The organism is Oscillospiraceae bacterium, assembly GCA_025758045.1.
GTDB lineage: Bacteria > Bacillota > Clostridia > Oscillospirales > Ruminococcaceae > Gemmiger.
In genome coordinates, this window is record CP107208.1 from 397,768 (window position 1) to 513,110 (window position 115,343).

Here is a 115,343-nt window from a genome sequence, read left to right on the forward strand (position 1 = left end):
GGCACCACAGCGCGCCGATCACCACGCCGATGAGCGGAAATGCGCAGAGAGCGTACCGCATGTTTTTCTCGTTCCAGGCAAACTGCGGCATCGGCAGCGCCGAAAACATGGCGAACGCCACCGCGATCGTCTGCAAAGCTGTCATAGGTTTAGCCCCCTTTATAATAACGTGGAATGCCGCATACAACCCGCACCACGGCGTCGGCCCGGGTAGCGGCTGCGTTGTTGATCTGCGCCAGCGTCAGCAGGTAGCGGTCGGTATCGTCGGCATAGTCGGCCCCGCCGCGAAAGACCTCGTTGGATACAACAATCAAATTATCGCACTGCGCGGCCAGTTTTGCAAGGGCGTTTACAACGGCGTCAGCCGTTTTCTCCCCTGCGCCGTCGGGGGCGTAGAGTTCGTTGGCCGTTAAATTGCCCAGGTCCTCCAGCAGCACTGTACCGCGCCGGGGCAAAATCAGCCGATCAAGATGCAGTGGGCACTCCACCGTGTCAAACTGTTTTTGCGCCCGCATGGCGCGGTGCCGGGCCACACGGGCAGCACACTCAGCGTCCCACACCTGCATGGTAGCCAGGTAGGTGCGCGGCAAGGGGCTTTGCAGGCAAAGCGACTCTGCAAAGGCGCTTTTCCCGCTGGCCGAGCCGCCGATGACCAGCGTCAGCATTGCGGGGTGTACGGCGTGATGCCGCCCTCGGCAAACGAATAGCAGCCGTTGTAGACCGCAAGGGCCATATCCCACAGCGGTAGGCTGGCCACTGCGCCTGTGCCTTCGCCTAGGTGCAGATTGGCGGTGATAAGCGGTTTTTTATCGAGTTCTTCCAGTACCAGGCGGGCGGCCGGCTCGCTGGAAACATGGCTGGCAAACACAGCCTTGGCCGCAGCCGGGCACAGCCGCACAGCGCACAGCGCCGCCACGCCGCTGATGAAGCCATCCATAAGGATAGGTACATTTTCCAGTGCACCGCCTAAAAATACACCGCACAATCCGGCGATGTCAAAGCCGCCCAAGGCCGCCAACACACCCAGCGGGTCGGCCGCATCGGGGCGGTTAACGACAATGCCGCACCGGATGGCATCGATCTTGCAGCGCAGGCCTTCGTCGGAAAGTCCCGCACCACGGCCGGTCATCTCCTGCACGGGGCGGCCCAACAGTACGCTGGCCACGGCGCTGGAGGTGGTGGTGTTGCCGATGCCCATCTCACCGGTGGCCAACATCTGTACGCCCTGGCGTTTTTGCGCCCGTACCAGCTCGATACCGCAGGCGATGGCCTGCACAGCCTGAGCGCGGGACATGGCCGGGCCTTGGGTGAAGTCCGCCGTGCCGAGGGCGACGCGGCAGTTGATGACCCCGGCCACCGGTGTTCCGGCAATGCCCATATCCACAGGCACAACGGCGCAGTGGGCGGCCGCTGCCATGCGACAAACGCTGGTACGACGGGCGGCAAGATTTTCCAGCACCGCGCGGGTCACGCTGGCGTCTGTCTGGCTGACACCCTGGGCCACCACGCCGTTATCGGCGCACAGCACCAGCACGGCACGGTTGGCAAGATCCGGCGTCTCTGTCCCCATCAGGGCGGCGGCATCCTCCACCATCGTTTCCAGCCGGCCCAGACCGCCCAGGGGTTTGGCAAGTGCGGCCCAGTGGGCGTGCGCGGCGGCACGGGCGGCTTTATTAGGCGGCGTCACCGTTTTTAATAAGGTTTTCAGTTCGTTTTCGGTCATGGTTCTTCCTTTATATAGCGGCAGGCCGCGGTCACAAAGCGTTGCGGCAAGGGTGTGCCCGCCCAGTACAGGTGCGGAAATCCCGCATACAAATGTGCGTTGGCGAAGCCGCAGGCCCAGCTGCGACCGTTGGTTTTGACAGCGGTGAAGTCCGTGCCGTTGGCGGTCGAATCCCAGTGGTGGAACTCGTGGATCGGCAGGGTCTCCCCTGCCGCAAACAACATGCTGTCGGCGTTGGAGGTCAGTGCGGCATAGCCGAACCGCACCAGATGGCCAATTTTTACGCCTTGCCCGGGCAGAACACCCGCCATGGGGTAGGTTTTGCCGTCCGCATCCTCCAGCGTTTGGCCCAGGTAGAGGAACCCGCCGCACTCGGCCACCGTAGGCAGGCCGCTTTCCACAGCCGTTTTTACGGCGCTGCGCATGGCGGTGTTGGTTGCCAGCTGGACGGCGTACAGTTCCGGGTAGCCGCCCGGCAGGTACAGGCCGCCGATATTGGGGGGCAGTGCCGTATCCTCCAGGGGGCTGAAAAAGCACAGCTCCGCGCCTTTTTCCTGCAAAGCTTCCAGTGTTTCGGCGTAAGTAAAGCAGAACGCGGCATCCCGCGCCACAGCAATACGCACGTTAGCCGGGGGCACGTTGCGCGGGGCCGCGGCAGGCGCGGGGCAATCAAGCAAGGCGGAAAAGTGCGGCCAATCGATGGTTTTCTGTGCAGCATCCGACAAAATTTTTATTTTATTCTGCAGGTCTGCAATCTCCCCTGCGGTTTTCAACCCCAGGTGGCGGCTCTCGATGGCAGCCTCCGGCAGCGGCGGCAGGTAACCTATCACCGGCAGGCTGGTCTCCTTTTCTAACATCGGGGCCAACAGTTTGTACAAAGTTTCGCTGCAATCATTGAGCAGTATGCCCGCCAGATGATGCGGTGTACGGAACGCCATGAGCCCCCGCAGCTCGGCCGCCAGGGTCAGGCTGGCACCCTTGGGCCGCACCACCAGCAGCACCGGCAGACCCAGCGTGTCCGCCAGATGCCAAGCACTGGCGGTGGCACTGATGCCACCCAGGCCGTCGTAATAGCCCATAGCGCCTTCCACCACCGCCGCGCCATGGCCTGCCGCGTTTTGGGCGTACAGGCGGCGCACCGTAGCCGGGGTGGAGAAAAACAGGTCAAGGTTATGGCTTTCCACGCCCAGCACAGAGCGGTGGAACATCGGGTCAATATAATCCGGCCCCGATTTAAAGGCACAGGGATACTCCCCCCGCGCCTGCAACGCCGCCAACAGGGCGCAGGCGGCGGTCGTTTTGCCGCTGCCGGAGCGCGGCGCCGCCAAAACCAGCTGCAGCATGTTACTCCCTCACAATTAAAAAAACCGGGTTATTGGCCATCAGCAGGTGCAGGCTACCCGCCGCCTTGCTGCGGCTGACGGCGATCTGCGTGACCTGGGCAGACAAACCGTGGGCCGCCAGTGCGGCGATGGCCTGCTGCAAAGTTTCCAGTGCAATGGCGCTGATGCAAAGCCGCACGGCCGGGTTGGCGGCCAGCGCTGCATCCATAATGGCCGCCAGATTGCCCTTGCTGCCGCCGATGAAAACAGCATCCGGGGCAGGCCAATTTACCAGCACTTCGGGGGCCTTGCCTGCGGTCAGGTGCAGGTTTTCGGCATGGAATTTAGCGCGGTTCCGGCGGATCAGCTCGCAGGCATCGGCATCACACTCAGCGGCGTAGACCTGGCCCGCAGGGGCGGCCAGCGCCATCTCCACGCTGACGCTGCCGGTGCCCGCGCCCACGTCCCACAAGATGTCGCCGGGACGCACGGCCAGTTTGGCCAGTACGGCGGCGCGGACCTCCTGCTTGGTCATCGGCGTTTTGCTGCGGATGAAGGCTTCGTCCGGCAGGCCGGGTACGCGGCGCTGCAAGGCAGGGCAAGGCTCCACCAACAGCACACTTAAAGCCGCAAACTCCTGCCGGGCAAGTTCCTGCGCCGTGCCGCGCACAAGGCGCTGGGCAGCGGTGCCCAGGTTTTCCCCCACCGTTGCCTGCACGTTCCCGCCGCTGCTTTGCGTTAGTTTTTCGCAAAGGGTGGCGGGTGTCTCGCTGCCGCCGGTCAGGAAAAAGGTCGGTGTATCGGCACTGCACACCAGGGCCGGGGTGCAGGCACAGCCGTGGGCGCTGACCAGCTTCCAATCCTGCCAGGAGCGGCCCAGCGCGGCGGCCAGCAGCTGCACGCTGGAAAGTCCCGGGCAGACCATGTAGGGCAGGCCCGCCGCATCCAGCGCACGGCACAAGGCCGATGCGCCGGAGTAAAAGCCGGTGTCGCCGCTATAGGCCACGGCCACGTGGGCGGCTTCGGTCGTTCGCAGCAGTGCGCAGATCTCCTCGATCTTATAAACCGGCGCACGGTTCCCGGTGCAGCCATCGGGCAGGCTTTCCAATAGGCGGCGGGCACCGATAATAAGCTCCGCTTCCCGCAGGGCGTTTAGCCCCTGCATCGTCAGGCTGCCAGGGGTGCCGCTGCCCATGCCGACCAATGTAATTTTCATAAAAGCTCCCTGCATCGTTGCAAAATCGTTTCGGCGGTCTCGCCCTGTTCCTCGGGACGGCGCAGCACGATCAGCTGTACACCGCACTGGGCGGCGGCCTGCGCCTTCTCTGCAAAACCGCCCGCCGCGCCGCCATCTTTGGTGACCATATAGGCAATATGGAATTGGTGCATGACCGCCACATTCAATTCACAGGTAAACGGCCCCTGCATAGCAATAATGTTGCGGTGTGGGATGCCCGATGTCTCGCAGGCGGTAATACCCGCCAGCGTAGGCAGCACGCGGGGATAAAGCCGTGCGGAGTCCAGAGGTGCAAAGGCGGGCAGTTCCTTAGCACCGGTTGCCAGCAGGATATTGCCCGGTTTGCCCGCCAGGTACGCCGCGGCCTGGGCGGCGGTTTGCAGCACCACACTGCCTGTAGGCAGGTCACTGGCGGGGCGCAGCAGGCGGTGATATTCCACACCCACTGCCGCAGCCGCCACGCAGATGTTGCGGGTAGCCTCGGTGGCATAGGGGTGGGTGGCATCCACGCAGAGGGCCGCGCCCTGCAAAAGTGCCGCCATGGCATCGGCATCCAGGCGGCCAGTGCACACTGTGATGCCGGGGGTACGCCCCTGCTCTTCAGCCCCTAACTCTGTTGCCACACAGACCGTAGCTTCTATCCCAAGGGCGGCCACGGCGCGGGAAAGCTCCCGTCCCTCGGTCGTGCCGCTGAAAATGACTACCTTCATACGCCGCGATACCCCCTGGGTGTGACCATTTTGCCGCCCAACGCCCGGGTGGCCGCGTTGCCGATGTACACGGTAGTGAACATGTCCACCGCCGTGTTTTCCAGCTCGGCCAGCGTCAGCAGGCTTGCAGCCTGCCCCTCGCGGCCAATGTTGCGCACGATGCCGCAGATTGTCTGCGGTGCCTTGCCGTTTTGCAGTAAGATCCGCACGGCCTTTTGCAGATAATCTGCCCGGCCCTTGGAGGACGGGTTGTACAGTGCCGCACAGAAATCCCCCATCGCCGCGCAGGCCAGCCGCTTTTCGATGACGGTCCAGGGCGTGAGCCGATCCGAAAGGGAGATCACGCAGAAATCGTGCGCCAATGGAGCGCCCAGCACCGCGCCGCCGCTTAAGGCCGCCGTCAGGCCGGGCACGATCTCCACTGTCACGCTTGGGTAGCCCTGTGCCAGTTCCAGCAGCGGGCTGGCCATGCCGTACACGCCCGCATCGCCGGAGCAGACCAACGCTACCGTCTTGCCGCTTTGCGCAGTCTCCAGCGCCCAGCGGCAGCGGTCGATTTCCTTCGTCATGCCGGTGGTATACACTTCTTTGTCCGGGTACAGGGGGCGCACCAGGTCGATATAGACCGTGTAGCCGCACAGCACGTCGGCGGCCTGTAAGGCGGTTTGCGCCTGGGCAGTCAGGTAGCGGGCGTCGCCGGGGCCAAGGCCCACCACGTACACCATTGCGTCAGTCATCGTTCCATCTCCAATCCGGGGTAAAGGGGCGTAGCGCCACGGCAAAAGTTACACCATCCCGCGCCCATTTGTGCGCCCACACGGGGCCGTCTGCGGCCAGCACAGCGGCGCGCTCGCAGACGTTATCCACGCCGGTGATGCTTTGCACAAAATCTGAATGGGCGAACTGCCCCGGCGCGGCGCGCAGTTCGTCGGCGGTATAAAAAGTAACGGGCCAGCCCTGCTTTTGGCCGAATTCCGCCAGGCCAAGTTCATCCTTTTTTAAGTCAATGCTGGCCGCGGCGGCAATGCTTTGCGGGGCCAGTTTCGTTTCGGCGCAAAAGGCAGCAAATGCGTCCGCCAGCTTGTCGGCAGGTGTACCCCGCTTGCAGCCGATGCCCAATACAGCAATACGCGGGATAATGTGCAGGGCGTTGGACGTCATCGTCGGGGTTATCGTCAGGGCAAAACTTGCCTGTGCGGCATCACCAGCCGGTTCCACACCGGCTGGCGGTGTGCCCTGTATCGGCCAATCACTGGCAAACCGCACGGTACGGCCCGCCAGCAGGGCGCTGCTTACCTTTTTGATGCGCGCCGGCTCTACCACAAGGCAGTGCTGGTGCTTGGCCCACTCATCCACGGCAAACACACCGTTGGCGTCGGTGGCGGTGGTGATGACCGGCACCGCGCCGCATGCTTTCGCCAGCCGACGGGCCAGATCGTTGGCACCGCCCAGATGGCCGGAGAGCAGCGGGATCGCAAAGCGGCCGCACTCATCCAGCACTACAACGGCGGGGTCGGTGGCCTTGCTGCGGCAGTGAGGCGCGATGGCTCGCACGGCAATGCCGACAGCCCCCACAAAAACAAGCGCGTCACTTTGTGCAAACTGCGCAGCAGTCCAATTGGCAAGGGTCACGCCGTTTTCGCCGCAGCGGGCCACAGCACCAGGCTGGGCCGCCGCAAGCTTCCGGGCCAGCGCCAGTCCCTTGCTGGTAAAGGCAAGATACGCGCAGGTCATTGCGGCGCTCCTTTGCGGTATTCGGTGGTAAAAGTGGGGTCATAAAGCTTGCTGCGGTCGTACTGCGCGGCCAGGAAGTCCCCCACCACGATCAGCGCGATTTTGGTAATGCCTGCCGCGCGGGTGCTGGCGGCCAAGGTGCCCACGGTGCAGTGCACGGTCTTTTGCTCCGGCCAGGTGGCTTTGTAAACCACGGCGGCGGGGGTCGCCTCAGTGTAAGTCCCCTGCAAAAGCGCGGTCTGCACTTTGTCCACCAGACCAATGGACAGGAAAATGACCATAGTGGCCCCATGCACGGCCAGGCTGGTCAGGCGCTCGCCCTCGGGCACCGGGGTACGGCCCTCCATGCGGGTGATGATGACCGTCTGGCTCACGCCGGGCAGGGTATATTCGGCGTTCAGGGCCGCGGCTGCCCCGCAAAAACTGGACACGCCGGGGGTGTCATCGTAGGGGATGCCGTCGGCGTCCAGGGCGTCCATCTGCTCCCGGATGGCACCGTACAGGCAAGGGTCGCCCGTGTGCAGGCGCACCGTGATTTTGTGCGCTGCTTCGTTTTTGCGCATCACAGCCAGCACCTGCTCCAGCGTCATTTCGGCGCTGTTGTAGATGGTGCAATCCGCCTTGGCCAGCCCCAGCAGGGCCGGGTTGACCAGGCTGCCCGCGTAGATGATGCAATCCGCCGTCTGCAGCAGAGCCGCGCCGCGCTGAGTGATAAGATCTGGTGCGCCGGGGCCCGCCCCCACAAAATGTACCATGTCAGTTTCCTTTCCAGCTTTGCAGCAGTTTTTCGGCCTGTTGGGTCTGGCCCAGCGGGCCGCTTTGGTTGGAGAAAAGTACCGCCCCTACCGTGAAGGTTTCCGCCGCGCGGCGGTCCAGATGCAGTTGGATGGCCTGCAGCAGGCTTGCCATTACGGGTTCCTTCAGGTCGGCAGCGGTTAAAATATCCAGGCATGCGTCGGTGGTAGCGGCATCCATCAGGGCGCGGCAGGTTGCCGTATCCGCCCCACAGAGTGCCGCATGGGTACAGAACAGCTCGGTGCGGCAATCGGCCTGCTTGGAGTGGGTGTTCATGATTCCGCCCGCCAGCTTGACCAGCTTGCCCACATGGCCGACAAGGAGGACTTCCGCAAAATGTTCTGCTGCGGCCATATCCAACGCTTCCCCAATGAAATTGGAGACTTTTACAATAGGGATCTCATGCAGTTCCGGGTAGTTTTGGGCCAGGTAATCCAGCCCATAGTTGCCGGGGGCCAGAATCAGGCGGCGGCTGTGCAGGGCAGCCTGGTGGATTTCCAGCTGCAACGAATCCAGCAGCGCCTGCTGGCTCATCGGCTCCACAATGCCGCTAGTGCCCAGCACCGACAGGCCGCCTTCGACCCCCAGGCGCGGGTTAAAGGTGCGCTTAGCGGCCTGTTCGCCGCCCTCGATGCGGATGATCACCGAGAAGCCGCCGCTGTAACCGGCGGTCTCGGCTTCTTTTAATAATGCTTCGGTAATCATCTGGCGCGGCACGTGGTTGATGGCCGCTGCGCCCACAGGCTGGTCCAGGCCGGGTTTGGTCACACGGCCCACGCCTGCGCCGCCGTCGATGGTGACGGTATGCGGGGCATCAGGCAGAAGCGTAACCTCGGCAACGACCGGCAGGCCGGTGGTGGCATCAATGTCATCTCCGCCATCCTTTACAATGGCGCACTCCGCGCCGGTTGCCGTGCTGCGGCAGAATTGGGGTGCAACCTCGACTACGATGCCCTTGGGGGTACGCAGGCCGACGCTTTCTGGCGTGTGGCCGGTCAGCAGCAGACGGGCCGCCCCCGCCGCCCCCAGCGCTGCGCAGGTGCCGGTGGTGTAGCCGCAGCGCAGCAGTTTTTGCCCGCTGCGGATGTAATGCTCAAATTTTGGTTTGGGCTTTTCGCTAAACAGGGCAGTGTACTGCTCGTCCGAAAGTTCGAACAGGTGGCAGATATTTTCCCTTGCGAACGCCTCTTTGGGCGTAAGCACACCGGAAACGCCCTGTGGCGAAACGCAGACGACCGCGTCGGCCAGCTTTTGGGCCAGTTCCAGCTCATGCAGGGTCACGATGATGGCCACATTCTTCTCGTGGGCCAGCTTTTGCAAAACAGCCATCAGCTCAGCCTTGCCTTTTACATCCAAAAAAGACGTAGGCTCGTCCAGCAGCAAGATTTCCGGCTGCTGGCAGACCGCCCGGGCCAGCAATACGCGCTGGCGCTGACCGTCGCTGATTTTTGTGAAATCCCGCGCGGCCAGTTCGTCTGCCTGTACCAGATGCAGGGCGTCCCGCACCTGCTGCTTATCCTCATCCGAGAGGATGCCCAGACGCCCGGTGTAGGGGTAGCGGCCAGCAGCGGCCACGTCAAAGCAGGTGGTCAGCTCGGTGCGTGCCATGTGGGGCAGCATCAGTGCCAGCTTGCGGGCGCGTGCGTTGGGGGTGTAGGTGGTCAGCGTTTTGCCGTCCAGCAATACCGCGCCGCTCTGGGCCGCCAGCTGCCCGGCCAGCGTTTTTAATAAGGTGGATTTGCCCGCACCGTTGGGGCCGATGAAGGCCAAAATCCTGCCGCGCTCGGCCTGCAGAGAGATGTCCCGCAGCAGCGGGGCACCGTAGCCGATGGCAAGGCTTTGGGTCTCGCAGTAGCTCATGTTGTCCCCTCCCCACTGTGGCGGCGCACCAGCAGCCAGATGACCACCGGCGCACCAAATACCGCCGTGACCGAACTGATGGACAGCTCCGTCGGCGCAAACAGGCTGCGGGCGATCAGGTCACACAGCAGGCAGAACGATGCCCCGCCCAAGGCGCAGCCCGGCAGCACATGCAGCGGCTTGGCGCTGCCTAACGCCTGCTTGACTAGGTGCGGCACCGCAATGCCGACGAAAGAGATTGGCCCGGCAAATGCTGTGACACAGGCCGCCAGCAGGCTGGACAGCAGCACTAGCAACACCGAAAAGCTGCGCACCGAAACGCCTACGCTGGCGGCGTAGGATTCACCCATCTGGTAGGCGGCCATGGGCTTGGACAATAAAAACGCCGCCGCCAGGCAGGGCAGCGTAATGGCGGCCGCCGTGCCCACATTGCCCCAGGTCATGCCGGAGAAGCTGCCCATAGACCAGTTGTGCAGGTTGACGATGTTGGAATCCTGGGCAAAGGCCACCACAATATCGGTGATGGCGGAGCAGATGTAACCGATCATGACGCCGCAGATGACCAAAATGCTCATGCGCTGCACGCGGCGTGCCACAGCCAGCACAAACAGCATGGCAGCCATAGCCCCGGCGAAAGCAGCCAAAATCAAGGTGAGGGAGTTCGTTAATAGGCCGCGGTTTAAAAACACAACCATGGTCAGCGCCACGGCCAGCTTGGCCCCGCTGGAAATGCCCATGACGAAAGGCCCCGCAATGGGGTTGGCAAAAAAAGTTTGCAGCAGATACCCGGCCACCGATAACGCTGCCCCCAGCAGAACGACCATGACGGCGCGGGGCAGGCGCAGCTGCAGCAAAATGTTGCTGGTCAGTACATCCTGCCCACGGCCCAGCAGGGCATTGACCACATCGGCGGGCGAAAGTGCCACGCTGCCCCAAAACAGGTTGAGGGCAAACAGCACCAACAGAGCCGCCGCCATAGCGAGGTATGCAATTGTCAGGCGCTTTCGGGTGTGCATGGTGTTATCCTTTGCATTTTGCTTGTAAAGGCGGGCATTGCCCGCCTGCGGGCCGATGCAGGCATCGGCTCCTACAGTGTTGGGTAAGCGCCATTTGGGGTAGTTATCAGGTGATTTTCGTCAAAAATTTCAATTCACTGTCGTCGGGTGTGCCCTCGGCAAAGACTTTATTCATGTCCAGGATCAGGTCGGGCATCTCCATGCTTTGCTGGAAAAGGCTTTGCGCGGTGCACCAGACGTTGCCCTGCTGCACGGCCTTGAACTGTGCCAGCAGCGGGCATTTGGCGATCAACTCGTCCATCGTGCGGATCTCGCCCTCGATGGTGCTGTTGTAGATCAGCACATCGGCGTCCTTGGCCCCGGCGTAGAAATCCTCCAGCGAGATGTTGACGGTGGCCAGGTTGTTGCCGCTGTCTGTCAGGTCGGAGAAGACATAGTCGCCGCCTGCCATCTCGATCATTTTGGCGACATAATCGCCGCCCTTGCGCACAGTGGCCAGGTTATTGGAGGTGATGGAGAAGAACGCCACGGTTTTGCCGGTGGCGGATTCATTTCCCAGCGGTGCAATGCGCTGCACGGCGTCGTCAAAAACCTGCTCGGCCTCGTCAGTCTTGCCCAGCAGCACGCCGTACAGCTTGACCCACTCCATCCGGGCCAGGGGGCCGCTCTCGTAGCTGGAGCGCTCCACCAGCACCGGCACCCCGAATTTTTCCAGCTGTTCCTTCACTTCGGGCGTGTGGTAGATCATCGTGTTTTCGATGGCCAGGCCGCAGTTGGCGGCAAGAATCGTCTCATAATCGGGCGCACTGTACTTGCCCGCGTAGGCGATCTGGCCGTTTTCCATGGCAGTTTTGGCTGCATCCAGATACCAGTTATCGGCCTGCGTGCCGGAAAGCGCCACCGTATCCAGCCCATCGATACTGATGATGGGGTCCATGGCGGAGGAGGACACGAGGTAAATATTCTCGATAGGCTGCTGTAAAACGGTAATGTCCGCGTCCAGCTCGGCTGGCGCGTTCTCACCCTCGGGCACGACCAGATAGCGCGTACCATCGATGGTAATGAGGTAATAGCCGCCCTCGCACTCATCAATGGTGAACTGCTGGGCGTACTGCAAGGGGTAGCTGCCGGTGACGGTCAGCGTCTCCGTGCCGGAGGCCGCTGACTGGGCCGCGCACCCTGCCAGCAGCAGCGCGGGCAGGGCGGCCAGCATTATAAGCCGCTTCATTCGGCAGCGGCCAGCGTGGTGCTGTCAAAGGTCAAGGTGTAATCGATCTCATGGGGGGTGCTCATTGCAACGGTGTCGGCGGTGACAGCCAGGGCAGTGTCCAGCGCGGCCACGGGGATCTCAAAGGTGGAGTTGCCCTCAGTGTTGGTGGGCAGGTACTTTTCGCCGTCGATGAGCATGTAGTCATAGTTGGGGCTGCTCCACACGATGGTGGCGGTCATGGCACCGTCGACTACGGTCAGGGCAGCGGGGCTGTCCACAGTAGCGCGGCCGCTGCCGCCCTCCAGCGTGACAGCGCAGGTGTAGGTGCCGTCGGCAGGGACTTCCGCCGCAGCGGCATCGCCGCCATCGACAGCGGGCACAGCGTTGGACACGCTGACAACATGGTCGTACCAGGTACCCTTGGTGCCCAGGATAGCCAGCTGGAAGTCGGTGTCCACAGCCGCGACAGGGATGTCAAAGCCGTAAACTTCGTCGCTGGTGCCGTCGGAGTAGGTCACGGTATCGATGGTGGGCTGCAGCCATTCGTCCTCATGGTCAGGGGCGTCAGCGGCCATACCCAGATACAGGTTGACGATCTTCTGGGACTGCAGGCTGACGTGCATCGTCATTTCGCCGTTTTCCACGGTCAGGGTGCCCTTGCCATTGCAGGCTTCGTTGACGTGGAACATGCTGCTGTCGGTGTTAAAGTCTGCGGTGTAGATGTCGTCCGGCAGGGCAGCCTCGGCGGCGGGGGCTTCGCTCTCGCTCTCACTTTCAGCAGGGGCGGTCTCAACGGTGGAGACGGCCTCGGTGGTACTCCCGCTGGCAGCGGCGGATTCGGATGCGCCGCAGCCTGCCAGCAGCAGGGCAGCGGCCAGGGTCAGGGATACGATCTGGAACTTTTTCATGTGTACTTTCCTACCTTATTTCATTAATTTTATTAAGGCAATACCGCACAATTCTAAGTGCCGATACGGCGAGCGAGGTGCGGCAGCTGCTAAGCCAAAAGCGCAGATAATACTTTGTGTATTATCGAGCATTTTGGCAACGCAGATGCCATGCCGCAGCCGCCGAAGCGGTGCTTAAGCCGTAAGGCAGGAATTGTGCGGTGTTGCCTTAAGTTTACAACGTATACTGCAAGGGCAATATCGGCACCGGGCCGATACCAGCATCGGCCCCTATAAATGCGTGCATTAAGGGTAAGCAAAACCAAAAACTGCCCGAAGGCTTTCCCCTTCGGGCAGAATGTAAGGCAAGACCGCATAATTCTAAGTGCCGATACGGCAAGCGAAAAGTACAAGCTGCTAAGCAAAAAGCGCAGAGAATACTTTGTGTATTCTCGAGCATTTTTGCAACGCAGATTGTGCTTTGCAGCTGCCGGAGCGATGCTTAAGCCCGAAGGGCGGGAATTGTGCGGTGTTGCCGTAAAAAATCAGCCGTTCAGGGCATCCATGGCTGCCTTGGTGTGATTAACGTAGATCTGCTGGATGTCAGCAATCTCGCCCAAACCGGCGATCTGGGTGTCGACGCTGTCAAAGCAGCCAGCGGCGTTGAACTGGCTCAGCCAAGAATCCTCGTCCGCACCGGCCATATCATTGTTGGCGTGGTCACCGGCAACGACCATCAGCGGGCGCAGGACGACCTTGGTATAACCAGCTTCCTTGACTTTCTCGATGACAGCCTCACAGGCGGTATCCTCCGGCTCACCCTCAACGGTGCCGATGAAGACGTTGTCATAGCCCAGGGTTTCCATGGTGGTCTGCATCTGGCTGTAGCTGACCTTGGCGGTGTGGGAAGTGCCATGGCCCATGAACACGAAAGCGGTGCCATCGGCGGCAGCAGCCGCGGCATCCTCATAACCGGCGGTCTTGACGGCCTCGGTGGTGATGGCGGTGGCTACGGCTTCCTTATCCTCGTTGATGACGGTGGCATCAGCGCCAACCTCGCCCAGCAGGGGCTCGGCGATGGAAACGCTCTCGAACTTATCCTTGTATTCGTCGATGGCTTCGCACATCTCGTCGTACTCGGCGCCGTGCATCAAATGGGTGGGCTGGACGACCAGGTTCTTGACACCGTTGGCAACAGCGCGGTCGAGGGCCTGCTTCATGTTGTCGATCTTCTCGCCGTCACGGGCCTGGACATGGTTGATGATGATCTGGGCAGTGAAGGCGCGGCGGACGGACCAATCCGGGTTAGCGGCCTGCAGAGCATCCTCGATGCCCTTGATGTCGGCCGCGCGGCTGCCGTTGAAAGAGGTGCCAAAGCTGACGACCAGCAGCTCGCTCTCGCCGATTTCATCTTCGTTGCGGGGGTCGTCCTTGCTGGCGTCGCCGGTGTCGCGGCCGAAGTACTCGGGGTCAGCGTTCTCACCCTCGACCATTTCCTTCTGGGTGTCGGTCAAGGCATCCCAGGCAGCCTTGGCGGCTTCGCACTGGGCGTCGGTGTCATCGGTGCGCTCCTGCACGTAGATGGCGTCGATCAGGTCTGCGCAGTTCTTTGCGGCCACCTCGTCAGCATCTCCTTCTTCGGCTTCCTCTGCGGTGCTCTCGCTGACGGCGGTGCTTTCGGCCACGCTGTCAGAAGAAGCGGCGGTGCTGCCACAGCCAGCCAGCAGTGCGGTGGACAGGGCCAGGGCAGCTGCCACAGCGGCGGGCTTTTTCCAGTTGATTCTTCTCATGCGTTCTGCTTCCTTTCTTATATAACCGATGGGCGGTACAGGGCAGGACGGCCGCAGACACAAAAAGGCGTACACCAGAATGGGCCCACTAAAAAACGAGGCCTTTTGCATGCAGAATGGCAACACAAAAGGCCCCGTGCTTTTAACAGGTTCTTTACGGTACAACCAATTCCTCGTGATCTGGGGCGTTTGCCCCCGTACCCGGCAGCGGGCAGGTTTCCTGGCTGAAAGATCAACGCCCACCGCCGCCTTCCCGGGTAAACACCCAGTGACCGATGCAAAAGCACCCTGGCGGCAGGCTCCCTTAACACAGTGACGAGATCGTGCGGGATTTGCACCTGCTTCCCTTTTACCCTTTTCTATGCGCAAAATGCGGCATCAAAAGGCACCTGCTGTCGTATTCAGTTTTACGGTAGCAAGTATAACACAATGTGCGGGGAAGTGCAAGGGCATAACGGATAAAAAGAAAAGCGTCGGCCTGTGCAGACCGGCGCAAAGTGTTAGGGCAATACCGCATAATTCTAAGTGCCGATACGGCGAGCGAGGTTCGGCAGCTGCTAAGCCAAAAGCGCAGATAATACTTTGTGTATTATCGAGCATTTTGGCAACGCAGTTGCCGTGCCGCAGCCGCCGGAGCGGTGCTTAAGCCGTCAGGCGGGAATTGTGCGGTATTGCCTTAGAATATAATATTAAAACGCTTTAATCTCTACCCCAGCGGCGGGCAGGGCGGCGGAGATCTTTTGCACAAAGGCCAGAGCCTTGGGGCCATCGCCATGGACACAGACGGAATCGGCCTGCAGCGCCACCGTGCTGCCATCGTCTGCCTGGGCGGTACCCTGTTTGGCCATTTGCAGCACCCGCGCAATGGCGGTGTCCTCGTCCGTAATCATTGCACCGGGGGTTCCGCGGGGCACGAGGGTGCCGTCCGGCTTATAGCTGCGGTCAGCGAACACCTCGCTGGCCACGGGCAAACCGATGGCGTGGGCGGCCTTGACCATCTCACTGCCGGAGAGTGCCAGCAGCACCGCACCGGGGGCCGCGGCCTGCACCGCACGGCAGATGGCCGCGGCCAGCGCAGGGTCCTTGGCGGCCATATTGTACAGCGCACCATGGGGTTTGACGTGGTGCAGCGGCACACCGGCTGCTTCGCAGAAGGCCTTTAGTGCGCCGATTTGGTACATCACGTCCGCTTCCGCCTCGGCGGGCGAAATCGCCATTTTGCGGCGGCCGAAGCCCTGCAGATCCGGCAGGCCGGGATGGGCACCCACCTGCACACCATACTTTTTGCACAGCAACACGCTTTTTTGCATGACGGACGGGTCGCCTGCGTGAAAACCGCAGGCAATGTTGGCCGAGGTAATGTAGGGCAGAATCTCGGCATCCATGCCGATGGTGTAGGCGCCAAAGCTTTCGCCCAGATCACAGTTCAAATCAATGGACGGCATTGTAAAGCCCCCTTTAAAATTTCAGCGCGGTATTTTTGACATCGGTGATAAACATGTGTCCCGGCGCGTGGGTGATGCAAAACGCCGGTTTGGAGTGCATGACCACTGCCTGGGGCGTGACTCCGCAGGGCCAGAACACCGGCGTCTCTCCGGGGCGGATGGTGACGGCGTCGCCATAGTCCGGGTGAGCCAGGTCGGTGATGCCGATGGCTTCGGGCGTACCAATTTGAACTGGCGCGCCGTGGACGCGGGGCATGCCCGCCGTGATGGCCACCGCTGCGGGCACCTGGGCATACGGAATAGGCCGCATGCTGACCACCATATTGCCGCTGAACACCCCCGCCGGTGTGCAGGGAATGTTCGTATTATACATAGGTACGTTGACGCCCTCTTCGATCTGGCGCACGGGGATGTCAGCTTCGAGAAGCGCCGACTCAAAGGAGAAGCTGCACCCGATGAGGAAACTGACCAAATCGTTCCGTTCTTCAAAATAGTGCGTCACATCGGTAGTTTCCTCGGCCAGCTCGCCGTTTCGGTAAATGCGGTAGCGCGGGATGTCGCGGGCAATATCGCTGCCCGGCGCAAACTGGGAAAAGCTGCGCTGCCCGGCATCGGCCACTTCCAGCAGCGGGCAGGCCTTGGGATTGCGCTGGCAAAACAGCAGGAAGTCCCACGCCAGCGCTTTAGGCAGCACCACCAGATTGCCCTGAGCGTAGCCATCGCAGTAGCCGGTGGTGGGGGCCGTGAGCTGGCCCGTGCGGATCAGGGCGCGGACCTCGGCGGGGGTGGCGGCGGAATAGGTCATGGGGATACACCTCTTTATTTATAGTAGGCGCGCGGCAATTTGCTGTAAAATCGCTGCCTGCCGGCGGGCGGCCCGGACAGCCTGGGCGGGGGAAACAAAAGTAAAGGCCACCGCCTGTCCCGGGCGCAGCTGGGCCAGTACGGGCAGATCGGCCGAGATGACGGTGGCAATCTTGGCGTAACCGCCGGTGGTCTGGTGGTCGGTCAGCATCACAATGGGTTGGCTGTCGGCAGAAATTTGTACCGAGCCTGCCGCGATGCCGTCGGACAGGATGTCCGCGCCGTGTTTCATCTCGATGGCAGGCCCGGCCAGCTTGCAGGCCATGCGGTCACAGTTAGGAGTCAGCTGGTACACACCATGGGTAAAGATGTGCAGGCCAGCGGAGGTAAAAGCGGCATCCTGCGGGCCGGGCACGGCGCGCAGCAACGGAAAAGTTTGCGTACCAAATGTGCGCACGGGATGCAGGGCGGTGGTGATACACGTATCTTGCAAGGGGCGGTCCAGATGGCAGGTGATGATTTTTTGCCATAAGGCCGTCGTATCACACAGCCCGGTAGGCAGGGTATCTCCTTTGGCCAGCTTGCGGCCATCAAACCCGCCGATGCAGCATTTCAAATCGGTGGCGCGGCTGCCCAGCACCGACAGGGTGGCTATGCCGCCGCCCACGGCAAGATAACTGCGCAGGCCGGTGGATGCCATGCCCATTTGCAGCGTACTGCCCGCTTTGGCAAACAGCGGTGCGTAGTACGGCACAGGTACACCGTCCAGCGCGGCAGGGCTTACGGCCCCGGTTAAGGCAAAAACGGTGTCGGTTTCAAATTGCAGGGCTGCGCCCCGCAGGGTACATTCCAGCACCGCCGCGCCCGGTGCGTTGCCGATCAGCATGTTACCCAAACGGTAGGCGTAGCTGTCCGCCGCGCCGCAGACGCGATAGCCTTTGGCGGCATAGCCGGTGCGGCCTGCGTCCTGCACGGTAGTCAGCGGGCCGGGGTCCAGCACTTTCAGGCTCATACCGCCCCCTCCTTTTGCGCCAGGGCATTAAATTCTGCTTTTGTGATGGGCGTAAACCGGATGCGGTCGCCCGCCGCATAGGGCAGCGTGCCCGCAGCCGGGTCAAACAATTTGAGCGGCGTGCGGCCGATGAGCTGCCAGCCGCCCGGGCTGGCAATGGGATAAATGCCGGTCTGTTCGCCGCCGATTCCCACTGATCCAGCAGGGATCGCTGTGCGCGGCGTACCCAACCGCGGGGTAAACAGCCGTTCATCCAGCCCGCCCAGATACGGGAAGCCGGGCAGAAAGCCCAGCATATAAATGCGGTAATCCCGCCCGGTGTGCAGGGCGATGACCTCCTGCTCGGTCAGACCCGCGTGCCGGGCCACAAAGGGCAGGTCGGGGCCAAACTTGCCGCCATAGCAGACAGGGATCGTGACAAGCTTGCCGTTCTCGGCGGTGCTGCCCGCATCAGGGACATCGGCCAGCTTTTGCATGGCGGCGGCCACGGCATCATAGTCGGTCACCAATGGGTCGTAGGTGACCATCAGCGAGGCAAAGGCGGGCACGGTCTCGTCCACGCCGGAGATGTTGGCGGACAAAACGCGGGTGTTCAGCGCCGCCACGGCCGCGCCGATCTCCGGCGCAATGCGCTGCGTAAAAACTGCCAGCAGGGCGCTGTCCCCCACCGGGTGTACCGTAAACGACAGCATGGCCGCCGCCCCCTTTCCGCGAAATCAATCAAAGAAATGCTTTGCCAGCACCGGGCCGAACCAGTGATCCGAGTTGTGGGAGAACCGCACCGCGTAGGCCGTGCACTGGCGCATCAAACTGACGATGCCCACATTCATCCGGGTGCTGAAACCGTCGATGCCCGGCAGCAGCGAGCCGGTCATATCGATAAAACCATTGCGCGCAGCCACCCGCATCACTTCGGATTCCATCTCCTCGTGGTGCAGAATCTCCATATCCTTTTTAAGGTACGCCAGCGCCGCCATCAACCCGTAGCATCCCCAGTCAGAGCAGGTGGCCGTGATGATGTTATCGGCTTTGGTGGCGCTTAAAATGCCCCCGCCGCAGCCGCACTGGCACTCGCCTTTGTCGGTAAAGGGCACGTACTTTTTGATATGGTCAGCAATGGTGCCCATGCCGATCTCGTTGCCCAGATCGCCAATGGCAATGTTGGGCACGCCCTGGGTACGCAGCAGATTCCAGAGGGCTTCACTCTTGGCCTGCATCTCGGTCACATCCTTGCCCACGGCATTGTGGTAAACGCCCAAAGTGTTGGCACCGCTGGCTTCCACCGAGACGACCGCCGCAGGTTTACGGGCGGCCAGCTCGGCGGCCTGGGCGGGGGCGGCGGCCTCATCCTTAGTAAAGGCCACCACGCCCATGCTCAGTGGCAATTCCTGCACGGTGTCCAGATCTTCGTAAATATGCAGGCCCACCACGGCGGCGCACTTTTCAATGGCCTGCACACTGTCGCTGGGGCAGACGATGACCGGCTTGGCGTTGAATGCCATGACCAGTGCGCGGGCCAGCAGCATGGCGCTGACTGTGCCGTCCATCTCCGGCACACGGTGTGGCAGCAGAACAAATCCAACCAAAATGTACACCAGGTCGTTTTCTTTTACGCTGTCGTACAACACCTGGGCGGCGTGCATCGTCAGCGGCTCGCCAGTGAAGGCGCGGCTGCCTGCATACAAAATGCGGCAGACACCGTAGCCGCGGGGGTCGAGGTTCATCAGCGCATCGAGGTTTTCGCCTACGTTGCGTTTTTCCAGTTCATCGCGGGTCATGCGGTCCACCCCCTGTTCAATCTACCACGGTGGTTTTCCCGGTGTAGGTAAAGTACTCGCGCAGCACCTCGTCCTGGATGGCCTTGAGCATGGCGGGGTCCTTGCCACCTGCAGGCTGACCATCCACCTCGCAGGCATGCAGGCAGAAGTTGGAGGAGGAGGTCACGATAATTTCATCGGCGTTTTTCAAATCATCCAACGTAAAGCACTTTTCCATGACCGTGATGCCCAGCCGGTAGCAGGCCTGGATCATGTGGGTCTTGGCGATGCCCCGCAGGATGAACTCATCGTTGGGGTGGGAGTAGAAGACACCATCTTTCAGGATAGACACATTGGAGTGAGCGCACTCGGTCACGATATCGCCACGATGGAACACGGTCTCCTGTACGCCGATGCGCTTGGCGTGCTGGGCGGCAACTACGCTGGGCAGCAGGTTCAGCGTTTTGATGTTGCAGTGATAAAAACGGGTGTCTTCGGCGGTGTCCAGCTTGATGGGCACATCGGGATCGTTCAGGTGGTTGGGTCGGATGGACACCCACAGCTTGCCGGGCAGATCCTCGGCGTAGACGTGGTTGCGGGTCTCAACGCCGCGGGTGACCTGCCAGTAGACGAAGTGGGTGGTGCCATCCACCTTGGCCAGCAGGTCGGTCAGCAGCTTGCCCAGTTCCTCTTTCGGCATCGGGATGTGAATATCCAGCGCCTTGGCACTGGTGTAGAAGCGGTCGAGGTGGTCCTGCATCAGGTATACCTTGCCATTGGCACCGACGGTGGCATCATAGACGCCATCGCCAAAGAAATGTACGCGGTCGTTGAACGGAACCATCAATTCTTCCGGCGTGCCGATCTTTCCATCGTAATATGCAAGTGCTTCCATAACTCTTTCCTCCCCTGTTTTATGATAGCGGGCGTTTTCCCAAGTTTTACTGCGGGCGTTTTCCCAAGTTTTACTGCGGGCGTTTTCCCAAGTTTTACTGCGGGCATTTCACCCCAAATTTCAGCTCGATGACTTTTTTGATGACCTCTACGCAGTTGTCCAGCCCAATGGCGGCGCTGTCCAGGCAGAGGTCGTAGTTTTCTACCCGCTTCCACTGGCGGCCGGTGTGATATTTGTAGTAGCTCTCCCGGTAGTGGTCCAGCTTGTCGATGTAGCGGATGGCCTGGCTGTGGCCGATGCCCTGGCGCTTCATCTCCCGGTCGATGCGGTCCTCGTAAGGGGCATCGATGTAGACGGTGAGGACATTGGGCTTATCCTTCAGTACAAAGTCTGCCGCGCGGCCCACACAGATGTAGCTTTCATTGTTCAGCAGTTCCCGCAGGACCTTGGCCTGGTAGTTGAACAGGTTTTGGTCGCTGATGAAGTTGCCGCTCTCCGGTGGGATAAAGCTGCCGTCGTAGACGTGCTGGGATACGCGGTAGAGTAGCGTTTTCCTGGTATTTTCATCGGCGGCGGCAAAGATCTTTTCGTTGATGCCGCTGTCCTCGGCTGCCAGGCGCAGCAGCTTGCGGTCATAGAGATCAATGTCAAAATCCTTCGCCAGCTTTTTGCCGATGTAACTGCCGCCGCCCGACCCGCAGGTGCGGGTGATGGCCACGGCGAAGTAGGGATAATTCGGATACATGGCGTGCCCTCCTTTACTGGCCCAGGTAGGCCTTTTTCACACGGGGATCATTCAGCAGTTGCTGGGCGTCACCTTCGATGGTGATGGTGCCGGTCTCCAACACGTAGGCGCGGTCCGAGATGGCCAGTGCCATTTTAGCGTTCTGCTCCACCAACAGGATCGTGATGCCCTGTTTGTTGACTTCCTTGATGATCTCGAAAATCTCCTTGACAAGCAGCGGGGACAGGCCCATAGACGGCTCATCCATCAGAATCATCTTGGGCTTTCCCATCAGGGCGCGGCCCACGGCCAGCATCTGCTGCTCACCGCCGGAAAGGGTGCCTGCCAGCTGGCGTTTGCGCTCTTTCAAGCGGGGGAACCGCTCGTAGACATCGGCCATCGTTTTGGCCATATCGGCAGGATCCGTGAAAGCTCCCATCTCCAGGTTCTCTTCCACCGTCATCTGGGGGAAGATGTGCCGTCCTTCCGGCACATGCGCCAGCTTTAGCGTAATGATCTTGCTGGGTTCGGTCTTGCGCAGGTCGTGGCCATCAAAGGTGATGGACCCGCTGGCGGCCTTTTCCAGCCCGGTGATGGTGCGCAGCGTGGTGGTTTTGCCCGCGCCGTTGGCACCGATGAGGGAGACGATCTCTCCGTCGTTTACCGTCATGGATACGCCGTTCAGTGCGTGGACGGCACCGTAGTTGACATGCAGGTCTTTGATCTCAAGCATTGGCGGCCTCCTCCGGCTCGTCCTTGCCCAGATAAGCCTCGATGACATGGGGGTCGTTGGCGATCTGCTCCGGTGTGCCGGAGGCGATGGTGGTGCCGAAATCCAGCACTTGGATGCGCTCACAGATCTTCATGACCAGGCTCATATCATGCTCGATCAGCAGGACGGACACTTTAAATTCATTGCGGATGTAGTTGATGATCTCCAGCAGTTCCTCGGTCTCGGTGGGGTTCATGCCCGCCGCCGGTTCATCGAGGAGCAGCAGCTTCATATCGGTGGCCAGCGCACGGGCGATCTCCAGGCGGCGCTGCTCACCATAGGGCAGGTTGTCGGCCTCCAGGTCTTCCTTGCCGGAAAGGTGGACGACTTTGAGCAGTTCTTTGGCCCGCTCGGTGATCTCGGCCTCCTGCCGCCAGTACTTTTTGGTGCGGAAGATGGCATCGGTCAGGCTGTAGGTGGTGTGGGCCTGCATGGCGGTCTTGACATTCTCGATGACCGTCATTTTTTTGAACAGGCGAATGTTCTGGAAGGTGCGGGCAATGCCTGCGTGGACGATTTGGTAGGTCTTTTTGCCGTCCATTCGCTCGCCGCAAAGGTAGAACGAGCCCTCGGTAGGCTTATAGACGCCGGTGATAAGGTTGAACACGGTAGTCTTGCCGGCGCCGTTGGGGCCGATAAGCCCGACCAGCTCGGACTCTCCGATTTCCATATTAAAATCATCCACGGCTTTTAAGCCGCCGAACTGGATGCCCAGGTGTTGCGCTTTCAATACGGGTGCTGCCATAGAGGGTCACGCTCCTTTCGCAGCTTTTTCTTTGGGGTGACGGATACCGTCCAGCAGGCGGTTCAGGCTGAACTCCCACCGGCCAAAGATACCGCCGGGACGGAAGAGCATGACCAGCACCAGCACGATCGAGTAGGCCAGCATGCGGTAGGTGGAGAAATCACGCATCAGCTCCGGCAGACTGGACAGGAACGCCGCGCCGATGATGGAGCCAGTCAGCGAGCCGGTACCGCCGATGATGACCTCGGAGAGCAGCTCTGCCGAATAGTTAAAGTTGAAGTTGGTGGGGATCATGGCGGTCATGTAATGGGCGTAAACGCCACCGCCAATGCCTGCGAAGAAGGCCGAAATGGCGAAGGTAAGAACCTTATAATAGGTGACGTTGATACCGGAGGCCGAGGCCGCGATATAATCCTCGCGGATGGCCTGCACGGTGCGGCCGAAGCGGCTGCGTACAAACAGGAACATGACGGTCACGCAGACGACCATGATCCAGAACGCACGGTCAAAGGTAGAAAGCTTGAGGATGCCGCTCATCGTTTTGCCGCCGCCGGTGATGGAAAAGTTGCAGAAGCAGACGCGGATGATCTCGGCAAAAGCCATTGTGACGATGGCGAGGTAGTCGCCCCGCAGGCGCAGCGCCGGAATGCCGACGGCCACGCCCATGATGCCGGCGGCCAGGCCGCCCGCCAAAATAGCGACCAGCAGCAACGCCAAGTCCGACAGGCCATGCCCGGCCAACGCACCGGAAACGATAGCGGAAACATAGGCCCCCACCGAGACAAAGCCCGCGTGGCCCATCGAGAACTCGCCCATAAAGCCAACCACCAGGTTCAACGACGTGACCATGATAATGGTATAGCAGGCGGTGGTGCAGATGCCCTGGATGTAGGTGGTGCTTTTGCCAAAAACGTTAAAGGTAAATGCCAGCGTGATCAGCGCATACAGCAGCGCGACGCCAACCAAGTTCAGGCCATAGGAGGCCAGCCGTCGTTTCGTCATTTTGTTCACGCTCCCTTACACTTTCTCGCCAACGTTCTTGCCCAGGATGCCGGAAGGTTTGACCAGCAGGATGACGATCAGGGTCCCGTAGGTCACAGCCTCGTACCAACCGGGGGCAAACAGCTTGACAAAAATCTCAATCAGACCAATCAGGATACCGCCCAGCATCGCACCGGGGATGATGCCGATGCCGCCGAGGACGGCTGCAATGAAGGCTTTCATGCCCATCATCGAACCCATATCGTTGGTGACGCGGGGATAGGTGGCGCAGTACATAAGCGCCGCCACCGCTGCCAGACCGGAACCGATGGCAAACGTTGTGGTGATGATCTTGTTGACGTTGATGCCCACGAGAGTGGACGCGTCCTTATCCTGCGGCACAGCGCGCATCGCTTTGCCGAGCTTGGTTTTCTTAACAAAAAGCTGCAAGGCGATCATGATGCCCAGGCCGATGGCGATGGTGAGCAGCACGTTCAACGGCAGCGCCACAGTGCCGACCGTGATGGTGGGTAGGCTGAAGATGGCCTGCACGTTATGGGGCTTGGCGCCGAACAGCACCATGGCCAGGTTTTCCAAAAAGATGCTCATGGCCAGGGCCGTAATCAGGGCGGACATAGGGCCGGCCTTGCGCACCGGGCGGTAAGCCAAAATCTCGACCAGCACGCCGACCACGGCACAGACCGCAATGGCGATGATGACCGCCAGCCAGGCGGGCATACCCGCGTTGACCATAAGCGGGATGGTATAAAACAGTGTGTAGGCACCGATCATGATAAAATCACCATGGGCGAAGTTGATCATGCGGATGATGCCGTAAACCATTGTGTAGCCCAGGGCAATCAGTGCGTAGATTGCGCCCTGGTTCAGACCGTTTATCAAACTTTGAAAAAACAGTGAGAAAGTCATTGTGGTCCATTCCCCTTTTCTAAACACACAGGGGCGGGGGTGGTTTTCCCCCGCCGAGGTGCGATATATTCTCTTTTAGTCTGCCTTGGAAACGACCGCGCCGTCCGAGCCAAGCGTTTCGGTCCACTTGACCGCGCCGTCCACGAAGGTGTTGACGGCAATGCTCTTGATAGCGTCGCCGTTCTCGTCCAGCGTGATGTCGCCGCCGACACCGGTAAAGCTCATGCCGGTCATGCCCTTGACAAGGCTGGCCGTGTCGGTGCCTCCTGCATTCTCGGCGGCCTGCACCAGCATGTACATAGCGTCATAATACAGCGCTGCACAGGCGTTCAGGCTTTCGGTGCCGTACTTTTCCGTGTACTTCTGCACGAAGTTCTGGACAGCCGGGGCTGTATCCTCGCTGGAGTAGTGGTTCGTAAAGTAGCAATCCTCAAACTGTGCGGCAAGACCGGTCGTGTCGGAACCATCCCAGCCGTCACCGCCCATGATGGCACCGGTAAAGCCTGCATTGCGGGCTGCACCAACCAGCAGCGGAACGGTGTCGAGGAAGCAGGGATAATACAAAAGCTCTGCACCACTGGCCACGGCCTGTGCCGCCTGCGAAGAATAATCGGTGTCGGTGGTCATGCACTCACCGGTGTAGGCAACTTCAATGCCGTTTGCCTCGCAGTTTTCAATAAATGCATCCTTCAGGCCGTTGGAGTAGTCATCGTCCTTGGCGTAGATGACTGCCACCTTGGTAAAGCCCTTATCCTTGGCAAACAGCGCCGCCATCTTGCCCTGATACGGGTCGATGAAGCAGTTGCGGAAGATGGTGTCGCCTTTTAAGGTGACATCGGCGTTGGTTGCGCCGGTCGCCAGAAGCAGCATACCGTCCTTGGAGGCCTGCTCTGCCATGGGCAGCGTGACCGAGGAGAAGAAGCTGCCGACGATGGCCTCGGGTGAATCCGCCATGACCTTGTTGTAGGCATTCATCGCCTGCTTGGCGTCCTTGGCATCGTCAGCGACCTTACCGCCGTTGACGATTTCGATCTTATAGCCGGAGTCCCCGCCGTTGATCTCCTCAACGGCCATATCAATGGCGTTCTGTGCGCCCTCACCGTAGATGGCTGAGCCGCCGGTCATGGAGCAGACAACGCCCACACGAATGATGTTATCTTCCTCGCCATCCGCTGCGGCGGTGGTGCTGGCCAAAGCCTCACTGGAAGCAGCCGCCCCACCCTGCTGGGTGCTGGAACCGCAGCCTGCTAACAGGCTGGCCGACATGGCAGCTGCCATAGTAAGTGCAAGAACTCGATTACGCTTTTTCATTGTGTGCCCCTCTCTTTCTGTTCTTTTCCTGTTCTACAGGGAACTCTCCCACCATCCAAAACAAAAGGCGCGCGGCACCGATGTAAAGTGCTGCACGCCTTTGTGCGTAACGGAAAGGGGCCGCTGTACTTTTGCAAGTACGCGACCCCTTTGTCCCGTTCGTGTTCTGTGATGATAGTGCCATTATAGCAGACTATGCAAAAAGTGCAAGGCTTTTTGGGCAATTCTTACGAAAGTTTGGTTTGCGCAGGTGTTTCACTTACAAATACAATGATTTTTATGGGAAGGACAGCCGATTCTTAACTGGGCAGACGTACCCGCCTGTGTGAAGCGTCGGATCTCTTGTTTCCTGCCATTTCCACACTTTTCACACCAAATTTTCAGCTTCTATTCAGCTTCGTGCGGTACAATAGCGGCATAAAGTGAGGTGCTGACGATGCGTGTGCTGATCGTACATTCTTCACAGTTATAAAGCAAGGGGCCGGCATTTGCCCCAGAATTGCAAAGTATTCCGTCTCCTGTTATAATATTTCAAAAAGAGAGGAGGCTGAGCCATGGATCGTATCGCGCAGTATCATCTGCCTGGGTTGTTTGAATTTTACGAGTTGTACCGCGTGTTTCTACCACTGTACTGTACACATCGCGATTGGTTTTACCCCTGGTGCGATATTGCCTCGCTTTACGGTTCGCCGGCCGATTGCCTGTGGGGCGGCGGACGTGTCGGCGGCGGGGATGTCCGCCCACAGGATGCGCTGGCACTGGCACAGGAATACGGCATCTCGGCCAGGTTGACGTTCAGCAATTCTCTACTGCAGCCGGAACATCTGGCCGACCCAACCTGCAATAAACTTTGCCGGTTATTTTCCGCATGCGACACACCACAAAGCGGCGTCATTGTCCACTCGGAACTGCTGCTGGACTATTTAAAACGAACGCACCCCAGTTTCTATTTTGTGTCGTCGACCACCAAGGTGCTTACGGAGTTTTCGCAGTTGGCACAGGAAACCGCGCGGGAGGATTTCCGCTATGTGGTGCCGGATTTTCGCCTGAATAAAGCCTTTGACCGGCTCGCCACCCTGCCCCAAGACCAGCGGGACAAGCTGGAATTTCTCTGCAACGAGTGCTGCTGGGTCGGCTGCCGCGACCGCAAAGTCTGCTACGAAGCCGTCAGCCGCCGCAACTTAGGCTTGGACACCCCTGAACACCGCTGCACTGCCCCCGATGCTGCGCAGGGCTACCGTTTTTCCCGCGCCATGGAAAGCCCAAGTTTTATCAGTATCGAGGACATCCTGACGCGCTATCTTTCCCAGGGCTTCACTAATTTCAAAATCGAAGGCCGCGGCCTGGGCAGCGCCATCGTGCTGGAATTTTTGCTCTACTACCTCACCAAACCCGAATACCAGCTGCGTGTGCGGGAAGAAATCTATCTTGACAGTATGTTGGATTTATTTTGACTTTAGGCAATACCGCACAATTCCCGCCTGACGGCTTAAGCACCGCTCCGGCGGCTGCGGCACGGCATCTGCGTTGCCAAAATGCTCGATAATACACAAAGTATTATCTGCGCTTTTGGCTTAGCATCTGCCGCACCTCGCTCGCCGTATCGGCACTTAGAATTATGCGGTATTGCCTTTACTTCAAATCTGTATCGTATACATAAAAGAGTCTGTTGCACTTGGTTCTTTCCGCTGTGCAACAGCCCTTTCCGGTATGTTGCAATGCAACCGCACAATAACAGTTCATTATTTTAAGAATTGTTTGAAGCAAAGCGGCAGTTTGCTGTTGTTTTTCCCTTATAACGATGGTTTTACACTTTTGCACCTGTTCCACGATTTTTCGCACTTGATTTTCGCAAGTCTGCCAGTCACCAGCATGATCTGCAACGGCGGCAAACAGGGCTGCACGATGAAGGGTTTTGTGGCCGTTGATGCAACTTGGCAGGCTGTAGGTGTGGCAATGCAGGACGTTTTCATATATAATGTACATGGGATCAACGGCACGACGCCGGAGGAAACTATGCGCAACATGGGCCGCATCGCCTCCCCCGGCATGGTAGCACCGAAAATACCATTGTGGACATTCTCAGAGACAAAAAGATGGAGTAAGGAGAAAAAGCCCTATGGATAAGAGCGGAAAGATTTATAAGACTTATGTTCAGACCCTGAAAGAAGAACTTATCCCTGCAATGGGCTGCACCGAGCCCATTGCCATCGCCTACGCTGCGGCCAAGGCCCGCGAGGTGCTGGGCTGTGAGCCGGATCTCGTGAAAATCGGCGTCAGCAACAACATCATCAAAAACGTCAAGAGCGTTGTCGTGCCCAATACGGACGGAATGAAAGGCATCGAGGCTGCCGCCGTGGCAGGCATCCTCGGCGGAAATGCTGCCAAAGAGTTGGAAGTCATCTCGGAGGTCACAGCAAACCAGAAAGCTGCCATGCGGCGTTTCCTGTCCAATGTTCCCATCTCGGTGGAGGCCATCGACAACGGCATTATCTTTGACATTATCATCGCCCTGTACTGCGGCACAGATTCTGCTGTCGTCCGCATCAGCCAGTACCACACCAACATTGTCTACATCAAGAAAAATGATGAGGTTCTGCTGGACAACACGGCTAGGCAGACCTCGGCCGCCTGCAATACGGAGGCGGAAAGCGGCCTGACGGACCGCAGCCTGCTGACGATTGCCAATATCTACGACTTTGCCGAGACCTGCGACCTGGACGATGTGCGCCCGCTGCTGGACACCCAGATTTTGTACAACACCCAGATTTCCGAGGAAGGGCTGCTGGGGGACTACGGCGCGAATGTCGGCTCCACCTACCTGAAATTTTACGGCAACGATGTGCGCAACCGCGCTATTGCCAAGGCTGCAGCGGGTTCCGACGCGCGCATGAGCGGCTGTGAGCTGCCCGTCGTCATCAACTCCGGCAGCGGCAACCAGGGCATTACGGTGTCGGTCCCGGTCATTGAGTACGCCAAGGCGCTGGCCTGCCCCAAGGAGAGGCTGTACCGCGCGCTGGTGCTCTCGAACCTGATCGCCATCCATGAAAAGACGGGTATCGGACGTCTGTCCGCCTACTGCGGTGCGGTCAGCGCCGGATGTGCCGCCGGGTGTGCCATTGCTTACTTACAGGGGGCGGATCTGAAAGCTGTCTCCCACACCCTCGTCAACGCGCTGGCCATCGTGTCCGGTATCATCTGCGACGGTGCCAAGCCCAGCTGCGCGGCCAAGATTGCCTCCAGCGTCGAGGCTGGGATTCTGGGCTACCACATGTACCAGAACGGCCAGCAGTTCCGCGGCGGCGACGGCATCGTCAGCAAGGGCGTGGAGAACACCATCCGCAACATCGGTATGCTGGGCCACGACGGCATGCGGGAGACCGATAAGGAGATCGTCAAGATCATGATGCAGAAGCCGTGAGGTGTCATTATGAAATTTACCAAAATGCATGGTCTGGGCAATGACTATATCTTCGTGGACTGCTTTGCGGATACGGTCACAGACCCCAGCCGCACCGCGCAGCTGTTGAGCCCGGCGCATTTCGGCGTAGGGGCAGATGGCCTGATTTTAATCGAGCCGTCGGCAAAAGCCGACTGCCGTATGCGGATGTTCAACGCCGACGGCACCGAGGGGCGGATGTGCGGCAACGGTATCCGCTGCGTCGGCAAATATATGTATGACCACGGGCGGGCCGTCAAGGCGGAAATTACGGTGGAGACGCTGGACGGTATCAAGACGCTGCAAATCACCCCCGAAAACGACAAGGCCGCCAAAATCCGGGTGGACATGGGCGTGCCGGTGCTGGAATCCCCGCAGCCGGAAAAAATCACAGTAGCCGGGAGCGAGTGGGAATTTTCCGCCGTGGATGTCGGCAGCCCCCACGCCGTGTATCTGGTGCCCAACTGTGAGGAGGTGCCGCTGGAGAAGATTGGCGTCCTGTTCGAGCATGCCGCCCGCTTTCCGAATCGCGTCAACAGCGAATTTGTGCAGATCCTTGACCGTACTCATCTGCGGATGCGTGTCTGGGAGCGCGGCAGCGGAATCACTCTGGCCTGTGGGACCGGAGCCGTGGCAAGCGTTGTTGCCAGCCATGCGCGGGGCCTGACAGACGCTTCTGTGGAAGTGCAGATGGACGGCGGTGCCCTGCGCATTGAGATTGACGACACCACAGGACACACCTTCATGACCGGCCCGGCAGTTGAGGTATTTCAGGGTGAGACCACTCTTGTGGATTGAGAAAGGAGTTTGAACAGGATGCAGATTCGGACTGCTGTTCCCGCAGACTTGCAGGGAATCGTAAATATTGAGGCAGAATAACAATTCGTGTGAAACCGCTTGCCGTAATGCAGGCGGTTTTTTCTGTACAAAAGGGTCACCCGCAGCAAAGGCGTTCTTCTTGTGCAGCATTGCTTTTTTCCAACATCCCCTGTACCTGAGCGATTTTTCTTACTTTGGATGACTGAATCGTATGCTTTTTTGCGCATATGATTTTTTATTCGCTGTAAAATCAGAGAAAAATTTGGGTTTTTTCTATTGACACGAGTAACCATCGTGTGTATGATAGTAACAACGGAGATGACAGGGCAGATTCCACCGAAAGCGGCACGGCCCAGAAACGTCCGGCAACGGCGAGACCTCACCGATGACGGCAGTTTCTGCAAGGCAGATCCTATACGATATCGACAGGGGGCAGAGGCAAGCGATGTATGCAATCAACGCGCAAAATAACGCACGGGCAACAGAATGTTTGACATGCGCCCTGGATGCCGGTGAGCTGCTGCTGGCATACGGTGCCGAGGTCAGCCGGGTGGAGGATACCATCCAACGGCTTGAGCATGTGTGCGGCTTTGACCTGGTGGATGTTTTTACGATTACATCCAGCATTGTGTCAACCGTACGCTTGCCGGACGGCGGGAGCATCACCCAAAGCCGCCGTATCAAGGCACGTGTCACCAATTTAGGCCGGGTAGCCAACATCAACGCCCTCTCCCGCCGGTTCTGCGCCGGGGCTCTTACGCTGGCTGAATTCCGCACAGCCTTGCAGGCCATCCGGGACGAGCGCCCGACTCCTGCCTGGCAAGAGCTTTTGCTCTACATGGTCATCTCGTTTTCGCTGTCCATCTTTTTCGGCGGCAATCTGGCCGATGGCATCGCGGCGTCCCTTTCCGGCATGGTGCTGTTTGCCATGATACGCATGAGCACCACCTTGCAGATGAACAGTCTGCTGCAGACCGCTATCTGCAGTGCGGTCACAGCGCTGGCGGTGCTGCTGTTGGTGAGGGCCGGCATCGGCGTCCACCCGGACAAGATCATGATCGGCAACATTATGCTGGTCATTCCCGGCATCCAGCTGACCACCTCGCTGCGGGATATGATCAATGGTGATACCATCAGCGGTCTTTTGAACCTGAGCGAGGCCGTTCTGAAAGCGATCTCGGTAGCACTGGGCTTTTCCCTTGTGCTGCTGGCGGGAGGTGTGTAAGGTTGCAGGCAGAAATTATCCAAACCGCCATGGGCGTAGTCGGGTCCCTCGGGTTCGCCCTGCTGTTTGGGATACGCGGCACAAAGCCGCTGGGCTGCATCGCCCTGGGCAGCGGCATCGGCTGGGTGGTTTATCTGGTCAGCGTGGCAGGCGGACACGGAAAAGCCTTTGGCATGCTGGCTTCCAGTTTGGTCATTGCTATTTGCAGCGAAGCCACGGCCCGCCTTATCAAAACGCCGGTCATTCTGCTGTTGGTTCCGATGCTGATTCCGGAAATTCCCGGTGGTGACCTGTATTATACGATGTACAGCTTAATCGAGGGCGACTCCGCCAAATTTGCATCCCTGCTCCAGCTGGTGCTGGCCGAAGCCGGTGCCATTGCGCTGGGCATTATCCTGGCCTCCTACGCGGCAGGCCTCATCAACAATATCTACCGGCATGTGCGCCCCTGTGCGCACAGCCCCCACAAGTAAGGAAAAGAGTATGGGCAAGAACGCAACCCGAAATGACGTAGCCAAGCTGGCGGGGGTCTCCCCTGCTGTGGTATCCTACGTCATCAATAAGACCAAGTTCGTCAGCGAGGAAAAGACCCAGGCTGTGCTGGACGCCATCAAGGAATTGAACTATCAGCCCAACCTGTATGCCCGCAGCCTGAAAACCAACCGCTCGATGCAGATCGCGTTTGTGTGCGACAACCTGCGCAACGACTGGCTGGAGATTGCCGAGAAAAAGCTGGACAAGTTGGGATACAATGTTTCCCACTGCTACAGCCGTGACGGCGACGATTTTATCCAATCGCTGATTTCCGGCCGGTATGATGCCGTGTTCATGCTGTCCAACCGCTACAAAGCCGTGCAGCTGAACCGCATTGCCGAGGCTGGCATCCCGGTGGTGCTGTACAAAACACGGGAATACAGTCATCTGGAGCCAAATATCGTTGCGGTAGCGCCCAACCTGTACAGCGGCGTGGAAAAGACTGTCAACTATCTGGTGTTCCGCGGGCATCGGCGCATTTTGTTTGTGCCGCCGCTGCGCTACAATATGTATATCACCCGCGGCTACCGTGAGCGCGGCTACCGCGATGCGCTGGAAGTCAACGGCATCCCCTATGATGAGCGCTATGTCTGCACCAATGCGGACACGATGGAGGGTGTGCTGTCCCATGTGTTTGACATGGTTTTCAGCAAAAGCAAGGACGAGCGCGCCACTGCCATTATTGCGGGCAATGATTTCATCGCTGCATCCATCATGCAGTACGTGAAAAAGCTGGGCATGAAGATCCCCGATGATCTGGCTGTAGTAGGCACCGACAATACCTATATTGCCGAGATGGTCTCCCCCACACTGACCAGCATTGATTTTTCCAAGGAAGATTTCTCCCAAAAGCTGGTAGATACCCTGATGGCCCTGCTGCGGGGCGAGAAAGCGCAGGACCAGTTTCTGCCGGTCTCCCTCTGCGTGCGCGAGAGCGCCTGATGCCAGCCTTTATTATCGCCAATACCCTTTATTCTCCTTCTCACATAGAATTACGGCAGGCAGCGGCCTTGTGGACCTCAGGACAGTCCACGGGGCCGCTGCCTGTTTCTTCATACGGAAAAGCGCCCTGGCTTGACACGTGTAACCGCAATGCAGGCCGGTTTTAGCTACAACTTGCACAAATAACGACCTGCAAAGTTGTAAGAACAGCTGAAAGCACGCGAAATGGCAAAAAAATCGCAAAAAAGTATTTACACGCGTAACCGCATGTGCTATCATACAGACAACAAAAACACAGACACCCCACCAGATAACAAAAAAGGAGGTACAGATTTTAAAGAATTGTTTAAACGCCACCCCGAAAAAGTAAGAAAAGCTTTTTCCGAATAAAAGTTACACGAGACACTACAAAACACATGAAATAGACTGAATGAGGAAACAGTCCACGCTTGAAAGGAGCACAACACCATGGCTAAGAAAATTTACGAAGCTTGCCGCCGTCTTCTCACCACCTGTGCTAACTGCCAGCCCAATGAGAACATCTTGATCGTTACCGATACCGACAGCCTGGAGATCGGCATGGCCCTGTGGGATGCCGCCGAGGAGTTCCCCAAAAAGACGATGGTCATGATGGAACCCCGCAAGATGCACGGTGAAGAGCCCACCCCGCTGGTAGCCGCCGCTATGCTGAAAGCCGATGTCATCTTTCGCGCCACCAAGTTTAGCCTGTCCCACAGCCACGCACGCCGCGATGCATGCGCTGCCGGTGCACGCGATCTGAACTGCTGTGATTACAGCATTGAGATGCTGGAGCACGGCGGCCTGTACACCGACTTTGAGGCTGACCGCAAATACGTTGACCAGCTGTTGAAGTCCATGGCTGACGGCGACCAGGTCCATATCACCTCCGAGGCCGGCACTGACTACTACGCCAGTATCAAGGGCCACAAACTCTTCCCGCAGTACGGCATGGTCCGCAACCCCGGCGAGACCTGCTCTCCCCCGGACATTGAGATGGCCTCCGGCGCAATGCCCGGCACCGCCCACGGCAAAATCGTCGTTGACGGCAGCATCACCCACCCGGCTATGGGTGTTCTGAAAGAGCCCATCACCATCTACGTCGAGAACAGCTTTGTCACCAAGATCGAGGGCGGCGAAGAAGCCAAGCGCTTTGCTGAGGAGCTGGCCAAGGTCGGTGACCCCCGCATGTACCGCATCGGCGAGATCGGCATCGGCCTGAACCCGGATGCTTCCCTGTGCGGCCGTATGCTGGAAGATGAAGGTTGCAGCGGCTACGTACACTGCGCCCTGGGCAACAACGAGACCGACAATCAGGATTTCATCCTGCACATTGATATGATGTTCAAGGATCCCACCATCGAGCTGGATGGCAAGGTGATCTTCGACCACGGCGAAGTCGTTTTTGACTGATCCGCCCCGAACTACAACGAAATGAGGCAAAAAACATGAGCGAAATTAACGATATCATCAAGAACGGCCAGCTGATGCCGGCCGACCTGACCGCCCAGATCCGCGATAAATACTACCACGTGGACGTGGACCCCTTCACCAAGAGCAAGCGCCTGTTCTTTGATAACTCCGGCGGTTCCTTCCGCCTGAAGGACGCCAGCGAAGCTTTCCGCAATGTGGACGACCTGCCCAACTGCGGCGGCCACGGCGGTGCCGCTTCTGATTATCTGGACAGCCTGCGCACCCAGGCCTGCAAGGATATCTCCACGATGTTCAACGCCGAGGGCGGCTGCATCGCCACTTCGATGACCGCTTCCATCATCGTTTTCGATGTTTCCGAGGCCATCATCGCCAACGTGCCCGGCACCAACGTCGTCACCACCGAGCTGGAGCATCCCTCCGCTTTCGATGGCTGCGCCGTCCCCGCTGAGAAGTACGGTAAGGAACTGCGTGTTGCCAAGACCAACCCCCGCACCGGCACCATCGACCCGATGGATGTCGTCAAGCTGGTCGACAAGGACACCTGCCTGTTGAGCGTCATCATGACCTCCAACATCACCGGCGCCGTCCTGGATATCGAGACCATCGCCCGTGAAGCCCGTAAGATCAAGCCTGATCTGTTCATCATCTGCGATTCCGTCCAGCACACTCCCCACGGTCTGACCGATATGAAAGCCTGGGGCCTGGATTGCGTCAACTTCGCTCCCTACAAGTTCGGCGGTGCCCGCGGCTTGGGCGTTGGCTGGCTGAGCGACCGCGTTATGAACCTGCCCCACCGCAAGCTCATCCGCGAGAAGCAGAGCAACTGGGAAATGGGCGGCTGCGCCCCCGGTATGTACGCCATGCTGAGCGCCATCTTCAACTACGTCTGCTGGATCGGCGAGCACTTCACCGACTCCCAGGACCGCCGCACCCTCTATGTTGAGGGCATGAACCGCATCATGCTGCACGAGCGTGCCCTGCTGTACCGCCTGCTGCACGGCTCTGATGAGGTCAAGGGCCTGCTGGACCTCGAGGGCGTCAACGTCGCTGTTGAAATGCCCGACCTGACCCAGCGCGATCTGATCGTTCCCATTGTCTTTGACAAGCTCACCTGCGAGCAGGCATCCCGCGCTTATGAGAAAGCCGGTGTGGTCGTCCACGAGCGTACCGACGCCAGCCTCTACTCTGCACGTCAGGTCAACTCCATCAACCAGCACGGCATCGTTCGTATCTCCCCGCTGCACTGCCACACCTACGAGGACATCGACGAGTTCCTGAAGATCACTGCCGAGATCGCAAAATAACAGCTTGCGGTAACAACCCACGAGCAAACCCTTATCATTCGGAGGGGGCGTGCATGCAAGCATGCCCCCTCTTTTCTCTACAATGAAAGGATAGACTAACTATGAAAAAGACAATGGCTTGGATCATGGCCGCGGCCATGTGCCTTACCGCAACTGCCTGCGGCAGCACGGCTTCCTCCACTGCTTCTACTGCCGGTTCCACTGCTGCCGGTACTGTTGAATCTTCCAGCGTCGAAGGCGCTTTCAACCTGGGCCTGATCTGCCCGCTGTCCGGCTCCTCTGCCGTGTCCGGCCAGATCATGCAGAACGCTACCAAGATGGCCGTTGACGAGATCAACGCCGCTGGCGGCATCAATGGCACCATCCCCATCAACCTCGTTTCCGTCGATGATGAAGGTGTGCCTGCCACCTCCGTGACCGCCATGCAGAAGCTGGTGGAGCAGGACAAGGTCAACGCCGTTATCGGCGCGCAGGCTTCTTCCTGCACCCTGGCCAACATGGAGATCACCAAGGCCGCCAAGATTCCCCAGATCACCCCTGCTTCCTCCAACGTTGCTGTCACCCAGAGCGGCAACGACTACATCTACCAGCTGACCGCCACCGATGAGCTGCATATGCGCAACGTCATGGGCTACATGGTCGATGAAAACAACGCCAAGACTTTCGCCATCCTGTACGAGTCCTCCGACTTCGGCACCGGTGGTTTCAAGATTGCCAGCACCGTCTGCGATGACTTCGGCCTGGAAATGGTAGACAGCGAAGTCTACAACTCCGGCGACACCGACTTCTCCGTGCCCCTGGGCAAGATCAAGCAGGCCAATCCTGACTTTGTTATCTTCTGGGGCTATCACACCGAGGTTGCTATGATCTGCCGCCAGATGCAGCAGTACGGCATCGACCTGCCCTGCATCGGCCAGGGCTACAACTCTCCCGAGCTGACCAACCTGGGCGGTGACGCTGTCAACGGCGTGATGATCTCCACCGCGTTTGATGCTGCCAACCCCGATGAAAAGGTCCAGGAATTCGACAAGAAGTACAACGAGCTGTACGGCGGCGGCTACGACCAGAACGCCCCGCAGTCTTACGATGCTGTGTACATCATCAAGGATGCTGTCGAGCGCTGCATTGCTGACGGCAAGGACTACACCGACGGCGAGACCCTGAACAGCTACATCGGCAATACCCAGTGGCAGGGTGCCACCGGCCTGACCACCTTTGATGAGAACGGCCGTATGGACAAGGACCTGCTGGTCATCGCCATCGAGAACGGCGAGCATGTCATTGTGAAGAATTACAACTAATTTGGTAGAGCAGATTTTATAAGAGAAGCGCTGGCGGGCGCCAGCCGCCCAAACCAGCGCTTCTCTTTTTCTTATTAAAAACGGAGGTAGCACAAGATGCTGTTTCAACAGATATTGAATGGTCTGACAAACGGCAGCCTGTATGCGCTGATGGCAGTCGGTGTTACGATGGTGTACAAATCCCTCGGCATGCTGAACTTTGCCCACGGCGACATTATGATGGTCGGCACGTTTATCACCCTTACTTTTATTACCAAACTGGGTCTCCCCTTTTATGTATCGGTGCCTCTGGGCATCATCTGCGCCGCAGGTCTCGGCTTCTTGCTGGAGCGCGTGATCCTGCGCAAGGTCAAATTTTCTTCGTTCGTCAACCTGCTGATCGCAACGGTCGGCGTTTCCTACGTGCTGCGCAATGCGTCCATGGTCATCTGGGGCACCAACCCGCAGCTGTTCCCCAGCATGTTCCCCTCGGAACTGATCGAAATTGGCGAGTTCCGCATCACCCCGCAGTCTATCGGCATTATCATCATCTCGCTGGCTATCATCACCGGCCTGCATTTCTTCTTTACCAAAGTCAAGATCGGCAAGTGCATGCAGCTTGCCAACTCTGACCCTGAGGGCGCTGCCATGATGGGTGTCAACGTCACCTACATGCGCTTCCTCACTTTTGGTATCAGCGCGGCACTGGCCTGCATTGCCGGTGTCATGATTGCCCCGCTGACCTACGCCCGTGTTGACATGAGCGCCACCATCGGTATGAAAGCCTTCGCCGCTGCTATCCTTGGCGGTATCGGCAACCTGTGGGGTGCCTTGCTGGGCGGCATCATCCTGGGCATCGTCGAAGCCGTTGGCTCGGCCTACATCTCCACTGCCTACCGTGATGCATTCTCGTTCATCATCCTGTTCATCGTCCTGTTTGTCAAGCCCACCGGCCTGCTGAACAAGAAGATCGAAAACAAACTGTAAGGAGGGCTTTATCATGACGAGAACCAAGAAAAGCGCTGCTCTCCTGAAAATTCTGGTGATCGCAGCGATTTTGATCCTGCTGCCGATCGTCACCCCAAACATGTATATCATGCAGATCATTAACATGATCGGTATCTATATCATCCTGGGCATTGGCATCAACGTGCTGACTGGCTACACCGGCCAGCTGTCCCTGGGCCAGGCCGCATTCTTCGGCATCGGCGCTTACACCGCCGCGTTGATGAACACCCGCGCCGGGCTGCAGTTTATCCCCTGCCTGCTGGGTTCTGTGGTCGTTACCGCGTTCTTCGGCGTGGTTCTGGCCATCCCCGCTCTGAAAGTCAAAGGTTCCTACCTGGCCCTGCTGACCATGGGCTTCGGCGAAGTGGTCCGCATTGTAATGATCAACTGGACCCCCGTCACCAACGGCACCGCCGGTGTGCTGGGTATCCAGAGCCCCGTCATCTTCGGCTTTTCCTTTGACACACTGAAGAAATACTACTTCCTCATCCTCCTGTTTGTGCTGCTGGGTCTGGCCTATGAGAGCATCATCATCCGCACCCGCACCGGCCGCGCTTTTATCGCCATCCGCGAAGATAACGAAGCGGCCGAGCTGACCGGCATCGACGTCACTGCTTACAAAATCAAGGCGTTCGTTCTTAGCGCTGTCTACTGCGGCGTCGCCGGCTGCCTGTACGCCATGATGATCAAGTACGTCAGCCCCGATACCTTCGTATCCAACACTTCCAGCGTTATCCTGTGGACTGCCATCGTCGGCGGCTTCGGCACCGTTATCGGCCCCGTCCTCGGTGGTATCATCATGCAGGTCCTGCCCGAAGCGCTGCGCTTCCTGGGTGACTGGCGTCTGGTCGTCTACGGTGTGATTTTGCTGGTCGTCATTCTGCGCTTCCCCGGCGGCCTGTATCCCTACATCAAGCGTTTTATCGTCAGCCATAGTAAAAAACAGCCTCAAGCGGCGGAACAGAAAGAGGGGTGAGCAGAATGGCGATCCTGGAACTGAAAGACGTAACCAAAAAGTTCGGCGGCCTGACGGCTGTTGACGGCGTGAACCTGAAAGTGGAGGAAAACCAGATCTGCGCCCTGATCGGCCCCAACGGTGCCGGTAAAACCACTGTGTTCAACATGATCACCGGTGCATATCAGGTCACCAGCGGCGATGTGATCTTTAACGGCGAAAGTATCTGCGGTAAAAAACCGCACCAAATCGTGGAAAAGGGAATTGCCCGTACTTTCCAGAATATCCGCCTGTTCAAGTCTGCCACAGTGCTGGAAAACGTCATGACCGGCTTCCACTGCAAGACCAAGACCGGCATGTTCAACGTTATCTTCAACTACCGCAAGTGTATGCAGGAAGAAGCCGAGTGCCGCGAAAAGGCGCTGGAGATTCTGCGCTTCCTGGGGCTTGAGGACGTCAAGGACCTCGAAGCCCGCAACATCCCTTACGGTCACCAGCGTCTGCTGGAGATCGGCCGCGCGCTGGCTACCTCGCCCAAGCTGCTGCTGCTGGACGAGCCTGCCGCCGGCATGAACTCGCAGGAGAAGAAAGAACTGGTCAACACCATCCGTAAAATCCGTGACACCTATCATCTGGCCGTCCTGCTGGTCGAGCATGATATGGAATTGGTCATGGGCATCTCTGAAAACATTACGGTCATCAACTTCGGCCGCCCCATTGCCTGCGGCACGGCCGAGGAGATCCAGAGCAACAACGATGTTATTGAAGCCTACTTGGGAAGGAGCGACGATGAATAATGGCTGAGAATATCATGAAGATCACCAACCTGTCTTCTTCCTACGGCAACATCAAAGCCCTGAAAAGCATCGATATTGAAATCAATAAAGGCGAGATTGTCTCGCTGCTGGGTGCCAACGGCGCCGGCAAGTCCACCCTGATGAAATCCATCCTGGGCATGGTCCATATCGATGAGGGCAGCATCCTGTACAAAGGCCAGGAACTGGTTGGCAAAAAGAGCCACGAGATCGTACCCATGGGCATTTCTCTGGTGCCCGAGGGCCGCAAGATCTTTATTGAACTGTCGGTCGAAAAGAACCTGGAGATTGGCACCTTCTTCCGCAAACGTCCCCCGGAGCGTGATAAGGAACTGCTGGACATGGTCTACAAGGTGTTTCCCCGTCTGTACGAGCGTCGCAACCAGCTGGGCGGCACCCTCTCCGGCGGCGAACAGCAGATGCTGGCCGTGGGCCGTGCCATCATGTCCGACCCCGAACTGCTGATGCTGGATGAACCCTCCATGGGCCTGGCCCCGCTGGTCATCGCCGAGGTATTCCAGGTCATCAAGAAAGTCAACGAGATGGGCATTACCGTCCTGCTGGTCGAGCAGAACGCCAAGCAGGCCTTGAAGATCAGTGACCGCGCTTACCTGATGAACACCGGCAAGATCGTCGTGGCCGGTACCGGCGACGACTTCCTGAAGGGCGACGTGCTGACCAGCGTTTACCTGGGCGGCAAAAAGGAGTGACCCGCTATGAAACTGGAAAATATCAAACTGAACCTGGACACCGAACTGGTGTTGAACGTAGGCGACCCCATTGGCAAGACCAATGCGCCCCGCTGCTACAATAAGCTGTTTGAGCGGTTGCATATGAACGCCATCATGCTGCCCTGCGAGATCAAGAAGGGCGAGCTGCCCAAGCTGTTGGATGCCTGCCGCCTGATGGGTATTCACTACCTCTGCCCCACAATGCCCCATAAGAGCGACTTCGTGGATCTGCTGGACGATGTGGACGAGACTTCCAAGCTGTTCCACTCGGTCAACGCCATCCGTCTGGATGAAAACGGCAGCCACGGTTCCGGCATGGACGGCAAGGGCGCTGTCAAGGCCATGGAGGAGGGCGGTGCCAAGCTGAACGGCATCAACGCCCTGCTCTACGGTGCAGGCGGTATCAGCGGCGTGACTGCTTTTGAACTGGCCCAGAGCGGCGTGAAGAAGCTGTATATTGCTAACCGCACTCCCGAAAAGGCGGAGAAGATTGCCCGCCTGGTCAACGAGCACACCGCTGCCACGGCAGAGGTCATTGGCACCGATGCAGCTGCACTGGACAAGGCTGCTGAAAGCTGCGAACTGTTCGCCAACCTGACCCCGCTGGGCATGAAGGGCTTTGACAAAAAGCACGATTACCTGGGCTTTATTGACCGCATGCCCAAGACGGCCACCGTCTTTGACTGCGTTATCAACCCGCCCCTGTCCGAGACCATCACCGCCGCCCGCACCGCTGGCCTGAACACCGTGCCCGGCATGCGGATGCTGGTGGCCCAGATGGATGTGATCTTCAAGTTCCTGTTCAACCAGACCGTCACCGGTGCGGACAAGCAGGCCTGCATTGAAGAGCTGTGCAACTACCTGGGTGTGCCCTCGAACTTTTGATTGCTGATTCAGGAGGTTTATACGCTATGACTCTGGAAAACATCTCCAACATCGACGGGCTGTTCGCCGTCATCAATCAGTGCACCGGCAACGTGGAACTGATCTCTGACGAGGGCGACTGCATCAACCTGAAGTCCCGCCTGGCCCAGTACATGACCGTGGCCGGTGCTTTCTCCGATGGTTACATCCGCAGCCTACGCCTGCGCGTTGAGAAAGACGAGGACAAGGTCCGCATCTTTGACTTCATTCTCAGCGGTGAGGCCGAGAAGTAATTTTCGCCATTCTCTCCATACGTTCTATATTGCAAAGGCCGCCGCGTCCTGCTCCCCCAGCAGGCTGCGGCGGTCTTTGTTTTTTCTCGTAAAAAATGTATAGGGGCATAATTTGGTTTTTAAAAGTATATCACAGCGGATTTCTGCGTTTTCCGTTTCTTGTATGTCCAAATCGTTATTCTTTTAAATTTGCCTTTTGCGCCTGCGGGGGTGTATACTGGGGTTGGGAGAACCACAGGGGGGGTGTTGGGATGATTTTGCAGACAGGGTTTCGCACGGATATCCCGGCATTTTACAGTGAGTGGTTTGCCAACCGGCTGCGGGCCGGGTATGTGCTGGTACGCAACCCCTACAACCCCCAGGCTGTGACGCGGTACGAGCTGAACCCGGACATGGTGGATTTGATCGGCTTCTGCACCAAAAATCCCGCGCCGATGCTGCCGAAGATGGATCTGCTGCGTTCCTATGGGCAGTACTGGTTCGTCACCATCACACCCTATGGGCCTGAGATTGAGCCGCATGTGCCGCCGAAAGAGACCGTACTGTGTGATTTTGTTGCCTTATCCGAGATTGTCGGCCCGGACAGCATCGGCTGGCGGTATGACCCGATTTTTCTTTCCGACACCTATACGGTTGAACGCCACATTCAGGAGTTCACCCGCATGGCAGCGGTTCTGGCCGGGCACACCCACACCTGCGTTATCAGCTTTATTGATCTGTACGAGAAAGTGCGGCGCAATTTTCCGCAGGTGCAGGGTGTCTCCCGTGCCGACCGGCTCACGCTGGGCAAGGCTTTTGTGGAGATTGGGCGGCAGTACGGCCTTACGATACGTCCCTGTGCCGAGGGAGACGAACTGGCCCCTTATGGCGCGGATTGCGGCGGCTGCATGACCCAGCAGATTTTTGAAACCGCACTGCATCGTCGCCTGCACCTGCCGCCGGGTAAAAACTCCCGCAAAGAGTGCGCCTGCTTTATGACCGCCGACATCGGCGCATACAACACCTGTGGCCACCTGTGCCGCTACTGCTACGCCAACTACAGCAAGGAGCTGGTGGCGCAGAATATGCGGCAGCATGACCCGCAGTCCCCTTTTTTAATAGGGCACAGCCTGCCGGGCGATGTCATCCACCAGGCGCAGCAGGAAAGCTGGGTGGAGAATCAGCTTTCGCTGTTTGATCTTTTATAAAACCGGAGTGAAGAACAGGTTTCTGCATACACAGCGGGCTTAGCCCATAGAGGGCTGGAAATTTTGCGGCAAAAAGTATATACTTATGGTATGGAATGTCCGCAAAAATGTAAGGGGGAATTCTACCATGGATTTTGCACAGGTGATCAAAGACCGCTATTCCTGCAAGAAGTACGATGGCAAGCCTGTCACAGCAGAGCAACTGAGCAGCATTCTGGAGGCTGGCCGCCTGGCCCCCACCGCCAAGAACCTGCAGGAGCAGCATATTTATGTTGTCCAGTCCGCCGAGGGGCTGGCCAAAATTGACAAGCTCACTCCCTGCCGCTATGGCGCGCCCACAGTGCTGGTAGTGGCCTTTAACAAGGACAGCGTGTTCACCTACCCCGGCGGCAAGCACAGTTCCGGCGCTGAGGATGCCGCCATCGTGGCTACCCACCTGATGCTGGCCGCCACCAATGCCGCGGTAGATAGCTGCTGGATCAACTTCTTCAACCCCGAAGCTGCCGCCAAAGCGCTGGGCCTGCCGGAGAATGAGGAAGTACTGATGCTGCTGGACTTGGGTCATGCTGCTGAGGATGGCAAGCCCCTGCCGAACCACAGTTCCCGCAAAGCGCTCACTGAGACCGTAAGTTACCTTTGATAGAAAGCGCCCATGAAACAGAAAAAGCCAAGGATTTTCCCCATCCTCTAGTAAAATGACTTTCCTACGCCACACATTCAGCTTTTGCCGCATCAGCATCTTTTTGCGCAAAGCGCGCCGAATCACAGAGCGCTTTGCCTTTTTAAAGTGTATTTTCTATTATAGCACGGCTGCATGCTGTGTAAAAGCAGGGCAACAGTTCTGTTTTGTTGATTTTTAATGGGGCTGCGGCTCTTTTTTGTATCACTCTTGTAGCAAAACAGCGATATTTCTATCAAGTAGCTTATGAATTTTTAAAACTCGACAAAAAGCGCTTGCCCTTTTGCGGCGCATATTGTATATTAAATTTCAAATAACAGTGTTTCTTGCACACATTTTATTTTGCTGTGTAACCCTGTTTGCTGTAAGAGCCTTTTTCACAGATTTTCCGACATCTTACAATTTGTTGCTTCCCCCCTTCATTGGGATAGTATAAAAATTTTATTGTTTGGAGGAGTATCTATGTTAATTGTTGTGTTGGTTGTTCTCTGTGTCGCGTCTCTAGCTGCCGCCGAGCTGCAGACCATGCGCCTGCGCACCTTGCAGCAAAAGATGGACGCGCTCCGCCAAAATGTGGAGCATGAGGTTCGCAAGCAGGAGGCACTGTGGCACGACATGGTCCACGACCTGCGCAATCCGGTCGCCTGCATGTATTCGCTGGCCCAGCTCATCCAGGAAAACCGCAACGGCGACCCGGAGCAGCTGAACCACTTTCTGGACGAGATGCACAAATCGTCCTCGAAAGTATTGCAGGTCTTGGCCGACCAGGTACCGCCACCGCCGGATATGAGGGTTGTGTTTGGTGATGCCCCTGCGCCATCGGAGACTGGCGATACGATTGAGCAGAAAAAGTAATAACATACATAAATAATATAAACCCGCCTCTGTCCTGGCCTACCAAAGCCAAACGGGGCGGGTTTATGTTATTGTTGGATCGTAGAGAGATCGTGCGGTTCAAAGTTTTATTTGGGCAGTTGAATCTCCGGCATCAACTCGTCGGAGACGACTTGCAGCATTTCTTCCAGTTTAGCCAGGTCATCGGGGCTGAAGCGCTGTTTAGCGCGCTCCATGACCAGGTGCAGGTAGGAATAGCTGATGTTGTAGTAATCAATGTACTTTTGGGTTGGGCGCAGACGGTATTCGCGTTTGTCGGTAGTAGACCGGATGCGCTCGACATAGCCTTTTTTAACCAGCGAGTTGATCTTATAGGCAGCGTTGGGGGTGGAAAGGTTCATCATGTGGCTGAACTGCGCGATCGTAGGTTCGCCCAATGCCATGATAACTTCCATGCAGAAAGATTCTACAGTCGTCAGCGTAGCTTCGCGGTCCTCGAATCGGCTGAAGATCTGCTTATAGAAATGCAGCTTGAATTTGGTATATACCTGTCCGAATGTCTGGTCCAGCATGGCGAGAATCCCCCTGTAGGTTAATGGCTTTATTATAGCACAATCCACCATGCAAAACCAGCCCTCAGGCATCCGCGAGAACAAACGTTAGTTCGGCGTTGGCCGCGCGCACGCCGTCCACCCAGGCGGTAGCCTTACCGATGCCTACCGGACCATGCTGTTCTACCAGTTCACATTCCAAAGTCAGTACATCGCCGGGCACGACCTGACGGCGGAAGCGGGCGTTTTTCACACCGCCGAACAAGGCGAGCTTTCCACGGTTTTCCGACAGGCTTAATGCGGCCACCGCGCCGGTTTGGGCAAGCGCCTCTAGAATCAGCACGCCGGGCATGACCGGGTGGCCGGGAAAATGCCCCTGAAAAAACGGTTCTGTGCGGGTCACGCATTTGACGCCCCGCGCCCATTGGCCGGGGGTGTAGTCCAAGATTTTATCCACCAAAGCAAACGGGTAACGGTGCGGCAGAATTTTTTCGATCTCAGCCGCCGTCAGGGTCCGGGGCGGTTCATTGGGTGTATAGTTCATCCTTATTCCTCCCAGCGTTTGAACACCACACAGGCGTTGTGACCGCCAAAGCCCAGGCTGTCGCTCATAGCGTACTCCACCTGCGCTGCGCGGCCCTGGTTGGGGATATAATCAAGATCCAGCTCGGGGTCAGGCTCTTGTAAATTGATGGTAGCGGGCAAAAAGGCGTCGTGCAGGGCCAGCGCGGTAAATACGCCCTCTACTCCGCCGGCACCGCCCAGCAGATGGCCGGTCATCGACTTGGTAGAAGACACGGCCAGTTTGTACGCGTGGCCGCCGAACACCGTTTTGATGGCGGCCGTCTCACAGCTGTCGTTCAGGTGAGTGGATGTTCCGTGGGCGTTGATGTAGCCGATCTGTTCAGGCGCCACCCCGCCATCGGCCAGCGCCAGCCGCATGCAGGCCGCACCACCTGCGCCGCCTGGTGCCGGGGCGGTAAAGTGATAGGCATCACAGTTAGCGCCATAGCCAACGACCTCGGCATAAATTTTGGCACCGCGTGCCCGGGCAGCTTCCAACTCTTCCAGCAGCAGTACACCGCTGCCCTCGCCCATCACAAAACCGCTGCGGCGGGCATCAAAAGGAATCGAGGCCCGAGCCGGGTCATCCGCCGTGCAAAGGGCTTTCATGCTGGCAAAGCCGCCCACACCCAGCAGACTGATGCAGCTTTCGCTGCCGCCGCAGAGCATGCGGTCCTCGTACCCATCGCGGATACGATGGAACGCATCGCCGATTGCATTCGTGCCGCCTGCGCAGGCGGTGGTGGGGCAGCTGCACATGCCCTGCAAGCCAAAACGGATGGCAATCTGTCCCGCCGCCATATTGCCGATGGACATGGGGACAAAATAGGGGCTGACTTTTTCAAAACCACGCTGCTGGCCGCGGGTATGTTCTTCCTCGATCGTGGGCAGGCCGCCGATGCCGCTGGAAAGAATAACCCCGAATCGTGTGCGGTCGATTTCTTCCAGCGTAAGGCCGCTGTCGCCAATCGCTTCCTCGGCGGCGGCTACGGCGAACTGGGTAAAGCGTGCCATTTTGCGGGCTTCGCGCTTGTCAATGCGTTCGGCAGGATCAAAGTTCTTGACTTCTGCGGCCAGTTTTACTTTAAAATCGGCCGTGTCAAAAGCGGTAATTGGCTCAACGGCACAGCGGCCATCTTTAATAGCGGCCCAGCTTTCTGCCACCGTATTGCCGGTAGGGTTTACCGTGCCAAGGCCGGTGATAACGACCCGGCGTTTCTTTTCTGTTTTCATAGCACACCTCACATTCCCATTCCACCGTCAACGCAAAGGACCTGGCCGGTAATGTAACCGGCTTGCTCCCCTGCCAGAAAAGCCACCGCTGCCGCAACATCCTCGGCATGGCCGATTTTACCTGCCGGGATGGATGCCGCGGCAGCCGCGCGGGCAGCTTCCGGCATGGCGGCGGTCATATCCGTTGCTATAAAGCCGGGTGCTACCGCATTGGCAGTGATATTGCGGGCGGCATACTCTTTGGCAACGCTTTTCGTCAGGCCGATCAGCCCCGCCTTGCTGGCCGCGTAGTTGGCCTGGCCCGCGTTGCCGTGCAGCCCGACCACACTGCTGACGCTTACGATGCGCCCATACCGCTGGTGCATCATAAAGCGGGTGGCCGCCTTAGTGCAGAAAAATGCCCCTTTCAGGTTGGCGGCAAGCACGTTGTCAAAATCAGCTTCGGTCATGCGCAGCAGCAATTTGTCGGCGGTAATGCCCGCGTTGTTGACAAGCACGTCGATCCGTCCAAAAGCGGCAACGGTATCTTCCACCAGTTTCTGGCAGGCTTCGGGGCTGCGTACATCCGCCTGCAGCGTGATGGCCTGCACACCAAGGGCGCGGCAGTCTGCGGCCGTTTCCTCGGCAGCGGCGGCACTGCCGGCGTAGTTAACGGCGATGTTCACGCCGTTTTCGGCCAGCGCCAAGCAGATGGCCCGGCCGATGCCTTTGGCCCCGCCTGTAACCAGGGCGGCACGGCGCAGGGTTTCGGTTTGCGGCATGGTCAGGCTCCTTTCATGGTGCGCAGCAACTGTTGCAGCTGCGTGGCAGTTTCCACCGGGTAGCACGAGATGGCACTTCCTACGGTCTTTTTAACAAAACCGGTCAGCACCCTGCCAGGGCCGATCTCAATGGCGGTGTCCACGCCCAATTCTGCCAGGCGGCGGATGGTCGCTTCCCAACGCACGCCGGACTGCACCTGTTTTTCCAGCAGCGCGGCAATGGTGTCGCTTTCCGCCATCTCGTGCCCCAGGCAGTTGAACAGCACGGGGAGCTGCATCGGCGCAAAGCGGATGGCGCTAAATTTCTCTCTCAGCGCGTCCCCGGCCGGGTGCATCAACGAGGTATGGAACGGGCCACTGACGTTCAGCGGCAGGCAGCGCCGTGCCCCGGCAGCAAGCGCCAGCGCGGCAGCTTTGTCCACCGCGGCTTTGTCACCGCCAATGACCAACTGGCCTGGGCAGTTGTAGTTGCAGATCTGCACAATGCCCTCGTCGGCAGCTGTATCGCAGCATGCCTGCAAGGGAGCTTCGTCCAGCCCCAAAACGGCTGTCATTCCGCAAGTGTGCCCGGCCGCAGCCGCGGCCATCGCCTTACCGCGAAAAGCCGTTAAGGCAACCGCCGTCCGCACATCAAACACCCCCGCACATGCCAGGGCAGAATACTCTCCCAAAGACAGCCCCGCCGCATAATCCGGTGTAACACCTGCCTCCCGCAGTACGGCAGTAAGGCCAGCGGCAAACGCCGTCATGCAGGGCTGGGTGTATTGGGTCTCGTTCAGTACACCTGTTGTGTCAGTAAAGCAGACTTCTTTCAAATCAAAATCCACTGCCGCCGCAGCTTCGTCAAAAGCGGCGCGGAACGCCGGGAAAGCCTCGTAAAGGTCCTGGCCCATACCGGCGTGCTGGCTGCCCTGCCCGGCGTATAAAAATGCTAGTTTCATAAGGTGATCTCCTTGTGCAGCCCGTCGATGCAGTTTTTGGCATCGCTTACCATGGCGGCAAAAATTTCTTCCACCGGGCGGACATCGTGCAGCAGCCCTGCTGCCTGCCCTGCCATCAGGCTGCCATTCTCGGTATCGCCATCAAATACAGCCTTGCGCAGACTGCCTAAAGTAAAGCGCTCCAGCTCCATTTTGTCAGTTCCGGCCTTTTCCTGGCGGACATACTCACGGCTCATGCGGTTTTTCAGCACGCGCACGGGGGTGCCGCTGATACGGCCGGTCACGATGGTATCACTGTCGCGGGCTTTCAGCAGGGCTTCTTTGTAGTTTTCATGGATCGGGCACTCGATGCTCGCCAACAGACAGGTGCCGACCTGCACACCGCAGGCCCCCAGCGCCAGTGCTGCAGCCAACCCGCGCCCGTCCGCAATGCCGCCTGCTGCGATCACCGGCACGTGAACAGCATCCACGACCTGCGGAACCAGGGCCATCGTGGTCATCTCGCCCACGTGGCCGCCGCTCTCGGTGCCCTCGGCAATAACGGCGTCAATGCCAAGCGGTTCCAGATGTTTGGCCAAAATTGCCGCTGCCACCACGGGGATGACCGTGATGCCGGCTGCTTTCCACGCGGCCATGTACTTCCCCGGATTTCCCGCCCCGGTGGTGACGATCTTTACTCCCTCTTCCACCACGATTTTGGCAAATTCATCCGCCTGCGGGTGCATCAGCATGATGTTCACACCAAAGGGCTTATCGGTCAGCGCGCGGCAGCGGCGGATGTTTTTCCGCAGGGCGGCGGCATCCATGCCGCCGGAGCCGATCAGCCCCAGTGCCCCGGCGTTGGAACAGGCAGCGGCAAACTCGCCTGTAGCGATATTAGCCATACCGCCCTGGATAATGGGATATTTTGTACCTAAAATTTCGTTGAGCAGCTTCATTTTCTACCCTCATACGTCAGCAGCATCCCGCCCCAGGTCAGCCCGCCGCCAAAGCCGATGCAGGCCAGTGTCTGGCCGGGGCGCAGCAGGCCGCTTTCTTCCATTTCATGCAGGGCAATCGGGATGCTGGCGGCACTGGTGTTGCCGTGACGGTCCATATTTTTATAAAATTTTGACGGTTCTGCGTGCAAATGCTTAATGCAATGGTCAATAATACGGCTGTTGGCCTGGTGGCAGACGACCCAAGCAAGGTCGGCCAGCGTTTTTTGGCTGCGGTCCAGCACGGTTTGCAGGCAGCGCGGCATAGTTTCCACCGCAAAACGGAAAACTGCCTTGCCGTCCATCGTGATAGGCGCGGTGTCGCAGGCCGCAGGGCCGCCTGCGCGGATGGCTTCACTGCCCCGTGCGCCCAAAGTGATGGCGAACGGTACATTTTCGGCCAGCTCAAAAACAGCCGCGCCTGCTCCATCGCCAAACAATACACAGGTCGTGCGGTCGGTCGGGTCCATCATGCGGGAGAGTGCCTCGCAGCCAATGACCAGCGCATATTGCCCTCCCAGGGTGGTCAGCAGCCCGTGGGCCGTGGCGGCAGCATAAATAAAACCGGAACAGGCCGCATTTACATCAAAAGCGGGTCGGTCCTCCGGCAAGTCCAGCGCCGCCTGCACGCGGCATGCGATGCTGGGAGTAGCCGTTGGAGCCGAAAGTGTTGCCACAATGCAGCAGGCAATGTCGTTTGCCGTCAGGCCGCTGCGGGCCATGGCCTGACGGGCGGCGGTGATGGCCAGCGTGGCGGCATCTTCGTTTTCGGTGCAGTAATAGCGCTGGCGGATGCCGGTGCGGGTCGTGATCCATTCGTCACTGGTGTCCACTTGTCGGCGCAAGTCCTCGTTCGTCACCACGCAGCCGGGCAATGCCCCGCCAGTGGCCAGCAGCCGTAAACCTTTCATGCGCCCCTCATTTCTCCGATGCGACGGTATTTTTTGTATCGCTGGTCGGCTAGAGCTTTGCCGCTCATCTTGGATAAGGCAGTAAGGTGCACCGCAATGGCGGTGTCCAACCGGCTGAAAAGCAGCTGCCGCCCGCGCTGTGCGCCGCCCAGCGGTTCGGGGATGACCTCTTCCACAATGCCGTCTGCGTACAGGTCCTGTGCCGTCAGCTTCATCATGGTGCAGGCCTCGCCGCTGCGGGAAGCATCTTTCCACAAAATGCTGGCAAACCCCTCGGGGCTGAGCACCGAATACACGGCGTTTTCCAGCATCAGAATGTGGTTGGCAACGCCCAGGCCCAGCGCGCCGCCGCTGGATCCCTCGCCGGTGACAATGGCCAGCACCGGGACAGTCAGGCCACTCATCTCCATCAGGTTGCGGGCAATGGCTTCTCCCTGGCCGCGCTCCTCGGCATCTTTGCCGGGGTAAGCGCCAGGGGTGTCAACGAAAGTGATGATGGGACGATGAAATTTCTCTGCCTGCTTCATCACGCGCAGGGCCTTGCGGTAGCCCTCGGGTCCCGGCATGCCAAAGTTGCAGTGCAGGTTTTCTTCCAGCGTGGTCCCTTTGCGGTGTCCCAAAACGGTAACGGGCATCCCGTGGAACCGTGCGATCCCGCATAAAATAGCCGCATCCTCTTTGCATTGCCGATCACCGCACTGCTCAAAAAAATCGGTAAACAGGTTGTCGATTATTTCGGTAATGTGCGGGCGGTCGGGGCGGCGGGCCAGAAAGACTCGGTCCTCCGGCGTCAGCGAGGTGCAGCGCTGCAAAAGCATGTTTTCCTGTGCGGAAAGCTCGGCCAGCTCAGCCGCATGGGTGGTCGTGTTCGTCATCTCGGCATCGTCGGCGCTGCTGCACAGCGCGTCGATCTGCGCGTCCAGCGGTTCCAATTGCTGCAAAACTTCCTTGATCATCTGCGTTTCCTCCCCCGCGTGTGGAGCTGCAAGATCCGCGTTAAGACCTCTTTTAACTCGGTGCGCGGTACGACCTGGTCCACAAAGCCGTGTTCCAGTTGGAACTCACTGCGCTGAAACCCATCAGGCAGTTTTTCACCGATGGTCTGTTCAATGACACGTGGCCCGGCAAAGCCGATGAGCGCACCCGGTTCAGCCAGTGTAATGTCGCCCAGGCTGGCAAAGCTGGCCGTGACTCCGCCGGTAGTGGGGTGGGTCAGTACGCTGACGTACAGCCCGCCGCTGCGGTTAAAACGTTCCAGTGCGGCGCTGGTTTTGGCCATCTGCATCAGGCTGTAAATGCCCTCCTGCATCCGCGCACCGCCGCTGGCGGAAAAAATGATGAGCGGCAGACGCTTATCGGCAGCATACTCGATCGCGCGGGTGATTTTTTCACCAACAGCAGTACTCATGCTGCCCATAAAAAAGCGGCTGTCCAGCACAGCGACCACCGCCTGCACGCCGCCGATCATGCCGGTTGCGGTAACGGCGGCTTCTTTCAGACCAGTCTTGACCGAAGCAGCGGCCAGTTTTTCCTGATAATCGGGGAAATGCAGCACATCATTGGGGGCAATGTCCGGGTTCAGCTCTTTAAAGGTCCCGTGGTCCAAAACCGTACTAAGCCGGTAATAAGCCCCGATAGGCAGATGCACCCCACAGTTGGGGCACACATACAGGCTTTTGGTCCAGACCTGGCGGGTGGCGCGGCGGCCGCACTTTTTGCAGGCAACAAATTGCGGCGGCACCCAGTTTGGCGCGGCCGTACCGGCATCGCGGCGGGCTTTCAGCTGAAAGCTGCGCTCCTGCGGGCTGGCCGGAAACAGCTTTTCAATGGCACTCATTCTGCAATACCCTTTAGGCTGCCCGTGCGGCCAGATAGTTGAAGATGTCGCCTACGGTTTTAAGCGTCCCCAGATCCTCATCAGCGATCGTAACCCCAAACTTTTCCTCAAACGCCATGTTCAGCTCTACGGCATCCAGACTGTCCGCCTGCAAGTCCTCGGTCAGGCTGGCGGCCATCGTGACTTTGTCAGCATCGCAGTTCAGGGTGTCAACAAATACTTCTTTCAGTTCTTCAAAGCTCATAATGCGTACCTCACATAATTTAACTAAATAAATTGACATATTTGTCAATGAGGACATTATAACACGTTTATCTCGCATGTCAATATTGTTAGGTAAATTTATTTATCTAATTTTATTCTTCGCCTGTTTCCATCGCTGCGTAGCGGCACGGCAAAAAAAACGGCGGGTTACTCCAGCACAAAGGCTGAAATAACCCGCCGTTTTTGCGGATGATATCCTGTTACTTTCCGCTTTCGGGGAAGATGATTTTATTCACGAAGAAGAAAATGACCATTGAGATGCCGCCGTTCAAAACGGTGGTGCCGATGTTGTAGATGAAGTCCGGCACCAGCAGGCCGGCCACCGCCACCCACACACAGTTGATGGAGTTGACGATGCAGGTGATGAGGCAGAACGCCACCACGTACCAGCCGATCTGCTTGGCCAGATTGCCCTTGCTGCGGAACACAAAGTTGCGCTGGATCGGGAAGTTGATGCACTCGCCGATGACCATGGCAATCATGTAGGCGCAGAAGTAGGGCAGGCCGCCGTGGGCAGCATCGTAGCCCAGGATATTCCACTGGAAGGTCTCGCCAAACAGCGTGACCGGGATGCCCGGCCAGCCGAAGTCTACCACCGGCAGGCTGGTAAAGGCCTTGGGCAAAAACTGCAGCAGCAGATACTTAAAAACGGTGATAAGGTTGGACACGACCACGAACAGGCCGCCCTCCCGCACCCACTTGGCAGCGGCGGGGTGCTTGGCCGCGAAGTTATTCCAGAATTGCACGTTGCACCTCCGTCAACTGTTGCGCAGGCGGCTTTCCAGCTGCGCGTTGAGAATTATGTTTTTGATGGCCTCAAGAATGACCTTAATCAGACCGATAAACCAGAAACCCTTGGCTTCCAGCACGATGCCATCCACCATGCCCATACTGATGGCCCCGCTGGTCATTTTGGCTAGGGCGCGCAGCGGCATGTTGTATTGGAACATCACGTTCAGATTGGGCTGGCCTTTTTTGTAGCTGGCGGTCAGCAGCGTATGCAGCACCAGCCAGATCAGCCAGCACAGCGGGCTGCGGCTGTGGTTCAGCTCGCCCAGGGTCATGTTGCGATCGATTTTTACGGTGTCGTCCGGGATTGGGCGGCCCAGCAGGGTCTCCCACTCGGCGTCGGGCACGTTCTGCACCTTGCCGCTTGTGTAGTGCGGCAGGCTCTTGCCCTCGTAGGGGTTGGGTGCACCGGTACCGGCCACAGTAACAACAGCGGTCAGGCGGATGTCCTCGCAGGAGGCACCGACGCGGACTTCATAGCTGCCGCCCTCGACCTCCCAGGCATTAGTCATCGTGTTCCAGTAACGGAACGCCTTGTCATCCAGCGCAACAGTCACCCGCTTGCTCTCCCCTGCCGCCAGCTGCACCTTGGCAAAGCCTTTCAGCTCCTGCGCGGGGCGGAAGATCTTGGCATCGGGCTTGGCCACGTAGACCTGCACAATCTCGGCACCCTCACGGTCGCCGGTGTTGGTCACGGTCAGGCTTACGCCCTGGGGCGTGGCTTTTACGTCAGCATAGGAAAAGGTGGTGTAGCTTAAGCCAAACCCAAACGGATAAGCGGGAGCGACCCCGGCCGTCTGGTGGTAGCGATAGCCCACGTACAGCCCCTCGCGGTACTGCACGGTGCGGCCGTCGCCGGCAAAGTTGTCCCTGGCGGGGGTATCCGAATATGCCTTGGCCCAGCTCTCGCCCAGCTTGCCGCTGGGGTTGACCTTGCCGGTCAGCACGTCCAGCATGGCCCCGGCCCCGGCCTGGCCACCCAAAGCGCCGTAGACCAGCGCCTTGCAGTGGTTCGCCCAAGGTGTCTCCACCGATGCGCCGGCGCTGAGCACCACCACAATGTTGGGGTTGACCTTTTGCAGCGCACGCAGCAGCTCGATTTGGTTCGATGCTACGCACATATCGCTGCGGTCCAGGCCCTCGCTCTCTTTGATCTCGTCCAGGCCCATGCAGAGCAGCACCACGTCAGCCTTTTGGGCCAGCGCCACGGCTTCGGCCTGCTTGGCGGCGTCGGGTTTGCCCTGGCGGTCGAAACCGGCGGCAAATCCTACCTGTTCCAGCCCGCTTTCGGCCCAGCAGCCCAGCAGCGAATCTACCTTGATGGAGTTGACCGCGCTGGAGCCTGCGCCCTGGTAGCGCGGGGTCTCGGCAAAGTCACCAATGACGGCCACTTTCGTGCCCGCCGCCAGCGGCAGCAGGTTGTCCTCGTTTTTCAGCAGCACCGTGCTTTCGGCAGCGGCGCGGCGGGCCAGCGCGTGGTGTGCGTCGGCGTCAAAGCTGCGGCTGTGGTTCTGCACAGCGGCGTGGGTGTCGTAAATCAGCGTCAGCAGTTCGTCCAGGCGGGCGTCCACATCGGCCTCGGTGATCTTGCCGGACTTGACAGCGGACAGCAGTTCCCGCACGGCGTCACCGCCGGGGGCGGGCATTTCCAGCGTGGAGCCGTTCTTTACGCCCAGTGCATGGTCGTTGGAGCCGCCCCAGTCGGTAACGACAGCGCCGGTAAAGCCCCAATCCCTGCGTAGGATGTCCTGCAGCAGATGGGCATTTTCGTTGGCGTAGGTGCCGTTGACCAAATTGTAGCTGGACATGATGGTTTTGGGTGCGGATTCTTTCACCACGATCTCAAAGCCGGTCAGGTAGATCTCCCGCAGGGTGCGTTCGTCCAGCACGGAGTCCGACGCCATGCGGCGCAGCTCCTGGCTGTTGACGGCGAAGTGCTTGGGGCAGGCGGCGATGCCGTTGGATTGGATGCCCCGCACATAGCCTGCGGCCATCTTGCCCGCAAGGTAGGGGTCCTCGGAGAAGTACTCGAAGTCGCGGCCGCAGAGGGGGCTGCGCTTGGTGTTGAGGCCCGGCCCCAGCAGTACGGCGACTTCCTGCGCGGCGGCTTCCTCGCCCATGGCTTTGCCCACTTCCTCGCCAAGAGCGGGGTCCCAGCTGCAGGCCACGGTGACAGCCGTGGGAAAGCAGGTAGCCGGCACGCTGGGGTTCAGGCCCAGATGGTCCGCCGCCCCGGCCTGCTTGCGCACGCCGTTGGGGCCATCGGACAGGTTGATAGCAGGAATATTGCGCCTGGGATACGCGCGGGTAGTGAAAGTTGACGGGGCCGGAGCCTTCCAGTTCGGCGGTAAAGGTGCCATCGGCTTTCAGTTCCAGCTTGCCACTGCGGGTCCAGTTGCCAGCGGCCAAGTCATAGGTGTAGCTGCCGTCGCCGGAAGAAACCGGCGTGGCCACAAATTCGGTCTTGCCGTCACCCATGGCCGGGGCGTAACCGGCGGTACCGCCGTTCTCAAGATCAAAGCCATCGTACGCGCGAGGCCAGGCAAAGATGTTGTTGGCAAAGCCATCACTGTAGCTGTAGGCATCAGTGATCAGACTACTATCGCCCAGCAACAGACCGGTGGCAACGGTCGTGGTGTCCGAGGTCGGGTTCAGCACGTACTCGCTGTTGCTGGTGGCAACGGCGGTCACATCGTAGGTCGCGCCCTTGGTCAGGGCATCGGTGTCCAGCTGGTTGTTATCGGGGGTGACGTTTTCCATCGTCAAGGCGACAACGTCGGCGCTGTTCTCGGTGTTCGTAAAGGTGATATCCACCTTGTCGGGGTAGGCCTCGAACTCATAGGTGCCGAGGTTGGCCACCTGGATACTCATGTTGCCGTCAAACGTGTTCCAGTAATAGTTCAGTTCGGGTGCGCTTTGGTTGCCGCTGTAGGAATACTCGGCGGTCGCGGGCTTGGACATGCTATAATCCTTATCGGTCAGATCGGGGAACGCGTAGACCTTGGCAAGGTAGGAGCCGAAGGCATAGCTGAACTCATCGGCGCAGTTGCCGCTGTAGGTGTTGGAGCTGTTGGCGTTGATGGGACCGCTGGTGTAGATGTAGCTGTCGTCATCGCCGGTAGCGGTGGGGTCGCAGAAGTAAAGCAGATAATACTCGGCATCCTCTACGCCGGTAAAGCTGTAACTGCCGTTTTCGTCCACCGTGAAATCAGTCGGCGTAGCCAGCTGGTTGTCCGCATCGGCGGTGGAAGAGCTGGCCGCATCCTGCTGACTGCCATTGGATTGCAGCGTGTGCAGGATGCGGCAGATCAGCGGCAAGGAGCGCCACTTGTACTCCTTTTTCAAGCGGCTCATGCAGCGCGGTGTACAGGTTACGGCTACCGAGTACAGCCTGCGTGACCGTGTGAATATGTTTCGGCTGGCTCGGCGTATCGAGCGTTATGCGACCCGAAAGGGGTTGCAGCTGCCGTGGTGATTTTCAGCAGGTGGCGTACTGTGCCTATGGCACAGTACGAGCAAGCACGGCATTTGGTGTACCAAACGCCCACTTGTTAGGGGAATGCCCCTAAGACCCCTGCTTCCACTTTCTGAAATATAAATTTCCCGCTGCGAAAATATTTGCATTTCTATGAACTTTGAAAATTGGCTATTGCTATTGTTTCGGCGTACCGATATAATATAAGTAAGGAGGCGGGAACAATGGTTATAGAAGATTTACTTGCCAAGCGCGGCATGACAAAGTATAAACTTGCTGTGCAAGCGGGAATTCCGCACCCGACGCTCAGTGATATTTGCAGCGGAAAAGCAAAACTCGAAAAATGCTCTGCCGAAACGGTCTATAAGTTGTCGCAGGTGTTGGGAGTTTCTATGGAGCAGTTGACGGAGGACGGCATCCGCCAAACCGAACGTGAACGCGCCTACGAGTATGGCTTGCCGGACTATTTGCAGCACGACTTGGATGCGTATAAAAGCGGAATCAAAAATCACAGCAGCCTGTTGGACTGTTTATGGGGTGAACTTTATGGCAGCATCAACATGGCAGAAATCAATGAAAGAAGCATTACCCACGAACACGCAGACTACCTGCGAAAGAAATACTTGTATCCTGCCAAACGTTTTTGTAAATTTCTCGCGCCATCAATTCGAGCTTCCATGCTTGCACATTGGGGGCGCTGCATTTGGGGGCTACATTCCTCAGCGACCGCTGATAACAGATATATCGAACAATGCCTTTCTCTGCGCGGAACGCCCGCATTCTGGCTCCGCAGCCACAAAACAGGCGGCAAGCCCATTTGTCGGCGTGTTCGTTCTTTCCATACAAGTAAGCCTGCGTTATATTGCCGTCTTTGTACGACTGCCATGCATGTCTGCGGCGCTGACATTTATCCCATAGTTCCTCTGAAATGATTGGCTCAAAACTGCCTTTCACCAGAATGTAATCCTGTTCGCTGTTCTTGATGCTTTTATGGCTGAGGAAATCATCAATATGCGATTTGTTGTATGTCAAATACCCTTTATAAATCGTATTCTTGGTGATTGAGAGGACCTGACGCGCGCTCCATTGTGGCATTCCGGATTTATTCGGTGCGCCTTCTTGCGTTAGTGTCTGGGCTATCTCGGTGCCATTTATGCCATCAGCATACCAAGCAAAAATTTTTTTGACAGTCTCTGCCTGACTTTCCTGCACCACAAGCGTATGAGCCTTTTTATCACGCTTATATCCAAACGGTGTCGGTCCTGCAACATAGGTGCCTTTTTTCTGTGACGTCTGAATGCCCGCCTTGGTGCGTTCACTCATTTTACGGCTTTCATCTTGCGCAAGGCTTGCCATAATGGTCAGGCGAACTTCTCCATCGCCACGCATCGTCCAGATGTCATCATTGACGAAGTACACTTCAACGCCGTACTGTTTCAGCTCACGGGTCGTAACCAAAGTATCCACCGTGTTTCGGGCAAAACGGGAAACCTCGCGGGTCACGATTAGGTCAAACTTCTTTTTCCGGGCATCTCGCAGCATCTTCATAAAAGATGGTCGGGTTTTCATGCCAGTACCTGAGATTCCTTCATCGGCGTATTGCCCAACCACCGTCCAATTCGGATGATGTTCTGCAAGCTCCAGATACCAGTTCATTTGATTTTTCAGTGCTGATATTTGCGCCTCAAGTTCCGTGGACACGCGCCCATAGAACACAACTCTGCGCGGGCAGTTTTGCTGGTCTGCTTTATCATATTGCATCGGTTTTCCCTCCTTCCCCATCAGTATAATACTGCATTCAGTATTTTCAAAATGTACAAGTCAATGACTCAATCATGGTATAGAAAAGCCGTGGAAGAAGGTTCCTTCCACGGCATGATCTTTATACTACTTTTTCAATAAGGCACTGATGTTTCTTCGTTTTCTTGTCATAGTTGATAGCTACCAAGAGAAGATTTCCTGTATAGCCACGCAGCGAATCCGGATATTTCTTTTCCTTAATCTGCTGCATCGCAGTCTCCGCCGTTTGGTTCCACTTCAACTCCACAACAAGCGCCGGATAGTCATTTCGGTACTCCGGTTTTGGTACGAAAACGAAGTCTGCGAAGCCCCTGCCTGTGGGCAGCTCTCGAACCGGCTTAAAGTAATATTGCATAGCGCTCAGGTATGCAATCGCCAAGACGCTGCTCAAGGAGTTTTCATTGTTGTACTGGATGGCAGAAACATAGTCATCATGGATTTTCTCAACCTGAGTGGCTACTGCATCGCCATCCATATCCAATGTTGCATCCAGCAACTTCTCAGACTCCTGCTGGAACAGCAACATCTCATTCCAATGCTTGCTTTCCACCGCAAGTGTCAATTCCTGCCGGATTTCCTCATTCGGAACGAACGCTGTTTTTCGGTTCTGGTCATATCCCAAGTAGCCAAGATGGATCATATATGTCAAAACATCATCTTTGCTTTGGATATTAACGGTATCGTTCTTGAAGGTAGCCGTGTTTACTTTAACTTCCCCACCGGAAAGCATTTCAATGATTGCCGTTTTCAGCCCATCATAGTTCATGTTGATAAGGGGAACGATTGCTTCATAGGAAGCCGTTTCCGACCAGTAGCTCTTAAACTCTCCCTTCAGCATAACGCTGACAACAGCTCTGGGATTATAAACTTGGTAATCCCGCAGCAAGTAACCATCGTACCACTTTTTTACCTTGTCAAAGTCTTTGTGGTACTCCTCGCAAAGATTCTTAACTTCTTCTTCCGTAAAGCCAATGAAAGGTGCCAACGTGCCGGCACTGACCATGGTAAACTCATCGAAGTTATTCAAGGCCGACTGCGTTTTTTCCTTTTTGATTGGCAGAATGCCGGTGAGGTATGCAAGCTGAATGTATTTTGTCGGCTCTGTACCTTTGAATAAGCCTCTCAGGAAATAGATATATTCTTCTTGAACAGCCTTATTGGTTGCTTCATCTCGGATCAGAATATCCCATTCATCAATAATCACAATAAATTTCTGACCGGTCGAGTTTCTGATGCGCGACAAAGCGTCCGCCAATGTCAACACTTCGTTAGGAAGAACTTCAGGGTAGTACTCTTTTAGTTCCTCCAAAACCGATTGCGTAATGTAGGATATAATACTTTTGATGTCTGCACAACTGGACAAAAACCATTGTACATCTATATGGATCACATCATACTTGTTGAGATGCTTTTTGAAGTCGCTACTCTTGCCGATTGTAAGCCCATCGAACATCTTTTCTGAATCGCAGCCTTTGCTGTAATAGGCTGCCAGCATATTAGCCGTATAGGACTTACCAAATCTCCGGGGGCGGCTATTGCAGATATATGCTTCTGGTGTATCAAGAACGCTGTTGGTATATTCCAGCAGACCCGTTTTATCCATATAAATTTTTGAATTCAGTGCAACTTGAAACGCACTATTATCCGGATTCACGAATCTTCCCATTTCGCCAAAGCCTCCTTCAGAAGTCATCTATTTCTAACCATTCAAATGACATTAGTATAGTCATATAGTACCATTTATCGATACAAATAGCAAGTTGGAAATTTCCCTACCCTATATATAATAGTACAAAAGCGCCGCAGCAGGGATTTCTTTCATAGCATGATCTATCATCGCAGACACCTCATCTGCTATGACGATGATTAAATTTTGCCACATGGAATCCTGCTTTCTGCATATAATCTTCAAAAATATATGCAGATAAAACTCGAAAGGCGCAATAAGCCACAAATTGCGATAATTTCCCTTCGATGAACCTGTCAGATGTCATCTGTTTGAACCATTCGGAATTTCCGAATAGTTGCCATCACGGTCTATTCCTCATCCGAATTATAATATTACCATTTACTGATTCAAATAGCAAATCTAGCGTCATTCCATAACGACACAATAATGCCGTGGAAGTATTTCCTCCACGGCACGATCTGTCGTTATAGCTGTGCGTTTCTCTCCCTCTGCAAATTCCAGACAGGCACCCCTTCCCGGCGCTTTGCCTCGCATCGCTTTGCAGCCATTCCGATGCCTTCGATTCTGCCTTCCTGACGGCCTTCTTCACGACCTTCGGCTCTTACGCCTTGACTAAGATTGCACACTTCAAGCACCTCTCTTTCCAGTTCTTCGCCCATTGCAACGCCAAACTCTTCTTCCAGAATCTTCTTTTTCTCAGAACCTGATCTTGTGGAAGATAACAGCACTTCCATAAATTTCAGGATTCCCTTATGATTCTCTGTCCCTGGCTTGCCTAAACAAATCATTACGACACTCATCAAATCGTAGTTTTCGGTTTCTTCCTGCGCTTCTCCAATTAACTGTTCGGGTTTGATGGAGTACCGGGTAAGCGTGTTTTCAAAATCATCTGACGGCTGAGTACAAATCCAGATGGAGTAGACCTTGCGAATCTTCCCATATTCAGATTTTGTAAAAATCGGGCCGTGCTGTGCAGAAATCATTCTGCTACAATAATAGATTGCCCGTTTCGTCAATGGGTATCCCGGCTTAAATTTTGTCTGTGCTTCCACATTGATAATCAGACGAATGACTTCTTCCTGTTCTGTGCTGTCCGCAGATTTCGGTGCGATTGCGTCAAAGCGAACATCGTAAAACAGTGTTCCCTCGGTCAGCGTAGAATGGAGTTGTCCATATTATTGCATTCTTCGCCACTGTTATATCATATCGTGGTACATGGGATCGACACGCGCTTTCTGGCGTTCCGCCGCTGCATACGCTTCATCGACCATTGCCCGGTAGCCCGCCGTAGCGGAGCCCGGCTGATAGTCAGAAAAGCTGTTCATATCTTTTGCCCGCTTTGCGGCTTCTTCATTGATCGGATAATATTTCGGCATAGTACCTCCTTCCACAAAAGCCGGAACTTTGGGACAATTTGTCCCAAAGCTCCGGCAGCTAAAATGTTGACAGCATCTCACGGAAACAGGGGCGGACGTAGAAACATACGCCTCCCGCAGAAAAGGGCCTTAAAAAGCCTTGTCACAGGCGGGTTTGGGGTGTCCTAATTGTCAACACATCAGCCCCGCTTTTTTCGCATATATTCCCGCTGCTGTCTGCGGTGTGCCGCCTTTGCACAGGCCGCCGAACAATAGGTTTGCCGTCCATCAGGAGCCACGGCTCTGCCGCATACCGGGCAAGCCTTGAAATTCGGCCTTGGCCCTTCTGCCAGCAGCGCAGCCTCCAGCGCCGGATCAAGGGGCAGAACTGCCTCGCGGAAGTAGCGGCAATAAGCCCCCGTCCAGCATTTCCCAAACATATAGCACTCGCAATCCAGCGGCAGGCAGCCGCAGTCCCGGTCATAGTTGGCACACCATTTTGATACCAGCCTGCGGATTGCCGTTTTTTCTGTCCGGGTCAGTTCTCGGCCCACAGCATCACCTCCCGTTGCCCGGTGGTTTGAGTTGCTCCCGGTAGCAGAACACGCAGCCGATCCCGCGCCAGTAAGGGCAGCCGTCACAACGGGAGCCCTTCGGCGGCAGGCTGGGCGGCACACCCTTAAAGTAGCTTTTTTCTTTCATAAATCCCTCATAGGGGTTGTTGGTAAATCTCATTCATTATCCTCGCTTTCGGTATCGTCCGGCCGATGTCAAGTCTTGGACAACATTTTTCACAAATAAATTTGAAAAAAACAAAAAAATAAGCCCTACAAGGCTTTCAGTCGGTATCGAACCGATCTGAGCCTTGTAGGGCTTAACTGTATCTGCAAATGTACGAATCCGGCATCATCGACAGCTCCTTCGGCGGTGGCCTTGACTGCGCCGACGGCTGCGCCATGCTGCTGTGCTCCGGCGACAGTGAGGAGCCGGAACGGGTGCGGGAAGCTGTTCTGAGCCGGGCGGAGGCACTGCTCCGGGAAGGCATCGGGGCGGACTATTTTCTCCGCATGAAGCGCAGTGCCCTGGGGCGGCGGATCAAGGGACTGGACAGCTTCGACGGCACCTGCTTCCGGTTGTGTGCCTACCACTTTGCGGGCTTCGATTACTTCCGCTTTCCTGCCATCTATCAGGATATCACCCCGGAAGAGGTTCTTGCCTTCCTTGCCCGGGTGGTAAAGCCGGACCGCTGTGCCCTGTCCGTTATTGATTCTGTGGCCGAACCCGCAATATAACACGGCTCTCGGCACCGCAGTTATTTTTCACTTTCCTCAGGAGGTCTTTTTATGAATCCCGCCAATTATTCCGTAATTTCCTTTCCCGCTCTGGGGATCAGTCTGAACCCGCCCCGGGGATTTTCCGTCGGGCCGCTGTATATCCACTTCTACGGGCTGATCATTGCCTGCGGGCTGATGCTGGCGGTATACTACGCCTGCAAGCGCAGCCGTCAGGCCGGGTTGGACGAGGATACCCTGCTGGACGGCGTCCTGTGGGTCACTCCCTTCACCATTCTCTGCGCCCGGGCGTACTACTGCGCTTTCTCCTGGTCCCTGTATAAAAATAACCCCATTTCCGTGCTGTACATCTGGGAGGGTGGGCTTGCCATCTACGGCGGCGTGCTGGGCGCGGCCATTGGCGTGGCGCTGTTCTGCAAAATCAAAAAGTGTTCCCTCCCTGCCCTGCTGGATCTTGTGAGCCTCGGCTTTCTGATTGGGCAGTCCATGGGATGCTGGGGCAACTTCTTCAACCGGGAGGCCTTCGGCGCCGCCACGGAGGGCTTCACCCGCATGGGACTTTACAATACCGTCACCGGCGTGACGGAATACTACCACCCCACCTTTCTGTATGAATCCGGGTGGAATCTCATCGGCTTCGTGATCCTGCACTTCCTGTCGAAGAAAAAGAAGTACGACGGAGAAATTGCGCTGGGCTACTGCGCGTGGTATGGCCTCGGCAGAACCATGATCGAGGGACTGCGGATGGACAGCCTGTACTGGGGTCCCTTCCGGGTCAGTCAGGTACTGGCCGCCGTCAGCTGTATCGCTGCCACCGCCGTTCTCCTCGTGCAGCACTTCCGCCCCCACGACCCGGCAAAGCTGGCAGTCAACCGGCTGGCAGCCGCGGAGAAAGCAAAGGCAGAGGCGGCAGCCGCCCCGGAGGAAAACCCGGAACAGCCCTGACATACAGGCGCCGTGAAACTGTTCCGGAAAAATGCCGTGTTGGGATATAACCACATAAAAAGGCCCCGCCGAACTGGTTCAACGGAATCAGTCCGGCGGGAAATTTTTGTTACAAATTGAAGCTTCTTGGTTCCGGTGCCTTGATGACCCGAACCCCGGCGGAGGTGTACTGTCCACACACGGCATCATCCGTGAGCCAATCCGTTACCAGTACGTTCAGATTGGAGGTCGGGCAAATGCAGTTAGCGGCGGTCTGGTTGAATTTACTGAAATCCGCCACACAGATCACCTGATCCGCCCGACTGATCATTTCCCGCTTCAGAGAGCCGATCACGAAGGAATGGTCCGTAACGCCATAGCGCAGGGACACGCCCGCCGCACCCAGAATGATCTTGTTTGCATGAAAGTGCATCAGATCGCTGCTGGCAATGGCACCGGAGGTCAGGGGCTCTCCCCGGGTCAGGGCACCGCCCAGCAGAATCGCGCCGCAAAATTCATTCTTGACCACCTCGCAGGAAAGCTGGACGGCGTTGGTGATGACGGTGACCCGCTTGTTCCCGGCCGCAATGCAGCGCGCCACCTCCATCAGGGTCGTGCCGCCGTCCAGAAACAGGGTGTCTTCGTCCTCGATCAGGTTATACACCGCGGCGGCGATTGCTCGTTTCTGGGCTGCGTGGGTCACCTCCCGGTTATAGTAGGAGGGTTCCGGACTGTAAATCGTGCCCAGAACCGCCCCGCCGTAGACTCTGCGCAGATTTCCGGCCTTTTCCAGCTCCTCCAGATCCCGGCGAATGGTTTCCATGGACACGCCCAGCCGCTCTACAAGATCCGCGGCACGCACAATTCTGTCCCGGTTGATCAGCTCAAGAATATACTGCTTTCGTTCATTCTGAAGCATCCTGACTCTCCCTGTTTTCTCTTTGCTCTGATTATACTTCCGATTCCGTGGAAAAACAAGGGGAACTTACGAGTTTCCCTGAGCCATCTCCAGAATCTTCACCAGATCCTCCTTTGTCAGCTTACGGAACCGTCCTTTGGTGGGGGATTTATAGACGGCCTGTTCTGCCAGCCTCTCCATCACTTCATGGGACATATTCAGCTGCGCCGTGGACACAGGCAGTCCCAGCCGGATAAAGAACTGCTCCAGCCGGTAAATGCCCTCCTGAATGATATGCTCCTCGTCATAATCCGGATAATCCACATGAAAGACCCGGCGGGCAAACTGGGTGAATCGTGCCGGATAGCTGGAATATACATAGCGCATCCAGGAGCCGGTAATCATGGCAAGTCCCATGCCGTGGGGAATATCATACTCCCCGGAAATCTCATGCTCGATCCCGTGGCACGCCCAGTCCCCGATCCGTCCGGTGTTCAGCAATCCGTTCTGTGCCAGCGTTCCCGCCCACATCAGCTCTGCCCGGGCATCATAATCCTCCGGATGCTCCATGGCTCTGGGCGCATAGAGAATCACGGTCTGCATCAGTCCCTCCAGCATCCGGTCCGTCACATCCGCCTGCTTCACCTGAGTAAAATACCGTTCCATCAAGTGGGACAGGATATCCGCTGACCCACAGGCGGTCTGCCTGGGAGACACGGAGAAGGTATAGTGCGGATCCAGAATGGAAAACTTCGGAATGTTGATCTCACTGTCAAAGCTTCGTTTCAGCCCTTCCGGCATTTTGGTGATCACACAGCTGTTGCTCATTTCAGAGCCGGAGCCAACTGCCGTCAGAACGGTTCCGATGGGTAGAGACCGGGTCGCCGTCTCATAACGCTGAAGCACATTCCACACATCTCCGGAGTAAGGAATGCCCACGGCAATTGCCTTTGCGGTATCAATGACGCTTCCGCCGCCCACTGCCAGAATAAAGCCGATCTGCTTCTCTCTTCCGATGGCAATGCCCTGATAGACAAGATCCATCTTGGGATTGGCCTCCACGCCGCTGATTTCGGTAAAGCGGATTCCATCCCGGTTCAAAATAGTGACAATTTCATCATAAAGGCCCATTTTCCGAATGCTGCTCTTTCCGTAAACCAGCAGGATATTGTCGGAATATGCCCGGATCAGTTCCCCCAGCCTGTCCAGCTTTCCGTCGCCGAACAGGATCCGGCAGGGGTTGTAGAACTCAAAGTTTTCCATACCGTTTCTCACACCCTGTAAATGTCAGATGCCGCTGCCTGATCCATCACCACCCGGGCAATGGGGCTGCGCTTGATATTGGTAACCGGGAATTCGTTGGAAATGGGGGTCTCCATGAACTTCTTCACAATGGGGGCCTTATGGGCTCCGTTCAGGATCACTACCAGATCCTTTGCTTCAAAGATGTTTTTATAGCCCAGCGTCAGGCCCCGGGTCAGGGTCACGGGAGTGCCGTTTTCAAAGTACTTGGAGGATACCTCCCGGGTCTTGTTGGCAAGGGTCGCCACATGCGCACCCAGCGTCAGATCTACGCCAGGCTCGTTCAGCGCCACATGGCCGTTCATGCCCACGCCCAGAATCATGTAGTCAATTTTCCCGTTGTCGTCAATGTATTTTTCGATTTCCCGGCATTCCTTCTCCGGATCGGCGGGATTAGAGTTGAACATCCGCATCCGGCTGCGGTCCAGATTGATGCCATTCCCTGTTTGCACTAGCTCCTTCCACCCAATACCCTTTTTTTAACCGGGCTATTTCTACTTCCTGCTTTGCCACCAGCAGCCGCAGACGTTCCACCTCTGACAGCGACTTCTTCATTATTTGTAGAACTTTGCGTACCACTCAGCGAACTTCCGCAAACCCTCGCGCAAACTGGTAGAGGGCTTATATCCGAAATCACGCTCCAACGCACTGGTATCTGCATAGGTCACAGGTACATCACCCGGCTGCATCGGAACCAGCTCTTTGTGTGCCTCGAAGTCATAATCTTCCGGCAGAACCTTTGCACGAACCAGCTCCTCGCTCAGAATCTGCACGAAGTCCAGTAGGTTCTCAGGGTTCTGATTACCGATGTTGTAAACTGCATACGGCGGAATCGGCAGACCATCTTCACCGTTCCATGGACGGTAACAACAACTCTTTTCCCAAACATCTTCGGCAGCCATGCAAAGAATGCCGGCCCTTCGGCATGGATGTGCACCACATCGTATTTTCCAAATGCACTATAAAGTGCCGCAAATGCGGAGGAGCTGACTGCAGCAAGTCCGCCCGATGTCAAGTCTTGGACAACTTTTTTCACAAATAAATTTGAAAAAGGCGCAAAAAAATAAGCCCCACAGGGCTTTCAATCGGTTTTGAACCAATTTGAGCCTTGTAGGGCTTATCTGTTTTCTATATTCTGTTTATCTTATACCGCCTGCAAAGGAGTATTCTCCATTACCTTTTCAAACTGTTCGACAGTCATTTTTGCTTTTTCAGCAGCACGTTCCAGCTTCAAATCTCCATCTCGAACAAGCTGCACGAGCATCCTGAGTTCGCCTCGCTCTTCGCTTTCATTCATCATTTCCTCAACAGCTTTGCACACATCAATCACCTCCGCGCCCTCTGGAATATCCAGCGGTGTATTCGTAACTGCTTTAATAACCCTCGCCGCGTTCGCTTCTATCAGCATACGCGGATTATCAGTCAAAAATTCAGATAAGCGTTTCTTATCTTTGGAATATTTAATATACCCAATTACCTCTCTCAGACTTGAAGAGAATCTTTCCAAGTCCTCCGCGCTCAGCTTTGCAGGGTCGATCAGATGAATCTGATAGTCCTGCACAAAGTTCAAAAGATTCTTATTTTTAACCGCCATCATCTCATGGAGTGACAACGGCCCATCCCATTCATTTGCGCCAAAGTGAAGCACAAGTGTGATAACAGGCGTAATCTTATCTTCCTTGTAGAATCCAGAAAGATATTCACCACGGCTATGCCCTTTTGAATCTCCATCACTTGCGCGATGCTTGGCTGCAATATCAGCCACCTGTTTGCCGTACTGGAGAGCATCATAAATGATATTTCTAACGGGCATTGCATAATGAATGTCAGTCTGATTTTCGATTCCCAGTAAAATGTATGCAGCCTCATCATCCTGTTTAATGATTGCTGATTTCAGCACATCACGGTATTTCTGAACTGCTTCTTCTGGCTGCTTTCCCTCTTCATCCTGTGATCCAAACGGTAAAGCGATCTCCGTAGTATCCAGTTCTTGCAGTTGTTTAGGGTCTACAACCGCCTCACCGCCATAAATCAAGTAATTAAACGCATCTGCAAACACAGAATTATCTTTCATATAGGCTTTAGTCACGGTATCAGCTAATCCCATTGGCTTACACCTCCTTGTCGTAGTCAATAGTAGCTTTGTCCGCCATTGTAATTCTATCTTACCATAAACCGCCCATCATATCAAGCTGTGCAACTCCCTCAAAATCCTTAAATTTTTACGAACAGTTGTCCATAATATAACATTGTCGCTAATGTTATATCATGGACAACCGCTTGATGCTCCTCCCCTGCCGTGCTATACTTATCCTATACAAAATCATCAAGAGGGAGTGCATCCAAGCCGTACTCTTTTTTCAGTTGAGTAAGGTAGGCCACATCTTCTTTTTCTCTGGATTCCGTCAGATACTCATGCTGTCTGTTGTACTCAACTTTCTCAAGGAGTGTGCCAAAAGATTCTGTTCCTTTGCCATCGAGCTGCCAGCGTTTTGCTTTACCTGTCAGCGATACTCTTTCCATTACGTCCGCAGAGCCTATCTCCAGCAGCTTTTCAGCCTGCTGATGAGATATGTTCCCACTTTCAAACAAACGCAGTACAACTGCCTTATAGGGCATAGCGAACATATCCATAAGCATCAGGACAGAATCTACCGTAACCAAATCTTTATCAAGCCCATACAGCAGAATCTGCTCATGGATCAGTTGATCCGGCATCAGAAGCAGCCCTGCAAAGGCATTTGCTTCCAAATCCTCCTGTGTTCTTCCTGTTTCATCACCAGTTGCCGAATCCAGCATAGAACCATTTTTTATATAGCTCTGGTCTGCATTTTCCACATAGCAGTAGATATGATACAGTTCATGCGCCGCAGCAAAAAACTGTTTACAAAGCGGAAGTGCTGTATTTACGCACACAAAAATCGTATCCTGCTTCAAAAAAGTCAACGCCCATAATTCATCATCATGGATCGGGTAACGAAGCATTTCCAGCGCGATTTCTTTCTTTCTGGCATAGTTCTGTATGACAGCAAAGATATTATCCTTGATAATTGAATTGCCGACATACTCTGCCGAGAACTGTCTGACGATGGATTGGATTTCATCAAATTTCTTGTTTTGGCTTACAAAGAGGCTATCTTCCAGAACATTGTTCATCACTTATCCTCCCAGGGCTGCTCCATCTTTTTGCCATTCTCGCACACCCTAGTATGGAACAGAATCATATCAGACAGTTCATCCGCAAGCTGGATTCCCTTTCTTGCTTCCTCAGTTTTAACACGCCCCATAAACGCATGAATCACATTCGTGTCCATCGGCTTTTCCGGCATCTTCATCAGAGAATCCATCGACACATGGAGATATTCAGAAATTTTATGAAGTTCAATCGCGTTGATTGCTCTTGCACCATTCATGATTTTGCTCATTGTCTGCCTGGAGACTCCAATTCCTTCTGCCAGATCAACTTGCTTTTTGTTTTCTTTTTTCAGTTCATCCTGAATGTTGTTTGCAATTATCATATTTACATCCAGCATATAATCGCCTCCTATTCTTGTACTTATATTATACGCTCTCTCGCCAAGAATATCAATCATTTGGAAACTATTTTTGAGTTTCATAATATTTTGTTTCCGTTTCGGTTACAAAATAAGAGTGGTGGCTCTTTTTATGGAACCACCACTCTGCACTGCATCGGATTTTTAATTTTTCCGGCTTCTTTCCTGCTGCTGTTGCTGTTGGGGCTGACTTTTCTGTTTTCGCTCTTCCAACTTGATGTGCAGGCGGTCAAGGACCGAAATCCGATTTCCGATGATACGCGGTTTCTTCGGATTATTGTTGACACAGCCATCAATCATGTTGTAATTCTGCTCTGTGCCAGATTCCTTGGCACGTTCTGCGGTGCCATTCGCCAAAAATTTCTGGTAATGCAGCAGTTCCGGCTTTTGTTCTCGAAGAAACTTCTCGATTTTCTTCATAACCGAACTATCAAATCCGTAAATCGTCTGCGCCACCAAAACTCCGCTGTCATGAAGAATAATATCCGGCCTTTGCTTTTTTGTCTGTTCACAGACAAGCTGCACAAATCTTTGCTCCTGAACATTCTTTTCGTCAATGACTTTCCATGTATCTGTTTGTCCTTCTATCTGATAGCCACCCTCATTCAAAATCAGGCAGCTACCCTCAGCTTTTGGTGCCAGAAAGCCATTGAACTTTACCAGTGCTTCTTTGTCCACATAGTAAAATGCGGTCTTTCCTGCCGCTGTGATTGCGATAACGTCACTGACACCAAATTTTCTGATTTTGAATGGAAACCAAAGAGTCAACATCAACAGCTACGCCATCTGTTTCTGCCCCAGTTGCAGTTTTTACAATATTCTTGGTTTCCACAACCTCAGTCAAATTGTTCTGGTCGTCCATAGCGATTATAATCACGGCGGCTTCTGGTTTCGTCCAGATTCTCAATCGTCATTCCAAGTTCTTCTGCCGACTCCACGATTGCCTGCTTTATCTTTTTCTTTTGCCCTTGTGATAGCAACGTATCAATCGTAATATCAATATCTTCAGAAAAACGGCGAATCACTTTATGACACTTGCTCAGTGATGTGCCGCCCTTAAAAACGATATACGGCATCCTCTGCGCCAAAAGCCGCAGCAACATCGTAACATAATAATCTTTTTCGATTGCCTGTACCATAACACCAGTCTGCTCATAAGCCAAGTCAATCGCATCCCGGAATTGTTCTCTATCACTGTGCAAGTATGCCATTATAAATCACCCTCGTTTCTACCAGATTTTTGTATAGCTTATCCGGGTAATAAGAAAAATACGGTTCCATTTCCGAAAGGCTCAAACTTGCATCGCTCATATATTGGTACAAACGTTCCTGCAAAGGCTTTCCCGTAACTTCGGAATACACATCTACATCTTTCAGCAAATCAAGAAATTGCAGCACCTTATAATTGGATTCTGTCACTGGCACTTTCGGCTTACGAACGATCACCCGCGACTTTGCCAGAGATGTTTCCCTGTATTCATTCGTAGCCTTATTTGATACAACTTCATATAACATCGGAACCTGCGTAGTCAGCCCCATCTGGTTAAAGAACATCAAACCACTCACATAGCCGCATCGCTTATCCTTATCTCTTAGATATTTACATTCCAACACTTTTTCTGGTGGAAGCTGTGACCCTGATTTGAAAATCGTTTTTTTCGGCAAGAAGTAAACTCCATTATCAAACCGCTTTACCTTTCCAGCATCCGTGAGTTTTTTTATCTGTTGTCGAAGGTTGGCGCGACTCATACCTTCAATTTGAAGCTCAGCAAGGAAAATCGGCTCATTCGGTTTGTAGTTTTCTAAAAGATACTCATATAATGTTTCCATACTGCCCTCCATTCACATTTTAGTGTTTTATATTTTCTGTTCTGTTATTATTATACTCGTGATTTTCAAAAATATCAAGACATCTTCGTTTTCCACACAAAAAAAGAGTGGCGGCTCCTTGTTATAGGAACCACCACTCTGCGTTATAACGGATTTTTAGTTTTTGCGGCTTCTCTCCTGCTGCTGTTGCTGCTGTCCCTGTTCTTTCCGCTTTCGCTCCTCCAGTTTGATATGCAGCCGATCCAGCACTGAAACTCTGTTGCCTATGACACGCGGCTTTTTCGGATTGTTGTTGCAACAACCATCAATCATATTGTAATTCTGCTCTGTGCCAGACTCCCGCGCCCGTTCATACGTTCCATTCGTCAGACACTTTTCATGTTCTGTCATATCCTGCTGTTTCTTTTCAGCGCGGCGAACATACTCTGTAATAGTAGCCCGGACATTTTCAAAGCCGTTCGGTGCCTCTGTCACAAATACACCTTTACCGTCTACCACGATTGGAGAGACAGCATCTCTACGCTGCTCATTCCGCATCATAAAGAAGCAGGCACCCTCTACAACTTCACTATCATACGGGAGCCATGTTCCTGTTTTTCCATCAACCTGGTAATTGGGAACCATGAGGGCAACAACATTTCCGGCAGAGTCTATATCCGTAAAACCGCCAAACTCGACCAAATCGTCTCTATCGACATATCCAGAAACTCGGCCAGCACCTTATCCGTCAGTTCCGGGGCAAGGATGTTCAGGTATGATGCAGCACCGTAGGTGTCGCCCATCATAAAGTCCTTGCCGCTTTTGAACAGGAAACTGGTCGGGGCAATGAAGTCCTTGGTGGTCATGCCGCTCTGCAGGATGCGGTCATAGCTGAAGTCGAACTTCTGCTGTTCCTCCTGATGAAAAGTTTCGTACATGATCTGAAGCCGTTCCACGCCGTTCAGCGGGTAGGCTTTCACGCCCAGCACCTTGAAATTATTGAGAATATCGGTTTCAATACGCTCCAGCCGGGGCTTTGCTTCCCGGACGCTTTTTGCTTCGATGCTGAACGTGATGTACTTCGTCCGAACCAGACCGTTATTGCCCTTGGCAAGCTGCTGTCTCAACATCTGCGCATATTCCATACGCACATCATCGAACTGGTCGTGCTGCGGCTCGATCTGGATTACCTTGTTGTACTCGCTCATATCGCTTTTGTGGTTGATGAACGAAAGCTGAAAGCGGATGCTGGCATCGAAATAGTTGAGGAAGTCGCACCAGCTTTCAAAGATGGTGTTCTTATCCTCGTTCTGTGCCAGCTGGTAGTTAATGTCGTAGAATCGGACGGTTTTGGAATCAGCTCATTGGATTTCTTAGTGGCCGCATACAGCGATACCGGGTTATCCACCTTGTCATCCGTGCTATAAGGCACTTTTTTATTGCTACCATACACGGAAGAACTGGACGCATAGACCAAATGCTCTACCGGGGTATGTCCCTCATCGTAAGAATGGCGGCAGGCTTCCAGAATGTTATAGAAGCCAATCAAGTTTGCTTCCACATAGGCATCAGGGTTCGTAATGGAATAGCGGACACCCGCCTGCGCACCGAGGTTCACTACGATTTCCGGCTTATACTGCTCAAAGATAGATTCGATCACAGCCTTGTCTGCCAGATTGCCTTTTACGAAACTGAAATTTTCAAACTGTTCCAGTTCGTTCAAACGGGCTTCTTTCAGGCGCACATCATAGTAGTGGTTCATGTTATCCAGACCCACGACCTTCACACCCTCCACTGTGGAGAGCAGCCGCCCTGCAAGGTTCGAGCCGATAAATCCAGCCACACCTGTGATGAAAACACTCTTGTTTTTCAGATCAATTTTGGTTTTATTTTCCATCATAATTTTTCTTATCCTCCCTTGTTGAATCCCCTGCTTATTTCATTGCACGACAACAAGCCTGTATACAGATTGCAGCAACAATCTATACGCAGGCTTGCCTTCGTACCTCCTTATTCTGTTTTCTGCTCTATCAGCTTTCGCTGTGGTGGGTTAAGTATAGAGCGCAACCAGAAGCCATTAACCCCTGAAAACACGCTAGCCCTAGCGCACCATGACAAGCAGAAACAAGTTGAGGTGAAAAGGTCAAGCCGCGCAAACCCGCATGAATTCAGGCTTTTTTCTGGTTGTCCATATGCGGTTGTCAAGCAAGGAACAAAAAAATTTGCAAAAAAATAAGCCCTACAAGGGTTTCAGTCGGTTCCGAACCGATCTGAGCCTTGTAGGGCTTACTTGCGCTCTATACGTTCTTTTCTTGATTGTGATTATGCTCCATGGGCATCCATTCTGTTACGCGGCGGATTAACTCTTCTAAATTTAACCGCCCGCTCAGGTGTAGTTTCAGGGCAATCCGCATCAAACGTGATTGGCATTTTCTTTGCCGCTTCCAGTTCTGCGAGTTCTTCTTTTGTAAATGCAAGTTCCTGTTTCAGTTCCATAGACATTTCACTCGTTTTTACCATAATAAAGCCCCCTTTCAAATTCGGTAGCCATTCGTGCCGAAATCAATCTTGTCACATCTGTTTTTGTACCGCTTTCTTCAATTCTTACTCGTTCAGTATATACAACAAATAGTATTTCATTCACCTTTCCGATGAACTGATCTATATTGCCAATCAATGCACCCTCTGTTTTTTGAGAAATCCGTCCAGCAGAAGTATCGCCTATGGTGTTATATCGATCTTCGTCATAGCTATGATCCTCATCATAAAACTCGATTCGGTCATAGTCAAAGAAGATACGCGCTGCACTCTTAAATGAAATTCCGTGTTTTTTAATATTTATCTGATTTTTATTATCATCGTATTCAAAGGCCATTCCTCCCAGTGAGAAACTAACCATCCTGTTATCTTCCATCGGCCTCACCGCCTCTCTCCGAGCTTCATAATCTCCCTATTATGTTTTCATCTTACCATAAAACGCCTTGCATATCAAGCTGGCAGATGTAAACTTTTCAACATAGATTTGTCCATATTGCTCTTTCTTGGCATCATGCCGTCCTTTAAATCGATGACTTTTTTCTGCTGGCAATCCCTTTGCCTCTCATTGTCTTCACTTCTTCTTCAAGGTAATAGTCACCATGATAGAATTTAGAAACATCCATATCAAGAGCTTCAATTACCCGACAGGCCAAACCAAAAGAGGAAGTCAAAATATTTCTTTCCCCAGATTCCAGCCTTTGATATTGACGTAAAGTTATATTGGCTCGATCAGCAACCTCTTGTTGCGTCAGCCTTAATATTTGTCGTTTTTCCGATAAGACAGCCGCTGCCGTTGGAATTATCGTTTGAAAGCCATCTAAAATTCCGGCACTCATAGTATTAGCTCCCTTCATCACGTCCATTTGGACGTATTATACGACCAAATGGACGTGATGTCAAGTTGTACACTTTTGAGGCGAGAGGGCACTTTGTTCATCTTTTTCAAGCGAAATGATAACTGCATTTTTCTCGGCATCATACCGTCCTTTAAACTGATGGTCTTTTCCTGCCGCCAGACCATTTGCTTCCAGCAACACCTGAATGAACTGTATTCCGTTAATCATCATCCGACACTGCCCATCGGTCAGTAGCCTGCCCGGGACCTTAAAGGACATGGGATGCTCCGCAGCACACGGCGTGATTGCAATAGCCTTCCGATCTTTCCTCTGCAAAACGCAGATATAGGCTGGACTTCCAAGAACACGAATAACATCTTTTCCCACATTCATTCTCCGACTTTCAGCCGGAATTGTCACCAGCAAATTCATAATTCGTCCCGACTTCATGCCTTTCCTTAAAATAGTTCTGCACTCCTTTGCTCAGAACAATGACCTCGTCCGCATATTTCGCAGCATTTTTTTCGCCTTGGTGGATAAACTTAGAACCAAGTCCTGATTGCCATTTCTCGCGCTGCCAATCAATGCCATGGACGGTAACAACAACTCTTTTCCCAAACATCTTCGGCAGCCATGCAAAGAACGCCGGTCCTTCGGCGTGGATGTGCACCACATCGTATCTTCCAAATGCACTACAAAGTGCTGCGAAAAAGGAAGAGCTTACCGCTGCAAGTCCCCCTGATGTCAAGATAGGGACAAAAAATTTCTCAAAAAAAGCAAAAAAAATAAGCCCCACAAGGCTTTTCTGACAATTCTTTGAATCATCAGAGCCTTGTAGGGCTATCCGTTATCTTATGCTATTTTGTTTTCACACTGCCTGTAATGGGGTGTTCTCCATTGTTTCCTTAAACTGCTCAACTGTCATTTTCGCTTTTGCCGCAGCACGCTCCAGCGGTAAATCACCCTCGAACAAGCTGAACCAGCATCCGAATCTCGCCAATTCCGATGCCTTCGATTCTGCCTTCCTGACGGCCTTCTTCACGACCTTCGGCTCTTACGCCTTGACTAAGATTGCACACTTCAAGCACCTCTCTTTCCAGTTCTTCGCCCATTGCAACGCCAAACTCTTCTTCCAGAATCTTCTTTTTCTCAGAACCTGATCTTGTGGAAGATAACAGCACTTCCATAAATTTCAGGATTCCCTTATGATTCTCTGTCCCTGGCTTGCCTAAACAAATCATTACGACACTCATCAAATCATAGTTTTCGGTTTCTTCCTGCGCTTCTCCAATTAACTGTTCGGGTTTGATGGAGTACCGGGTAAGCGTGTTCTCAAAACCATCTGACGGCTGAGTACAAATCCAGATGGAGTAGACCTTGCGAATCTTCCCATATTCAGATTTTGTAAAAATCGGGCCGTGCTGTACAGAAATCATTCTGCTACAATAATAGATTGCCCGTTTCGTCAATGGGTATCCCGGCTTGAATTTTGTCTGTGCTTCCACATTGATAATCAGACGAATGACTTCTTCCTGTTCTGTGCTGTCCGCAGATTTCGGTGCGATTGCGTCAAAGCGAACATCGTAAAACAATGTTCCCTCGGTCAGCGTAGAATGGAGTTGTCCATATTATTGCATTCTTCGCCACTGTTATATCATAGGCAACTAATTATTTCAGAACCAACTAATGTGAGATTCACATTTCAGTTAGTACTCTCCCGTTTTCTATCTGCATTGCATCCATTATCTTAAACGAAACAAGTCGCTGCTGTGGGAAAGCTCTTCCGAGCAGCCGATAGGACATTTTCTTGTCCCACCCAGAATCCCCGTAAATCATGCGAACCAATGCCATACACTTGATTTCGCCGCTATTGGATTCATCCAGTTTTCCCACACGATGCGCTCCTGCTTCTTCTGCTCCACACGCCTGTACAGCTATCTGTTTCATTTTGCGATTATACAGAAACCGATAGTGTGACGGCCATTCTAACGCTTCCAGCGTTTTTCTGAAGACCGTGATTCGTCCCTCTTCCTCGCAGAAACTCATACCAAGTCCTGCCTGTTGTTCTGTTTTCTGCATACGCTCACCTCCCGCAAATAGGCAGACCATCCCCTTGTACACCCTATCAATTAGTCCTTTCCAGCTTCAGGTGCAATCTTTCCAGTCAGAATCCCCATTGACACATACCCATCCATTTGCTTGACTTCAGACTCTTTCCGGTGTTCTTCCACAGGCACACCAAAAGTTCCCACAATATCATCCGGGTAAAATCCCTTTCTGCTGTTCACAGGTTTTGTTGCCGCAGCATTATCCTGCGAATCGACTGCGTTCTTTTTTCTCTGCCCTTCATGAAAAATTTCTGGCACAAGCAGATCAAAAACATACAGAGTTTCACCTTCAAAGGTGATCCTGTACCCCAGCATTTTATATCGGCACTCGCTGTCCCATCCCATTTTCTGATAAACTAAAGTCGCAAATGGCTTGCAGGACATCTTCCGGCTTTTGCGCTTATCCGGTTTTGCCACGCACCAACGCAGAGCGTCCTTGTCATTTTCATCACACCCACGAACAACGATACGCTTCAAATCATTGTTGAACATGACATGAACGTAGACCACATCCTCCAGCCCTGTGATACAGGCTGTATTGAATGTGATACTATCTTTACGAATCACGATTGCCGGGTCACGCAGATGGGCAAACAATTCCTTTCGCACGACCTGGTAGCCATCATACGAAAAGGCATTTTCCAGTTCTTCCGCCCGTGCGTCTCTATCATCCTGCACAATCTGCTTCTCTGGCGGCATGATTGTTGTGTTTTCTTCATTCATCTATAATCAGTCCATCCTTCCATTATCTTCTCCGCTTCATGGAGCAACTCATTTAGACTTTCTGCCGTAAATATGTTCATTTTCTCTATCTCCGACGCAGGACGAAATACATCCCAGTTTCCGGCATAATGCTCCTGCCGTAAGATACCCACCTGTGCTATACTTGTAATCGGCTGTCCAAATGTTCCAACCCACTCTGGTGGAAAAATGTAAATCTTCTTTTTGACCGTTTCGCCCTCATCTTCTTCGGTGTTTTCCTTTGGAGGCAGAAGGATTTCTTCCACCTTAATCATTTCAGGCTCATCAAATGCGAACAACATCATTTTGTTATCGCCCTGCTCCAGAAACTGACCACGGAACCGATAACGCAAATCCTCATTCCATTCCATAATGTCAAATAAAGTCTTTGCAAGTCCACGACAGCCCAAAGTGCTTGCACACCAACGTCCCTCTTTCAGTCTGCCCCAACGGATCGCGTTTGGATTATTCTTGTCACAGGGACGAATGGCAATGCAGCGTTCAACAGAATTTAGCAGCAGCTCCACATATTCAACATTTTCAAACTTTTTCAAGCAAGCGGTGTTAAAGCGCAATCGTCCATTAGAAATCGTCATAGCCGGATTCTGCATAGTAGAAAAATACTGTGCCCTGACTACTTCATAGCCCGTCAGATCAATACGCTTTTTCACATCCGCAGTAACAGTGACATCCGGTTCTTTCATCACGCTTTCAGAGGCTTCCCTGTATGCTTCTGTCGAAAAGCCTGTCCAATCCTTATCAAAAGGCACATATCCTCGCAAAATCCCATCTTCAACCACGCTTAGCACGGGCAAGGGTCTGTTTTTCTTTGAATAATTGCGGGATGCCCGCAGATGATTAGCTGCATTAAAAACTTCTCTGGAAACAATGGCTTCATGGTGATTCTTCTGCCTGTACTGTGTTCGGTCATTGTTGTTTTTCTTTGATTTATGCGTCAAAAAGTTCGGTGTAAAGGTCTTTCTTGCCAGTACATCACCACAATGGCGCTCATTTGCCAGAACACCTGCAAGTGTGCCGGGATTCCACTCCACACGTCCCAATTTCGTCTTACGGCTATACTCCATCAAAAGGGTTGCAATCTCCGTAAGCGAATATCCATTCAGGTACAGGTAGTAAATCACCTTTACAGTCTGTGCTTCCTCCGGGTTAATTACAAGGTTGCCTTCCTCGTCTTTATCGTATCCAAGCAATGCAGGGGTCAGGAACAGGCCACGGCTGAACCGCCGATCTATCGACCAGTTCATAATGATAGATTTGGAATGCGATTCTTCCTCTGCCACAGATGCCAGAATCGTCAGAATCATGCGTCCATTGCTGTCCAGCGTATAGATATTATCTGCTTCAAATTTCACACCCACAGGCGGATTTAGATTTTTCAGAAATTCAATCACAGAAAGGCAGTCAACGATATTTCGAGCAAAACGGGCAATGGATTTTGTAAGAACGAGGTCAATCTTGCCTGCCTTGCAGTCCTCAATCAACTGCTGCATCCCTTTTCGGTGTTCCAGAGATGTGCCGCTGATGCCTTCATCCGCATAGATTCCAACAAATACCCATCCCGGCTGTGCCTGAATATAATCCGTATAATAGTTTTTCTGAAGTTCATACGAAGAAGTCTGTTCATCATTATCAGTGGAAACACGGATATATGCTGCCACACGCCGAATCACAGAACTTGTTTCCAAATCCTCTATGATTTTGGCGGGAATGACCTCCAATTCCGATATATCTACACCCTTATAGCGGTCTCTGATTTTTTGCTTACGGTCTACTGCTTCTACTTCACCGATAATCATGTACTTTTCCTCATTCTCCCGTATTGATACTCCAATACCACTGTCGCATCTTCCGATAACTTCGGATACCGAGTTCTTTCTTCGTATTTTCTGCGGTTCTGCGGCTGATTCCTTCATCTTTCATCCGCATATAGATTTCTCTTGCTCTCATATCGCCATCAGAAAGCAACTTTTTTATCAGATATGCTGCCTTTTCTGTTTTTGACTCAAATTCCGGCACTTCCGGTTGTTCCGATGAAACGAATGTGCTCTTGCACTCCAACCATTGGAAACCCATCTCTGCTGTTATAGAAAACCGAATTTCTCCATCAGACGGAGCCAAACTGTTTTTTATCTGCCGGACAATACGAATATCTGTATCTTCCTGGTCACGCTCCACCTGCAAAACACTTCGCGCAGCAGCAACCACATCTATGCTGCCAAGACTTCGGTACAAACCTTTCGTTCCCTCTTTCTTATTGAGATGACCAATCAGCACAATGGCACAATCATATACTGAAGCCCACATTCCGAGACGCTGCATCAGTTTTCTGGCTCTCCCTGCAATCTGGAGGTCAGAATCACTTCCTAAATACGCCTGAATCGGGTCTATAACTACAAGCCGTGGGCGAAATTCAATGATTGCCTGACGGATACGCTCATCATCCAACGTTAGGCCACTGTATGTTTCTTCATTGATAAAAGCTACTTTTCTACAATCTGCGCCGCATCTTTCCAGTCTGGGTTTAATGGTATCTGATACTCCATCTTCCGAACACTGGTAGATAATCCTTTGCGGCATCCCAACAGGCTTTCCATCCGGTGTTTTCCCACCCTTAGAAAGTTCCGCAATCAGATTCATCATCATGGTTGACTTTCCATCGCCGGGATCGCCTTGTAGCAATGTTAGCTTTCCCACTGCAATGAATGGATACCACAACCAGTGAACAGAAGTTGCCTGCACATCACTATATAATGTAAGAATTTTTTCTACCTTGTCCACCATTGTCTTTCCTTTCTATTTGCAGCCTTTTACTACCTCTATTATAAAGCATTCGTTGCGTTTTGACTGCTACCCATCAGGTAGCATGAGTTGTCTTTTGCTACCCAGTAGGTAGCAAAACAGCCTAAGACCACAGAGCAGATAGCAGTGTGTCCCTTTGCGGTCTTAGAACCTTTGATATAGAGTTGCTCTGCCTACCATCATGCGAGATAATTGTACTGCCTTATGCGGGGAATCATAAGGAGAAAAGCACATGGCTACTGATTATAAAGCCTTGGGCAAGCGCATTTCAAATGCCCGAAAACAAGCTGGTATCACTCAAGAGGCCCTGGGGGAGCAGCTTAACATGACACGAAAACATATTAGCGTAATTGAATCCGCCATCAAACGCCCAAGTCTTGATGCATTGGTTGATATTGCCAATGCTCTTGACGTATCGACGGATGATTTGCTGGTAGATAGTTTGATGCACTCGACTTCAACTTCAAATTCTGAAATTCACCGTCTGCTCTTGGACTGTAATGAAATCGAGCAGGAAATTCTCACCCGGATGGTAAAAGAGATGAAATCAATCCTGTACGGTTTGGGAATCTGATTTTGTAACCCGTTGACCATATAACAAAGAGCCCGCATAAGCCACAGCTGCACTTCGGATCACACCGGGGTGCTGTCTGTGGCTTATGCGGGCAAAACCATTCCTACGGAATGAAATGCCCGCCTGATCGAGAAGATTTGCGAATCCTCTCAACCAGACGGGCATTCTTTTTGCTCACCTCGCTGTTTCTATGCGGTTATGCGCCATACTTTTCCAATGCTCTCCGAATCACATCCTCACAGTTAAACTCAACTTTCATCGTCTGATCATCATACAGATAAACCATGCTGACAAAAGCATCCACACACTCTTTTGTCAGCCCACCGATGTATGTTTTCTCGCTGGCCTGCTTTGTCAGAGCGCGGATTTCTTCATCCAATTCATCGGCACACTCCTGTTCTTCCTTTTCTATCCGTATGCTATCCTGCAATGTAGCCAGTTTTTCCGAAAGAACCTTTTTCTTTTCTATGTACGCATCCCGCAGCAGTACACCGTCCGCATACAATTCATACAGTTTAATCTGCTCCACCCGAATGGCTTCTGCTTGCTTTTCCAAGTCCTCAATATCCATGCAGCGCACCGTGATAGACTGCTTTTCCTGCATTCCCTGATTTACCACATCCAGCGCATAGAATACTGTTTTTATCGCACGAGCCACTTTTGCATTCACCGAATATTCTCTGTAATAGCCGCCGTAGCATTTAGAGAACTTTCCGGCTGACCGTTTATAGCCGCAATAGAAAACCATTTCCCCATATTGCCTTTCGTGGCGAAGCTGCCGGTTACAGTTTCCGCAGCAGATTTTTCCTTTTAACGCAAAATCATCACCCACCTTATATTGAATTGGAGTTACGTTACGGATTGCTTTCTGTGCCTGGTAGTATTCATCTTTTGTCACGATGGCCGCATGAGCGTTTTCTGCAATGATCCACCTATCCTCCGGGAGCGTCCGAACAGAGGTAGTATTCACATCAATTTTCTTTCTTCTCCCCATAACCAACGCACCAGTGTATTCATACCGTCTAAGGATTCTCCACACGATTGCCGCGTTCCATAACATTTCACTGTCCGGGGCAATAATAGGATTGCTGCCCATCAGCAGATTCTTTCGTTTCGCATACAATCCCGGCGTAGGAAGATTTAATTCGTTCATGCCGTAGGCGATCTGCGTTGTATTGCGACCGGACAATGCTAATTCAAATACTTTTTTCACGCAGGGTGCAGCCTCTGGGTCAATCTCCCACCGCTGTCCGCCTTTCTTGTTCCACACATATCCGAAAGGAACATTTGTGCAGGTGGCTTTTCCGTTCTTCCAGTTCGTTTCCAAAGCAGCCCGAATCTTTTTCGCAATATCCCGGCTATACATATTATTCACCAGATTGCTGACCGCCACTTCGATTCCCGGCGTTCCGTTGTTCAGTTTCATGCTGTCAAAGGAATTATTCACAGCAATAAACCGAACTCCCATCAACGGAAAAATCTGCTCAATGTAATCGCCAACACCGATATAGTCACGACCAAGGCGGGATAAATCCTTTACTATGATGACTTTTATATCGCCCTGCTTCAAATCCACGATCATTTTCTGAAAAGCCGGACGATTAAAATTTGTTCCAGTATAGCCATCATCTACATATTCTACAATCTCGCCAAATAAATCTTCCTGCTTTCCAATGTAATCGTGGAGCAGCATCCGTTGGTTCTCAATGCTGTTACTTTCATCCTTGCTGCCCTTTTTCAAATCTCCGTCTGCCAATGATAAGCGGAGATAGATTGCAATTTTATCATTCATTCTGAACCTCCGACATGATTGCAAGCACTTCCTGATAGGGGTCGCTGCACTTAAATTCGACCTCCACAGAATTGTCCATTCCCACATAGATTTTCTTAATAAGTTCGTGCACCAGTTCTTCATCAAACTCACTTTGATTCAGAAACCCACGCATCCGTTCCATCTGCGCATCACAGATTTTGATTCTCTTTTCCAGTTCCAATGCGCGCTGACGCTGCTTTTGCAGTTCATGTTCCAGCCGCTGCTTTTCTGCTATGTAATGCTCCTTTAGCTGACTGTATTCATCTTCGTCCAGAATTTCAGCTTTATAGTCCTCATATAAGCGCAACCGCCGTTCTTCGGCTTCCTGAATCCGAAACAGGATAGAGTTTTCTTTCATCTTGATGGAACGGGCTGAATCCAGATTGCTGCCGCGCATCATGTCTTTTACCATCTTTTCTTCTTCACACATGGTAGACACCAGATGATGAATCTGATCCATCGCCACCATCATCAGCATTTTCTCCGGCACCGCATGATAGGCACAGGGAGTCGTGTTCTTCTTTCTTTTGCAAATGAACACTCCATAGTGCGTTTCTTTTACCGTACCATGCACACGCCGTTCAAACGTCATGTTGCGTCTGCAGCAGCCACAGTAAACCATTCCCGATAGATGGTTATAACACTTCTCTCTGGTTGCCTTGGAACGCGCCATCGCCCTTTCCCGTTTTTCCTTATTCTGCTCCCGCCGTGCCTGCACTTTTTCAAAATCCGATTTCAGAATGATTGCTTCATGAGCGTTTTCAACAATATGCCATTCTCTCTTTTCCACTGGATGGAGGCCAATCCCTTTGTATGATGCAGTTTGCGTTTTCCCAGATACCAGTTCTCCAATATAGGCACTGCTGTTTAAAATACGAAGAACCGTACTGGGGTGCCATTTATTATAGGTAGGGTCATCTCCCTCATGTAATTTGCGATTCAGCCGTTCGTTCGGCCTTGCTACTTCTAAAAATTCCAACCTGCGAGCAATTTCGTTTGTACTCACTCCTGCAAGATACCATTGATAGATCAGTTTGACCCACTTCGCATCCTCAGTCGCTTCAAACTTATTTCCCTGTTGGTTCAACTGATAGCCATACGGTGTACACCACGATGTAGGGATTCCCTTTTCGCGGCGCATCTGGTAACTAAGGCTGATTTTCTTTGAAATGTCCTTAGCGTACAAGCTGTTTACCATGTTCTTGATGGGAACCGCAAGACTATCCACATCCGACTGCCGGATGTTGTCAAAATCATCGTTGATGGCGATAAAACGAACATGGAGCATCGGGAAAATAGTTTCCAGATAGCTTCCCGTTTCGATATAGTCACGACCAAACCGAGATAAGTCCTTCACTACAATGCACTGAATTTTACCTGTCCGCACATCCTGCATCATACGCTCAAATTCTGGCCGGTCAAAACGTGTTCCCGTAAAACCGTTGTCTGCATAGGTATCGGTCAGCGTCAGTTCCGGGTTTTCCCTGATATAATTATGAATTTGCAAAATCTGTGTGTGCAGAGAATCTTCTGTTTCATGCCCGCCGTTCTCAACCGACAGCCGCGCATACGCCGCCGTGCGCAGAAGTTCTTTTTCGTTTTGCTGTACGGCCTCCTGCACAGCGGCCTGCGACGTCATATTCTTTCTACTCTTTCTTGCCATTACAATCTTCCTCTCCGTTGTTCAGCCATTCTTCCGGGAAGAATTCCTTCCACTCACTTTCTTGTAGGATCACTTCTACTTGTTCAAAATCTACGATCCATACATGGTCAAGCCATTCTTTAAGATGTGTGCGCTCCAACGTTTCAGGAATTGAAATCTCTCGGAACTTCATCAACCAGGGATTTCCATGGCTAAATGCTTTTTCTATATCATTAACATCCAGCATTATCTTTTTAAAGGCATCTTCCTGCTTCTGGACTGCCACCTGATACTGATGTTCATACGCCTCTACCTGTTCTAGTGAAATTGATCCCTGCTCATATTCCCGATAAACCGCTATTCGTTCATCGTCCTTGGTCATCAAGCGCGCAACGATCTCATTTGCTCTTTTTCTGTACTGCAACAGTCCAGCATCCATGCACTGCTTGACTTTCTCAGGATTCAAGTCCAGCACCTTATCAATATGCGCAGCTTGCATTTTTTCTTTTCCCAAAGCTGAAAGAATCTCTCGAAAGATTTTCTCGCTTTCGATGAAAGGGGCTTTTCCAGAGAAGCATCTATACCCCTTGTCAAACGAATAGATTTGCTGGCTTTCATCTTCTGATGTTCTGCACAGCAGACCTTTTCCACTTTCTTTGTCATAGATTTTTTTGAAGAGCAGGTTTGGTTTTTTTCGTGCCTTTTTCCTCGAAGGCAACCTCGTAGATTCCAACTTTTTCTGGGCTTTCTGAAATTCCGTCTCTGAAACAATCGCCGGAACTTCCAATTCTCGCTTTGCCTTTGCCAGCGTCAGCGTACACTTTCCGATATAGAGTGGATTTTTCAAAATCAAGCGAATGGTTGAATCCGGCCACTTGATTTTTGTTCTTGACCTTTTTTTCTTTGCCATCTGGATTTGTGGAGATGGAACGCCCTGTGCATCCAATGCTCTTGCGATTTCCGGGATTCTCATATCTTCCAGATACATCTGAAAAATCAGCTTTACAACCTGTGCGCTCTCAGGATTAAGAACAAGGTTTCTGCGATCTTCCGACAGCGCATAACCATATTTAGCCTGTCGATGGGTCAATGTACCTTCTTCAAATTGATTCTGGCGATTGGTAATAAATTCCGAACGAATCTTATCAATGGTCTTTCCATTGAAATACTCTGCAACTTCTTCGGCAGTTTTGTCTGCACTGCAAAAGTCATCTTCCACAACTGCAAATTGGATACCAAGCGGATAGAACGTCCTCTGCAGTGCTTCAATGGCAAACGGAAGGGTTCTTCCACAGCGGAAGATAGAATCCACAACAACTGCATCAAATTTCCGAGCCATCCCATCCTGTACCAATATGTCAAAGCCCTCTGTGGCTTCTGCTGTTCTCCTGCGGTCACTGTATTTTTCGGATACGCTGCACCCGCGCTTTTTTAGATACCGCGCAATGCGCTCATTCTGTTCTGCAATCGTATTGGATGGATTTTCTTCTCCGATCCTGCTGGAAATCGACCTTGTATAACTGACCCATTTCATTCCTCTGCCACCTCATTTCCATGATGTGCTTGATATTCCATAAATTTTTCTGTGATACTGTGCAGTTCATCCTCGAAGCAAAAATGAATTTCAATCTCTGTTTTGCTATGAACATCTATGTGGTCGATCAGTTCCACCACGACCCTGCGTTCGAGCATTTTGATATGTTCGTATTGCTTAAATTCTTCCAACCAAGTAGGAAGCAGTGTGTCGTGCTTTAATGCCTCCTGCTTCTTTTCGCGGATTTCCTGAATCTTATCCTGTGCCTCTTTTATCTTCTGCGCAAAGCGAGTATTCATTTCTCCGTACTCTTCCCGACTGACAACATCATCGCATAAGTCCTGATACAGACGGATTTTCAAATTACTGTACCGTTCTAATTCAGCTTCCAGTGCAGTGATCTGGCTGTCCAGAATCTTTATGCCAATCTGTTCGCCGCTTGCCAGCTCTGCATTGGAGAGTACCTTTTCCGCTTCTACAAGAAGTGTCACTTGATGCCGAATCGCAGCCAGAGCACTTTCCGTCAGCTTCTCACTGTTTATCATGTGCGGTGTGCAGCCGCCACCATTCTTATAGGTAGAGCAGTGATAGTATTGATACTTCTTTCCGTTTTTCGTCACCGTGCGGCGAATCATATTCTGCCCGCAGTCTGCACATCGCAGAAAACCTGATAATGGATAAACTGTTGTCTGCGATGGTGCGGTACGAGTGTCCAGTTCCAACAACTGTTGTACTTGCTGGAACTCGCCTTTGCTGATAATGGCATCATGCGCATCTTCCACCCGAATCCAGTTTTCACTTCCAACATCATGGCTCTTTTTTACTTTGTAATTGATTTTCCTGCGTTTACCCTGAATCAATGTTCCCGTATAAGATTCATTTTTCAAAATACGATTGACAGAAACCACTGTCCACTTCTGATTCAGCCCAGCCTGAAAACCGCAGGTATAGTTGAATCCATTGGCTCTCTTATACTCGTTCGGCGGCAGGACACCCAGTTCGTTCAAGTGACTGGCAATGCGCTGTGAACTCATTCCGTTCAATTTCTGTTTGAATATTTCCTGCACAATGCCCGCAGCGTATTCATCTATAATCAGATGATTCTTGTCTTTCGGGTCTTTCTGATACCCATATCCTGCAAAGCTGCCAATGAACTGACCTTCTTTCCGTTTCACATCCAAGTGGCTTCTGACACGCATCGAAATGTCACGGCAATAGGTATCGTTGATAAGATTGTTGAACGGAATCAGAATACGGCCCTTATCATCGTTTTCTTCCGCACTATCATAATGATCGTTGATGGCGATGAACCGAACTCCCATAAATGGAAAGATTCTTTCCAGATAACGTCCTGTTTCAATGTAGTTTCTGCCGAATCGTGATAAGTCCTTGACGATAATACAGTTGATTTTCCGATTCTCAATGTCCTGCATCATCCGTTTGAAATCCGGGCGTTCAAAATTCGTACCACTGTATCCATCGTCTACATACTCATCGATCTTATGCAGTTCCGGGTGCTTTCCCAGATAATCATTCAGTAAAGCTCTTTGATTTTTGATGCTGTTGCTTTCCTGCTGATCGCCGTCCGAACGTGACAATCGAAGATACACAGCACAGCGATATTGTCCATTTTCCTGAAAAAACATAAAAAGCCGATAACCTCCTTAATCTATTTGTCGTTCTGACAATAAACCAAGAAAATTATCGGCTTTAGTTAGCATATTCTGTTTTGACCCAAAGCCATTATCTCATATTTCGCGGTCCATGTCAACGCTTTAATGTGCTAAAGTGCAAATTTTCTTCTACTTTCTTCTTTTTTATTTCCGATGTGTCCTTGCGCATTTTTTCAGCGTGTCCTCCAATCGGTTCTCTCCGGCAAAACTGATCTTTACGACCATTCCCCGGTCAAGATAGCAGTAGGGGTTCTTGATCTGTGAAACAAAATCAACCATCCGTTCTCGCTGCGACAGGTCTTTCTTGATTTCCACATCGTTGATGTCCACCAGTTCTTCACGGTTCACATCCCGAAGTTCCATCGCTGCCAATTTCTTCAAATCCTCAAGTGTATGCGTCATTTTCTGGTACATCAAATACCTCCCTTCACCTATAGCATTCTAAAAGGGGTGTTTGGCAACCAAATTTTGAAATTTCACAAAAATATTTTTTCAAGTGGTTGCCAAAAGGTGCTTCCAGAATGTTATAGGTATAAGGACAATTCTCGATTTTCCAGGTCGTGGGGCTTTTTTCTCTCTTAGCGCAAGATTCGCCCATAGCCGCTCAAAACTCACTTTCGTTGTTTTTCCCGGCTGACAATCTTGATGGGGATTCCGTTCCCCATTCCCACGGTACGCACAAAATCTTGGATTTTGGCTATCCGGCTCCACATGAATGTGTTCGCAGCCGAACGCCTACGGCTTATCGGGAGTTGCTCTGCAACTATAAAATGCAGGAGGATTATGCTATGGCTCGACCAAAGAAAGACGAATCGCTTCATAGGGGGAAACGGGTTTACATCCGTTTCACAAAATTGGAATATGAGCTAGTGGCCGGATACGCTAAAGATGCTGGATACCCGATTGGTACTTTTGTACGCAAACAGGCTCTCCGCGAAAAGCTGGAGGTCAACTATAATATCGTTGCCGATCTGGGAGAGATTCAGAATTTGACGGTGCAGGCCGCAGGCATTGGAAATAATCTCAACCAGATTGCCCGCTATTTTCACGGCGGCGGTCTGGCATCACGCGGAATGTCGGAAGAACTAAAGAAGTGCATTGCGGAAATCCGTGAATTGCGGCAGGAAATCGTTCAGCTTGGAGGTGTGTATCGTGGCAATTCTAAAACACATCGCAAGTAAAAATGCCAATTATGGGAGTGCCATCGACTATCTGAAATACCAGCATGATGAGTTTCATCTGGTTCCCGTTCTGGATGAACGCGGGAATATGCTGCTTCGGGAAGAATTTTATCTTGACGGTTTGAACTGCCATCCCGAAACCTTCGACCTTGAATGTGAACTGTTAAACCAGCAGTACCATAAGAACAACACTTACGATGAAATCAAAAGTCACCACTACATTATCAGCCATGACCCCAGAGATAACGCCGACCACGATTTAACAGGAGAACGCGCACAGGCCATCGGGCTGGAATACGCAAAAGCTAATTTTCCGGGGCATCAGGCTTTGGTCTGCACCCATACAGATGGCAATAACGGAACAAGCAACATCCATACCCACATCATAATCAACAGCCTGCGCAAATTTGATGTTGACCCGCAGCCATTCACCGAGCGGCCTATCGACTGCAGGGCTGGATACAAGCACCACCTTACCAAAGACTATTTGAAGCACCTGCAAAAATCTTTGATGGATATTTGCCAGCGCGAAGGGCTGCATCAGGTCGATCTGCTCTCCCCTGCTGCGGATAAAATCACACAGCAGGAGTACCATGCGCAGCGGCGTGGGCAGCTGAATCTGGACATTGCAAACATGGAACTTCTGGGCGATGGCATTACCCCCATGCACACCACCTTTGAAACAAACAAAGAAAAAATCCGCAATGCCATTTCTGACATTGCGGAACGTGCCACATCTTTTGAGGAATTTCAGCGGTTATTAAAAGCGGAATACGGAATTTTGGTAAAAGACCATCGCGGACGATTCAGCTATCTTCCTGCTGACCGACAGAAATTCATTTCTGCCCGCGCCCTCGGTTCTAATTATGACCGCGACAGGCTTCTCCGCATTTTTGCAGAAAATGCTCGAAACAGAGAACAGAACAATCCTCATTGGACGGTAAATGATCCTCTGGCCATTCTGTTCATTAAGTCCGATCTGCGCCTTGTGGTTGATTTGCAGACCTGTGTAAAAGCGCAACAGAGCCGCGCGTATGCACAGAAAGTCAAGATTTCCAATTTGCAGCAGATGGCACGAACAGTCGCTTATGTGCAGGAACATGGATACGATTCTTACGAAAAACTCTCCGATACCACCGACACCATCCAATCCAAAATGGCGAAAGCTCGAAGTGATGCCAAATTCACCGAAGCCAAATTGAAAAAGGTCAACGAACAGATTCGTTATTTAGGCCAGTATCTTTCTACAAAATCAGTCTATGGTGATTTTTTGAAATCCGGCAATAAGAAATCTTTCCGTCAGGCTCATGCAGAGGATATTGCCAAATATGAAGAAGCCCTCCGCATCCTAAAGCAGCACTCCCCAGATGGAAAGTTCCCGACTATGAAAGACCTTCGGGTCAAAAAGGAGCAGCTTACCATTCAGAAAGATGCGCAGTATGACACATACCACTATTTCAAAGATTACCACAGGGAACTCCAGACTGTATGCGCCAATGTAGATAATATTCTGGGAACAGAACGAGAAGCACAGCGCAAACAGCAGCAATCCCGAAAGAACGAACACTCTCTATAAAACAAAATGCCAGCCCTGGCCTTTCACAAGAAAGACTAGGGCTGACTCTTTTTCTGCCGTATCACTATTAGAACAGGATTTGAACTGTCGCATCCTGAATCAAATCAACGAACTGATCTTTCGTTATAACTTCTTTGCGACAAATAATCGACTTATCAGCTTGCTGCCGTGTATAAGTCAATTTTCTATCATCGCGGCGAAGCTGCCGCACCGCCTCCAAAGTCAAGGCTCCCTCACGATACATCTGGCACAAAATAAAGTCATTTGACTTAAAGGCCACCGAAATCGGAGAATCCAGTGCAGGAGTAAATTCAGAATTTCCCGCTAAGATACGCTCTGCATTCGTTTGGAACTCATGCGCATCCGTATCCTGCGTATAGATTGTCAGACTGTCCACTTCATCGTGATACCACGCGAATATTTCAGCAAGGATCGTCAACGAGATTTCTCCCGCATTCTTTTTAAGAGCGCGGCCCGTTGACAGCGTTCTTCCATGGATCGGCCATTCATCGTACAGCCGGTTCATCCATTCTTCTGCGGAAGGCAAATCAATCAGATCTTCGGTTTTTACTTTCCTACGAAGAAAGCGCATCAACTCTGACACACGCGACACCGCAGCTTCAACGATGTAGTACAGGTTCACATCTTCATCATTGACAAATGTACCGTACTTTGTTTCATCAATCCAACGAATAGGATACCCTTGTGCCTGAAGCTGCTCAACATAGGTGCTTCTGTATGTAGAGTCCTCAATTTCTTCCATTACCCACTTTGGTATCAGAATCAAATCGTATACGCTGAGGATTCCATCAGACGGATAACTTCTCTGGCTCAACTCATGCATAAATGCCAGTGATGAGTTATCCATAAGTGCTATTTTGGTTTCCCCACCGTATTCTTTATACTCTGGTATATTAAGCATCGGCCTCTCCCGTCAGCATTTTAAATTCACTTAAAACCGTTTTCAGAAATGCTTCATTGTCTTTATGGTATTCCACTTCCGGCTCATTGCGAATCGTCTTATTGATTTTCTCTTGCAGCGGACTTACATTTACTACATACGAAGGCCGTACAAGGGAATCATCCAATCCCAAATCGCGGAATCTCTGTGCAATATCTTCAACCTGCACATCAAAGTTTTCCTTAACTTCTTCCGCAATAGCCGTGTTCCCATTCTTTACTGCACTTTCATACAGAGAAATCAGCACCGCCTTATAGGGAGCTTGGAAAGCGTTCATGCACTGAAATGCTTTTGCTTGGAACTCCATATCCTTTAAGCCCTCAAAATACGGCATAAGGTTTCCCAGAAGCATAAGCGCAGCAAAGTATTCTGCTTTTCGTTCTTCCATCAGGATTTCGGATTCAATCAAATGGTCAAAAGAAACTTCATCAAACAATAGATGATAAATTTCATGCCACGCCGTAAAATACTGATTTGCTCTCGGAAGTGCCGTATTTATCAAGGGGATTCGTTTTCCATCCCGAACAAAAATTGCTCCGCTTAAATAGTGATTATCAATCGGCAGTTGTATCAAACCATACGGTCTTAAAATCTGTAACGCCAGCTGTATCGGAGAATTTATCTGCATCGGATTGTATTTTGACCAGATAAGCGAAGCACTCTGCTTCATCTGTTCCTCGATGACTTCGTTCCTTTTGATAACCTCATCTAAGTTGGCTGCTGTAATTCGCTCACTCATAGCCTTCCGCCTTTAATAATAAACACTGCAAAGGTTTAGAATATCCTGCAACAGATCGTATTCCATCTTTGCCTTATCATTCATCTGATAATCAATCGGAGCATTCTGCGAGTACACGGCATCTACACTTTGCACCCTCGGTGAAAATCCCATCAAGGTATCCGGGTCAATGCTCAAACTGGTAAGAATTTTATTCAAATGCTTATCGAATGTACTTTTACTATCTATCTCGCCATTCAAAATCTTATCTAAAGTAGGGCGAGAAATCTCTGTTTTCTTGCAGAACGATACTTTTGAGAATCCATTGCTGCGAATATAGTTCTTTAATTTTGTCCCTGTCAGTTTTCTCATTTCAAAAAGTTCATCAAAACGCATTTTTATCTCTCCCTTCTGCTATTATTATATACCATCAGCTTCGGGAAATCAACCTCGTTGTAAAAAAGTTTTTTACATTTTGATTTCTGACGCAAAAAGATGGCCTCCTTTTTAGGGAAGCCATCTCAACGATATTACGGTATTTTAACTTTTTCGGCTTCTTTCCTGTTCCTGCTGCGGCGTATTGTCTTTTTGTCGCCGCTCGGCCTGCTTAATATGCAGCCGATCAAGCACCGACCACCTGCCACCAATGCGCCGGGGCTTTTTCGGCACATTATTGACGCAGCCATCTATCATATTGTAATTTTGCTCTGTGCCGGATTCTTTGGCACGTTCCGCTGTACCGTTTTCAAAAAACTTCTGATGGTGCAGCAGTTCAGGCTTTGGGCCTTGCAAGAAAGTGCGCATCTTTCTGGTAGCTTCTCCATCGAAACCTAAAGCTGTCTGCGTCACAAAGGCTCCACTCTCGTGAAGAATAATGCTCGGCGGCGGACTTTTTGTTTGTTCACTTCTCATCTGAACAAACCGCTGACCATCGACCTCCACTTCATCCGATACCAGCCATGTGCCTTTTTGTCCTGCCACCTGATAGCCGCCCTCATCAAGAATTAGGTATGTGCCGCTCTGGGGCTTTGGGAAAAAGCCGTTGAATCTCACCAACCTATCCTTATCAACATAGAAAAAATAGGTTTTGCCTGCCGCAGTCAATCCGATCACATCACTGACCCCAAATTTTCTAATTTTGAATTTGTCCGGGTTAATGCTTTCCATCTTTTTCCGAATCGCTTCCTCGCCCATTCCTCGCGTAGCCGTACCAGAATAGCCCGTGCCATAATTATCTGCGGTTATCATAAAACCATGCTGAATCTGGTATTCATAGCTGCGGCAGCGATACTCACGGTTTTTCTCGGAATTGTCGATCTGGTAAATCACAAATATATCTGAACTCATTTTCCTGCATCATCCTCCGGCCTATGCCATTCCAACTCCAGCCCCTTGAACTGTGGCTCAGTCAACCGCTGCATCTTCGGGATGGTCTGCTGGACAATCGCAGACATCTCTGCATCCTCTGCCACAAGCGACTGAACCTCCGTCAACACCTGAATCGTATCTTTGAGTGTTGGCTGCTCAAACATCGCCATCAGCATCAATTCCAGTTCATCAAAACGCACATTACTCATAACTCCATCCCTTTCTTTTTCGCTTTCTTCGGCTTATCCTGTTCCTGTGCAGGCTGCTCCTGCTTTTTAGCTTTCAGACTGCGCAGGGCATCCAGAACAGACTTTTTCGTGTTACTGTGTTCCTGTTCTTTACTCTGCTGCCGTGCCGCCATCAGTTTTTCCATATCGGAGATCGCCTGCTGCACCAGCTTATCATCCCTGAAATAGTTGACGGAATTGATGTTCTCGCGCTGCACTTTATCGTTCACGACCAACTCATACATTCCAACAAAGCCGCCATCTTCCTCGATGCAGAATCCAATGCACTTGTCAGCGTTCATCCGTTCGGACGGAATCTTGTCGTAGGCTTCCAAGGCTTCTTCCATTGTCAGATGATCGTGGAACTCTCCCGCAAACGTGAACTCCAAGCACTCCGCAACATAAAAGCTGAGCGTTTCCTCCGGCGCGGGTCTTTCTGTAGCGAATTTTTCTTTCAAAGCCTCTGCCTGCTGTTCAGCCACCGTATCGGCTTGTTCCCGTAGTTCTGCCGCGTCCATAACTTTACCCTCTGCCGCATCGCAGCCGAACTCTGCCAGCAGCTCCGTCATAGCCTCCTGCACAGACTTATCTCCATCTGTTTCAAGGACACCGCCATCCCGTTCCGTGAAGTCCTTATTATATAAGGTATAGTCGAAACCGTCCTCACAGGTCTGGATGTGAAAATAGGCATCCGGCAATTCGTAGGCCAGTTCCACATCCTGCACGGCTAAGGCCCCCTGCAACGGCTGGACAACATGATTCTGGATATACGGGTTATCCCAGCCCGGAACCGTTTTGTAGTCCTCCACAATGGTGTCAAGGCCGTTTCTGCACTGCAAAACATCCAGTGAACCAGGCAGCGGATCAGGATTTTTCTCCACACCCAAGGCTTTCATGTAATGGTTTGGAAGTGCCTGATACTGCGATATTGCATCATCCAGATTGCCAAACCGCTTAATTTCAAGCGGAACAGCCTGCCGGTTCTCAACCACATAGAATCGCTTTACGAATGGCTGTTCTAATTCCTTCTGCTTCTCAAGTTTCTCTCGGTACATCGTCACAAAGCCATCCAGTACAGCCGAATGGCTGGTAACCACCCAATCTGCTCGAAATTTAATGATTTTCGCGTTATTCTCCGGAGTGCCGACCTGCTCCGCCCATTCCTTATTGCTGTGAGAAAAGCGGTCATCATAGTTTTTGTAGCGCAAGGTATTCGCAAGAATGTAGCCCACGCGCTCCATACCGTACTGCCGCACCACCTGATCGACTGCACCATCGCCAAGGTACATTCCGTCATAATTGTCCGCAATCGCTTCATAGATTGCCTGCTTGCACTCACTGTTCAGCCGATAGGATGTGCGGTATAAATCCACCTCATCATTTTCTTTGGCATAGCTGAACGGCTCATAGTAGACCGGCACATCTGAATAGTCCTGTGTGCTGTTGTCCGGCACAGGCACAGCCTTTTCAATGATCTCTGACACCACATCTTCTTTTTTCGGCATATTCCATTTTTCAGAGAGATATTTCTGCACGGCCTCCTGAAAATCTTCATCGAAGCCGTTCCACAAATCCTCTGCCACCAGCTTGCCCTGCTCATTGACTGCAACGCAGGCCGCCATGTCACCGTGTTCCTCATGTTCCAGCAGGAAGAACTTCTCGCCGCCGATTTCCGTTTCATCAACAGCATACCATGTGCCGATATGCCCCTCGACTGCGATGTGGTCGGAATCGCCGTGAATCAGTCCATTTCTTTTCTGCTGCTGTTCCTCCATGAACTCTCGCACGGTCAGTTCTGCACCAGTGAAGTTCAGTCCATCTTCACCAAGTTCCAGCCGCCTGTCTGCGCCAAGGTCAAGTTCTTCGGCCATCAGGACAGAAGCCGCATGGTTCACCACCACAGTTTTCTCCACCGTAATAGGCTGGCCGGGGTCATAGTCTGAGCCGCGCAGATCATAGCGATATAGACCCTCCGGCACATCTTCATCCCGCAGTCGGCCATTGCTGAAAAGACCAGGCTTATCAAAGATTTCGATTTCCTGCAATGCTTCGTCCAAAAGTTTCTCTTTCCGCAAATCCATATTCTTTTCCTTGAAAAATTCCGGCAGTTCAGCAAATCCGATGCTGTCCACATAGTAGGCTTTGACTGTACCGCCATCATTGAGTGCCACCACGTCACTGACCGACAGCGAATGCCCTGTAAAGTCTGCCGGACGCTGGATATTGAACCGTTCATAAATGCCATCCAGCGTATCCTTGTCCGTAAGCGGTGCGGCATAGATCAGGTCATAATCTGCACGGGAAACCGTCATGCCTTTCTTCTGCACATAGTCCAGCCCCATGAAACGATAGTTATGTTCCGGGTCACGCTCTGTGATCTGATAAATGCCAAACTGCTTTTCGCTGCCATACAGCAGCACATTTTCCTGTTCTGTCATGTTCCGCTCCTGTTCCAAATCTGCTATTGCAATCTGGAATGTATCACTTCCGCGCTCGATTTCCTCTCGTGCCGTGACAAGAATGGGCCACGGGCTGATGCGGACGAGATAAATCTGCTTACCTTCGTCATACAGCCGCAGAGCCTGTTCACGGTTTATTACTGTCAGCGGAAAATTCGGGCGCGCATACTCGTCCTCTGCATAATCTTCCCGCTGTTCCAGCAAAATCGCATCCCATGCGTCTGCCTTAATGCCGAAAATGCCATCGTGCTGCTCGATTCCCTCCTGGCTTGCATAATCACCTGCCGTGCCATCACGGAACAGCGGATAGATTCTCTCACCCAGCCGATGCCATTCCCGTGCGCCTTCTTTCGTCAGCGGCAGCACATCATCTTTCCGGTAGCCGTAGTCGTGCATTTCGGAAAGACCAATCATCCCATCCGGGAGATTTTCGATTTTCTCCTGCGCATCGTACATCAGACGGTTGACTTCTTCTTTGTCATCCTCGACCAGTGCAGCCGCCAAACCATTCACCAGTTCTTCCGTTGCTGCCCGGTCATCCAGTTTGAAGGCAAAATTCACGATGAGATTTCGCTGCTCATCATCAAAAATCGTTTTTTCCTGCTCCTTATTGACAATCAGCTTTTCCGCATACTGCATCGCGGTCATGCGCTCTGCGCTCCTTTCCGCGACTGTCGCTTCCAGCTTTTCCAGAAAGTCGGCTGCGGTCAATCGAATCGTATCCATCGAATCTTTCAGTTTCTTCATCTCCTTGCCGCTGGCCCAGCTTGCCACATAAGGAAATGAATAATCGGACGTATCAATACCAAGTGCCGAACAGACCGTAAATGCAATGCTTTCGGCCTCGGTTTCTTTCGTAAGCCGGTCTTTTTCCTCGCCGTTCTGCTTCATGAAATCGCTGTTATGCAGCATCGCATGAGCAACCTCGTGGATCATCGTCTTTATGGTCTGGCTCTCGCCCATGCCGACCTGAATGCAGATTTCTTTATCTGCATCACTGTAATAGCCTTTGGCATCCCCTTCGATTTCATCAAACCGCATCGGCACCGGTGATACCTGCTCGATTGCCGCCGTAAGCAGCGCATAGTCTTTGACGCTGGCGGTCAGTTCGTTCACTTCCAGTGACGGAATCGGTTCACCATCCGTCTGCGATATATCAAAAACGGTCGTCAAACGGAACCTCGGAATCACATACTCCACACGTTCCATTTCCGGTTCACCGTTTTCGTTCAGCACAACCAGACCCGTATCCTTGTCGATTTTCTCGCGCTCCTCGACCTCCTTAATGGGAGCCGGGGCAATGATCTGGATGCCTTTTTCGCCTTTTTTGACGTAGCGGTTAAACTTGTTTTTCCATGCGTTAAACCCTGCCACCAGTGTGGCATCAGGCCGCTGCATAGCGATCAGCAGCGTATTGTTGAAGCTGTAATTGTGGAATTTTGCCATCGTGCGTAGGTATGTCGTGTACATTTCCGATGTAAAAATGTCCTTTACGCCCTGCTCCAACCGTTCCGTGATTTCTTTCATCTGCTGTTTACGGTCAACTGCCATGCAAGCCCTCCTTTCTCTTAACCCATCGTGTTTTCATCTGGCGCGGATATTGGTCGGCCTGTTTTGGTGCTTTTGCACCGTTCCATTCCAAGCCTCCGGCTCTGCCCTCACAGGTATACCCGGCAGCTTTCAGGGATGTTCCATTTTCCGTATCCAGAATGTAGGTGATAACTTTGTTGTAGCCCATTGCCCGTGCTGCACGGTACGCCGCCGCATACAAAATACTGCAAGCGTTTGGAGTTCCATCCGTACACAGACGGTTGACTTCCAGCGTATAACCATCGTCCAGCCTCCGCGCCACAGGTCTGCCGCAGATAGCAACGCCCACCAGAGCACCATCTTCCGATACGCCGATGGAGAACTTATGCCCTCGTGTCGGCTTATGGTGGCGGTGATATTGCTGCACAAATGCGTTTGCCGTTTTCAAATTGATCGGTGTTAAAGTAAGCAAATTTCCTCCTTCCTCAAAAACGCCCCACCAGATAAACTGACGGGGCTGCTCATTTACAGTTCCATATCGTGACTTTTCCGCTTCGGGAATTTCTGCGGTTCTACGCTGCGTTCTACCTGTTTTGCATGAAGCTGTGCCAGTACAGAGGGTTTCCGCAAATTGTCCGCAGTGCGCTCTGCAACGCGGCCTGCGTAGTTCACAGGCTGACGGGGCTTATCTGCAACCTCGGTTTCGGCAGCATCGTCGTCCACGCCCAGCGCATCCTCACCACCCTTTTCATCCATGTTGAGCAGAGCGTTCAGCTCCGCAAGGCGCGCAGATTTTTCGGCCAATTCTGCTTCCTGCGCGAAAGGACGTTTGGCTTCTTCCTTTGCCTGCGCCAACTGCTGTTCCAAGGTTTCCAGTCTGCGTTCCACCTGCGGCAATGCTCTTTCGATACCTGCCAGCGCATTGGTAACACGCAGAATGTTGCCCTGCGGGTCTTTGCCCACTTCCATCGAATAGTTCCACGCGCCTTTGATGGACAAGCGGAACACCTTATCGAAGTTGTCAAACCGGGAATGCAGTTCAAACGCACCGTAGCTACCGATCCTGCCCTCGGTACCAGCCGCTTTCAAAGCCTTGCAAGCCTCGATAATGGCTGCACCTGCTTCCTTGCGTTCGGTGTACACCTTGCCGCTGATTTCCATAGCAAAATGGTCTTTGTCCTGCGCCAGAAGCGGTTTTGCCGCTTCCATATCGGTTTTCAGGGCTTCGATCTGACCCTTTGCCGCAGTAATTTCTCGCGGATAGCGGCGCGCAATATCGGATTCCAGACTATAAATCTGACTGGTGTGATTGGCTTTCAGCAGTTTCAGCTTACTGACCTGAATATCCAGATCCATCTTTTCTTTGATGTAGGGATTGCCGGTTGCCAGTGCCTTGATTTCGGCATAGGAGAGGGCTGTATCATCTACATCATCGCAGGCACGAACAGGGGATTTGGACGTCATGATCTGCGAGATGAACTTCTGTTTATTTTCCAGAATCTGCCACATATACGAATCAAACGTATTTTCAGTGACATAACGATAGATTTTCACCTGTTTATTCCGGTTTCCCTGCCGGAGAATACGTCCCTCCTGCTGTTCCAGGTCAGACGGCTTCCACGGACAATCCAGATGATGCAGGGCAATCAGCCGATCCTGAATATTGGTTCCTGCGCCAAGTTTCGGCGTAGACCCCATCAGGATACGCACCTGTCCGGCGCGCACCTTTGCAAAAAGCTCCGCCTTTTTGGTTTCCGTGTTATACTCATGAATGAACGCCACTTCTTCACGGGGAACACCTCTCGCCACCAGCTTCTCCCGCACATCATCGTATACGTTGAATGTACCATCTGCCTTTGGTGTCGATAAGTCACAGAAGATCAACTGCGTTCCCTTGTCCGGCGCAGATTCTTCCCAGACCTTGAACGCATTGTCCACACAGCGATTCACTTTACTCTCCGGCTCATCCGGCAGCATCTCGTTCATAAGCCGCTGGTCGAGTGCCAGTTTTCGGCCATCGTTGGTAATTTTGAGCATATTATCGAATCTGGGGTTCACATTACCGTTGCGTACAGCCTCGGCACGGTCTGCAAAGGAACTTACCATTTCCTCCTGTGTTTCGCTGGGCTTCAGCACTTCGTTGATGTACTCTGCTTCCGGCACAGGCAGGTTCAGCATATCTGTTGTCTGCACATCTGCGGACTCTTTGAATAGAGAAATCAGTTCCGGCAGATTGAAGAACCGGGCAAAACGTGTTTTCGCACGGTAGCCGGTTCCTTCCGGGGAAAGCTCGATTGCCGTGACGGTTTCACCAAAGGATGCCGCCCAATCGTCAAAGTGGCTCAGTCCCATCTTCTGCAGGGTGTCATACTGGAGATAACGCATAATGGTGTACAGTTCCACCATCGAATTGCTGACCGGAGTTCCGGTTGCAAAGGTCACACCCTTTCCGCCTGTCAACTCGTCCAAATACTGACACTTTGCAAACATATCGCTGGATTTCTGTGCATCGGTCTGGGCGATACCTGCGATGTTCCGCATTTTTGTGTAGAGGAACATATTTTTATAGAAGTGCGACTCGTCCACAAACAGACGGTCAACACCCAGTTCCTCAAATGTAACCACATCATCCTTTCTCGTCTGGTCGTTCAGCTTTTGCAGCTTTGCTTCCAGTGTTTTCTTTGTTTTTTCCATCTGCTTGACCGTAAAACTGCGGCTGTCCTCACTCCGGGCATCTGCCAGAGCCAGCGTAATATCGTCGATTTGACGCTCCACAATGGCTTTCTGCCGTTCCGGGGAAAGCGGCACTCGTTCAAATTGCGAATGACCGATCACGATGGCATCGTAATCGCCGGTTGCGATCCGGGAGCAGAACTGCTTTCGATTGCTGGGTTCAAAGTCTTTTTTCGTTGCCACCAGCACATTGGCATTGGGATAGAGCCGCAGAAAATCTGCGCCCCACTGCTCTGTGAGGTGGTTCGGCACCACATAAAGATTTTTCTGCGACAGGGCCAGCCTGCGGCTCTCCATGCCGGCAGCAATCATCTGGAAGGTCTTGCCTGCGCCCACGCAATGGGCCAGCAGCGTATTGTTGCCGTACAGAATGTGCGCCACAGCATTTTTCTGGTGCGGCATCAGAGAGATTTCCGGGGTCATGCCCTCAAAGCGGATGTGACTGCCATCGTACTCACGAGGACGAATCGCATTGAAAATCCGGTTATAGGTCGCACACAAATCCTCTCGGCGGTCTAAATCCTTGAAAATCCACTGCTTAAACGCTTCCCGAATGGATTCCTGTGCCTGCTGCGCAAGCATGGTTTCCTGTTTGTTTAGCACACGATGGTCGCCATCCGCATCGTGAATCGTATCGTAGATTTTGGTATCACGAAGGTTCAGCGCATCTTCCAGCAGCTTATAGGCATTGACCCGCATCGTTCCGTAAGTATTGGTAACAAGTGGATTGCCGCGATCCAGCGACTTACCCGAAATGTTCCATGCACCTGAAATTTCGGAATAAGTTGCCTTAATGTCAATCCCGGCATAGTAGTTCGGGGTCTTGAACACTTCTTTCATAAACTGCGTGATGTATTCCGGTTTTACCCAGTTTGCACCCAGCCGCACTTCGATTTCCGAAGCATCCAGGTCTTTGGGCTGTACCCGTTTCAGGTAATCCACATTGATCTGATACTCTACATGGTTCGCTGCAAAGGTTTCTGCTGTGGCCAGTTTTTCACGAACGTTGCCAGACAGGTATTCATCCGAGGTTTCCCACTGCTGTGTCACAGGATTTCGGAAAATCGCACCTGCCAGTTCATCCGTGATCTCCTGTTCCGCTTTGCCGCAGAGCTGCACCATAAACGGTATATCCACCTTTGCTTTCTCTCCAATGGAAAGTGCCAGGGCTTCACTTGGTGTGTCCACTGAGGTAACAGGCTCCGGCTTGCGGATGGTGCGCTTGGTGAAAATATCGGCCAGCCGTTTGAGATTCTTTTCCTCATCCAGAATTTCCAGCGATGCCAGCAGACAATAACTGCTGTCCTGTCGGAACGCCCGCTTGTTGGCAGTGCTGTTGATAAGGCCATACTGCGCCTTAAATGCGGTGTACTGCTGTTTTAGTTCATTCTGCAAAAGCTGTACTTCCGCATCCGAACCATCGTGTAGCTGACAATCCAACAGCTTCCGGGTGGTTTCCCGCAGAGCGATCATGCCCAGCACCCGCTCTGCAGTTACGGCAGGCAGTTCCACCTTGTTCATAAAGGAGTTTTCACGGTAGTAAATCTGCCCGTCCACGTTCGTGAAGCTGAAATTCTTCACGCTGGGGTCTGCCGGAATCGGTTCCTCCTGCACATCCAGTTCATCGTCGGAGATTTCCGGCTCCGTGATGGTGGCATGGATGTTGCTGACCGCTTCTTTCAACTGCTGGGCAAGGTCTGCGCCTTCGATGGGCTTGACCGTAGTTTCCTGCTTTCCGTACTGGGTGCTTTCAGTTGTGATCTCGCCCAGCACCATTTCGGGATGCTGTGCAAAATACTGGTTGATGGAGTACCCCTCCGGTGTTTCGCCAAGGTCTACCCAGTCTGCCCGCTCCACCGCCGCACGGTCACGCTTTTGCAGGAACAAAATATCCGCAACCACGCTGGTGTTGGCATTGCGCTGGAACGCATTGTTCGGCAGACGAATCGCACCGACCAGATCGGCACGGTTGGCAAGATATTCACGGACAGAGGAATCTTTCTTGTCCAGTGTACCGCTGGACGTTACCACCGCCACCACACCACCCGGACGCACAAGGTCAAGGCTCTTGGCGATAAAATAATCGTGGATGAGGAAATTGTGGCGGTCATACCGCTTGTCCGGCACCTTGTAATTGCCGAACGGCACATTGCCCACAACGCAGTCAAAGAAACTGTCCGGGAACTGCATTGTTTCAAAGCCCTGCACTGCAATCTTATTTTTCTGGTACAACTGCTGTGCAATGCGGCCTGAAATGCTGTCCAGCTCCACACCGTACATCCGAATCTTTTCCATGCTGTCCGGCACCAAACCCATGAAATTGCCGACACCACAGGACGGTTCCAGCACATTGCCTTTGGACAATCCCATATTGCCCAGAGCTTCATACATTGCCTTGATGACCGTAGGGGAAGTGTAAAACGCATTCAGGGTACTGGCACGGGCTTCCTTATACTCATCTGCCGTGAGCAGGGACTGCAGTTCGGCATACTCTTTCGACCACTCCGCATTGCTTTCATCAAACGCCTGCGGAATGCCGCCCCATCCCACATACCGGGAAAGGATTTCCTGTTCCTCCTCTGTGGCCTGCCGCTGCTCTGCATCCAGCGTTTGCAGCACCCGAATGGCTTCCACATTGGCTTTATACTTTGTTTTCGGCCCTCCTGCGCCGAGATCATCGTCCGTAATACGGAAGTTCATAGGTTCCTGTTTGGGCTGTGCAGGCTGTTCCGTTTCTGCTCCGCTGTCCAGCGGAAGATTGTGCTGCCGCCGTGCATGGTTGACCTCTGCCGGAGTCATAGGATGCTGGATCAGCGGTTCCAGAACTTCTTCTGCGGTTGCACGGCTGATAGCATCCGTTCGGTTCTGCACATCTGCGATCAACTGCATTTGTTCCGGCGGAAAGTCGGGATTCAGCAGTTCTTCCAACTCGCCACCCGATTCTGCCACCGAATAGATCACATCCATCTGCTCCGGGGAAAAATCCTCATACGCTACACCTGCATGGTGCAGAGCAGTAAAGACCATGGTTTCCACCGCTTCTTTCATCGACACATCTGCCTGTTCGTACAGATGCCGAATGTACTCCAGCGGTTCCGTTCGGAAAATCGGATACCGAGCTTCTTTTGCAAGGGTCATGTCCTGCAAGCTGACCGTTCCCTGCTTAAAGTTGACCGAATCCACACGGAACTCTCTGCTGTCCAGTTCAATGAGGGTATTCACAGGTAAGTATTTTTCTTTACGAAAATACTTTGTCTGCGTATGGCTCCCATCTTCCTGCTGGCCGGACAGATAAACATTCTCGCCCTGCTTCCAGAGCTTCATTGCCTGCCAAACCCACTGCTCACGCGGGAAACCAGATACATCTACTTTGCCAAGTGCAGTTTCTTTTTCCAGAATTTTTGTTCCCAGAAGTGCCGAAACGCGCCTTGCATCTTCGCCGTAGAACTCAAAGTTTCCGTACTGCTCATAGCCGACCAAAGCATCCGGGTAACGTTCTTTCAGAGCGTTATACTCGTTGGCAGCATCCAGCGGCATGGGCTGCAGCATCTGCTTAGAGGGCTTTACATCCACAAGAGGCGCATCTTTTTGGGGTTCCTCAACCGCTGCGGCGGTTGACTGCTCTTTCGATTGCGGCTCCTGCTCCATGAAGTCAAACATGGAAATCTGCCCCTGTTCAGGAACCGCAATCTCAACAGCCCTCTTCTTTTCCGGGAAAATCGTGTACGTTCCCTCAACATACTGGTGCAGAACAGAAAGAGTTTCCGCCTTTTCCTCGTACTCCTTAGAATCCAGCGGCACAGACAGCAGTGCAGTGTCCATCTGCTCCAGAAGTTCCGCTGCTTGTTCAGGGTCTGCCAGCTTTTCAACCAGAACCTTTCTGCCCTCTTCGTGGTAAAGATCCTGCGGGAAAGGACGTTCCACCTCGTTCGGCAGATGGTGATAGAATTCCATCACCCGCATTGCCATCCGCTCGCGCTCATAAGCAGGCATCCAGGAATAGTCTGCTGGTTTCAAATATTCACTGTCACGGATAAGCTGGTCAATCCGGCCTGCCGCCTGATTCCAGTTCAGATGAACGCTGGCATCCGGGTTCCCGTATGAGCCACGCTCCAAAGCAATGCCCCTGCCATCGTGATCTTCGTGGGAATCATCTGCCCCGCAGAGTGCATGGCTGCTGCCGCCGATTCCATAATGATCTTTCAGGAAGCCAGCCCGTTCTTTTTTATCCTCGTGGTTCAGGAAGAACGAATAGATTGTCAGCCGACTATCCGAGTAATTGCTGCCCCGTGTGAAGTAAGCATTGATTTCATCTTCCGTGATGAACTTCTTATACTCGTTCCAGTGAAAGCCCTCTCTTGCTGCATAATTCTGATAAGGCTTTGCAAACTGCTGGAACAGTGCCGCAACCTTATCCGGCTTATAGAAGTGCATCCGCATCAGGTCTTTATCTTCGGCGTAGGCTTCCCCCAGCGCAGATAATCTGTCGTTTAGGTCAGTCAGAAAATCCGTATCATCCAGCAAACCTGCCAGCCTGTCTGTCAGTTCCGGGAAACCGCCCCTGAAGATTTCTACATCCTGAAACACTGCTTCGGCAACGCCATCTGCCAAGTCGCGCTCCATGTAAGCCAATGTCTGCGCGTGTTCCTGCAAAGCATTCTGCCGTGCAGCATCCAGAACCGCCTGCGGTGCATACTCGCCCTGCCGGAGCAGTTCATGGGTGCGGTTGCTCACATCCTCCCACGAAAGAAACGCATTGACAATCGTGCCGCTCTTAGCCGTGTCACCTGCTGCAATGCGCAGTCCCAAATCGTCGAACCAGACCGCATACTTTGCACCGTCAATTTCAAAGCCTTTGCCACCCATGCCGTATTCGTTTTTCACGAACTCCGTGTATTCTTCCGGGGTTTTCTCGACCATAAAATTGTAGATCAGGCGCATCTGGCCCTTGCTGCGGTTGCTGCCCGTGCGCAGGATTTCATCGACCACTTCGGGGTCCAGTGCGATTTCATCCGCATACCGCGCCTGGATCGGTGCTTCAATGGCGCGGATCTGCTGTTCCACGGTGGGAAGATCAGGCAAAGAAAAAGCAGAGGCAATTTCTTCCTCTGCTTCGCTCAAATCCTGTTCTGTTGTCGTTTCGGTTAATTGTACACCAATTCCTTCAAGACGATTTCCTCTGCCATCGCCGTCAGGTTGTTCTGGTGCGCCGCCCATGCCAGCGGGTCCCGCTCCTTGCTCGGTGCCGGGAACTTCTCGTTCAGGCTGTTCAGCAGGGTTTCCACCCGGCTCTCCGCTGCTTCCTCGATCTGCGCCAGATGCTGGTTCAGTTTGCCGCTCATCAGCATACTCTGATACCAGTTCTTGCGATTCTCTTTCAGGTACGTCCTGCGCAGCATCCCGTACTTCCCGATGATCTGCGGCTCGTCCTGCACGGCCAGATTCGGGAACAGATAATCTCCCTTGCGGTAATACGTCAACTCCATTTTCTTGTCCTCCTTTGGTCGTGGTTTCTTCAGTTTCGCGCTTTAATGCGCTAAAGTCTGTATTGGTATTATACAAGCTATCAACGGATTTTTCAAGCTGCTGCGTGATTTCTTTTTTGTAAATTTTCCGCATCTCACGGCCAATGTCAAAAAGAACCGCTTCGCACTGCTCCGAAACGGCATTGCCAAGGAACGACAGCACAGGCAGCTTGTTGAAATCCACAATACGGATAAAGTCATCATCGTCCAGTACATCCATAGGCTCCTGCCCACAACGGCGGGAAAGCGTATAGAAGATACTGTTGGTCATCAGTCCCCGGAAGCGGACACGGATGTTATCTTCGTCCAGTTCTTCCAGAAAAGTGTCTTTCACCTCATAGGCCAGACCGTCCATCGCTTCATCCAGATTGTCGGCGGTCAGCTGCTGTGCCAGTTCCAGCAGAGCAGCGTTCATGCTGTCTGTCTGGGATAAACCATAGGTATCTGCCAGATGGTCTAAGATAGCCTGCTCATGCTCATGGCTGTCCAGATTCCATAAGAGCGGTGTTTTTCCGCCGCGCACCAGATGGGTGTCAGCAATATCGAACACATACCGCAGCTTGGTACGCGGTCCGGTATCATCCAGAAGCGCAATGCCTTTTGCGCCACGGTTGACCCAGCGGCTCATTTTCTGATTCCAGAGTTCCAGTTCTGCGCAGGCGGTTGCATCGGGCCGCTGCGCGTGGATCAGGAGTGCATCGGTGAACGAATAGCGGTACAGCCGCGCCGCCACATCCAGATAACTCATCCAGTCCTGTGGCGAGTTACTGACATACCGGGCGTTCTGCTGCGCCAATTCTCGAATATCGTTAATCTGTGGCAAGGGTCAAACCTCCTTTACGTTTTCGTTTTCATCGGTGCTTTGGGAAATTCCAGGCTGTACTGTGCGCGGCCATCTTCGACGCGCATCACAAGGTCGGCAGCAAACATCTTATCTTTTTTCACGGAATAAAAGTCTTTTACATGGGTGCGCCCATTCTTCAAAAGGTCTACCGCCATCTTCTTGTCCAGCGTCTTTCTCATGTTGGACAAGTATCTGCTTTCTTTCCAGAGGGCAAATTTGCAGCTGCGGTCTGCACAACAAAAGCTGAGTTTACTTTCATGTACAGGGTTGCCGCAGACCGGGCAGCTTCCCACGCCTACCTTATTATAATAGGGAGCCGCCGCCACAGTAGGAATCTGGCGGAGGTCAGCCAGCATCTTATTGAGCAGTCCGTGGATGCCCTGCATAAAATCGTGGGGCTTGATTTCGCCGCGCTCCATCCGCAGCAGGTCATTTTCCCACTCGGCTGTCATGCTGGCAGATTTCAGGTAGTCCGGGATGTTGCGGATCGCAGCCACACCGTCCTCCGTGGGAATCATCTGCTTGCCCTTGCGCTCAACATAGCCGGAAGATACCAGCTTTTCCAGAATTGCGGCGCGCGTTGCAGGGGTTCCCAGACCTTTCTTTTCCGTGTCCTTTTCAAATTCTTTGTTGCCTGCCGTTTCCATTGCGGACAGCAGGGTATCTTCCGTGTAGACTTTCGGTGGCGAAGTAAAGCCCTGCTTTTTCTCTGCCCGTACCACAGGAAGAACCATTCCCTGCTCCATCTTTTTCGGAAACGGTACGTCCTTGTCCTTTTCCGGCTCCACAAACGGAACAGGCTTTGCCGTGTATCCGGGCTGCAGAACATCCTTATATTTTGCCGTGAAGTTCCTACCCTGGCAGCATACCATCACCAGAACATCTTCGTAGATGAACGGCGGCTGTACAGCCTGCACCAACTTCCATGCGACAAGGGAAAGTACCTTCTGTTTGGTTTCGGACAGCTTTTCCTTATCACACCTTGCGCCCTGCATCGTCGGCAGGATTGCGTGGTGGTCTGTAACCTTGCTGTTGTTGATAACACAGCTTACGTCTGCCGCCGTGCCATCCAAGGCCAGCACCAGAGATTCCACTGTCGTTCTCATATCCTCGGTCACAAACTGGCTGTCCGTTCTGGGGTATGTCACCAGCTTTTCCTCGTATAATTCCTGCAACGCCTGCAAGGTCTGGCTGGCGGTCAGGCCGTAGTATCGGTTTGCTTCTCGCTGCAAGGTCGTCAGGTCATACGGCTTCGGGGGCTTCTTCTCCACCTTCTTGCGCTCAATGCTGCCAACCACCGCGCACTGACCATCGCAAGCGGCCTGCACGGTATCGGCATCCTGCTCCTGCGCCATCTGTTCCGATACCGCCACGACACCCGCGCCGGACAGTTCCACTTTATAATAGGGTTCTTTTACGAAGTTCTGGATTTTTGCCTGCCGTTCGGTCAGCATCGCCAGCGTCGGGGTCTGTACCCGGCCAATGGTCTGCTTTCTGCCGTACTTTTTCGTAAAAGCACGGGTTCCGTTCATGCCAATCAGCCAGTCCGCTTTTGCCCTGCACTCGGACGCTGCAAACAGATTATCGTAGGCCACGCCATCTTTCAGGTTTTCAAAGCCCTGCTGGATGGCGGCATCCTCCATGCTGCTGATCCACAGTCGCTTGATGGGGAGTTTACTTCCGGCAAGGGCATACACACGACGGAAAATTGCTTCTCCCTCGCGCCCGGCGTCGCAGGCGTTCACCACATAATCAAATTTCTTGCTGCGGAGCAATTTGCGCAGGACATTGAATTGCGGCTTCTTGGTGCTATGCACCAGCAGTTTCCACTCGGCAGGGAGAATCGGCAAATCTTCAAAGCGCCAGTTCTCATAGCGTTCATCGTAATGTTCCGGGGCTGCATACTCTGCCAGATGCCCCAGACACCAGCTTACCACACAATCCCCACCCTCCAGATACCCGTCCTCCTGCCGATATGCACCGATCACTTTTGCAATGGATTTCGATACGCTCGGTTTTTCTGCAATCACCAGATATTTCAACGTTTTCTCCTTTTTTGAAAAAAGCAGGGATAGCCTTTCGACTACCCCTGCATCCTTATGTTACGGTTTTACTCCTGCTGGCTGTCCTCGTTCACGGTTGCAAGGCTCTGGTCGGTTTCCATGTTCTCGCTCGTCGGGGTTTCCTCTTTCGGCTTCGGCTTATAAATGTAGAAGTAGAAGAAAGCACCTGCACCGCCCAGCGCAGCCACGAATACCAGCAGCAGAATCTTATTCATGCCGCCGTTCGATTCCTCTTTCGGTTCTTCGATTTCCACATCCGGGGTAGGTTCGGGTTTGGTTTCGGGCAGAACTACCGCAGGCGTTTCTTCTTCCTGCTTGCCGTTCCGCTCTTCATCGTCCAGAAACTCCTGCAAATCGTACTCGTCGATCATCGAGAGCATATAGACGTTTTCGCTGTTCCGCGCCCGGTCAATCACCAGAAAGAATGTGTTGCCGCCCTTGGTCTTGACCGTGAAGAACTCCTTGCTGGGGTCATCTACGATGTTGTCCTCCACCTCGCCGTTGCCTGCGATGGTGAACGGAATCTTTTCTTCCTCCGTCGGCTCTGCCTCCTCAATCACCTGTGTCGGTTCCTCCGTCACCTCAGTGGTGTCCACAAAGGCAAAGGCCGGAGTCGAAAAGCCCACCGCCATCAGCAGGGTCAGAATTGTGCTGGGGATAACAACTCCCAGCCGTTTAAGCATCTTTTTCAATCGCTTTCTCCGTTTCTGCTTCCTCCGAAGCGTTGTTTACAGCGGTCAGGAACGTCACGTTGCCCGCCTGAATGTTGTCCAGCAGAGCCAGCAGTTCGCGCCCGCCCATCTTGGTGCTGCGGATGGCACGAATGATCTCGCTGTCCTCTTCCTTTTTCTGTGCTGCCCGGATGGTTCTCAGCCGTTCTTCCAGTTCCGCGATCTGCTGTTCCGTCTTTTCGGCTTCATCAAGATATTTCTGTAATTTTTTGCCCATCGGCCCTCCTTTCAGTTGATGCGGCCAAAGCCTAAAAAGTGGCTCTGCCAGTAGGTCGAGTTAATGCTGGTGTAGGAAATGGGGTCGCCGCAGTGGATCATCATCCCATTGCCGACGTAGATTCCAACGTGCGACGCGCCAACGGTGTTATAGGTTTTCTCAAAGAAGATCAAGTCACCAGGCTGTGCATCCGCAGGAGAAACATAACTGCACTTTCCGCGCAGACCGTTGGCTGTTGTACGCCCGACGCTCCACCCATTGCCGCTGTTATTGATGACCCAGCAGACGAAGCCGGAGCAATCAAAACTGGTGCTTGGGGAACTTCCGCCCCACACATACGGCATACCAAGATACTTTTCGGCTTCCTCAATCATCCTTGCGAACTTTTCATCCGAAAGGGCTTCCGATGGAATATCATACTTGAAACCACCGCCGGAGCCACCAGCACCGCTGCCTGTACCGATGCTGCCTGTTGTACCGCCGCTGTATGTCGGGGAGCCTGCGCCGAATAGTTCGGGGCGATTGCCATAGGTCAGGTTATAGGCATCGTACCGCCCGGTCTGCTTCCGATTCATGTTCTTCCGCGCGATGGTATCGAAGCCCTTATTTTTCAGCAGGACATTGAGGATTTTATACTCGTACTCCACTTCTTCCTGATAAGTATAGGTTTCCATGCTGATGTTTCCAAAAGCGTCAATCGTTGGCCGAACCCCTACTCTGGTTTCCATGCGTGTGCGAATCTCAATGGTTTCCCACACTTTCAGGAGGTACTGCTGCTTGAACAGTTCCTTGATAACAGGCTTGACCTGTCCTCTGGTGAACTGCTCATAAACCGCAGTCAGATGGGAAATAAGCTGATATGGGTCATGGCCGATCTCGTCAAGCTGATAGCGGTATTCATCATAGCCCGGATGGGTGGATTCCATCTGCCGAATCTGCTTATCCAGTTCCTTTTCCAGTTCCAGATAATCTTCTTCCGCACCTTTCATGTCGGCATCCTTGCTGGGGTAAGTCGTTCCCACAAAGGTACTGCCCGTTCCCTGAATCGCTGCACCACAGCTTGAAAAGGCTCCCAGCATGACCATCACCAGAAGGATGCCAACACCAATACTGACCCACAGGGTTTTATTCTGCACGACGATCTCCTGCACCGCCGCTTTCGCTTTCTCCGTAATGGTGTTTGTTGCCGCAGCTGCCTGCTTGCTGGCGGCAGTTCCGGCTTTCTGGCCGCGCTTGGCGGCTGCATAGGCATCCTTATACTGCTTTTTCTGGTAAAACTTCGCGCCGACTGTCTTTGCTTCACCTCCTGCGGCAGTCGGCGGTGGCTGGGGCTGTTTCTTTTTCAGCGACGGTTCTGCTGCATTTTCTGCCGTGCCGCCCTCACTCTCGGAGAATTTCAGACGGCTGGCCTTCTGATCCTCGCCACCTCTTTTCTTTGCCCTGGCAGATTTGTCTTTGGGCTTTTTTCTACCTTTGACAAAGTGGTGCAGGCGTTCGGCGGCTTCTTCCGACTTGTGAGCAGCTTCCACGCCGGAATTGTCCTTTTCTACCTGATGTACTTTCTGATGGGCGAACCCGGTGGCGGTATCCACTCCTTTCTTGGCCACCTTCTTAACGCCCATCCCCATGCCACGGACAATGCCGCCTTTTTCATCCTCAAAAGAAAGTCGGCCTTTCTTGGTCTGCGGCTCTGCATCCGCTTCCGCAGGCGCATCCTTCGGCTTCCCATCCTCCTGATGGGCTTTGTAATAGTCTGCGCTCTGCTTGGCGGTGCTGTGATGCCGGGGTGCATCCTCCTCCCCGTCCCCGGCATCCATACAGATTTCTTCGTCCATGACAGGTGCTTCGTCTGCTTCCTTTTCCGCAGTTTCTTTTGCCGAATCTTCTTTCTCAAGCTTTTCTTCTGCGGTTGCGGACTTCTGTTCCCCGGTGCGGAGGTTTTCATCCACCAGACCATCCTTGGTCATTTTCTGGACGATTTTATCTCTGCCCCGAAACTTTTTGTCTGCTATGGAAATCACCTCCTTCCGGCTGGAGCCGTCATGCGATCAAGGCTGCGTGGGTTTCCCACTTATCAAGCACCTGCTCCAGCTTCCGGGCAAAGGCAATCAGACGGGCGTTCACTTCCTCACGGTCAAGATAACCGTGAGCTTCCATGTGAAAGCCGTCAGTCAGTTCATCGGCCAGTGTGCCAACGGCATAGAAATCTTCCAGCACCGTATGCACCACCGATTCTTCATCGTGGAAGTTGAGCGGCTCCACCTCATCGAAAGGCGGGCCGGAATCGCTTTCGTGCGGCTCCATGTCAGAGTGATGATGAATCTTGCGGCTCAGTCGGTCAAAAATATTCGATGTGTTCATGCTTCTTTTTTCTCCTTGTATTTTCCCATCTCATTAGGCTTCGTTGTCATCAGGCTGTACAGTTTCAGCGAAGTATCAAACTTATCCTTGAACGGGATAATCGTATTGCCGTAGAACAGCAGCCCCTCGCCCTCGTTGCTGTTCGTAACATAGGAAAGCTGGAACGGCGAGATATTCAGCTGCTTGGCAAGGATTTGCCGATCGCCGGATGCCTGGTTAAGCATATAGATGAAATCGCTGTTCTCAAAGATGTTCTCGATTTCACGGCTGGCGAGCAAATCCTTGATGTTCTGGGTGATGCCTGTGGGTACGCCGCCCCATTTTCGGAACCGCTTCCAGATCTCGACGCTGTATGCTGCGGTCTGTTCCTCTTTCAGCAGGAGGTGGAACTCGTCTATATAGTACCGGGTGTTCTTTTTGCTGTTGCGGTTGATGGTGACACGGTTCCAGACCTGATCCTGAACAATGAGCATACCCAGTTTTTTCAGCTGTTTGCCCAACTCTTTGATATCGAAACAGATAATGCGGTTATCCAGTTCCACATTCGTCTGATGGTTGAACACACGCAGCGAACCATTGACGTAGATTTCCAGTGCCGTGGCGATACGCTGCGCCTGCCGTTCCTTCTGCTCCCGCAGGCAGTCGTACAGATCACCGAGCGTCGGCATATTCTCCGGCTTCGGATCGTTCAGATACTTCTGATAGACCAGCGGCAGGCAGCGGTCTATGACCGACTTTTCTTCCGGCTCCATGCCATCCCGTGCGCCCATAATCAGTTCGCACAGGGAAAGAATAAAGTCCGATTTCATGCCCAGCGGGTTATCATCGTCCGCATAGTTCAGGTTGATGTCCATCGGGTTGATGTAGTCCTTACTGGTGGACGAAATATGGATAACCTGACCGCCCAATGCTTCCACCAGCGGATAATACTCGCCTTCCGGGTCTGCAACGATAATATCGTCCGTTGTGGTGAAGAACACGTTGGTGATTTCACGCTTTGCACTAAATGACTTGCCGCTTCCCGGTGTGCCGAGGATCAGACCATTCGGGTTTTTCAGCTGCTTCCGGTCTGCCATAATCATGTTGTTAGACACTGCGTTCAGACCATAATAGAGAGAATCGCCCTCCATAAAAAGCTCCTGCGTGGTGAAGGGAACGAAGATGGCAGTAGAAGTGGTGGTCAGTGCGCGCTTGATGGGAACGAGATTATTTGCCAGCGGCAGGCTGCTCATAAGGCCCTGTTCCTGCAAATAATCCAGACGGTTCAGAGTGCAGTTGAACTTCTGAGCGATGCCAGCAGTCTGAAACACAGCACTATCCAACTCCTGCTTGGTCTTGGCCGTATTGAGGAAAAGCACCGTAACAAGGAACATACGCTCATTACGGCTCTGCAGATCATCCAGAATCTTCTTGGCCTCGCCGCCATAAGTCGCAAGGTCGCTCGGAATAATTTCCATATCATAACCAGACCTCACAGCTTTCTTCTGCTCCTCGATTTTCATACGGTCCAGGTCGGTAATTTTGCCTTTGATCAGTTTGATGGCTTTCAGCTGATCTACCGACTGCACATGAATGCTGACCACCAGATTTTTGTCCATGTCCAGAAATTCGGCCAGCACCTTATCCGTCAGTTCCGGGGCAAGGATGTTCAGATAGGATGCAGCACCATAGGTGTCACCCATCATAAAGTCCTTGCCGCTCTTGAACAGGAAACTGGTCGGGGCAATGAAGTCCTTTGTGGTCATACCGCTCTGCAGGATGCGGTCATAACTGAAATCGAACTTGTGCTGTTCCTCCTGATGAAAGGTTTCGTACATGATCTGCAGCCGTTCCACGCCGTTCAGCGGGTAGGCTTTCACACCCAGCACCTTGAAATTGTTGAGAATATCGGTTTCGATACGCTCCAGCCGGGGCTTTGCTTCCCGGACACTCTTTGCTTCGATACTGAACGTGATGTACTTCGTCCGAACCAGACCGTTATTGCCCTTGGCAAGCTGCTGTTTCAGCATCTGCGCATATTCCATACGCACATCATCGAACTGGTCGTGTTGCGGCTCGATCTGTATGACCTTGTTGTACTCGCTCATGTCACTCTTATGGTTGATGAACGAAAGCTGAAAGCGGATGCTGGCATCGAAGTAGTTGAGGAAGTCGCACCAGCTTTCAAAGATGGTGTTCTTATCCTCGTTCTGTGCCAGCTGGTAGTTAATGTCGTAGAATCGGACAGTTTTGGAGTACAGATGTTCCTCCACCCGGCAGATACCGTCGCGCCCCATTTCCAGATATGGAATGGAACGCTGCACGGTCAACCGTTGTTCCTTTTCGTCCCTTTCGGGTTTACGAAAGAACTTTTGGAAGAAGCCGCCCGGCTGCGGTTTCTTCTTCGGTTCACTTTTTACCAAGGATGCCTCCTTTCTTCTGGATCGGTGCTGCGGTTTCCAGTTCTCTGTCATACAGATTTTCAATCTCGTAGCGGCGTACCGCAGGACGTTTGAAGCGGACGCTGATGAAATTCGTCAGGATGGTTTCAAGGTGCATCCCGTTTTTCTCGTACAGAGCAAAGAAAAACTCCGGCAGCATCAGAAGCACCATGCCTGCCGCTGCATTGCTGGTTCCCAGCGTATCACGCATAAGAAAATAGAACGGAACGCCGATGCCCGCCGCGAACCCCATGCACACAAGCTGGCGTTTCGTCAGGTTCAGAAAGACCTTGTTTTTCACTTTGGAAAGGTCTTTGGGTATCGTTACATAGGCCATTGATTACCAGAACAGCCAGACCGCCGCCGGGAAACGGCGTTGCCTGCTGTCTTTTCCTTTCATTGGATTTTCCCGGATTTAGTGACTGCCGAAGATCTGTTTGGACAGACTTCCCGTTTTGAGCAGCGAGAAACAAAGAATCACCGTGTAGGCCATTGTGCCGAACAATGCCGAGTGAATATCCGAAGATACCCGGATGCTGCCGATAAGGGCTGCATAGATTGCCACGCAGACCATCATCAGGAACGCTTGGAATGCCAGCGCGAACAGCCCTCGGAAGTAGTTTGTACCCACATGGCCCCATTCACGGTTACTCATGGTTGCAAACGGAATCGGAGCAAGCGAAGTGTAGAGGTATATTTCTATCATTCTGCCGTACATAATTACCGTGATAACCACCGACAGAATTTTCAGACACCAGCTTACAACAAGGGTTTCCAATGCCAGCGTCACCAGTTCGCCAATCGCCATTGTTGCCATTGCCGCCTGCATCTGCATGGAAAGAGAACTAATATCAATGGCGGTATTGCCACGGATAATGCCGGAGGAAGAATTTACCACCGACTGTCCAATGTCAAATACCGCCATTGCAATATCGAACGTATGACTGACGAGATAGACTGCGATCCACATCTTCACGAAATACTTGAAGAACATCCAGGTGTCCACATCGTGCAGATTGTTCCGTTCCGTCAGCATCGAGATCAGCTCATAGCAGAGGATCAGCGTAATGATGATTCCTGCAATGGGAATCACCACCGAATCCGAAATGTTACGGATCATGCTGAAAATGCTGCTGTTCCACCCTTGCGGTGTCTGCCCGACCTGAGCAGCGATTTCACTGGTCTGTTGGTTGACCGCTGTGAAC

At 53.4% G+C, this 115,343-nt stretch carries 108 protein-coding genes, 7 pseudogenes and 1 riboswitch (2 of these 116 only partly in view); of the genes and pseudogenes, 25 read left to right on the plus strand and 90 right to left on the minus strand.

Annotated features, from left to right (window positions below; all coding sequences use genetic code 11):
• The 26 genes from OGM81_02040 to OGM81_02165 all read right to left on the minus strand — a co-directional run.
• Positions 1 to 145, minus strand: the beginning of a protein-coding gene (locus OGM81_02040; protein ID UYJ43951.1) for an adenosylcobinamide-GDP ribazoletransferase. 608 nt of this gene lie to the left of the window's left edge; the window shows 145 of its 753 coding nt (coding positions 1–145); it begins with the start codon at positions 143 to 145; the stop codon falls past the left edge of the window.
• A gap of 4 nt (positions 146 to 149) precedes the next feature.
• Complete coding sequence (locus OGM81_02045; protein ID UYJ43952.1) at positions 150 to 665, minus strand: bifunctional adenosylcobinamide kinase/adenosylcobinamide-phosphate guanylyltransferase; 516 nt, start codon at positions 663 to 665, stop codon at positions 150 to 152.
• A complete protein-coding gene (cobT, locus tag OGM81_02050; protein ID UYJ43953.1) occupies positions 659 to 1,723 on the minus strand; it encodes a nicotinate-nucleotide--dimethylbenzimidazole phosphoribosyltransferase in 1,065 nt (354 codons plus the stop codon). Before cobT ends, OGM81_02045 begins: the two co-directional genes overlap by 7 nt.
• On the minus strand, positions 1,720 to 3,066 hold the full coding sequence (locus OGM81_02055) for a cobyrinate a,c-diamide synthase (GenBank protein ID UYJ43954.1): 1,347 nt from the start codon (positions 3,064 to 3,066) through the stop codon (positions 1,720 to 1,722). Before OGM81_02055 ends, cobT begins: the two co-directional genes overlap by 4 nt.
• 1 nt (position 3,067) lies before the next feature.
• Entirely contained in the window at positions 3,068 to 4,261 is a 1,194-nt protein-coding gene (gene cbiE / locus OGM81_02060) for a precorrin-6y C5,15-methyltransferase (decarboxylating) subunit CbiE (GenBank protein ID UYJ43955.1), read from the minus strand.
• Positions 4,258 to 4,992: a precorrin-6A reductase gene (gene cobK, locus OGM81_02065; protein ID UYJ43956.1), complete on the minus strand. Its 735-nt coding sequence runs from the start codon at positions 4,990 to 4,992 to the stop codon at positions 4,258 to 4,260. The genes cbiE and cobK overlap by 4 nt, the downstream gene beginning before the upstream one ends.
• The gene (gene cobJ / locus OGM81_02070) at positions 4,989 to 5,729 is read right to left on the minus strand and encodes a precorrin-3B C(17)-methyltransferase (protein UYJ43957.1); all 741 of its coding nucleotides are present in this window, start codon (positions 5,727 to 5,729) and stop codon (positions 4,989 to 4,991) included. Before cobJ ends, cobK begins: the two co-directional genes overlap by 4 nt.
• Positions 5,722 to 6,726: a cobalamin biosynthesis protein gene (locus OGM81_02075; GenBank protein UYJ43958.1), complete on the minus strand. Its 1,005-nt coding sequence runs from the start codon at positions 6,724 to 6,726 to the stop codon at positions 5,722 to 5,724. The genes cobJ and OGM81_02075 overlap by 8 nt, the downstream gene beginning before the upstream one ends.
• Positions 6,723 to 7,481, minus strand: coding sequence for a precorrin-4 C(11)-methyltransferase (gene cobM / locus OGM81_02080; GenBank protein UYJ43959.1), 759 nt, complete (start codon positions 7,479 to 7,481; stop codon positions 6,723 to 6,725). Before cobM ends, OGM81_02075 begins: the two co-directional genes overlap by 4 nt.
• Position 7,482: 1 nt before the next feature.
• A complete protein-coding gene (gene cbiD, locus OGM81_02085; protein ID UYJ43960.1) occupies positions 7,483 to 9,381 on the minus strand; it encodes a cobalt-precorrin-5B (C(1))-methyltransferase CbiD in 1,899 nt (632 codons plus the stop codon).
• Positions 9,378 to 10,397, minus strand: coding sequence for an iron ABC transporter permease (locus tag OGM81_02090; protein ID UYJ43961.1), 1,020 nt, complete (start codon positions 10,395 to 10,397; stop codon positions 9,378 to 9,380). Before OGM81_02090 ends, cbiD begins: the two co-directional genes overlap by 4 nt.
• 106 nt (positions 10,398 to 10,503) lie before the next feature.
• Entirely contained in the window at positions 10,504 to 11,625 is a 1,122-nt protein-coding gene (locus OGM81_02095) for an ABC transporter substrate-binding protein (protein ID UYJ43962.1), read from the minus strand.
• Positions 11,622 to 12,515: an iron transporter gene (locus tag OGM81_02100; GenBank protein UYJ43963.1), complete on the minus strand. Its 894-nt coding sequence runs from the start codon at positions 12,513 to 12,515 to the stop codon at positions 11,622 to 11,624. Before OGM81_02100 ends, OGM81_02095 begins: the two co-directional genes overlap by 4 nt.
• A 524-nt stretch (positions 12,516 to 13,039) precedes the next feature.
• A complete protein-coding gene (locus OGM81_02105) occupies positions 13,040 to 14,284 on the minus strand; it encodes a sirohydrochlorin cobaltochelatase (GenBank protein ID UYJ43964.1) in 1,245 nt (414 codons plus the stop codon).
• Between the two features lie 192 nt (positions 14,285 to 14,476).
• Positions 14,477 to 14,692: riboswitch (cobalamin riboswitch) on the minus strand.
• A 281-nt stretch (positions 14,693 to 14,973) separates the two neighbouring features.
• On the minus strand, positions 14,974 to 15,729 hold the full coding sequence (locus OGM81_02110; GenBank protein UYJ43965.1) for a LamB/YcsF family protein: 756 nt from the start codon (positions 15,727 to 15,729) through the stop codon (positions 14,974 to 14,976).
• Between the two features lie 13 nt (positions 15,730 to 15,742).
• On the minus strand, positions 15,743 to 16,534 hold the full coding sequence (locus tag OGM81_02115; GenBank protein UYJ43966.1) for a putative hydro-lyase: 792 nt from the start codon (positions 16,532 to 16,534) through the stop codon (positions 15,743 to 15,745).
• An 18-nt stretch (positions 16,535 to 16,552) separates the two neighbouring features.
• Positions 16,553 to 17,545, minus strand: coding sequence for a biotin-dependent carboxyltransferase family protein (locus OGM81_02120; GenBank protein ID UYJ43967.1), 993 nt, complete (start codon positions 17,543 to 17,545; stop codon positions 16,553 to 16,555).
• Entirely contained in the window at positions 17,542 to 18,237 is a 696-nt protein-coding gene (pxpB, locus tag OGM81_02125) for a 5-oxoprolinase subunit PxpB (protein UYJ43968.1), read from the minus strand. The genes OGM81_02120 and pxpB overlap by 4 nt, the downstream gene beginning before the upstream one ends.
• 24 nt (positions 18,238 to 18,261) lie before the next feature.
• Positions 18,262 to 19,323 carry a DUF4392 domain-containing protein gene (locus OGM81_02130; GenBank protein UYJ43969.1) on the minus strand — a complete coding sequence of 354 codons (1,062 nt, stop codon included), beginning with the start codon at positions 19,321 to 19,323 and terminating at the stop codon, positions 18,262 to 18,264.
• A gap of 16 nt (positions 19,324 to 19,339) precedes the next feature.
• The gene (locus OGM81_02135; protein UYJ43970.1) at positions 19,340 to 20,197 is read right to left on the minus strand and encodes an aminotransferase class IV; all 858 of its coding nucleotides are present in this window, start codon (positions 20,195 to 20,197) and stop codon (positions 19,340 to 19,342) included.
• A gap of 94 nt (positions 20,198 to 20,291) precedes the next feature.
• On the minus strand, positions 20,292 to 20,942 hold the full coding sequence (locus tag OGM81_02140; protein ID UYJ43971.1) for a cytidylate kinase-like family protein: 651 nt from the start codon (positions 20,940 to 20,942) through the stop codon (positions 20,292 to 20,294).
• 13 nt (positions 20,943 to 20,955) lie between these two features.
• Complete coding sequence (locus OGM81_02145; protein ID UYJ43972.1) at positions 20,956 to 21,654, minus strand: ABC transporter ATP-binding protein; 699 nt, start codon at positions 21,652 to 21,654, stop codon at positions 20,956 to 20,958.
• Positions 21,647 to 22,438 carry an ABC transporter ATP-binding protein gene (locus OGM81_02150; protein UYJ43973.1) on the minus strand — a complete coding sequence of 264 codons (792 nt, stop codon included), beginning with the start codon at positions 22,436 to 22,438 and terminating at the stop codon, positions 21,647 to 21,649. The genes OGM81_02145 and OGM81_02150 overlap by 8 nt, the downstream gene beginning before the upstream one ends.
• Positions 22,439 to 22,444: 6 nt before the next feature.
• Positions 22,445 to 23,440 carry a branched-chain amino acid ABC transporter permease gene (locus OGM81_02155; protein UYJ43974.1) on the minus strand — a complete coding sequence of 332 codons (996 nt, stop codon included), beginning with the start codon at positions 23,438 to 23,440 and terminating at the stop codon, positions 22,445 to 22,447.
• A gap of 15 nt (positions 23,441 to 23,455) precedes the next feature.
• Positions 23,456 to 24,346 (minus strand): branched-chain amino acid ABC transporter permease, encoded by an 891-nt coding sequence (locus OGM81_02160; protein ID UYJ43975.1) that lies wholly within the window; start codon positions 24,344 to 24,346, stop codon positions 23,456 to 23,458.
• 75 nt (positions 24,347 to 24,421) lie between these two features.
• Entirely contained in the window at positions 24,422 to 25,657 is a 1,236-nt protein-coding gene (locus tag OGM81_02165; protein ID UYJ43976.1) for an ABC transporter substrate-binding protein, read from the minus strand.
• Between the two features lie 554 nt (positions 25,658 to 26,211).
• On the opposite strand from OGM81_02165, the gene OGM81_02170 reads away from it, so the two are divergent.
• The 20 genes and pseudogenes from OGM81_02170 to OGM81_02265 all read left to right on the plus strand — a co-directional run bounded on the left by OGM81_02170 (position 26,212) and on the right by OGM81_02265 (position 44,039).
• Positions 26,212 to 27,111 (plus strand): hypothetical protein, encoded by a 900-nt coding sequence (locus tag OGM81_02170; protein ID UYJ43977.1) that lies wholly within the window; start codon positions 26,212 to 26,214, stop codon positions 27,109 to 27,111.
• Positions 27,112 to 27,520: 409 nt separating this feature from the next.
• Positions 27,521 to 27,762 (plus strand): annotated as a pseudogene (locus tag OGM81_02175) (L-serine ammonia-lyase, iron-sulfur-dependent, subunit alpha).
• A gap of 14 nt (positions 27,763 to 27,776) precedes the next feature.
• On the plus strand, positions 27,777 to 29,078 hold the full coding sequence (locus tag OGM81_02180; GenBank protein ID UYJ43978.1) for an L-serine ammonia-lyase, iron-sulfur-dependent, subunit alpha: 1,302 nt from the start codon (positions 27,777 to 27,779) through the stop codon (positions 29,076 to 29,078).
• A 9-nt stretch (positions 29,079 to 29,087) separates the two neighbouring features.
• Positions 29,088 to 29,894: a diaminopimelate epimerase gene (gene dapF, locus OGM81_02185; GenBank protein ID UYJ43979.1), complete on the plus strand. Its 807-nt coding sequence runs from the start codon at positions 29,088 to 29,090 to the stop codon at positions 29,892 to 29,894.
• Between the two features lie 466 nt (positions 29,895 to 30,360).
• Positions 30,361 to 31,140, plus strand: coding sequence for a threonine/serine exporter family protein (locus OGM81_02190; protein ID UYJ43980.1), 780 nt, complete (start codon positions 30,361 to 30,363; stop codon positions 31,138 to 31,140).
• A gap of 2 nt (positions 31,141 to 31,142) precedes the next feature.
• Positions 31,143 to 31,613 (plus strand): threonine/serine exporter family protein, encoded by a 471-nt coding sequence (locus OGM81_02195; GenBank protein UYJ43981.1) that lies wholly within the window; start codon positions 31,143 to 31,145, stop codon positions 31,611 to 31,613.
• Between the two features lie 10 nt (positions 31,614 to 31,623).
• Positions 31,624 to 32,616: a LacI family transcriptional regulator gene (locus OGM81_02200; GenBank protein UYJ43982.1), complete on the plus strand. Its 993-nt coding sequence runs from the start codon at positions 31,624 to 31,626 to the stop codon at positions 32,614 to 32,616.
• A 225-nt stretch (positions 32,617 to 32,841) separates the two neighbouring features.
• The gene (locus tag OGM81_02205) at positions 32,842 to 33,006 is read left to right on the plus strand and encodes a hypothetical protein (protein ID UYJ43983.1); all 165 of its coding nucleotides are present in this window, start codon (positions 32,842 to 32,844) and stop codon (positions 33,004 to 33,006) included.
• A 78-nt stretch (positions 33,007 to 33,084) separates the two neighbouring features.
• Positions 33,085 to 34,047: a hypothetical protein gene (locus tag OGM81_02210; GenBank protein UYJ43984.1), complete on the plus strand. Its 963-nt coding sequence runs from the start codon at positions 33,085 to 33,087 to the stop codon at positions 34,045 to 34,047.
• Between the two features lie 35 nt (positions 34,048 to 34,082).
• The gene (locus OGM81_02215) at positions 34,083 to 35,372 is read left to right on the plus strand and encodes an aminotransferase class V-fold PLP-dependent enzyme (GenBank protein UYJ43985.1); all 1,290 of its coding nucleotides are present in this window, start codon (positions 34,083 to 34,085) and stop codon (positions 35,370 to 35,372) included.
• A gap of 101 nt (positions 35,373 to 35,473) precedes the next feature.
• On the plus strand, positions 35,474 to 36,673 hold the full coding sequence (locus tag OGM81_02220) for an ABC transporter substrate-binding protein (protein UYJ43986.1): 1,200 nt from the start codon (positions 35,474 to 35,476) through the stop codon (positions 36,671 to 36,673).
• Positions 36,674 to 36,769: 96 nt separating this feature from the next.
• On the plus strand, positions 36,770 to 37,639 hold the full coding sequence (locus OGM81_02225) for a branched-chain amino acid ABC transporter permease (protein ID UYJ43987.1): 870 nt from the start codon (positions 36,770 to 36,772) through the stop codon (positions 37,637 to 37,639).
• 13 nt (positions 37,640 to 37,652) lie between these two features.
• Positions 37,653 to 38,636 (plus strand): branched-chain amino acid ABC transporter permease, encoded by a 984-nt coding sequence (locus OGM81_02230; protein UYJ43988.1) that lies wholly within the window; start codon positions 37,653 to 37,655, stop codon positions 38,634 to 38,636.
• A gap of 5 nt (positions 38,637 to 38,641) precedes the next feature.
• Entirely contained in the window at positions 38,642 to 39,412 is a 771-nt protein-coding gene (locus OGM81_02235; protein UYJ43989.1) for an ABC transporter ATP-binding protein, read from the plus strand.
• Positions 39,412 to 40,140 carry an ABC transporter ATP-binding protein gene (locus tag OGM81_02240; protein UYJ43990.1) on the plus strand — a complete coding sequence of 243 codons (729 nt, stop codon included), beginning with the start codon at positions 39,412 to 39,414 and terminating at the stop codon, positions 40,138 to 40,140. The genes OGM81_02235 and OGM81_02240 overlap by 1 nt, the downstream gene beginning before the upstream one ends.
• A gap of 6 nt (positions 40,141 to 40,146) precedes the next feature.
• Positions 40,147 to 41,046, plus strand: a complete 900-nt coding sequence (locus OGM81_02245) for a hypothetical protein (protein ID UYJ43991.1) — start codon at positions 40,147 to 40,149, stop codon at positions 41,044 to 41,046.
• 26 nt (positions 41,047 to 41,072) lie between these two features.
• The gene (locus tag OGM81_02250) at positions 41,073 to 41,318 is read left to right on the plus strand and encodes a polya polymerase (protein ID UYJ43992.1); all 246 of its coding nucleotides are present in this window, start codon (positions 41,073 to 41,075) and stop codon (positions 41,316 to 41,318) included.
• Positions 41,319 to 41,569: 251 nt separating this feature from the next.
• On the plus strand, positions 41,570 to 42,505 hold the full coding sequence (locus OGM81_02255; GenBank protein ID UYJ43993.1) for a DUF1848 domain-containing protein: 936 nt from the start codon (positions 41,570 to 41,572) through the stop codon (positions 42,503 to 42,505).
• A 127-nt stretch (positions 42,506 to 42,632) separates the two neighbouring features.
• Positions 42,633 to 43,145: a nitroreductase family protein gene (locus OGM81_02260; protein ID UYJ43994.1), complete on the plus strand. Its 513-nt coding sequence runs from the start codon at positions 42,633 to 42,635 to the stop codon at positions 43,143 to 43,145.
• Positions 43,146 to 43,646: 501 nt separating this feature from the next.
• On the plus strand, positions 43,647 to 44,039 hold the full coding sequence (locus tag OGM81_02265) for a hypothetical protein (protein ID UYJ43995.1): 393 nt from the start codon (positions 43,647 to 43,649) through the stop codon (positions 44,037 to 44,039).
• Positions 44,040 to 44,146: 107 nt separating this feature from the next.
• On the opposite strand, the gene OGM81_02270 is transcribed toward OGM81_02265, so the two are convergent.
• The 18 genes and pseudogenes from OGM81_02270 to OGM81_02355 form a co-directional block, all read right to left on the minus strand.
• Positions 44,147 to 44,590: a MarR family transcriptional regulator gene (locus OGM81_02270; GenBank protein ID UYJ43996.1), complete on the minus strand. Its 444-nt coding sequence runs from the start codon at positions 44,588 to 44,590 to the stop codon at positions 44,147 to 44,149.
• A 64-nt stretch (positions 44,591 to 44,654) separates the two neighbouring features.
• Positions 44,655 to 45,113: a 3-hydroxyacyl-ACP dehydratase FabZ gene (gene fabZ / locus OGM81_02275; GenBank protein ID UYJ43997.1), complete on the minus strand. Its 459-nt coding sequence runs from the start codon at positions 45,111 to 45,113 to the stop codon at positions 44,655 to 44,657.
• A 2-nt stretch (positions 45,114 to 45,115) separates the two neighbouring features.
• Positions 45,116 to 46,366 (minus strand): beta-ketoacyl-ACP synthase II, encoded by a 1,251-nt coding sequence (fabF, locus tag OGM81_02280; GenBank protein UYJ43998.1) that lies wholly within the window; start codon positions 46,364 to 46,366, stop codon positions 45,116 to 45,118.
• An 8-nt stretch (positions 46,367 to 46,374) separates the two neighbouring features.
• Positions 46,375 to 47,127 (minus strand): 3-oxoacyl-[acyl-carrier-protein] reductase, encoded by a 753-nt coding sequence (fabG, locus tag OGM81_02285; GenBank protein UYJ43999.1) that lies wholly within the window; start codon positions 47,125 to 47,127, stop codon positions 46,375 to 46,377.
• A gap of 2 nt (positions 47,128 to 47,129) precedes the next feature.
• On the minus strand, positions 47,130 to 48,068 hold the full coding sequence (gene fabD / locus OGM81_02290; GenBank protein ID UYJ44000.1) for an ACP S-malonyltransferase: 939 nt from the start codon (positions 48,066 to 48,068) through the stop codon (positions 47,130 to 47,132).
• Positions 48,065 to 49,006 carry a nitronate monooxygenase gene (locus tag OGM81_02295; GenBank protein UYJ44001.1) on the minus strand — a complete coding sequence of 314 codons (942 nt, stop codon included), beginning with the start codon at positions 49,004 to 49,006 and terminating at the stop codon, positions 48,065 to 48,067. Before OGM81_02295 ends, fabD begins: the two co-directional genes overlap by 4 nt.
• Positions 49,003 to 49,956, minus strand: coding sequence for a beta-ketoacyl-ACP synthase 3 (locus tag OGM81_02300; GenBank protein UYJ44002.1), 954 nt, complete (start codon positions 49,954 to 49,956; stop codon positions 49,003 to 49,005). The genes OGM81_02295 and OGM81_02300 overlap by 4 nt, the downstream gene beginning before the upstream one ends.
• Positions 49,953 to 50,912, minus strand: coding sequence for an acetyl-CoA carboxylase carboxyltransferase subunit alpha (locus tag OGM81_02305; protein ID UYJ44003.1), 960 nt, complete (start codon positions 50,910 to 50,912; stop codon positions 49,953 to 49,955). Before OGM81_02305 ends, OGM81_02300 begins: the two co-directional genes overlap by 4 nt.
• Entirely contained in the window at positions 50,909 to 51,793 is an 885-nt protein-coding gene (gene accD, locus OGM81_02310) for an acetyl-CoA carboxylase, carboxyltransferase subunit beta (protein ID UYJ44004.1), read from the minus strand. Before accD ends, OGM81_02305 begins: the two co-directional genes overlap by 4 nt.
• A gap of 13 nt (positions 51,794 to 51,806) precedes the next feature.
• Positions 51,807 to 52,037 (minus strand): acyl carrier protein, encoded by a 231-nt coding sequence (acpP, locus tag OGM81_02315; GenBank protein UYJ44005.1) that lies wholly within the window; start codon positions 52,035 to 52,037, stop codon positions 51,807 to 51,809.
• A 220-nt stretch (positions 52,038 to 52,257) separates the two neighbouring features.
• The gene (locus OGM81_02320) at positions 52,258 to 52,803 is read right to left on the minus strand and encodes a hypothetical protein (protein UYJ44006.1); all 546 of its coding nucleotides are present in this window, start codon (positions 52,801 to 52,803) and stop codon (positions 52,258 to 52,260) included.
• A 12-nt stretch (positions 52,804 to 52,815) separates the two neighbouring features.
• Positions 52,816 to 55,161, minus strand: a pseudogene (locus OGM81_02325) (glycoside hydrolase family 3 C-terminal domain-containing protein).
• 1,745 nt (positions 55,162 to 56,906) lie between these two features.
• A complete protein-coding gene (locus OGM81_02330; GenBank protein ID UYJ44007.1) occupies positions 56,907 to 58,082 on the minus strand; it encodes a recombinase family protein in 1,176 nt (391 codons plus the stop codon).
• 121 nt (positions 58,083 to 58,203) lie between these two features.
• A complete protein-coding gene (locus OGM81_02335) occupies positions 58,204 to 59,787 on the minus strand; it encodes an ATP-binding protein (GenBank protein UYJ44008.1) in 1,584 nt (527 codons plus the stop codon).
• 488 nt (positions 59,788 to 60,275) lie between these two features.
• Positions 60,276 to 60,794 carry a hypothetical protein gene (locus OGM81_02340; protein ID UYJ44009.1) on the minus strand — a complete coding sequence of 173 codons (519 nt, stop codon included), beginning with the start codon at positions 60,792 to 60,794 and terminating at the stop codon, positions 60,276 to 60,278.
• Positions 60,795 to 61,007: 213 nt separating this feature from the next.
• Positions 61,008 to 61,187, minus strand: coding sequence for a hypothetical protein (locus OGM81_02345; protein UYJ44010.1), 180 nt, complete (start codon positions 61,185 to 61,187; stop codon positions 61,008 to 61,010).
• A gap of 179 nt (positions 61,188 to 61,366) precedes the next feature.
• Positions 61,367 to 61,720, minus strand: coding sequence for a cysteine-rich VLP domain-containing protein (locus tag OGM81_02350; protein UYJ44011.1), 354 nt, complete (start codon positions 61,718 to 61,720; stop codon positions 61,367 to 61,369).
• Positions 61,721 to 61,724: 4 nt separating this feature from the next.
• A complete protein-coding gene (locus OGM81_02355; GenBank protein ID UYJ44012.1) occupies positions 61,725 to 61,901 on the minus strand; it encodes a hypothetical protein in 177 nt (58 codons plus the stop codon).
• Between the two features lie 155 nt (positions 61,902 to 62,056).
• Between OGM81_02355 and OGM81_02360 the strand changes: the two genes are divergently transcribed.
• Positions 62,057 to 62,458 carry a hypothetical protein gene (locus OGM81_02360; GenBank protein ID UYJ44013.1) on the plus strand — a complete coding sequence of 134 codons (402 nt, stop codon included), beginning with the start codon at positions 62,057 to 62,059 and terminating at the stop codon, positions 62,456 to 62,458.
• A 51-nt stretch (positions 62,459 to 62,509) separates the two neighbouring features.
• Positions 62,510 to 63,403, plus strand: coding sequence for a prolipoprotein diacylglyceryl transferase (gene lgt, locus OGM81_02365; protein ID UYJ44014.1), 894 nt, complete (start codon positions 62,510 to 62,512; stop codon positions 63,401 to 63,403).
• 109 nt (positions 63,404 to 63,512) lie between these two features.
• On the opposite strand, the gene OGM81_02370 is transcribed toward lgt, so the two are convergent.
• The 24 genes and pseudogenes from OGM81_02370 to OGM81_02485 all read right to left on the minus strand — a co-directional run bounded on the left by OGM81_02370 (position 63,513) and on the right by OGM81_02485 (position 79,970).
• Positions 63,513 to 64,301, minus strand: a complete 789-nt coding sequence (locus OGM81_02370; GenBank protein UYJ44015.1) for a DeoR/GlpR family DNA-binding transcription regulator — start codon at positions 64,299 to 64,301, stop codon at positions 63,513 to 63,515.
• A gap of 66 nt (positions 64,302 to 64,367) precedes the next feature.
• Positions 64,368 to 65,543, minus strand: a complete 1,176-nt coding sequence (locus OGM81_02375) for an iron-containing alcohol dehydrogenase (protein UYJ44016.1) — start codon at positions 65,541 to 65,543, stop codon at positions 64,368 to 64,370.
• Positions 65,544 to 65,551: 8 nt separating this feature from the next.
• Entirely contained in the window at positions 65,552 to 66,034 is a 483-nt protein-coding gene (locus OGM81_02380) for a 6-phosphogluconolactonase (protein ID UYJ44017.1), read from the minus strand.
• A gap of 102 nt (positions 66,035 to 66,136) precedes the next feature.
• Positions 66,137 to 66,433 (minus strand): annotated as a pseudogene (locus OGM81_02385) (protein CapI).
• 2 nt (positions 66,434 to 66,435) lie between these two features.
• A pseudogene (locus tag OGM81_02390) lies at positions 66,436 to 66,585 on the minus strand (glycosyltransferase family 4 protein).
• A 141-nt stretch (positions 66,586 to 66,726) separates the two neighbouring features.
• A complete protein-coding gene (locus OGM81_02395; GenBank protein UYJ44018.1) occupies positions 66,727 to 67,689 on the minus strand; it encodes an Rpn family recombination-promoting nuclease/putative transposase in 963 nt (320 codons plus the stop codon).
• A 206-nt stretch (positions 67,690 to 67,895) separates the two neighbouring features.
• Complete coding sequence (locus OGM81_02400) at positions 67,896 to 68,738, minus strand: ImmA/IrrE family metallo-endopeptidase (protein UYJ44019.1); 843 nt, start codon at positions 68,736 to 68,738, stop codon at positions 67,896 to 67,898.
• Positions 68,738 to 69,115 carry a helix-turn-helix domain-containing protein gene (locus OGM81_02405; GenBank protein ID UYJ44020.1) on the minus strand — a complete coding sequence of 126 codons (378 nt, stop codon included), beginning with the start codon at positions 69,113 to 69,115 and terminating at the stop codon, positions 68,738 to 68,740. Before OGM81_02405 ends, OGM81_02400 begins: the two co-directional genes overlap by 1 nt.
• A gap of 165 nt (positions 69,116 to 69,280) precedes the next feature.
• On the minus strand, positions 69,281 to 69,907 hold the full coding sequence (locus tag OGM81_02410) for a DUF4316 domain-containing protein (GenBank protein UYJ44953.1): 627 nt from the start codon (positions 69,905 to 69,907) through the stop codon (positions 69,281 to 69,283).
• Positions 69,908 to 69,972: 65 nt separating this feature from the next.
• Complete coding sequence (locus tag OGM81_02415) at positions 69,973 to 70,347, minus strand: nucleotidyl transferase AbiEii/AbiGii toxin family protein (GenBank protein UYJ44021.1); 375 nt, start codon at positions 70,345 to 70,347, stop codon at positions 69,973 to 69,975.
• On the minus strand, positions 70,328 to 70,966 hold the full coding sequence (locus OGM81_02420) for a DUF6088 family protein (protein UYJ44022.1): 639 nt from the start codon (positions 70,964 to 70,966) through the stop codon (positions 70,328 to 70,330). Before OGM81_02420 ends, OGM81_02415 begins: the two co-directional genes overlap by 20 nt.
• A gap of 156 nt (positions 70,967 to 71,122) precedes the next feature.
• Positions 71,123 to 71,647: a DUF4316 domain-containing protein gene (locus tag OGM81_02425; GenBank protein UYJ44023.1), complete on the minus strand. Its 525-nt coding sequence runs from the start codon at positions 71,645 to 71,647 to the stop codon at positions 71,123 to 71,125.
• 14 nt (positions 71,648 to 71,661) lie between these two features.
• Positions 71,662 to 72,300 (minus strand): annotated as a pseudogene (locus tag OGM81_02430) (hypothetical protein).
• 2 nt (positions 72,301 to 72,302) lie between these two features.
• Positions 72,303 to 72,818, minus strand: a pseudogene (locus tag OGM81_02435) (GDP-mannose 4,6-dehydratase).
• A gap of 449 nt (positions 72,819 to 73,267) precedes the next feature.
• The gene (locus OGM81_02440) at positions 73,268 to 73,465 is read right to left on the minus strand and encodes a hypothetical protein (GenBank protein UYJ44024.1); all 198 of its coding nucleotides are present in this window, start codon (positions 73,463 to 73,465) and stop codon (positions 73,268 to 73,270) included.
• Positions 73,449 to 73,859 carry a BrnT family toxin gene (locus OGM81_02445; GenBank protein ID UYJ44025.1) on the minus strand — a complete coding sequence of 137 codons (411 nt, stop codon included), beginning with the start codon at positions 73,857 to 73,859 and terminating at the stop codon, positions 73,449 to 73,451. The genes OGM81_02440 and OGM81_02445 overlap by 17 nt, the downstream gene beginning before the upstream one ends.
• A gap of 145 nt (positions 73,860 to 74,004) precedes the next feature.
• Positions 74,005 to 74,319: a helix-turn-helix domain-containing protein gene (locus tag OGM81_02450; protein ID UYJ44026.1), complete on the minus strand. Its 315-nt coding sequence runs from the start codon at positions 74,317 to 74,319 to the stop codon at positions 74,005 to 74,007.
• A gap of 60 nt (positions 74,320 to 74,379) precedes the next feature.
• A complete protein-coding gene (locus OGM81_02455) occupies positions 74,380 to 74,706 on the minus strand; it encodes a hypothetical protein (protein ID UYJ44027.1) in 327 nt (108 codons plus the stop codon).
• A 61-nt stretch (positions 74,707 to 74,767) separates the two neighbouring features.
• A pseudogene (locus tag OGM81_02460) lies at positions 74,768 to 75,055 on the minus strand (glycosyltransferase family 4 protein).
• Between the two features lie 223 nt (positions 75,056 to 75,278).
• Complete coding sequence (locus tag OGM81_02465; protein UYJ44028.1) at positions 75,279 to 75,911, minus strand: Rpn family recombination-promoting nuclease/putative transposase; 633 nt, start codon at positions 75,909 to 75,911, stop codon at positions 75,279 to 75,281.
• Positions 75,912 to 76,014: 103 nt separating this feature from the next.
• Complete coding sequence (locus OGM81_02470) at positions 76,015 to 76,398, minus strand: hypothetical protein (protein UYJ44029.1); 384 nt, start codon at positions 76,396 to 76,398, stop codon at positions 76,015 to 76,017.
• Positions 76,399 to 76,448: 50 nt separating this feature from the next.
• Positions 76,449 to 77,150 carry a hypothetical protein gene (locus OGM81_02475; GenBank protein ID UYJ44030.1) on the minus strand — a complete coding sequence of 234 codons (702 nt, stop codon included), beginning with the start codon at positions 77,148 to 77,150 and terminating at the stop codon, positions 76,449 to 76,451.
• Positions 77,147 to 78,985, minus strand: a complete 1,839-nt coding sequence (locus OGM81_02480; protein ID UYJ44031.1) for a recombinase family protein — start codon at positions 78,983 to 78,985, stop codon at positions 77,147 to 77,149. The genes OGM81_02475 and OGM81_02480 overlap by 4 nt, the downstream gene beginning before the upstream one ends.
• A 10-nt stretch (positions 78,986 to 78,995) precedes the next feature.
• Entirely contained in the window at positions 78,996 to 79,970 is a 975-nt protein-coding gene (locus OGM81_02485) for an AAA family ATPase (protein ID UYJ44032.1), read from the minus strand.
• Positions 79,971 to 80,220: 250 nt separating this feature from the next.
• On the opposite strand from OGM81_02485, the gene OGM81_02490 reads away from it, so the two are divergent.
• Positions 80,221 to 80,562 (plus strand): helix-turn-helix domain-containing protein, encoded by a 342-nt coding sequence (locus OGM81_02490; GenBank protein UYJ44033.1) that lies wholly within the window; start codon positions 80,221 to 80,223, stop codon positions 80,560 to 80,562.
• A 196-nt stretch (positions 80,563 to 80,758) separates the two neighbouring features.
• On the opposite strand, the gene OGM81_02495 is transcribed toward OGM81_02490, so the two are convergent.
• The 5 genes from OGM81_02495 to OGM81_02515 form a co-directional block, all read right to left on the minus strand.
• Complete coding sequence (locus OGM81_02495) at positions 80,759 to 82,354, minus strand: recombinase family protein (protein ID UYJ44034.1); 1,596 nt, start codon at positions 82,352 to 82,354, stop codon at positions 80,759 to 80,761.
• Positions 82,347 to 84,038, minus strand: a complete 1,692-nt coding sequence (locus OGM81_02500; GenBank protein ID UYJ44035.1) for a recombinase family protein — start codon at positions 84,036 to 84,038, stop codon at positions 82,347 to 82,349. The genes OGM81_02495 and OGM81_02500 overlap by 8 nt, the downstream gene beginning before the upstream one ends.
• Entirely contained in the window at positions 84,022 to 85,551 is a 1,530-nt protein-coding gene (locus tag OGM81_02505) for a recombinase family protein (GenBank protein UYJ44036.1), read from the minus strand. The genes OGM81_02500 and OGM81_02505 overlap by 17 nt, the downstream gene beginning before the upstream one ends.
• Positions 85,548 to 87,197 (minus strand): recombinase family protein, encoded by a 1,650-nt coding sequence (locus OGM81_02510; protein ID UYJ44037.1) that lies wholly within the window; start codon positions 87,195 to 87,197, stop codon positions 85,548 to 85,550. The genes OGM81_02505 and OGM81_02510 overlap by 4 nt, the downstream gene beginning before the upstream one ends.
• 171 nt (positions 87,198 to 87,368) lie before the next feature.
• Positions 87,369 to 87,626 (minus strand): hypothetical protein, encoded by a 258-nt coding sequence (locus OGM81_02515; protein ID UYJ44038.1) that lies wholly within the window; start codon positions 87,624 to 87,626, stop codon positions 87,369 to 87,371.
• A gap of 386 nt (positions 87,627 to 88,012) precedes the next feature.
• Here OGM81_02515 and OGM81_02520 point away from each other — a divergent pair, with 386 nt between their 5' ends.
• Together OGM81_02520 and OGM81_02525 are read left to right on the plus strand one after the other, a co-directional pair.
• Complete coding sequence (locus OGM81_02520) at positions 88,013 to 88,405, plus strand: MobC family plasmid mobilization relaxosome protein (GenBank protein UYJ44039.1); 393 nt, start codon at positions 88,013 to 88,015, stop codon at positions 88,403 to 88,405.
• Entirely contained in the window at positions 88,377 to 89,981 is a 1,605-nt protein-coding gene (locus OGM81_02525) for a relaxase/mobilization nuclease domain-containing protein (GenBank protein ID UYJ44040.1), read from the plus strand. Before OGM81_02520 ends, OGM81_02525 begins: the two co-directional genes overlap by 29 nt.
• A gap of 67 nt (positions 89,982 to 90,048) precedes the next feature.
• Here OGM81_02525 and OGM81_02530 read toward each other — a convergent pair whose 3' ends face one another.
• The 17 genes from OGM81_02530 to OGM81_02610 form a co-directional block, all read right to left on the minus strand.
• Positions 90,049 to 90,903: a hypothetical protein gene (locus tag OGM81_02530; GenBank protein UYJ44041.1), complete on the minus strand. Its 855-nt coding sequence runs from the start codon at positions 90,901 to 90,903 to the stop codon at positions 90,049 to 90,051.
• Positions 90,896 to 91,681, minus strand: coding sequence for an ImmA/IrrE family metallo-endopeptidase (locus OGM81_02535; protein ID UYJ44042.1), 786 nt, complete (start codon positions 91,679 to 91,681; stop codon positions 90,896 to 90,898). The genes OGM81_02530 and OGM81_02535 overlap by 8 nt, the downstream gene beginning before the upstream one ends.
• A gap of 12 nt (positions 91,682 to 91,693) precedes the next feature.
• Positions 91,694 to 92,056, minus strand: a complete 363-nt coding sequence (locus tag OGM81_02540; GenBank protein UYJ44043.1) for a helix-turn-helix transcriptional regulator — start codon at positions 92,054 to 92,056, stop codon at positions 91,694 to 91,696.
• 144 nt (positions 92,057 to 92,200) lie between these two features.
• A complete protein-coding gene (locus OGM81_02545; protein UYJ44044.1) occupies positions 92,201 to 93,007 on the minus strand; it encodes a YodL domain-containing protein in 807 nt (268 codons plus the stop codon).
• Positions 93,004 to 93,237, minus strand: coding sequence for a transposon-transfer assisting family protein (locus tag OGM81_02550; protein ID UYJ44045.1), 234 nt, complete (start codon positions 93,235 to 93,237; stop codon positions 93,004 to 93,006). Before OGM81_02550 ends, OGM81_02545 begins: the two co-directional genes overlap by 4 nt.
• Positions 93,234 to 97,265 (minus strand): DUF3849 domain-containing protein, encoded by a 4,032-nt coding sequence (locus OGM81_02555; GenBank protein ID UYJ44046.1) that lies wholly within the window; start codon positions 97,263 to 97,265, stop codon positions 93,234 to 93,236. Before OGM81_02555 ends, OGM81_02550 begins: the two co-directional genes overlap by 4 nt.
• Positions 97,255 to 97,716, minus strand: a complete 462-nt coding sequence (locus OGM81_02560; protein UYJ44047.1) for a hypothetical protein — start codon at positions 97,714 to 97,716, stop codon at positions 97,255 to 97,257. The genes OGM81_02555 and OGM81_02560 overlap by 11 nt, the downstream gene beginning before the upstream one ends.
• A 53-nt stretch (positions 97,717 to 97,769) precedes the next feature.
• Positions 97,770 to 103,514 carry a DEAD/DEAH box helicase family protein gene (locus OGM81_02565; GenBank protein ID UYJ44954.1) on the minus strand — a complete coding sequence of 1,915 codons (5,745 nt, stop codon included), beginning with the start codon at positions 103,512 to 103,514 and terminating at the stop codon, positions 97,770 to 97,772.
• 1,607 nt (positions 103,515 to 105,121) lie between these two features.
• The gene (locus OGM81_02570) at positions 105,122 to 105,463 is read right to left on the minus strand and encodes a TnpV protein (protein ID UYJ44048.1); all 342 of its coding nucleotides are present in this window, start codon (positions 105,461 to 105,463) and stop codon (positions 105,122 to 105,124) included.
• An 876-nt stretch (positions 105,464 to 106,339) separates the two neighbouring features.
• The gene (locus OGM81_02575) at positions 106,340 to 108,388 is read right to left on the minus strand and encodes a DNA topoisomerase (protein ID UYJ44049.1); all 2,049 of its coding nucleotides are present in this window, start codon (positions 108,386 to 108,388) and stop codon (positions 106,340 to 106,342) included.
• A 68-nt stretch (positions 108,389 to 108,456) separates the two neighbouring features.
• A complete protein-coding gene (locus tag OGM81_02580; protein ID UYJ44955.1) occupies positions 108,457 to 109,092 on the minus strand; it encodes a DUF4366 domain-containing protein in 636 nt (211 codons plus the stop codon).
• Positions 109,085 to 109,357, minus strand: coding sequence for a DUF4315 family protein (locus OGM81_02585; GenBank protein ID UYJ44050.1), 273 nt, complete (start codon positions 109,355 to 109,357; stop codon positions 109,085 to 109,087). The genes OGM81_02580 and OGM81_02585 overlap by 8 nt, the downstream gene beginning before the upstream one ends.
• A gap of 11 nt (positions 109,358 to 109,368) precedes the next feature.
• On the minus strand, positions 109,369 to 111,306 hold the full coding sequence (locus OGM81_02590; GenBank protein UYJ44051.1) for an NlpC/P60 family protein: 1,938 nt from the start codon (positions 111,304 to 111,306) through the stop codon (positions 109,369 to 109,371).
• A gap of 91 nt (positions 111,307 to 111,397) precedes the next feature.
• Complete coding sequence (locus tag OGM81_02595; protein ID UYJ44052.1) at positions 111,398 to 111,718, minus strand: hypothetical protein; 321 nt, start codon at positions 111,716 to 111,718, stop codon at positions 111,398 to 111,400.
• The gene (locus tag OGM81_02600) at positions 111,715 to 114,171 is read right to left on the minus strand and encodes an ATP-binding protein (GenBank protein UYJ44053.1); all 2,457 of its coding nucleotides are present in this window, start codon (positions 114,169 to 114,171) and stop codon (positions 111,715 to 111,717) included. Before OGM81_02600 ends, OGM81_02595 begins: the two co-directional genes overlap by 4 nt.
• On the minus strand, positions 114,107 to 114,475 hold the full coding sequence (locus OGM81_02605) for a PrgI family protein (protein UYJ44054.1): 369 nt from the start codon (positions 114,473 to 114,475) through the stop codon (positions 114,107 to 114,109). Before OGM81_02605 ends, OGM81_02600 begins: the two co-directional genes overlap by 65 nt.
• 78 nt (positions 114,476 to 114,553) lie before the next feature.
• Positions 114,554 to 115,343 carry the 3' portion of a CD0415/CD1112 family protein gene (locus OGM81_02610; protein UYJ44055.1) on the minus strand. 83 nt of this gene lie beyond the right edge of the window, so only the last 790 of its 873 coding nucleotides appear in the window; the start codon falls outside the window, past its right edge; the stop codon is at positions 114,554 to 114,556.

Coding starts and splice junctions, on each gene's coding strand:
- OGM81_02045 (UYJ43952.1), bottom strand. CDS start 665: ATGCTGACGCTGGTCATCGGCGGCTCGGCCAGCGGGAAAAGCGCCTTT.
- cobT (UYJ43953.1), bottom strand. CDS start 1,723: ATGACCGAAAACGAACTGAAAACCTTATTAAAAACGGTGACGCCGCCT.
- OGM81_02055 (UYJ43954.1), bottom strand. CDS start 3,066: ATGCTGCAGCTGGTTTTGGCGGCGCCGCGCTCCGGCAGCGGCAAAACG.
- cbiE (UYJ43955.1), bottom strand. CDS start 4,261: ATGAAAATTACATTGGTCGGCATGGGCAGCGGCACCCCTGGCAGCCTG.
- cobK (UYJ43956.1), bottom strand. CDS start 4,992: ATGAAGGTAGTCATTTTCAGCGGCACGACCGAGGGACGGGAGCTTTCC.
- cobJ (UYJ43957.1), bottom strand. CDS start 5,729: ATGACTGACGCAATGGTGTACGTGGTGGGCCTTGGCCCCGGCGACGCC.
- OGM81_02075 (UYJ43958.1), bottom strand. CDS start 6,726: ATGACCTGCGCGTATCTTGCCTTTACCAGCAAGGGACTGGCGCTGGCC.
- cobM (UYJ43959.1), bottom strand. CDS start 7,481: ATGGTACATTTTGTGGGGGCGGGCCCCGGCGCACCAGATCTTATCACT.
- cbiD (UYJ43960.1), bottom strand. CDS start 9,381: ATGAGCTACTGCGAGACCCAAAGCCTTGCCATCGGCTACGGTGCCCCG.
- OGM81_02090 (UYJ43961.1), bottom strand. CDS start 10,397: ATGCACACCCGAAAGCGCCTGACAATTGCATACCTCGCTATGGCGGCG.
- OGM81_02095 (UYJ43962.1), bottom strand. CDS start 11,625: ATGAAGCGGCTTATAATGCTGGCCGCCCTGCCCGCGCTGCTGCTGGCA.
- OGM81_02100 (UYJ43963.1), bottom strand. CDS start 12,515: ATGAAAAAGTTCCAGATCGTATCCCTGACCCTGGCCGCTGCCCTGCTG.
- OGM81_02105 (UYJ43964.1), bottom strand. CDS start 14,284: ATGAGAAGAATCAACTGGAAAAAGCCCGCCGCTGTGGCAGCTGCCCTG.
- OGM81_02110 (UYJ43965.1), bottom strand. CDS start 15,729: ATGCCGTCCATTGATTTGAACTGTGATCTGGGCGAAAGCTTTGGCGCC.
- OGM81_02115 (UYJ43966.1), bottom strand. CDS start 16,534: ATGACCTATTCCGCCGCCACCCCCGCCGAGGTCCGCGCCCTGATCCGC.
- OGM81_02120 (UYJ43967.1), bottom strand. CDS start 17,545: ATGAGCCTGAAAGTGCTGGACCCCGGCCCGCTGACTACCGTGCAGGAC.
- pxpB (UYJ43968.1), bottom strand. CDS start 18,237: ATGCTGTCGTTTACGGTACACCCGGTGGGGGACAGCGCCCTGCTGGCA.
- OGM81_02130 (UYJ43969.1), bottom strand. CDS start 19,323: ATGACCCGCGATGAACTGGAAAAACGCAACGTAGGCGAAAACCTCGAT.
- OGM81_02135 (UYJ43970.1), bottom strand. CDS start 20,197: ATGGAAGCACTTGCATATTACGATGGAAAGATCGGCACGCCGGAAGAA.
- OGM81_02140 (UYJ43971.1), bottom strand. CDS start 20,942: ATGTATCCGAATTATCCCTACTTCGCCGTGGCCATCACCCGCACCTGC.
- OGM81_02145 (UYJ43972.1), bottom strand. CDS start 21,654: ATGCTTGAGATCAAAGACCTGCATGTCAACTACGGTGCCGTCCACGCA.
- OGM81_02150 (UYJ43973.1), bottom strand. CDS start 22,438: ATGGCAGCACCCGTATTGAAAGCGCAACACCTGGGCATCCAGTTCGGC.
- OGM81_02155 (UYJ43974.1), bottom strand. CDS start 23,440: ATGACGAAACGACGGCTGGCCTCCTATGGCCTGAACTTGGTTGGCGTC.
- OGM81_02160 (UYJ43975.1), bottom strand. CDS start 24,346: ATGACTTTCTCACTGTTTTTTCAAAGTTTGATAAACGGTCTGAACCAG.
- OGM81_02165 (UYJ43976.1), bottom strand. CDS start 25,657: ATGAAAAAGCGTAATCGAGTTCTTGCACTTACTATGGCAGCTGCCATG.
- OGM81_02170 (UYJ43977.1), top strand. CDS start 26,212: ATGGATCGTATCGCGCAGTATCATCTGCCTGGGTTGTTTGAATTTTAC.
- OGM81_02180 (UYJ43978.1), top strand. CDS start 27,777: ATGGATAAGAGCGGAAAGATTTATAAGACTTATGTTCAGACCCTGAAA.
- dapF (UYJ43979.1), top strand. CDS start 29,088: ATGAAATTTACCAAAATGCATGGTCTGGGCAATGACTATATCTTCGTG.
- OGM81_02190 (UYJ43980.1), top strand. CDS start 30,361: ATGTATGCAATCAACGCGCAAAATAACGCACGGGCAACAGAATGTTTG.
- OGM81_02200 (UYJ43982.1), top strand. CDS start 31,624: ATGGGCAAGAACGCAACCCGAAATGACGTAGCCAAGCTGGCGGGGGTC.
- OGM81_02205 (UYJ43983.1), top strand. CDS start 32,842: ATGGCAAAAAAATCGCAAAAAAGTATTTACACGCGTAACCGCATGTGC.
- OGM81_02210 (UYJ43984.1), top strand. CDS start 33,085: ATGGCTAAGAAAATTTACGAAGCTTGCCGCCGTCTTCTCACCACCTGT.
- OGM81_02215 (UYJ43985.1), top strand. CDS start 34,083: ATGAGCGAAATTAACGATATCATCAAGAACGGCCAGCTGATGCCGGCC.
- OGM81_02220 (UYJ43986.1), top strand. CDS start 35,474: ATGAAAAAGACAATGGCTTGGATCATGGCCGCGGCCATGTGCCTTACC.
- OGM81_02225 (UYJ43987.1), top strand. CDS start 36,770: ATGCTGTTTCAACAGATATTGAATGGTCTGACAAACGGCAGCCTGTAT.
- OGM81_02230 (UYJ43988.1), top strand. CDS start 37,653: ATGACGAGAACCAAGAAAAGCGCTGCTCTCCTGAAAATTCTGGTGATC.
- OGM81_02235 (UYJ43989.1), top strand. CDS start 38,642: ATGGCGATCCTGGAACTGAAAGACGTAACCAAAAAGTTCGGCGGCCTG.
- OGM81_02240 (UYJ43990.1), top strand. CDS start 39,412: ATGGCTGAGAATATCATGAAGATCACCAACCTGTCTTCTTCCTACGGC.
- OGM81_02245 (UYJ43991.1), top strand. CDS start 40,147: ATGAAACTGGAAAATATCAAACTGAACCTGGACACCGAACTGGTGTTG.
- OGM81_02250 (UYJ43992.1), top strand. CDS start 41,073: ATGACTCTGGAAAACATCTCCAACATCGACGGGCTGTTCGCCGTCATC.
- OGM81_02255 (UYJ43993.1), top strand. CDS start 41,570: ATGATTTTGCAGACAGGGTTTCGCACGGATATCCCGGCATTTTACAGT.
- OGM81_02260 (UYJ43994.1), top strand. CDS start 42,633: ATGGATTTTGCACAGGTGATCAAAGACCGCTATTCCTGCAAGAAGTAC.
- OGM81_02265 (UYJ43995.1), top strand. CDS start 43,647: ATGTTAATTGTTGTGTTGGTTGTTCTCTGTGTCGCGTCTCTAGCTGCC.
- OGM81_02270 (UYJ43996.1), bottom strand. CDS start 44,590: ATGCTGGACCAGACATTCGGACAGGTATATACCAAATTCAAGCTGCAT.
- fabZ (UYJ43997.1), bottom strand. CDS start 45,113: ATGAACTATACACCCAATGAACCGCCCCGGACCCTGACGGCGGCTGAG.
- fabF (UYJ43998.1), bottom strand. CDS start 46,366: ATGAAAACAGAAAAGAAACGCCGGGTCGTTATCACCGGCCTTGGCACG.
- fabG (UYJ43999.1), bottom strand. CDS start 47,127: ATGCCGCAAACCGAAACCCTGCGCCGTGCCGCCCTGGTTACAGGCGGG.
- fabD (UYJ44000.1), bottom strand. CDS start 48,068: ATGAAACTAGCATTTTTATACGCCGGGCAGGGCAGCCAGCACGCCGGT.
- OGM81_02295 (UYJ44001.1), bottom strand. CDS start 49,006: ATGAAGCTGCTCAACGAAATTTTAGGTACAAAATATCCCATTATCCAG.
- OGM81_02300 (UYJ44002.1), bottom strand. CDS start 49,956: ATGAAAGGTTTACGGCTGCTGGCCACTGGCGGGGCATTGCCCGGCTGC.
- OGM81_02305 (UYJ44003.1), bottom strand. CDS start 50,912: ATGATCAAGGAAGTTTTGCAGCAATTGGAACCGCTGGACGCGCAGATC.
- accD (UYJ44004.1), bottom strand. CDS start 51,793: ATGAGTGCCATTGAAAAGCTGTTTCCGGCCAGCCCGCAGGAGCGCAGC.
- acpP (UYJ44005.1), bottom strand. CDS start 52,037: ATGAGCTTTGAAGAACTGAAAGAAGTATTTGTTGACACCCTGAACTGC.
- OGM81_02330 (UYJ44007.1), bottom strand. CDS start 58,082: ATGCAATATGATAAAGCAGACCAGCAAAACTGCCCGCGCAGAGTTGTG.
- OGM81_02335 (UYJ44008.1), bottom strand. CDS start 59,787: ATGGGAAGATTCGTGAATCCGGATAATAGTGCGTTTCAAGTTGCACTG.
- OGM81_02340 (UYJ44009.1), bottom strand. CDS start 60,794: ATGATTTCTGCACAGCACGGCCCGATTTTTACAAAATCTGAATATGGG.
- OGM81_02345 (UYJ44010.1), bottom strand. CDS start 61,187: ATGCCGAAATATTATCCGATCAATGAAGAAGCCGCAAAGCGGGCAAAA.
- OGM81_02355 (UYJ44012.1), bottom strand. CDS start 61,901: ATGAGATTTACCAACAACCCCTATGAGGGATTTATGAAAGAAAAAAGC.
- OGM81_02360 (UYJ44013.1), top strand. CDS start 62,057: ATGTACGAATCCGGCATCATCGACAGCTCCTTCGGCGGTGGCCTTGAC.
- lgt (UYJ44014.1), top strand. CDS start 62,510: ATGAATCCCGCCAATTATTCCGTAATTTCCTTTCCCGCTCTGGGGATC.
- OGM81_02370 (UYJ44015.1), bottom strand. CDS start 64,301: ATGCTTCAGAATGAACGAAAGCAGTATATTCTTGAGCTGATCAACCGG.
- OGM81_02375 (UYJ44016.1), bottom strand. CDS start 65,543: ATGGAAAACTTTGAGTTCTACAACCCCTGCCGGATCCTGTTCGGCGAC.
- OGM81_02395 (UYJ44018.1), bottom strand. CDS start 67,689: ATGGGATTAGCTGATACCGTGACTAAAGCCTATATGAAAGATAATTCT.
- OGM81_02400 (UYJ44019.1), bottom strand. CDS start 68,738: ATGAACAATGTTCTGGAAGATAGCCTCTTTGTAAGCCAAAACAAGAAA.
- OGM81_02405 (UYJ44020.1), bottom strand. CDS start 69,115: ATGCTGGATGTAAATATGATAATTGCAAACAACATTCAGGATGAACTG.
- OGM81_02410 (UYJ44953.1), bottom strand. CDS start 69,907: ATGTTGACTCTTTGGTTTCCATTCAAAATCAGAAAATTTGGTGTCAGT.
- OGM81_02415 (UYJ44021.1), bottom strand. CDS start 70,347: ATGGCATACTTGCACAGTGATAGAGAACAATTCCGGGATGCGATTGAC.
- OGM81_02420 (UYJ44022.1), bottom strand. CDS start 70,966: ATGGAAACATTATATGAGTATCTTTTAGAAAACTACAAACCGAATGAG.
- OGM81_02440 (UYJ44024.1), bottom strand. CDS start 73,465: ATGGTAAAAACGAGTGAAATGTCTATGGAACTGAAACAGGAACTTGCA.
- OGM81_02445 (UYJ44025.1), bottom strand. CDS start 73,859: ATGGAAGATAACAGGATGGTTAGTTTCTCACTGGGAGGAATGGCCTTT.
- OGM81_02450 (UYJ44026.1), bottom strand. CDS start 74,319: ATGAGTGCCGGAATTTTAGATGGCTTTCAAACGATAATTCCAACGGCA.
- OGM81_02470 (UYJ44029.1), bottom strand. CDS start 76,398: ATGCAGAAAACAGAACAACAGGCAGGACTTGGTATGAGTTTCTGCGAG.
- OGM81_02475 (UYJ44030.1), bottom strand. CDS start 77,150: ATGAATGAAGAAAACACAACAATCATGCCGCCAGAGAAGCAGATTGTG.
- OGM81_02480 (UYJ44031.1), bottom strand. CDS start 78,985: ATGATTATCGGTGAAGTAGAAGCAGTAGACCGTAAGCAAAAAATCAGA.
- OGM81_02485 (UYJ44032.1), bottom strand. CDS start 79,970: ATGGTGGACAAGGTAGAAAAAATTCTTACATTATATAGTGATGTGCAG.
- OGM81_02490 (UYJ44033.1), top strand. CDS start 80,221: ATGGCTACTGATTATAAAGCCTTGGGCAAGCGCATTTCAAATGCCCGA.
- OGM81_02495 (UYJ44034.1), bottom strand. CDS start 82,354: ATGAATGATAAAATTGCAATCTATCTCCGCTTATCATTGGCAGACGGA.
- OGM81_02500 (UYJ44035.1), bottom strand. CDS start 84,038: ATGGCAAGAAAGAGTAGAAAGAATATGACGTCGCAGGCCGCTGTGCAG.
- OGM81_02505 (UYJ44036.1), bottom strand. CDS start 85,551: ATGAAATGGGTCAGTTATACAAGGTCGATTTCCAGCAGGATCGGAGAA.
- OGM81_02510 (UYJ44037.1), bottom strand. CDS start 87,197: ATGTTTTTTCAGGAAAATGGACAATATCGCTGTGCTGTGTATCTTCGA.
- OGM81_02515 (UYJ44038.1), bottom strand. CDS start 87,626: ATGACGCATACACTTGAGGATTTGAAGAAATTGGCAGCGATGGAACTT.
- OGM81_02520 (UYJ44039.1), top strand. CDS start 88,013: ATGGCTCGACCAAAGAAAGACGAATCGCTTCATAGGGGGAAACGGGTT.
- OGM81_02530 (UYJ44041.1), bottom strand. CDS start 90,903: ATGCTTAATATACCAGAGTATAAAGAATACGGTGGGGAAACCAAAATA.
- OGM81_02535 (UYJ44042.1), bottom strand. CDS start 91,681: ATGAGTGAGCGAATTACAGCAGCCAACTTAGATGAGGTTATCAAAAGG.
- OGM81_02540 (UYJ44043.1), bottom strand. CDS start 92,056: ATGCGTTTTGATGAACTTTTTGAAATGAGAAAACTGACAGGGACAAAA.
- OGM81_02545 (UYJ44044.1), bottom strand. CDS start 93,007: ATGAGTTCAGATATATTTGTGATTTACCAGATCGACAATTCCGAGAAA.
- OGM81_02550 (UYJ44045.1), bottom strand. CDS start 93,237: ATGAGTAATGTGCGTTTTGATGAACTGGAATTGATGCTGATGGCGATG.
- OGM81_02555 (UYJ44046.1), bottom strand. CDS start 97,265: ATGGCAGTTGACCGTAAACAGCAGATGAAAGAAATCACGGAACGGTTG.
- OGM81_02565 (UYJ44954.1), bottom strand. CDS start 103,514: ATGCCGCTGGATGCTGCCAACGAGTATAACGCTCTGAAAGAACGTTAC.
- OGM81_02570 (UYJ44048.1), bottom strand. CDS start 105,463: ATGGAGTTGACGTATTACCGCAAGGGAGATTATCTGTTCCCGAATCTG.
- OGM81_02580 (UYJ44955.1), bottom strand. CDS start 109,092: ATGCTTAAACGGCTGGGAGTTGTTATCCCCAGCACAATTCTGACCCTG.
- OGM81_02585 (UYJ44050.1), bottom strand. CDS start 109,357: ATGGGCAAAAAATTACAGAAATATCTTGATGAAGCCGAAAAGACGGAA.
- OGM81_02595 (UYJ44052.1), bottom strand. CDS start 111,718: ATGAACACATCGAATATTTTTGACCGACTGAGCCGCAAGATTCATCAT.
- OGM81_02600 (UYJ44053.1), bottom strand. CDS start 114,171: ATGACAGAGAACTGGAAACCGCAGCACCGATCCAGAAGAAAGGAGGCA.
- OGM81_02605 (UYJ44054.1), bottom strand. CDS start 114,475: ATGGCCTATGTAACGATACCCAAAGACCTTTCCAAAGTGAAAAACAAG.